The sequence below is a fragment of the Micromonospora sp. NBRC 101691 genome (assembly GCF_030269285.1).
In the GTDB taxonomy this organism is placed as follows: domain Bacteria; phylum Actinomycetota; class Actinomycetes; order Mycobacteriales; family Micromonosporaceae; genus Micromonospora; species Micromonospora echinospora.
In genome coordinates this window covers 1-114,331 of the sequence record NZ_BSTB01000007.1, presented here as the reverse complement: position 1 = coordinate 114,331, position 114,331 = coordinate 1, and the positions used below count along the sequence as shown (strand labels likewise).

General features: G+C 73.5%; 102 protein-coding genes and 2 tRNA genes (1 of these 104 cut by a window edge). 44 read left to right on the top strand and 60 right to left on the bottom strand.

All coding sequences use genetic code 11. The annotated features are described in order from the left end of the window. The 3 genes in view from cutA to QSK20_RS13755 are tightly spaced (at most 10 nt apart) and all read right to left on the bottom strand, a layout consistent with a single transcriptional unit that may run on beyond the window. Positions 1–203: the 5' portion of a divalent-cation tolerance protein CutA gene (gene cutA, locus QSK20_RS13765; RefSeq protein ID WP_285789002.1), read on the bottom strand. 118 nt of this gene lie to the left of the window's left edge; only the first 203 of its 321 coding nucleotides appear in the window; its start codon is at positions 201–203; the stop codon falls past the left edge of the window. Positions 204–213: 10 nt separating this feature from the next. Continuing rightward, on the bottom strand, positions 214–1,260 hold the full coding sequence (locus QSK20_RS13760) for a 1-acyl-sn-glycerol-3-phosphate acyltransferase (RefSeq protein ID WP_285789001.1): 1,047 nt from the start codon (positions 1,258–1,260) through the stop codon (positions 214–216). Further along, positions 1,260–2,090, bottom strand: coding sequence for a patatin-like phospholipase family protein (locus QSK20_RS13755; RefSeq protein WP_285789000.1), 831 nt, complete (start codon positions 2,088–2,090; stop codon positions 1,260–1,262). Before QSK20_RS13755 ends, QSK20_RS13760 begins: the two co-directional genes overlap by 1 nt. Positions 2,091–2,288: 198 nt before the next feature. Here QSK20_RS13755 and QSK20_RS13750 point away from each other — a divergent pair, with 198 nt between their 5' ends. The 3 genes from QSK20_RS13750 (at position 2,289) to QSK20_RS13740 (ending at position 8,571) form a co-directional block, all read left to right on the top strand. Next, positions 2,289–3,770: a serine/threonine-protein kinase gene (locus tag QSK20_RS13750; protein ID WP_285789105.1), complete on the top strand. Its 1,482-nt coding sequence runs from the start codon at positions 2,289–2,291 to the stop codon at positions 3,768–3,770. A gap of 125 nt (positions 3,771–3,895) precedes the next feature. Further along, entirely contained in the window at positions 3,896–4,204 is a 309-nt protein-coding gene (locus QSK20_RS13745; RefSeq protein WP_285788999.1) for a CU044_2847 family protein, read from the top strand. Between the two features lie 92 nt (positions 4,205–4,296). Then, positions 4,297–8,571, top strand: coding sequence for an nSTAND1 domain-containing NTPase (locus QSK20_RS13740; RefSeq protein ID WP_285788998.1), 4,275 nt, complete (start codon positions 4,297–4,299; stop codon positions 8,569–8,571). A gap of 41 nt (positions 8,572–8,612) precedes the next feature. Here the strand turns inward: QSK20_RS13740 and QSK20_RS13735 are convergent, their stop codons facing one another. The 10 genes from QSK20_RS13735 to QSK20_RS13690 all read right to left on the bottom strand — a co-directional run bounded on the left by QSK20_RS13735 (position 8,613) and on the right by QSK20_RS13690 (position 19,607). Beyond that, positions 8,613–8,993, bottom strand: coding sequence for a VOC family protein (locus QSK20_RS13735; RefSeq protein WP_285788997.1), 381 nt, complete (start codon positions 8,991–8,993; stop codon positions 8,613–8,615). Positions 8,994–9,148: 155 nt separating this feature from the next. After that, positions 9,149–10,324: a Cmx/CmrA family chloramphenicol efflux MFS transporter gene (locus QSK20_RS13730; protein WP_285788996.1), complete on the bottom strand. Its 1,176-nt coding sequence runs from the start codon at positions 10,322–10,324 to the stop codon at positions 9,149–9,151. 490 nt (positions 10,325–10,814) lie between these two features. Then, on the bottom strand, positions 10,815–11,471 hold the full coding sequence (locus QSK20_RS13725) for a hypothetical protein (protein WP_285788995.1): 657 nt from the start codon (positions 11,469–11,471) through the stop codon (positions 10,815–10,817). A gap of 430 nt (positions 11,472–11,901) precedes the next feature. Next, the gene (locus QSK20_RS13720; RefSeq protein ID WP_285789104.1) at positions 11,902–12,957 is read right to left on the bottom strand and encodes a glycosyltransferase family 4 protein; all 1,056 of its coding nucleotides are present in this window, start codon (positions 12,955–12,957) and stop codon (positions 11,902–11,904) included. A gap of 123 nt (positions 12,958–13,080) precedes the next feature. Then, positions 13,081–13,752, bottom strand: a complete 672-nt coding sequence (locus tag QSK20_RS13715) for a BON domain-containing protein (RefSeq protein WP_285788994.1) — start codon at positions 13,750–13,752, stop codon at positions 13,081–13,083. Positions 13,753–13,912: 160 nt separating this feature from the next. After that, positions 13,913–15,538, bottom strand: coding sequence for a S1C family serine protease (locus QSK20_RS13710; RefSeq protein ID WP_285788993.1), 1,626 nt, complete (start codon positions 15,536–15,538; stop codon positions 13,913–13,915). A gap of 62 nt (positions 15,539–15,600) precedes the next feature. Beyond that, positions 15,601–17,184: a sensor histidine kinase gene (locus QSK20_RS13705; RefSeq protein ID WP_285788992.1), complete on the bottom strand. Its 1,584-nt coding sequence runs from the start codon at positions 17,182–17,184 to the stop codon at positions 15,601–15,603. Next, positions 17,181–17,882, bottom strand: a complete 702-nt coding sequence (locus QSK20_RS13700; RefSeq protein ID WP_145836801.1) for a response regulator transcription factor — start codon at positions 17,880–17,882, stop codon at positions 17,181–17,183. Before QSK20_RS13700 ends, QSK20_RS13705 begins: the two co-directional genes overlap by 4 nt. A gap of 85 nt (positions 17,883–17,967) precedes the next feature. Next, positions 17,968–18,819 carry a lysophospholipid acyltransferase family protein gene (locus QSK20_RS13695; RefSeq protein ID WP_285788991.1) on the bottom strand — a complete coding sequence of 284 codons (852 nt, stop codon included), beginning with the start codon at positions 18,817–18,819 and terminating at the stop codon, positions 17,968–17,970. Next, positions 18,816–19,607, bottom strand: coding sequence for a GNAT family N-acetyltransferase (locus QSK20_RS13690; RefSeq protein ID WP_285788990.1), 792 nt, complete (start codon positions 19,605–19,607; stop codon positions 18,816–18,818). The genes QSK20_RS13695 and QSK20_RS13690 overlap by 4 nt, the downstream gene beginning before the upstream one ends. Positions 19,608–19,769: 162 nt before the next feature. Here QSK20_RS13690 and QSK20_RS13685 point away from each other — a divergent pair, with 162 nt between their 5' ends. From QSK20_RS13685 to QSK20_RS13660, 6 genes are all read left to right on the top strand, one after another. Continuing rightward, positions 19,770–20,480: a hotdog fold domain-containing protein gene (locus QSK20_RS13685; protein WP_285788989.1), complete on the top strand. Its 711-nt coding sequence runs from the start codon at positions 19,770–19,772 to the stop codon at positions 20,478–20,480. 237 nt (positions 20,481–20,717) lie between these two features. After that, positions 20,718–21,653: an ABC transporter ATP-binding protein gene (locus tag QSK20_RS13680; protein ID WP_285788988.1), complete on the top strand. Its 936-nt coding sequence runs from the start codon at positions 20,718–20,720 to the stop codon at positions 21,651–21,653. After that, positions 21,650–22,477 (top strand): ABC transporter permease, encoded by an 828-nt coding sequence (locus QSK20_RS13675; RefSeq protein WP_285788987.1) that lies wholly within the window; start codon positions 21,650–21,652, stop codon positions 22,475–22,477. The genes QSK20_RS13680 and QSK20_RS13675 overlap by 4 nt, the downstream gene beginning before the upstream one ends. Before the next feature lie 259 nt (positions 22,478–22,736). After that, complete coding sequence (locus tag QSK20_RS13670; RefSeq protein ID WP_285788986.1) at positions 22,737–26,522, top strand: multifunctional oxoglutarate decarboxylase/oxoglutarate dehydrogenase thiamine pyrophosphate-binding subunit/dihydrolipoyllysine-residue succinyltransferase subunit; 3,786 nt, start codon at positions 22,737–22,739, stop codon at positions 26,520–26,522. 73 nt (positions 26,523–26,595) lie between these two features. Then, on the top strand, positions 26,596–26,775 hold the full coding sequence (locus QSK20_RS13665; RefSeq protein ID WP_088982274.1) for a DUF6104 family protein: 180 nt from the start codon (positions 26,596–26,598) through the stop codon (positions 26,773–26,775). Positions 26,776–26,810: 35 nt separating this feature from the next. Then, complete coding sequence (locus QSK20_RS13660) at positions 26,811–27,842, top strand: glycoside hydrolase family 6 protein (RefSeq protein WP_285788985.1); 1,032 nt, start codon at positions 26,811–26,813, stop codon at positions 27,840–27,842. 9 nt (positions 27,843–27,851) lie between these two features. On the opposite strand, the gene QSK20_RS13655 is transcribed toward QSK20_RS13660, so the two are convergent. Both QSK20_RS13655 and QSK20_RS13650 read right to left on the bottom strand, forming a co-directional pair. Beyond that, positions 27,852–30,122, bottom strand: a complete 2,271-nt coding sequence (locus QSK20_RS13655) for a bifunctional polysaccharide deacetylase/glycosyltransferase family 2 protein (RefSeq protein ID WP_352232294.1) — start codon at positions 30,120–30,122, stop codon at positions 27,852–27,854. Continuing rightward, entirely contained in the window at positions 30,119–30,532 is a 414-nt protein-coding gene (locus QSK20_RS13650; protein WP_285788984.1) for a hypothetical protein, read from the bottom strand. Before QSK20_RS13650 ends, QSK20_RS13655 begins: the two co-directional genes overlap by 4 nt. 250 nt (positions 30,533–30,782) lie before the next feature. Between QSK20_RS13650 and pta the strand changes: the two genes are divergently transcribed. Further along, positions 30,783–32,855, top strand: coding sequence for a phosphate acetyltransferase (pta, locus tag QSK20_RS13645; protein WP_285788983.1), 2,073 nt, complete (start codon positions 30,783–30,785; stop codon positions 32,853–32,855). Beyond that, the gene (locus tag QSK20_RS13640; protein ID WP_285788982.1) at positions 32,852–33,970 is read left to right on the top strand and encodes an acetate/propionate family kinase; all 1,119 of its coding nucleotides are present in this window, start codon (positions 32,852–32,854) and stop codon (positions 33,968–33,970) included. The genes pta and QSK20_RS13640 overlap by 4 nt, the downstream gene beginning before the upstream one ends. 77 nt (positions 33,971–34,047) lie before the next feature. On the opposite strand, the gene QSK20_RS13635 is transcribed toward QSK20_RS13640, so the two are convergent. Continuing rightward, the gene (locus QSK20_RS13635) at positions 34,048–34,230 is read right to left on the bottom strand and encodes a hypothetical protein (protein ID WP_285788981.1); all 183 of its coding nucleotides are present in this window, start codon (positions 34,228–34,230) and stop codon (positions 34,048–34,050) included. A 144-nt stretch (positions 34,231–34,374) separates the two neighbouring features. On the opposite strand from QSK20_RS13635, the gene QSK20_RS13630 reads away from it, so the two are divergent. Both QSK20_RS13630 and QSK20_RS13625 read left to right on the top strand, forming a co-directional pair. Then, positions 34,375–35,268 (top strand): alpha/beta hydrolase family protein, encoded by an 894-nt coding sequence (locus tag QSK20_RS13630; protein ID WP_285788980.1) that lies wholly within the window; start codon positions 34,375–34,377, stop codon positions 35,266–35,268. A gap of 40 nt (positions 35,269–35,308) precedes the next feature. Further along, positions 35,309–36,277 carry an alpha/beta hydrolase family protein gene (locus tag QSK20_RS13625; RefSeq protein ID WP_285788979.1) on the top strand — a complete coding sequence of 323 codons (969 nt, stop codon included), beginning with the start codon at positions 35,309–35,311 and terminating at the stop codon, positions 36,275–36,277. Between the two features lie 59 nt (positions 36,278–36,336). Here the strand turns inward: QSK20_RS13625 and QSK20_RS13620 are convergent, their stop codons facing one another. Then, on the bottom strand, positions 36,337–37,299 hold the full coding sequence (locus tag QSK20_RS13620; RefSeq protein ID WP_285788978.1) for a zinc-binding dehydrogenase: 963 nt from the start codon (positions 37,297–37,299) through the stop codon (positions 36,337–36,339). A 173-nt stretch (positions 37,300–37,472) separates the two neighbouring features. On the opposite strand from QSK20_RS13620, the gene QSK20_RS13615 reads away from it, so the two are divergent. Further along, positions 37,473–38,012 carry a hypothetical protein gene (locus tag QSK20_RS13615; RefSeq protein WP_285788977.1) on the top strand — a complete coding sequence of 180 codons (540 nt, stop codon included), beginning with the start codon at positions 37,473–37,475 and terminating at the stop codon, positions 38,010–38,012. A 52-nt stretch (positions 38,013–38,064) separates the two neighbouring features. Beyond that, positions 38,065–39,015: a COG1361 family protein gene (locus QSK20_RS13610; protein WP_285788976.1), complete on the top strand. Its 951-nt coding sequence runs from the start codon at positions 38,065–38,067 to the stop codon at positions 39,013–39,015. A 138-nt stretch (positions 39,016–39,153) separates the two neighbouring features. Here QSK20_RS13610 and QSK20_RS13605 read toward each other — a convergent pair whose 3' ends face one another. Both QSK20_RS13605 and QSK20_RS13600 read right to left on the bottom strand, forming a co-directional pair. Further along, positions 39,154–40,332: an NAD(P)-dependent malic enzyme gene (locus tag QSK20_RS13605; RefSeq protein WP_285788975.1), complete on the bottom strand. Its 1,179-nt coding sequence runs from the start codon at positions 40,330–40,332 to the stop codon at positions 39,154–39,156. 139 nt (positions 40,333–40,471) lie between these two features. Further along, positions 40,472–40,819, bottom strand: coding sequence for a S24/S26 family peptidase (locus QSK20_RS13600; protein WP_285788974.1), 348 nt, complete (start codon positions 40,817–40,819; stop codon positions 40,472–40,474). An 84-nt stretch (positions 40,820–40,903) separates the two neighbouring features. Here QSK20_RS13600 and sodN point away from each other — a divergent pair, with 84 nt between their 5' ends. After that, entirely contained in the window at positions 40,904–41,308 is a 405-nt protein-coding gene (sodN, locus tag QSK20_RS13595) for a superoxide dismutase, Ni (RefSeq protein WP_285788973.1), read from the top strand. 148 nt (positions 41,309–41,456) lie between these two features. Continuing rightward, positions 41,457–41,861: an ATP-binding protein gene (locus QSK20_RS13590; protein WP_285788972.1), complete on the top strand. Its 405-nt coding sequence runs from the start codon at positions 41,457–41,459 to the stop codon at positions 41,859–41,861. Positions 41,862–41,930: 69 nt separating this feature from the next. Here the strand turns inward: QSK20_RS13590 and QSK20_RS13585 are convergent, their stop codons facing one another. Further along, positions 41,931–42,323, bottom strand: a complete 393-nt coding sequence (locus QSK20_RS13585; protein WP_285788971.1) for a hypothetical protein — start codon at positions 42,321–42,323, stop codon at positions 41,931–41,933. Between the two features lie 41 nt (positions 42,324–42,364). On the opposite strand from QSK20_RS13585, the gene QSK20_RS13580 reads away from it, so the two are divergent. Continuing rightward, positions 42,365–43,312 (top strand): diacylglycerol/lipid kinase family protein, encoded by a 948-nt coding sequence (locus QSK20_RS13580; RefSeq protein WP_285788970.1) that lies wholly within the window; start codon positions 42,365–42,367, stop codon positions 43,310–43,312. A 423-nt stretch (positions 43,313–43,735) separates the two neighbouring features. Beyond that, complete coding sequence (locus tag QSK20_RS13575) at positions 43,736–43,993, top strand: WhiB family transcriptional regulator (RefSeq protein WP_285788969.1); 258 nt, start codon at positions 43,736–43,738, stop codon at positions 43,991–43,993. Positions 43,994–44,123: 130 nt separating this feature from the next. Here the strand turns inward: QSK20_RS13575 and QSK20_RS13570 are convergent, their stop codons facing one another. The 4 genes from QSK20_RS13570 to QSK20_RS13555 all read right to left on the bottom strand — a co-directional run bounded on the left by QSK20_RS13570 (position 44,124) and on the right by QSK20_RS13555 (position 47,755). Next, entirely contained in the window at positions 44,124–44,891 is a 768-nt protein-coding gene (locus tag QSK20_RS13570) for a sirohydrochlorin chelatase (RefSeq protein WP_285789102.1), read from the bottom strand. Between the two features lie 140 nt (positions 44,892–45,031). Further along, complete coding sequence (locus QSK20_RS13565) at positions 45,032–45,796, bottom strand: phosphoadenylyl-sulfate reductase (RefSeq protein WP_285788968.1); 765 nt, start codon at positions 45,794–45,796, stop codon at positions 45,032–45,034. Further along, positions 45,793–45,993 (bottom strand): hypothetical protein, encoded by a 201-nt coding sequence (locus QSK20_RS13560; RefSeq protein ID WP_285789116.1) that lies wholly within the window; start codon positions 45,991–45,993, stop codon positions 45,793–45,795. The genes QSK20_RS13565 and QSK20_RS13560 overlap by 4 nt, the downstream gene beginning before the upstream one ends. Before the next feature lie 49 nt (positions 45,994–46,042). After that, positions 46,043–47,755, bottom strand: a complete 1,713-nt coding sequence (locus QSK20_RS13555; protein WP_285788967.1) for a nitrite/sulfite reductase — start codon at positions 47,753–47,755, stop codon at positions 46,043–46,045. A gap of 382 nt (positions 47,756–48,137) precedes the next feature. Between QSK20_RS13555 and QSK20_RS13550 the strand changes: the two genes are divergently transcribed. Then, entirely contained in the window at positions 48,138–49,607 is a 1,470-nt protein-coding gene (locus tag QSK20_RS13550; protein ID WP_285788966.1) for a glycosyltransferase family 39 protein, read from the top strand. 83 nt (positions 49,608–49,690) lie between these two features. Here QSK20_RS13550 and QSK20_RS13545 read toward each other — a convergent pair whose 3' ends face one another. Together QSK20_RS13545 and QSK20_RS13540 are read right to left on the bottom strand one after the other, a co-directional pair. Continuing rightward, a complete protein-coding gene (locus tag QSK20_RS13545) occupies positions 49,691–51,223 on the bottom strand; it encodes a sensor histidine kinase (protein WP_285788965.1) in 1,533 nt (510 codons plus the stop codon). A gap of 62 nt (positions 51,224–51,285) precedes the next feature. Beyond that, the gene (locus QSK20_RS13540) at positions 51,286–52,317 is read right to left on the bottom strand and encodes an SIS domain-containing protein (protein WP_285789101.1); all 1,032 of its coding nucleotides are present in this window, start codon (positions 52,315–52,317) and stop codon (positions 51,286–51,288) included. A gap of 187 nt (positions 52,318–52,504) precedes the next feature. Between QSK20_RS13540 and QSK20_RS13535 the strand changes: the two genes are divergently transcribed. Further along, a complete protein-coding gene (locus tag QSK20_RS13535) occupies positions 52,505–54,325 on the top strand; it encodes a tetratricopeptide repeat protein (protein WP_285788964.1) in 1,821 nt (606 codons plus the stop codon). Here QSK20_RS13535 and QSK20_RS13530 read toward each other — a convergent pair. From QSK20_RS13530 to QSK20_RS13520, 3 genes are all read right to left on the bottom strand, one after another. Beyond that, complete coding sequence (locus QSK20_RS13530; protein WP_502888894.1) at positions 54,300–56,000, bottom strand: MDR family MFS transporter; 1,701 nt, start codon at positions 55,998–56,000, stop codon at positions 54,300–54,302. The two genes, QSK20_RS13535 and QSK20_RS13530, sit on opposite strands and share 26 nt — an antisense overlap. A gap of 180 nt (positions 56,001–56,180) precedes the next feature. Continuing rightward, entirely contained in the window at positions 56,181–56,489 is a 309-nt protein-coding gene (locus tag QSK20_RS13525) for a hypothetical protein (RefSeq protein ID WP_285788963.1), read from the bottom strand. Positions 56,490–56,678: 189 nt separating this feature from the next. Continuing rightward, the gene (locus tag QSK20_RS13520) at positions 56,679–56,894 is read right to left on the bottom strand and encodes a biotin/lipoyl-binding carrier protein (RefSeq protein WP_088973021.1); all 216 of its coding nucleotides are present in this window, start codon (positions 56,892–56,894) and stop codon (positions 56,679–56,681) included. 309 nt (positions 56,895–57,203) lie between these two features. Between QSK20_RS13520 and QSK20_RS32250 the strand changes: the two genes are divergently transcribed. Then, positions 57,204–57,278 (top strand): 50S ribosomal protein bL37, encoded by a 75-nt coding sequence (locus QSK20_RS32250; protein WP_377658485.1) that lies wholly within the window; start codon positions 57,204–57,206, stop codon positions 57,276–57,278. 134 nt (positions 57,279–57,412) lie between these two features. Here the strand turns inward: QSK20_RS32250 and rsrA are convergent, their stop codons facing one another. The 5 genes from rsrA to QSK20_RS13495 form a co-directional block, all read right to left on the bottom strand. After that, positions 57,413–57,700 (bottom strand): mycothiol system anti-sigma-R factor, encoded by a 288-nt coding sequence (gene rsrA / locus QSK20_RS13515; protein WP_285788962.1) that lies wholly within the window; start codon positions 57,698–57,700, stop codon positions 57,413–57,415. 1 nt (position 57,701) lies between these two features. After that, positions 57,702–58,508: a sigma-70 family RNA polymerase sigma factor gene (locus QSK20_RS13510; protein ID WP_285788961.1), complete on the bottom strand. Its 807-nt coding sequence runs from the start codon at positions 58,506–58,508 to the stop codon at positions 57,702–57,704. 256 nt (positions 58,509–58,764) lie between these two features. Beyond that, a complete protein-coding gene (locus QSK20_RS13505) occupies positions 58,765–59,433 on the bottom strand; it encodes an alpha/beta hydrolase family protein (RefSeq protein ID WP_285788960.1) in 669 nt (222 codons plus the stop codon). A gap of 34 nt (positions 59,434–59,467) precedes the next feature. Next, complete coding sequence (locus QSK20_RS13500; protein WP_088982249.1) at positions 59,468–59,860, bottom strand: WhiB family transcriptional regulator; 393 nt, start codon at positions 59,858–59,860, stop codon at positions 59,468–59,470. 196 nt (positions 59,861–60,056) lie between these two features. Continuing rightward, the gene (locus QSK20_RS13495; RefSeq protein ID WP_285788959.1) at positions 60,057–60,785 is read right to left on the bottom strand and encodes an SOS response-associated peptidase; all 729 of its coding nucleotides are present in this window, start codon (positions 60,783–60,785) and stop codon (positions 60,057–60,059) included. Positions 60,786–60,961: 176 nt separating this feature from the next. Between QSK20_RS13495 and aroA the strand changes: the two genes are divergently transcribed. From aroA to QSK20_RS13475, 4 genes are read left to right on the top strand one after another with little or no spacing between them, the layout of a single operon-like run. Further along, a complete protein-coding gene (aroA, locus tag QSK20_RS13490) occupies positions 60,962–62,263 on the top strand; it encodes a 3-phosphoshikimate 1-carboxyvinyltransferase (protein ID WP_285788958.1) in 1,302 nt (433 codons plus the stop codon). 55 nt (positions 62,264–62,318) lie between these two features. Further along, on the top strand, positions 62,319–63,353 hold the full coding sequence (rsgA, locus tag QSK20_RS13485) for a ribosome small subunit-dependent GTPase A (protein WP_285788957.1): 1,035 nt from the start codon (positions 62,319–62,321) through the stop codon (positions 63,351–63,353). A 25-nt stretch (positions 63,354–63,378) separates the two neighbouring features. Further along, complete coding sequence (hisN, locus tag QSK20_RS13480) at positions 63,379–64,182, top strand: histidinol-phosphatase (RefSeq protein ID WP_285788956.1); 804 nt, start codon at positions 63,379–63,381, stop codon at positions 64,180–64,182. A gap of 59 nt (positions 64,183–64,241) precedes the next feature. Further along, entirely contained in the window at positions 64,242–65,252 is a 1,011-nt protein-coding gene (locus tag QSK20_RS13475; RefSeq protein WP_285789100.1) for a DMT family transporter, read from the top strand. Here QSK20_RS13475 and QSK20_RS13470 read toward each other — a convergent pair. Continuing rightward, complete coding sequence (locus tag QSK20_RS13470; RefSeq protein ID WP_285788955.1) at positions 65,210–66,409, bottom strand: glycosyltransferase; 1,200 nt, start codon at positions 66,407–66,409, stop codon at positions 65,210–65,212. The two genes, QSK20_RS13475 and QSK20_RS13470, sit on opposite strands and share 43 nt — an antisense overlap. A gap of 332 nt (positions 66,410–66,741) precedes the next feature. Between QSK20_RS13470 and QSK20_RS13465 the strand changes: the two genes are divergently transcribed. From QSK20_RS13465 to QSK20_RS13455, 3 genes are all read left to right on the top strand, one after another. Next, positions 66,742–67,728, top strand: a complete 987-nt coding sequence (locus tag QSK20_RS13465; RefSeq protein WP_285788954.1) for an SDR family oxidoreductase — start codon at positions 66,742–66,744, stop codon at positions 67,726–67,728. Between the two features lie 59 nt (positions 67,729–67,787). Beyond that, the gene (locus QSK20_RS13460) at positions 67,788–68,507 is read left to right on the top strand and encodes an ATP-binding protein (protein WP_285788953.1); all 720 of its coding nucleotides are present in this window, start codon (positions 67,788–67,790) and stop codon (positions 68,505–68,507) included. Between the two features lie 69 nt (positions 68,508–68,576). After that, a complete protein-coding gene (locus QSK20_RS13455; protein ID WP_285788952.1) occupies positions 68,577–69,149 on the top strand; it encodes a DUF5709 domain-containing protein in 573 nt (190 codons plus the stop codon). A 132-nt stretch (positions 69,150–69,281) separates the two neighbouring features. On the opposite strand, the gene QSK20_RS13450 is transcribed toward QSK20_RS13455, so the two are convergent. Both QSK20_RS13450 and macS read right to left on the bottom strand, forming a co-directional pair. After that, positions 69,282–69,947: a response regulator gene (locus QSK20_RS13450; RefSeq protein WP_285788951.1), complete on the bottom strand. Its 666-nt coding sequence runs from the start codon at positions 69,945–69,947 to the stop codon at positions 69,282–69,284. 45 nt (positions 69,948–69,992) lie between these two features. Beyond that, a complete protein-coding gene (macS, locus tag QSK20_RS13445) occupies positions 69,993–71,267 on the bottom strand; it encodes a MacS family sensor histidine kinase (RefSeq protein WP_285788950.1) in 1,275 nt (424 codons plus the stop codon). 120 nt (positions 71,268–71,387) lie between these two features. On the opposite strand from macS, the gene QSK20_RS13440 reads away from it, so the two are divergent. Next, on the top strand, positions 71,388–71,849 hold the full coding sequence (locus QSK20_RS13440) for an ATP-binding protein (protein ID WP_285788949.1): 462 nt from the start codon (positions 71,388–71,390) through the stop codon (positions 71,847–71,849). A 33-nt stretch (positions 71,850–71,882) separates the two neighbouring features. Then, positions 71,883–73,355, top strand: a complete 1,473-nt coding sequence (glpK, locus tag QSK20_RS13435; protein ID WP_285788948.1) for a glycerol kinase GlpK — start codon at positions 71,883–71,885, stop codon at positions 73,353–73,355. A gap of 33 nt (positions 73,356–73,388) precedes the next feature. On the opposite strand, the gene QSK20_RS13430 is transcribed toward glpK, so the two are convergent. Next, on the bottom strand, positions 73,389–74,222 hold the full coding sequence (locus tag QSK20_RS13430) for a phosphoribosylaminoimidazolesuccinocarboxamide synthase (RefSeq protein WP_285788947.1): 834 nt from the start codon (positions 74,220–74,222) through the stop codon (positions 73,389–73,391). 190 nt (positions 74,223–74,412) lie between these two features. On the opposite strand from QSK20_RS13430, the gene QSK20_RS13425 reads away from it, so the two are divergent. Further along, positions 74,413–75,747 carry an ABC transporter substrate-binding protein gene (locus QSK20_RS13425; RefSeq protein ID WP_285788946.1) on the top strand — a complete coding sequence of 445 codons (1,335 nt, stop codon included), beginning with the start codon at positions 74,413–74,415 and terminating at the stop codon, positions 75,745–75,747. Positions 75,748–75,831: 84 nt separating this feature from the next. On the opposite strand, the gene QSK20_RS13420 is transcribed toward QSK20_RS13425, so the two are convergent. The 7 genes from QSK20_RS13420 to QSK20_RS13390 form a co-directional block, all read right to left on the bottom strand. After that, positions 75,832–76,080, bottom strand: a complete 249-nt coding sequence (locus QSK20_RS13420) for a hypothetical protein (RefSeq protein ID WP_145836831.1) — start codon at positions 76,078–76,080, stop codon at positions 75,832–75,834. Positions 76,081–76,179: 99 nt separating this feature from the next. Continuing rightward, positions 76,180–76,256 (bottom strand) — tRNA-Met (locus QSK20_RS13415). Between the two features lie 271 nt (positions 76,257–76,527). Beyond that, positions 76,528–76,604: transfer RNA gene (locus QSK20_RS13410), tRNA-Met, on the bottom strand. Positions 76,605–76,737: 133 nt separating this feature from the next. Beyond that, complete coding sequence (locus tag QSK20_RS13405) at positions 76,738–79,740, bottom strand: UPF0182 family membrane protein (protein ID WP_285788945.1); 3,003 nt, start codon at positions 79,738–79,740, stop codon at positions 76,738–76,740. Between the two features lie 143 nt (positions 79,741–79,883). Continuing rightward, positions 79,884–80,897: a YlbL family protein gene (locus tag QSK20_RS13400; RefSeq protein WP_285788944.1), complete on the bottom strand. Its 1,014-nt coding sequence runs from the start codon at positions 80,895–80,897 to the stop codon at positions 79,884–79,886. A 78-nt stretch (positions 80,898–80,975) separates the two neighbouring features. Beyond that, a complete protein-coding gene (locus tag QSK20_RS13395; protein WP_285788943.1) occupies positions 80,976–82,199 on the bottom strand; it encodes an MFS transporter in 1,224 nt (407 codons plus the stop codon). A 77-nt stretch (positions 82,200–82,276) separates the two neighbouring features. Further along, positions 82,277–82,759 (bottom strand): hypothetical protein, encoded by a 483-nt coding sequence (locus QSK20_RS13390; RefSeq protein ID WP_285788942.1) that lies wholly within the window; start codon positions 82,757–82,759, stop codon positions 82,277–82,279. Positions 82,760–83,005: 246 nt separating this feature from the next. Here QSK20_RS13390 and QSK20_RS13385 point away from each other — a divergent pair, with 246 nt between their 5' ends. Beyond that, a complete protein-coding gene (locus QSK20_RS13385; RefSeq protein WP_285788941.1) occupies positions 83,006–84,316 on the top strand; it encodes a zinc-dependent metalloprotease in 1,311 nt (436 codons plus the stop codon). 268 nt (positions 84,317–84,584) lie between these two features. Here the strand turns inward: QSK20_RS13385 and QSK20_RS13380 are convergent, their stop codons facing one another. Both QSK20_RS13380 and QSK20_RS13375 read right to left on the bottom strand, forming a co-directional pair. After that, positions 84,585–85,193, bottom strand: a complete 609-nt coding sequence (locus QSK20_RS13380) for a hypothetical protein (RefSeq protein ID WP_285788940.1) — start codon at positions 85,191–85,193, stop codon at positions 84,585–84,587. A gap of 115 nt (positions 85,194–85,308) precedes the next feature. Further along, positions 85,309–85,839 (bottom strand): M48 metallopeptidase family protein, encoded by a 531-nt coding sequence (locus QSK20_RS13375; RefSeq protein ID WP_088982233.1) that lies wholly within the window; start codon positions 85,837–85,839, stop codon positions 85,309–85,311. Between the two features lie 531 nt (positions 85,840–86,370). Here QSK20_RS13375 and QSK20_RS13370 point away from each other — a divergent pair. From QSK20_RS13370 to QSK20_RS13360, 3 genes are all read left to right on the top strand, one after another. Further along, positions 86,371–86,538: a DUF5679 domain-containing protein gene (locus QSK20_RS13370; protein ID WP_170107818.1), complete on the top strand. Its 168-nt coding sequence runs from the start codon at positions 86,371–86,373 to the stop codon at positions 86,536–86,538. A gap of 191 nt (positions 86,539–86,729) precedes the next feature. After that, entirely contained in the window at positions 86,730–87,794 is a 1,065-nt protein-coding gene (locus QSK20_RS13365) for a hypothetical protein (protein ID WP_285788939.1), read from the top strand. A 55-nt stretch (positions 87,795–87,849) separates the two neighbouring features. Next, on the top strand, positions 87,850–89,193 hold the full coding sequence (locus QSK20_RS13360; protein WP_285788938.1) for an ABC1 kinase family protein: 1,344 nt from the start codon (positions 87,850–87,852) through the stop codon (positions 89,191–89,193). Positions 89,194–89,488: 295 nt separating this feature from the next. Here the strand turns inward: QSK20_RS13360 and QSK20_RS13355 are convergent, their stop codons facing one another. The 3 genes from QSK20_RS13355 to QSK20_RS13345 all read right to left on the bottom strand — a co-directional run bounded on the left by QSK20_RS13355 (position 89,489) and on the right by QSK20_RS13345 (position 92,546). Then, positions 89,489–89,854 carry a WhiB family transcriptional regulator gene (locus QSK20_RS13355; RefSeq protein WP_145836842.1) on the bottom strand — a complete coding sequence of 122 codons (366 nt, stop codon included), beginning with the start codon at positions 89,852–89,854 and terminating at the stop codon, positions 89,489–89,491. A 132-nt stretch (positions 89,855–89,986) separates the two neighbouring features. Further along, positions 89,987–90,247, bottom strand: a complete 261-nt coding sequence (locus QSK20_RS13350) for a hypothetical protein (RefSeq protein WP_285788937.1) — start codon at positions 90,245–90,247, stop codon at positions 89,987–89,989. A 127-nt stretch (positions 90,248–90,374) separates the two neighbouring features. After that, positions 90,375–92,546: an ATP-dependent DNA helicase UvrD2 gene (locus tag QSK20_RS13345; RefSeq protein WP_502888893.1), complete on the bottom strand. Its 2,172-nt coding sequence runs from the start codon at positions 92,544–92,546 to the stop codon at positions 90,375–90,377. Positions 92,547–92,624: 78 nt separating this feature from the next. Between QSK20_RS13345 and QSK20_RS13340 the strand changes: the two genes are divergently transcribed. Continuing rightward, positions 92,625–92,870 (top strand): mycoredoxin, encoded by a 246-nt coding sequence (locus QSK20_RS13340; protein ID WP_088982226.1) that lies wholly within the window; start codon positions 92,625–92,627, stop codon positions 92,868–92,870. A 61-nt stretch (positions 92,871–92,931) separates the two neighbouring features. On the opposite strand, the gene QSK20_RS13335 is transcribed toward QSK20_RS13340, so the two are convergent. Continuing rightward, complete coding sequence (locus QSK20_RS13335; RefSeq protein WP_285788936.1) at positions 92,932–94,221, bottom strand: MFS transporter; 1,290 nt, start codon at positions 94,219–94,221, stop codon at positions 92,932–92,934. Positions 94,222–94,426: 205 nt separating this feature from the next. Between QSK20_RS13335 and QSK20_RS13330 the strand changes: the two genes are divergently transcribed. The 3 genes from QSK20_RS13330 (at position 94,427) to QSK20_RS13320 (ending at position 96,277) form a co-directional block, all read left to right on the top strand. Continuing rightward, complete coding sequence (locus QSK20_RS13330) at positions 94,427–95,380, top strand: helix-turn-helix domain-containing protein (protein WP_285788935.1); 954 nt, start codon at positions 94,427–94,429, stop codon at positions 95,378–95,380. 64 nt (positions 95,381–95,444) lie between these two features. Then, positions 95,445–95,681 (top strand): DUF397 domain-containing protein, encoded by a 237-nt coding sequence (locus QSK20_RS13325; RefSeq protein ID WP_285788934.1) that lies wholly within the window; start codon positions 95,445–95,447, stop codon positions 95,679–95,681. 323 nt (positions 95,682–96,004) lie between these two features. Beyond that, the gene (locus tag QSK20_RS13320; protein WP_285788933.1) at positions 96,005–96,277 is read left to right on the top strand and encodes a hypothetical protein; all 273 of its coding nucleotides are present in this window, start codon (positions 96,005–96,007) and stop codon (positions 96,275–96,277) included. Between the two features lie 110 nt (positions 96,278–96,387). Here the strand turns inward: QSK20_RS13320 and nudC are convergent, their stop codons facing one another. Genes nudC through QSK20_RS13300 form a run of 4 tightly spaced genes read right to left on the bottom strand, consistent with a single transcriptional unit; the run spans position 96,388 to position 101,161 of the window. Next, positions 96,388–97,383 carry an NAD(+) diphosphatase gene (gene nudC / locus QSK20_RS13315; protein ID WP_285788932.1) on the bottom strand — a complete coding sequence of 332 codons (996 nt, stop codon included), beginning with the start codon at positions 97,381–97,383 and terminating at the stop codon, positions 96,388–96,390. Continuing rightward, complete coding sequence (locus QSK20_RS13310) at positions 97,380–98,723, bottom strand: M16 family metallopeptidase (RefSeq protein WP_285788931.1); 1,344 nt, start codon at positions 98,721–98,723, stop codon at positions 97,380–97,382. Before QSK20_RS13310 ends, nudC begins: the two co-directional genes overlap by 4 nt. Then, complete coding sequence (locus tag QSK20_RS13305) at positions 98,720–100,030, bottom strand: M16 family metallopeptidase (protein WP_285788930.1); 1,311 nt, start codon at positions 100,028–100,030, stop codon at positions 98,720–98,722. The genes QSK20_RS13310 and QSK20_RS13305 overlap by 4 nt, the downstream gene beginning before the upstream one ends. Before the next feature lie 9 nt (positions 100,031–100,039). Beyond that, a complete protein-coding gene (locus tag QSK20_RS13300) occupies positions 100,040–101,161 on the bottom strand; it encodes an LLM class flavin-dependent oxidoreductase (RefSeq protein ID WP_285788929.1) in 1,122 nt (373 codons plus the stop codon). Between the two features lie 206 nt (positions 101,162–101,367). Between QSK20_RS13300 and QSK20_RS13295 the strand changes: the two genes are divergently transcribed. The 4 genes from QSK20_RS13295 to QSK20_RS13280 are packed head-to-tail and all read left to right on the top strand — an operon-like array spanning position 101,368 to position 104,515. After that, positions 101,368–102,429 (top strand): ABC transporter substrate-binding protein, encoded by a 1,062-nt coding sequence (locus QSK20_RS13295; protein WP_285788928.1) that lies wholly within the window; start codon positions 101,368–101,370, stop codon positions 102,427–102,429. Continuing rightward, positions 102,426–103,205 (top strand): ABC transporter ATP-binding protein, encoded by a 780-nt coding sequence (locus tag QSK20_RS13290; RefSeq protein ID WP_285788927.1) that lies wholly within the window; start codon positions 102,426–102,428, stop codon positions 103,203–103,205. Before QSK20_RS13295 ends, QSK20_RS13290 begins: the two co-directional genes overlap by 4 nt. After that, positions 103,195–104,079: an ABC transporter permease gene (locus QSK20_RS13285; RefSeq protein ID WP_285788926.1), complete on the top strand. Its 885-nt coding sequence runs from the start codon at positions 103,195–103,197 to the stop codon at positions 104,077–104,079. Before QSK20_RS13290 ends, QSK20_RS13285 begins: the two co-directional genes overlap by 11 nt. A gap of 4 nt (positions 104,080–104,083) precedes the next feature. After that, positions 104,084–104,515: an RrF2 family transcriptional regulator gene (locus QSK20_RS13280; RefSeq protein ID WP_285789098.1), complete on the top strand. Its 432-nt coding sequence runs from the start codon at positions 104,084–104,086 to the stop codon at positions 104,513–104,515. A gap of 70 nt (positions 104,516–104,585) precedes the next feature. Here the strand turns inward: QSK20_RS13280 and QSK20_RS13275 are convergent, their stop codons facing one another. The 5 genes from QSK20_RS13275 to QSK20_RS13255 all read right to left on the bottom strand — a co-directional run bounded on the left by QSK20_RS13275 (position 104,586) and on the right by QSK20_RS13255 (position 114,151). Continuing rightward, the gene (locus QSK20_RS13275) at positions 104,586–104,783 is read right to left on the bottom strand and encodes a hypothetical protein (protein ID WP_285788925.1); all 198 of its coding nucleotides are present in this window, start codon (positions 104,781–104,783) and stop codon (positions 104,586–104,588) included. Between the two features lie 393 nt (positions 104,784–105,176). Continuing rightward, complete coding sequence (locus QSK20_RS13270; protein ID WP_285788924.1) at positions 105,177–106,526, bottom strand: DEAD/DEAH box helicase; 1,350 nt, start codon at positions 106,524–106,526, stop codon at positions 105,177–105,179. Positions 106,527–106,728: 202 nt separating this feature from the next. Next, a complete protein-coding gene (locus QSK20_RS13265) occupies positions 106,729–106,932 on the bottom strand; it encodes a cold-shock protein (protein WP_285788923.1) in 204 nt (67 codons plus the stop codon). Between the two features lie 195 nt (positions 106,933–107,127). Beyond that, entirely contained in the window at positions 107,128–110,577 is a 3,450-nt protein-coding gene (locus tag QSK20_RS13260) for an ATP-dependent helicase (protein WP_285788922.1), read from the bottom strand. Between the two features lie 79 nt (positions 110,578–110,656). Next, a complete protein-coding gene (locus QSK20_RS13255) occupies positions 110,657–114,151 on the bottom strand; it encodes an ATP-dependent helicase (protein ID WP_285788921.1) in 3,495 nt (1,164 codons plus the stop codon). Positions 114,152–114,331 lie beyond the last annotated feature (180 nt).

The window sequence follows — 114,331 nt, the reverse complement described above, 5'->3', positions numbered from 1 at the left end:
GCGTCCACCCGGTCCGAGGCGGTCTTGAACTGCACCGACCACTCGGCGCTGGTCTCCATCGCGGACCGCCACCAGTAGGTGCTGTCCACCTGACCGCCGACCTGGGCACAGGCCGCCAACCGTCCGGCCACGGCGGTGGCCGCCAGCACGTCCGCGACCGAGCGCGCGTCCACCACGGTCGTCACCACGCAGATCTGATCCACGCAGCGCACCCTACGCGTCAGGCGGCCCGTCGCCGCTCAGCGCGGCCGTACCGTCGCGGTTGGCCTCGATCCACTGGTCGATCCGCGCCCACCAGTCGAAGAGCCAGTCGATGCGCTCCTGCCGCCCGGTCGGGACCTCCTCCGGCGGGACCGACCAGAACCGCATGACGATCCGCTTGTCCATCGGCAGTTCCCGCCAGACGTCCGCCACGGTCAGCATCTTATCGAGCCCGGTGTGCGCCACGAAGATGACGCCGGCCTCGGGGGCGGCGTCGAGGGCGGCGAGCACCCCGCCCGGCTGGGGCGCGAGCACGTGCCGCATCCGCTCGGCGCGCAGCGCCATCCCCTCCAGGCCCCGGGAGCGGAGCCGGTCGATGGCCCGCAGCCGCCGCCGGGGGGTGAAGTTGCCGCCCTCCGGGAAGATGACGAACGCGTCGTTGTCGTCCAGCCCGGTGGCGAGGTGTGCGATCTGGTCGAGCACCGTCCCGTCGCGGCGGGCCCCGGGCGCGAGGAACCGGGTCGGCAGCCGGTTGAGCAGGACGTCGATCGCCGGGTCCCACTGGAGGGCGTCCTTCAGCACGATCCGCGGTTCCCGGTAGAACCAGTTGACCAGCGCGTGGATCAGGATGAACGAGTCACCCGGCCCGGCGTGCCGGCAGAGCACCAGTTCCGGCCGGCCGGGCAGGGCGGTGTCCGGGTCGGTGCCGGCCACGTCGATGCTCAGCCGCAGCGTCCAGCGGGCCTGCCAGAAGAGGACCCGCAGGAACCAGCCGGCAAGCAGGTAGTGCACCCGTTGGAAGGCGGGGGCGCGAAGTCGCCAGCCGAAGCCGGAGGCGATCCAGAGGCCGAACAGGGCCAGCAGCGCGGCGGCGTCCCAGACCAGGTAGACGACGCCGATCCAGACCAGGCGCAGCGGACGCAGCCGGCCGGGGACGAACGGCGACAGCGCCGCCGCGACCAGCAGCCAGACCGGCAGCGTGGTGACCACCGTGAAGGCGAGGAACACCACGGCCGGGGCGAGCAGCACCCGGCGGATCCACCTCGGCGGCAGCGGCATCAGCGGTCCAGCGCGGCGAGGTAGTCGCGGGAGGCGATGTAGGCGCGGCTGATCCGCCGGCCCACCGCCGCCATGTCCCGGTACGCCCACGGCGAGTCGTCCCGGGGCTCCAGGCCCCCGGTGGGCAGGACGTGCACCTCGACCCCGTCGGGCAGCGCCGCCAGTTCCCGGGCGAACCGGTGCCGGCGGGCGATCTCGAACGCGACCTGGGCGACCTCCCACGGCCGTCGGGGCGGGGTCAGCGGCCGTTCGATCCGTCCCACCTGGAGGACGAAGACCCGGCGCGCGCCGAGCGCGACCGCCTCGCCGACCGGGATCGAGTTGACGATGCCACCGTCCACGAAGTGTTCCCCGTTGATCTCGGCCGGTGGGAGCAGCCCCGGCACCGAGGCCGAGGCGACCACGGCGGGCACCACCGGGCCGGTGCTGAACCAGTGCTCGGCGGCGCGTTCGATGCTCGCCGCGCAGCACCGGAAGGGGACCTTCAGCTCGCCGAAGGTGGTTTCCGCGCCGAGTTCCGCCTCCAGCAACCGGCGCAGCGGACGGGGCGAGTGCAGGTGGGTACGGGCGGCGAACCGACGCAACTGCCGGGCCACCGAGTCGCCGTACACCTCGCTCGCCTCGGGGGAGGCCCAGAGCCGGACCAGCCGGTCGGTCACCGTCTCGGTCGGGTCGGCCGCGACGAGTGCCCCGTTGACCGCTCCGATCGAGGTGCCGAGCACCAGGTCGGGGCGGATCCCGGCGCGGAAGAGAGCGCGCAGCATGCCCACCTCGACCGCGCCCAGCACTCCCCCGCCACCCAGCACGAACGCCACCGGACCGTCAGTCATGACGTTGATCCTGGCACGTCCGTGCCCGTCGGACGTCGGCCGGTGGACGGCGGAACGCCCCTGCCGCGTGCGGGTCCGGTGCCGCCGGTTCGGGGTGGCGGGCGGCCGTACCGTCCCGCAGAACCGGCCAACCGTTGACACCCCGGACACATTCCCGCAACCTGATACCGCTCCGACCCGAGGCAGGTGCGTTCAGTGATGGGAGCGCTTCACGCCGGCAGCCTGCTGGCGCGCCGGTACCGGTTGGTCGACCGGATCGGCTCCGGCGGCATGTCGGTAATCTGGCGGGCCCGCGACGAGGTCCTCGACCGGATCGTCGCGGTGAAGGTGCTCGCCCCGTCACTGGCCGCCGACGCCCGCTTCCGGGACATGGTCCGGGAGGAGGCCCGGTCCGCCGCGCAGCTCGTCCACCCGCACGTCACCTCGGTGCACGACTACGGCGAGGCGATCGCCCCGGACGGCACGATCACCTCGTTCGTGGTGATGGAGCTGCTCAGCGGCGAGGAGCTGGAGTGCCGGCTCACCGAGGGGCCGCTGCCGTGGACCGAGGCGGTGGAGATCGGCGTGCAGGTGGCCGACGCCCTCGCCGCCGCCCACCGGCTCGGCATCGTGCACCGGGACATCACGCCGGCCAACGTGATGATGACCTCGGTCGGGGCGAAGGTCCTCGACTTCGGCATCGCCACCCGGATCGGCGCCCCGGACGAGGACGAGGACGGCGGCACGTTCGGCACCCCCGCGTACGTCGCACCGGAACGCCTCGACGGGGTACCCGCCCAGCCGTCGACCGACGTCTACTCCCTCGGCGTGCTGCTGTACGAGACGTTGACCGGCCGGGTGCCGTATCCGGCGGACACCTGGGAACAGCTCAGCGTGGCGTTGGAGACCCGGGAGGCGCCGTCGCTGGCCGGCGTACCGGACCTGCCGCCTCCGGTGGCGCGGACCTGCCTGCGCTGCCTCGCCCGGGATCCGGCGGAACGCCCGACCGCGCGTCAGGTCGCCGAGGCGCTGCGCCGGCAACTGGCCACCGAACCGGCTCCCGCGCAGACCGTGCCGTTGCCACCGAGCGAGCCCGCCCCGGTGCCCGGGACGGCCGGTCCGGCAGCGGCGCCCGCCCCGCCGGTCGGTCGGATACCGGCCGACGGGGTGCGGGCGCACACACCACCGGACCGGCGACCGGGCCGGTGGGTCCTCGCCCTGGCCGCCGGGGCGGTCGCGGTGCTCGTCCCGGTCGCGCTGGCCTGGCCGGACGACCCCGCGACCACGCCTCCGCCCGCGCAGGTCCAGCCGACCACCGGGCCAGCGGTCGAGCCGACCGACGAGTCGCCCGACCCGGCCGGGACGGCAACCGCACGGCCGTCCCGGCCGCCGGCGGACGCACCGTCGCAACCTCCGACCGTTCCGGACGGGGAGACGCTGGAGAGCGCGGTGGGTCGGCTCGACCAGCTCATCGACGCCGGGGTGACGGCCGGCGAGATCCGCGAGGACGTCGGCCTCGACCTGGACAACCACCTGCGCAACCTGACCGCCGCCGCGGCCGTCGGCCAGCACGACGTGACGCAGTCGGTGGCGCAGCTGCGGGAGAAGGTCGCGCGCCGGGTCAGCGAGGGCGCGATCACCCCCGGGTACGCCCGCCAGCTCGACACCGCCCTGCAACGTCTCGCCGCCGCGCGGGCATAGACCTGAGCTGATCAAAAAGTTTGCCAGTCCCCCATATCGTGTTGCATTTGGACACCGGGTGACCGCCGGAGGGGATTGATCAGATGCCGTTCTACGTCGAGGTGCCCCTGTCGGACGGTTCGGTCGTGCTCGCCGAGGTGACCGAGCAGGTGGAGGGAATCGTTTCGGCAGGTCGAGCAGGCGACGTGGTGGGTCGCCTCACCGAATCGTTCGAGGACTCCTTCGCCCAGTTCCGCACCATCGCCGCCGGGGTTGCTCGACAGGCGTGGAATCAGGCGCACCCGCCCGATCGGGTGGCCATCGAACTGGGGGTGAAGGTCACCGCCAAGGGCCGGTTGGTGTTGGCCGAGACCGGAGTCGAGGGACAGGTGAAGGTCCTGTTCGAGTGGCAACGGAGCGACGCCACACCGTCGGCGTCGACCACTGACGAGTGAGCTGGGGTTCGCACTTCTGAAAGCCGGCCCGCCGTTGACGTCGCCGTCGCGTTCCGGGGCCGGTCGGCGCGAACGGGAAGGAAGGCGGGACCGTGACCGTGGAGTGGCGGACCGACAGCCTGCAGGCCTCGCAGGCGCGGATACGCCTGGCCGACGGCGAGGTGGTCGGCGCGGGTTTCCTGATAGCTCCGGACGTGGTGTGCACCTGCGCTCACGTCGTCGCGCAGGTGTTCGACCTGCCGGCGTCCACGGAAGAGGCACCCGACGGGCGCGTGGACCTCGACTTCCCGTTGCTGCCCGCCCGCCCCTCGGTGCGGGCGAGTGTGCTCTCCTGGCGTCACGGAGGAGCTGACATCGCCCTGCTGCGGCTCGACGCGCCGGTCGAGGGCGCGCGGCCGGCAAGGCTCGTCGACGGGACCGGCGTCTGGGGGCACTCGTTCCGGGTGTTCGGCTACCCGGCCGGCGCTGATCACGGCTACTGGGTGTCGGGCACGCTGCGGGCCGAGCAGGGTTCGGGCCTGCTCCAGATGGAGGCGCAACTGCCCGGGCCGCGGGTCGCGGAAGGATTCAGCGGATCCCCGGTCTGGGACGACGCGCAGGACGGGGTCGTCGGGATGACGGTCGCCGTGCACCGGGGCGCGACCACCGCCTATCTGCTGCCGTCGGCCGACCTGATCGACGAGCACACTCTGCCGTCCCCCTGCCCCTTTCAGGGGCTGACGGCATTCACCGAAGAGGATGCCGAGTTCTTCCACGGTCGAGAGAGCGACACCATCCGGATACACGACGCCGTTCACCGGCGGCCGGTGACGCTCGTGGTGGGACCGTCGGGATGCGGAAAGTCCTCCCTCGTGCAGGCCGGGGTACTGCCCCGGCTACGAAACGAAGGCATGAACGTATGCGAGTTGCGGCCGGTTCCGGGCGCTCCCGCGACCTCGATTCTCGCCCGGGCACTGACCGATGTCCTGGAACCGGGGCTCGGCGAAATCGAGCGACTCACCCGAGCCGAAGAACTGGCGCGACTTCTTGCGGCTGACGCGGGAATACTCGCCGAACTGCGCGGCCGGATCCTCGCACGCGCCCGGGGCACCGGCTACGTCCTCTTCGTCGACCAGTTCGAGGAGTACGCCCGCGCCGTACCGGCCGACGCACGCGAACTCTTCCGGTTGCTCTCCGGCCTGGCCGGCGGGGCCGGGGCAGCCGCGCTACGGATCATCGCCACCGCCCGCCCCGACTCCCTGGACGTGCTGGTGACGGCCGGCACGTCCCACCTCGTCAGCGACGCCGTGCAGTTCCTCGCGCCGCTGGCCGCCGACGACCTGAAGCGCGCGGTGACCGCACCCGTCGACGCCGTGCCGGGGCTGTGGTTCGAACCGGGGCTGCCGGAGCGGATCGTCGCGGACGCGGGCGACGAGCCCGGACGGATGCCCCTGGTCCAGTTCACGCTGACCGAGTTGTGGCAGCGCCGCCGCCGTTCGATGCTCACCCATGCCGCCTACGACGAGCTGGGCGGCGTCGCGGGGGCGCTCGTCAACTACGCGGACGGCGTCCACGCCGCGCTGACCCGGGAACAGCAGGAACTCGCCCCCCGGCTGTTCGCGCAGTTGGCGCGGCCCGGCGACAACGACGCCTTCGTCCGCAGGCCGGCCCGTACCGCGGAGCTCGCCCCCGAACTGGTCGATCTGGTCCGGGAACTGGCACCCGGCAAGCTCCTCGTCCTCTCGCACGCCCCGGGCGATTCCGGGCCGGAGGAGATCGTCGACCTGGCGCACGAGGCGCTGACCGGGCTCTGGCCCCTCCTGCACGGGTGGCTCGTGGAGTCCCGCGACTTCCGTGCCTGGCAGGAGCAACTGCGCGCCGACCGGCACCGCTGGCAGGCCCGGGAGAGCGACTCCGCGCGCCTGCTGAGCGGGGTCGACCTGGCCGAGGCGGACCGCAGGCTGGCCCGGCACCGCGAGGACGTCTCGGCCGAGGAGCACGCCTACATCCAGCTGAGCCGTCACCATTTCCGTCGCAGGATCCGCGTCCGCAGGACGGCGGTCGGCGCGCTCGCCCTGCTCACCGTGATCTCCCTCGTCCTGGCGTTCGCCACCTGGCAGGGCCTTCGGCGCGCCGAACAGCAGCTCCGCCTCCAGGCCGCGAACCTGCTCGCCGAGGCTTCCGAGGAGCATCCGGCCGACGATCCCGCCACCGCGTTGCAGCTCGCGCTGGCCGGCTGGAACGCCCGGCAGACCCCCGCGACCCGCCAGGCTCTGCTGACCCAGTACGTACGCGGGCAGGACCTGCTGGGTAGCTACCCGTCGGTCTGGCGGGGGCGGGCCGGTGACCTGGTGTCCACGCCGGATGGTCGGGTCCTGGTGGTCCGGTCGACGCTCGGTGGCACCCTACCGGTGTACACCGTGGTCACCGGAGCCGTGCAGGGCAAGCCACGGGCACGGGAGCTGCACGGCGTCCCGGAGGGGCTGGTCCAGTGGAACGCCCTCAGCCCGGACGGTCGGTTCTTCGCGGTGACCGCCGCGGGCGCGGTGCACATGTGGCGACTGGACGGCTCCCCGGACCCGGTGGTCCTGCCCCTGGTTCGTCAGCCGGCGACGGTGTCGAGGGCCACGTTGGATTTCAGCAGCGACAGCAAGCGGCTGCTCCTGACCATGAAGAGCAACGCCGAGGAATCCCTGGCGCAAGCCTGGGAGGCCGAGTCCGGTTCGCGTATCCACGTACCGGACGGGCTCGCCCCGGCGGGCGGAGCATCCGAGGCGGCGTTCACCGCTGACCCGAACTTCGTCGTGACGATCAGTTACACCACCCCTGATCACGACAAGCGGGTCGAGATCAGGGACCTCCGCACCGCTGAGCTGCGGTACACCTCCACCACGAAGATCAACCTGAACAGCGAGGTCTGGCTGGGAGCCGGTGGCGAACTCCTGGTCTGGAGGGACGGTGCCACCGGGTACACACAGCCTCTCGGCGCTACCCCCGGCCGTCGGATCGACCTGCCCGCCGCCGGCGGCATTCTGGACGGCACCACGCGGTACCACCCGTTGCCGCGCAACTCCGGAAACCGCTCCGACGCCGGACAGTACGACGAGCAGACCCTGGTCGACCTGAGCACCGGAGAGAGCCACCACGCCCGGGTCCCCCGCGCACACGAACTCACCGACGCCGGCCTCGCGGCGGTGCCACACCACGATGGTGGCCTGGTCGTCCTCGCGCCGATCGGCACCGCGCTGATGGTGGTACGCGCCGAGAAGGACACCGGCGGCCCTTTCCCCGCCGTCAGGGATGCCGCCTTCCGGATGTCCCCGGACGGGCGTTTCCTGGCCATAGCTGACGAGCAGAGCCTGCAGGTCGTCGACTCAGGCGGAACCCGCCGCCAGTCGGTGCCGCTTCCACCACTCGGCGACAATTACTTCCCCGATGTCACGCCCACCTGGACCGCGGACTCCCGGTGGGTCGTGCTCTGGACCACGCAGGGCAATCTCCTCGCGGCATACCCGGTACGGGACCTGCACGACCGGATGCCACTCGACGACGTGCTACCCGGGGTGAAGGCACTGACGAGTGACGGTGATCGGGGCCTCCGGGGCGGCGAGGTGGAGAAAGTCGTCGCCCTGGAGGGCAGCGAGATCGCCCTGTCCACCGTCGACGGTCACCTCGCCCGGGTCGACGCCACCAGCGGGGCCCTGCTCACCCGGCCGTTCCTCGCCCAATCCGCCTCCTGGACCGGCCCCCGCCATTTCGGCGAGGTCTTCATCACGGGCCACCTCGTCGCCCGACCGCAGCACCCCGGCCAGGTCGCGGTGGTCACCCGGAGCAGTATGGGTCTCGGCGAGATTCTGCTGTGGGACCTCCGCACCCCGCAGCACATCGCGACCCTGTCCGGGCAGGCGGTCAGCTCGCCGACCGGTTACGATCGCGAGCCCGAAAGACCTCCGTTCCTGTTCGACGAGAGCGGCTCGCGGCTCGCCGTGCAGAGCGACGGCGGAGGGGTTCGGGTGTGGGACGTCGACGGGCAGAAGCAACTGGCCGGCAGCGCGTCCGTTCCGACGAGTCACGCCCTGATCGGCATCAGCACCGGAGATCGCGTCGTCACCTACAACGAGGGCGCGGTGACGCTCCACGACCTGGCCGATGCCAGCAACTCCGACACCCTGCACGTCCTCGGCCAGCCGGAAGAGTACATGCGGGGGGAACACCTGACCGTCGTCGTGCGGGACGGCGACGAGACGTTCCGGCTGCGTCAGCTCACCGTCGACCTGCGTCCCGAGGTCCAGTTCCGTACCCTGTGCGCCGTCGCCGGTCGCGACTACACGGAGGCTGAGCGCGAACTGCTGCCGGACGGAACCCCGGCGCAGCCGCCCTGTGGCTGACCCGCCTCGTGGTCCCGGCCCACCGCGCCGGGCCAGCTCCGTCAGAGCGGGTTGAGGCGGGCCCTGAGCAGGCAGAACTCGTTGCCCTCGGGGTCGGCGAGAACGTGCCAGGACTCCTCGCCGGTCTGGCCGATGTCGACCGGACGCGCCCCGATCTTCAGGAGGCGTTCCAGCTCGGCGTCCTGGTCGCGGTCGGTGGCGTTGACGTCGATGTGCAGCCGGGGCTTCGCCCGCTCCGGCTCGTCCCTGGGGCTGAGGATGATCGTCGGCTGTGCGCCGCCGAACCCTTCGCGCGGCCCGATCTCCAGGCTGCCGTCCTCTTCGCGATCGAGCACCACGAAGTCCAGGACCTCGCACCAGAACCGCGCCAGCGCTTCCGGGTCGCGGCATTCGAGCACGAGTTCACTGATCCGACATGCCATCGACCAGACCTGCTCTCAACGTGGGGACTGCCGGGGTGCCGCACGCGGAGCTTCCGGGCTCCGTAGCGCGCACACGCCCGCGACCGTACCGGGCGAGGCGAGCAGGTGCGCACGGTTTTCTCGGTCCTCACCTCGCCCGGCCGGGTCGACCGGAGTCAGGTGGGGACCGTCTCCCCGACGGGTCGGTCGGGCCTGTGCACCGTCCGGGCGAGTCCTGCGGTCAGGAACGCCAGGGCGACCAGCAGCGCACTGACCCAGAGTGGGGACCGGTAGCCGAATCCCGCCCCGATGGCGGCTCCGCCCAGCAGGGGGCCGACGGCCGCGCCCACGTTGAGGGCGGCGGTCGCGAACGAGCCACCCAGGGACGGTGCCTCGACGGCTTCGTACAGCGCCCGGGTGACGAGGGTGGACCCGACCGCGAACGACAGGGTTCCCTGGACGAAGACCAGCAGGAACACCACGTACGCGTGCTCCACGGTCACCGTGAACAGGAGCCAGCCGACCAGCAGGGCAACCCCACCGGGCACGAGGAGTCGCATCGGCCGGGAGTCCGACATGCGGCCCCCGATGGTCACCCCGGTGAACGATCCCAGGCCGAAGAGGGCCAGTAGGACGGGCACCCACTGCCGGCCGAAGCCGCTGACCTCGGTGACCAGTGGCGCCAGGTAGGTGAAGGTGCAGAAGGTCGCGCCGTTCACCAGGGCGCCCAGGAGCAGGTGCACGAGCAGGCGGGGACGGCGCAGCGCCCGCAGTTCCCGCCGGGCGCCGGGGGCGGCTGCGTCCGGCGCGCCGGCCGGAACCGAGCGCAGGACGGCGACCACGGCGGGCACCGAGACGGCGGCCACCGCCCAGAACGCCGACCGCCAGCCCCACAGTTGGCCGAGCAGGGCACCGGCGGGCACCCCGGCGACACAGGCCAGGGTGATGCCTCCGAGCAGGACGGCGGCGGCCCGGCCCCGGGCGTCGGGCCCGGCCATCCCGGTCACCGTGGCCAGGCCGACGGCCAGGAAGCCGGCGTACGCCAGCGCTCCGACGACCCGGCTGGCCAGCAGGACCTCGAAGTCGGTGGTGACCGCCCCGACGACGTGCACCAGGATGAAGACGAGCAGGAAGACCAGCAGTGCCCGTCGTCTCGGCCACCGCAGGCTGAGGATCGCCGTCAGCGGCGCTCCGATGATCATTCCTCCGGCGAAGGCAGAGGTCAGCACTCCCGCTGCCGGGACGGAGACTTGCAGGTCACGGGCGATGTCCGGGAGCAGACCGGACAGCATGAACTCGGACGTCCCCTGGGCGAAGACCGCCAGTCCGAGCAGGTAGACGGCAATTGGCACGGCACACCACGTCCCTCGACGTACATGGATGAAGAGAACGCGGTGGACTCACGGCGGGCACGGCCGGACGGGGCCGACGGGCCATCGGTCCGGGCGGGGCGCACGGGAACCACCGCGCGAGGGGGACCGGGCTGCGGCACGGAGGCGACGAGGCGGTGGTGAACCTGGTCGCGGCCTCGCGAGGACAGCCCACGGCGGTCCGGTGGCAGGTACGGCGGAACCGCGCCGTCCGGAGATCCGACAGCGCTTCAGCGCGACGTCACCGCCACCGGAGACCGGTGGCTAGCGTCTGGACGCCTCGGGGCTGGACACGGGGCGAACCCTAGTCAGCAGGTGAACCCGCCGTCAATCGGGTTCACCGTCGACCCACAGTTGCGCGCCGGCAACGGATCCGTCAGCGGACGGGCGTCCGGACCGGTGCCCGGCCGTCCGCCCGTCCGCTGTCGCCTCTCCGTGACTTCGGTCCGGCGGGAGCGCCTGCCTGATCGCGTTATGCGGCCGCCACACGCTCGGCGGTCTCGGCGGGGTCCTGCTCGCCGAGGTCGGCGTAGAGCTTCCGCATGCCGTCGAGAAAGTCGTGCACCTTGTCCAGATCATCGCCCACGTGCTGCGAAACCAGGTAGATCATGGTGTCGAGAGGGACCTTCCTGTGGTCGACGACCGACTTGACGAACGTGTAGCAGAATGCCTGCTCCATCGCTTCGGTGACACTCTTCTGCGTGAAGTAGTACTTCCAGAAGGAAACGTCGACGCGGATGAAGGCGTTGTGTTCCATCGTCACGAAGTAGAAGTCCTTCTTGGTTTCACCTGTCGTCGTGTCGCCGAACAGGACACCGATGGCAGAGTGGACGACCGTCTTCAGGCCATCCTTGTACTGACCGGAGAAGAACTGATCCACTGCCGCATCGATTCCGGGTGCGGCCTGCTCCCCCGACGAGACGGTGTATCCCTGCTGGAAGTTCTGCACGGAGCCGGGGACGATGAACAGGTCGCTGATTCCGCCACCCGTCCCGTGCAGCATCGCACTGATCCGGTCTTCGGCAAGCTGGAGATGCGCCTCGGCCGCGCTCTTGACGAACTCCATGCGCTCCTTCGCCTGCAGAGCCTTCTCGTCCGTTCCCGTGAACCCCGCTATCGCCTTCTCCATCGCAACCACAGTGGACCTCATTTCCCGGGGGTGGGTGAAAATTCGGCTGGAGCCCCCACGCGGCGGCACTCCCCTTCCGCTTGAAGGCGGGACCAGTGACGTGAAGTAAAGCAGGAACCGTCGTCGGCGAAAGCTCGCCTCATCCAGGCGGTTCTGCTGCATTTCAACAACGGACGGGACCAGTAGGCCATTCACCGATCAATCGGACGCCCGTTCGTCGGATTCATGTCACCGCCACGACCCACGTCGGCCCCGTGACGACCCGGCGGATCCGGGTGACCAGCAGAAAGGCGACCGGGCGGGAAACGGGGGTCGCACCGGGTGCTGACGCAGATCCGGTCGCCGGAACCTGTGTCATCAATCCGTCTCAGGAGGTCACGTCGCGCGCCGGCTGTTCTGCGGCGCGAACGGCACGAGCCGACGGGAGCCGTCAGCGGACGGGCGTCCGGACCGGCTCGGCGGGGACGGGGTGCGCCCGGGCGGCCGAGCGCCGGTACACGGCCTCGTACCCACGCGCCATCCCGGCGGTGGAGAAGTGCTCCGCCACGTGCGCCACGCAGTCCTCCGGCCGCAGCCGGTCCACCTCGCGCAGCGCGGCCGGCAGCTCCTCCGGCCGGTCGCGGACCAGCCCGGTCACCCCGGGCCGGACCACCTCGGGCACGGCGCCCCGGTTCAACGCGACCACCGGGGTGCCGGTCGCCATCGCCTCGACCATCACCATGCCGAACGGCTCGTCCCACTGGATCGGCATGATCAGGCAACGGGCCTCCACCAGCAGCCGCAGGCAGGTGTCCCGGTCGGCGTCGAACACCACCCGCACGTCCGGCCCGAGCAGCGGCTCGACCACCTCCGTGTAGTGGCGGCGCTCGCCCGGCTCGTTGCACTTCCCGGCCAGCACCAGGGGCAGGCCCGCCGCCCGGCAGGCCGCGACGGCCACCTCCGGGCCCTTGTCCGGGCTGAACCGGGCCAGCCAGAGCACCGGACCGGTGCCCGGCGCGTGCTTACGCGGGAAGAGCGCGGTCTCCAGGGCGTTGTGCACGGTCCCGACCCAGGGCAGGCCGGTGTTCAGCCGTCGCTGGGCGTGCGAGATGGCGACCAGGCCGACCGAGGGGGGCACCTGGCTCAGCACGTCGCCGTACTCACCGACCGGGTTGCCGTGCACGGTGGCGACCGTGGGCACGCTCCGCCGGTCGGCCATCAACGGCCCGATCGTGGTGTGGTCGTGGACCACGTCGAACCGGTCCGGATCGAGCGCTCGGTGCACCCGGGCCAGGTGGGCCAGCTCGGGCAGGGACTCGCCGAGCCGCTCGTGCTGGAGTTCACCGACCGTCGGGACGTAGGCCGCGTCCGTGCCGTGGCGGGCACCCGCGCCGAAAACCGTCACCCGGTGTCCCCGGTTGACCAGACCGTCGACCAGACCGGCCACCACCTGTTCGAGGCCGCCGTAGCCGGACGGGGGCACCGGGTACCAGGGAGGCACCACCATGGCGATCCGCAACGGCCCTTCGCGCGCGGCGGACGAGTGGTTCACGACGAGACGCCTCCCCTGTCAGGTTCCGAACGGCGTCTTCCCGTCACCGCCGGGGGTAAACGACCGGACCGGGCCGGCTCAACCGGAGACGGACACCTCGGTACGTACCACGCCGACCCCCGGGGTCGACCAGGCGACGCGTTCCGCCTCGTCCCGGTCGGCAAGGGTGTGCACCATGCCGGCGAGCAGCACGGCGTCCCCGGCCACCTCGACCGTGACCCCCTCCGTGCCGGCCCGACGCATCAGCGTCCGCTGGATCCGCTGGCGCAGCTCCTGCCCGGTGGACGGGCCACGGGGGCGTACCCGGACCAGGTTCGTGATGCCCCGCACGCCACGCAGCCGGCGCAGCTCGCGCTCGGCCGCCCGACGCTCGAAGCCGAACTCCACCTGGCCCCGGAGCATCACCCAGCCGTTGGCGACGGTGACGTCGAGCCGCTCGGCCGGTACGTAGCTGTCCCATTCGAGCGCCCGGACCGCCGCGAGCGCCACCTCGGCGTCGGTGCGTTCCGCGTCGGCGTCGAGGCGCACCTCCAGCTCGTCGGCGACCGCCCGGACCCCACGCACCCGCTGCGCGCTCCGCTCGGCGGCCCACCGTTCCGCGTAGCTGCCCACCTGGCCGGTGAGCGTCACCACCCCGTCGTGGACGGTCACCCCGACCCCGGTCGACGGGACGCGGGGTTCCCAGACCAGCTCCTCGGAGACGTCCTGCTGGATCTGCCCGTCGGTGGGTCGTCTCCTCGCTGTGGTCATGCCGCTCCCCTCTCCCCTGCCGCCACGGATGCCGTCGACGGTGCCCGCGACCGGGGTGAGGTGACCTCACCCGGCCCGGGTGGGCACAGGGGGCGGCGGGCGACGGAACCGACCCCCTCGGTTCCGCCGCCCGCCGCCAGTGGGGAGGAGACAGTTTCGGTCAGGACGCCTCGGCGAGCGTCGCGGTGACGGTGGCGGTCGCGCCGTCGCGGCGGTACTCGATCTCCACCCGGTCGCCTACCTTGCCGGCCTGCACGGCCGCCACCAGGTCGTTCGAGTCGCCGATGCTCTTGTCGCCGAACTTGGTGATCACGTCGCCCTGGCGCAGGCCGGCCTTCTCGGCGGCACTGCCCGGGGTGACCGTGGAGACCAGCGCGCCGCCGCCCTCGGCACCGGTGACGCTGACCCCGAGCGAGGGGTGGCTGACGTCCTCGCCCCGCTGGAGCTGCTCGGCGACGAGCTTGGCCTTGTTGCTCGGGATGGCGAAGCCGACGCCGATGTTCCCGCTGCTCTGGCCGCTGGTGGCGATCGCGGTGTTGATGCCGATCACCTCGCCGCGGGTGTTGACCAGCGCGCCGCCGGAGTTGCCCGGGTTGATCGGGGCGTCGGTCTGGAGCAGGCCGGAGATGGAACTGCCGCCGGCCTGCGGGTCCTGCTGGCTGCCGGCCCGGATGGTCCGGTCCCGGGCGCTGATGATGCCGGCGGTCACCGATCCCTGGAGGCCGAGCGGGCTGCCCAGGGCGAGCACCTGGTCGCCGACCTGCATCGCGTCGCTGTCGCCGAGCTTGGCCGGCTGGAGACCGGAGACGCCGGACGCCTTCACCACCGCGAGGTCGGTCCTCGGGTCGGTACCGACGATCTCGGCCGTGGCCCGCCTGCCGTTGGCGAAGACCACCTGCACGGACTCCCGGCCGGCGGAGGCGACCACGTGGTTGTTGGTCAGCACGAATCCGTCGGCGCTGAGGATGACACCGGAACCCTCGCCGCTGCCGGCCTGGATGGAGACCACGCTGTCCTGCACGCCAGCGGCGATCTTCGGCAGGTCGGCGCCGTCGAGCACCGGAGCGGCGGAGTAGGTGACCTTGGTGCCGGCATCCTCGAACAGGGCGAGCGCGAGCACGCCCCCACCGACACCGGAACCGAACATCAGGGCCAGCGCGGCGACCCCGGCCGCGGCGAACTTGGCCACCCGGCCCGGCTGGGCGGGGCGGGGGGCCGGACCCTGCGCCCACGGCGGCACCGGCCCACCGGGCGGCACGGGCCCGAACGGACCGGGCTGCCCCGGGTGGCCGGCCTGCCAACCGCCCTGGCTCCCCGGATACCAGGGGGTGTTCGGGTAGGGGCCGCCGGACGAGGGGTGACCGGGCTGGGCGGACACGTGGCCCGGGTAGGGCGGGACGGAGGGGGACGCCGGCTCGGCCGGTCGCCAGCCCTGCGATCCGCCGACCGGGCCCGACACGGGAGCACCGGACGGGGCCGGAGCCGAGCCCGGAGCGCCGGCCGGAGCCGCGCCGGGAACGCCGGCCGGAGCGGGGGCCTCGTGCGGGGCGGCGGTGGAGGCGAAGGAGGACGTGGGGGTGCCGGCCGGCGCGGGGCCGGTCGCCGGCACGTCGGAGGCGGGGGGCGTCACCGTGGACGCCCCGGCCCCGGAACGGTCGGCGGCCGTCGCAGCGGCGTCCGGGGCGTACGGCGACTGCGCGTGCTCGGCGCGGGGCAGCTCGGCGGTGGGGTGCACCGGCTCGGCGTCGGCCGGTCGCCGCTGCGGGTCGGTCTCGTACTCGGTCATGTCCCTACCTTGCCCCGACGGGCTGCGTCCAGCCTGGAACCCGCCTGAATGTTGCCTGAAAATCACCGGCCGTCGCTGTCTGCTTCCTCCCCGGAGTCGCCCGGCTCCTCGGGGGCCAGCGGCAGCCGGACCCGGAACGTCGCGCCGCCCCCCGGGGTGGGCACCGCCTCGACGGTGCCCTGGTGCACGGCGACCAGGGCGGCGACGATGGCCAGTCCCAGCCCGGTCCCGTTGGCCCCGCCGACCCGTCGGGTGCGCGCCGCGTCGGCCCGGTAGAACCGCTCGAAGACCCGTTCGGCCTGCTCCTCGGAGAGCCCCGGCCCGGTGTCGACCACCTCCACCACGGCCGTCGCGTCCTCGGCGCGCAGCCGCAGGGTCACCGACGCGTCCGGTGGCGTGTGGGTCAGCGCGTTGGTCATCAGGTTGCCGATGATCTGCCGCAACCGGGCGTCGTCGCCGCGGACCACGAGCGGACCGGAGTTCGGGGCGATGTCCAGGCTGATCCGGCGGTCCGGGGCGACCACCCGGGCGGCCTGGACGGCGTCGGCGGCGAGCACCGGCAGCTCCACCGGCGCGAGCGACAGGGGCCGTTCCCGGTCGAGCCGCGCCAGCAGCAACAGGTCCTCCACGAGCAGCCCCATCCGGGCGGCCTCGTCCTCGATCCGGCGCAGCAGACCGGCGGTCTCCCCGGGCTCGCGGGCCGCGCCCTGCCGGTACAGCTCGGCGAAGCCCCGGATGGTGGTCAGCGGGGTCCGCAGCTCGTGCGAGGCGTCCGCGACGAACTGCCGCATCCGTTCCTCGGAGCGGATCGCCCGCGCCTCGGAGGCGCGCGCCGCCTCGGCGGCGTCCCGGGCGGCGGCCTCGGCCCACCGGGCCGACGCCTCGGAGGCGGCCCGGGCGGTGAAGGCCGCCTCGATCTGGGTGAGCATCGAGTTCAGTGCCCGGGAGAGGCGGCCCAGCTCGGAGGTGGGGCACTCGTTGCCCTGTTCCGGGTCGGGCACCCGTCGGGTCAGGTCGCCGCCGGCGATCGCGGCGGCCGTCCGCTCGATGTCGACAAGCGGTTTCAGGCTGGTCCGCACGATCGCCGCGCCGATCGAGGCGAGCAGGATCAGCACCGCGCCACCGACCAGCAGGTCTATCCAGATGAGCTGTTTGACCGCCTGGTCGACGTCGGAGAGGTGCTGCCCGATGGCGAGCACCGGACCGTCGGGAAGCTGGATGTAGAGGATCCGCCAGCGGATTCCGCCGTCCTGGGAGCGCACCGTGAACGGCTCACCGACGCGCTCCTGGGCGCTGGCGAGCGTTCCGGACAACGCGGGCAGGTCCGACGGGCCCAGGTTGCTGGTGTCGTACCGCAGCGGCTCGACCCCGCTGGCGTCGATCACCGCGACCATGTAGTCGGTCGGCAGGTCCGCCTTCTGCGGGTTCCCCTCGGACAGCAGGCGGCTGATCGCGCCCCGGATGGTCGCCTCGTTGCTGCGCAGTTCCGCGTCCACCTGGTCGACCAGGTAGGTGCGGAGGAAGAAGGTGGTCAGCGTGCTGATCACCACGAGGGCGGCGGCGACCAGGGCGAGCACGGCCGCGACCAGCTTGACCCGTAGCGGTACGGCCCGCAGTCGTCCCTTCGCCTGGTCGACGACGTTCACGCCGCCGGCTTGCGCAGCACGTAGCCGACCCCACGGAGGGTGTGGATCAGGCGGGGCTGGGTGTTGTCCACCTTCCGCCGCAGGTAGGAGATGTACGACTCGACGATGTTGTCGTCGCCCCGGAAGTCGTAGTTCCAGACGTGGTCGAGGATCTGCGCCTTGGACAGCACCCGGTTGGCGTTGAGCATCAGGTAGCGCAGCAGCTTGAACTCGGTCGGCGAGAGCTGCACCCGCTGCCCGGCGCGGTGCACCTCGTGGGTCTCCTCGTCCAGTTCCAGGTCGGCGAAGGTGAGGCGGGACGGCGAGTGCTCCCCGGTGACCGTGCGCCGCAGCACCGCCCGGATCCGGGCGGTCAGCTCCTCCAGGCTGAACGGTTTGGTGACGTAGTCGTCGCCGCCCAGCGTCAGGCCCCGGATCTTGTCGTCGGTGGCGTCCCGCGCGGTCAGGAAGACCACCGGTGTCCGGGTCCCGCCCTCGCGGAGCATCCGGATCACCTCGAAGCCGTCCAGGTCGGGCAGCATCACGTCGAGGACGACCAGGTCGGGGCGGTGGTCCTTGGCGGCGTTCAACGCCGCGCTGCCGCTGGTCGCCGTCGCCACGTCGAAGCCGGCGAAGCGCAGGCTCGCGGAGAGGAGTTCGAGGATGTTCGGGTCGTCCTCGACGACGAGCAGTCGCGCCTCGGTCTGGGTAGGGGCCATGTGGCCATCATCCGTGACGACGCTGCGCCCGGGCTGGGCGCTTCCTGCAAAAACCCTGAAAGCCGGCCGGCTCGGTGAATCGGACTCAGGTACCACTCTTCCACACCGGCATCAGCCGCAGCGCGGACTCCGCCGTCCGGGCCAGGCCACGCCGGTCCGCCCCGGGCGCGGGGTGCAGGGCCGCGCCGACGGTCACCGACACCACCAGGTCCCGGGCGCCGAGCACCCGCCGTACCGACCGCCAGAGGTTCTCCTCGCCGAGGAAGGCCGGGACGGTGGTGTCGACGCCGGCCGAGGCGCAGCGGTAGGCGATCCGGACCGGCACGACCGGTGTGCCGGTGTCGACCGCCGCCTGGAACACCGCCGGCCGGAAGCCCGGCCGGGGTCGGGCGTGGACCGGGTCGACCGTACCGCACCAGGTGGTCCCCTCCGGGTAGACCGCGACCTGCCGGCCCGCCCGGAGCAGGTCGGCCACCCGGCGCACGGTCACCGGCAGCGCCCGGGGGCGGGAGCGGTCGACGAAGACCGTGCCGGCGCCTCGGGCGAGCAGGCCGACCAGGGGCCAGTCCCGCACCTCCCGTTTGGCCAGCATCCGGGCCGGGGCGACCGCGAACAGCGCCACGACGTCCAGCCAGGAGACGTGGTTGGCGACCAGCAGCGCCCGGCCGCGCGGCGGTCGGCCCCGGACCACCAGCCGCACGCCGAACGCCCGCGCCGTGCCGCGCGCCCAGACCCGGCACCCGGCCCGCCGGGCGGGAGCGGGCAGCAGTGGCAACGCGGCGGCCAGCGCGGCTCCGGCCAGCAGCATCCCGAGTACGGCCAGCAGGCGGGCCACCCGCCGGGTGACCGGTACGGCCGCCGGGTGACCGTCGGCCGGCAGGCAGTCCGCGCCGCACGCGGAGAGCGGACGCCAGAGGTCGTACCCGACGGCGCTCACGCCGTGGCCCCGGCCCGGCGCGGGGCGGCCGGCTCGCCGAGGAAGTGCCGCAGGTAGCGCGGGTTCATCCGGTCCAGGCTGAGCAGCACGTCGAAGTCGGCCACCGCGAAGTCCGGGTCGTAGGCGGGTTCGCCGCAGACCCACGCGCCCAGCCGCAGGTATCCGCGCAGCAGCGGTGGCACCACCGTGCGCCCGGCGTCGCCGGCCGGCGACGGGGCGTCCGGCTCGGCGAACCAGGGGCGGTGCGGCCGGACCCGCAGGGGTGGGGGCGCGAGGTGCCCGGCCCGCACCCGCTCCCACACTCCGGCGGCGGTGTGCCCGCCGTCGGCCAGCGGCACCGAGGCGCAGCCGCCCAGCCAGCGGCGTCCCCGCAGGTGCAGGTAGCGGGCGATGCCGGCCCACATCAGGTTGATCACCGCGCCGGAGCGGTGGTCCGGGTGCACGCAGGAGCGACCGACCTCGACCAGGTCGTCCCGGAGCGGGTCGAGCGCGGTCAGGTCGAACTCCTGCTCGGCGTACCGGCGGTCGGTGCGCCCCGGCGGCAGCAGCCGGTACGTGCCGACCACCGCGCCGGTCCGCTCCTCGCGGACGATCAGGTGGTCGCACCAGGGGTCGAGGTCGTCGGTGTCCAGCCCGGCGACGCCGGGGCGCAGGGTGGCACCGAGTTCGGTGCCGAACACCTCGTGCCGCAGCCGCTGGGCGGCCGCCACCTCGGCCGGGCGGTCAGCGATGTGCAGGGTGTATCCACTGGTCGTCAGGGGGGTGCCAGTGGCGTTCGGAACGGCCATGAGCACTGTGTAGGCGACCGGGGTTGCCGGGTACCGGTTCGGTGGATGTCGATCGGATGAACGCCTGTCGCCGGGCGGGCACCTGTCGCCGGGCGGGGGGACGTGGCAGGCTGCCCGGGGGCCCGGCACCGCCGCCGGGCGGGGCGACGGAGGACCTACCGGATGATCATCGAGGCGCGCTACAACGGACCGCCCGGCTCGGGCAACGGCGGCTGGAGCGCCGGGGTCTTCGCCACCGCGGTCGGCGGCACAGGCGGGGACGCCGGCTCCGCCGTCGCGCCGCCGGGGACGGTCGAGGTGACCCTGCGCCGGCCCCCACCGCTGGGGGTGCCGCTGCGTACGATGCCCTCCACCGACCAGCCCGGCCGCCACGAGGTCCACGACCCGGACGGGGCGCTCATCGCCCAGGTGGCGCCGGTGGCGGAGTTCAGCCCGACCGTGCCGGGCGTGGACCTGGCCACCGCGCGGGCCGCCTCCGCCGACTATGCCGGTTTCACCGGTCATCCCTTCCCCGGCTGCTATGTGTGCGGGCCGGAGCACCCCGACGGTCTGCGGATCTTCCCCGGCCGGCTCCCCGACGGCCGGACGGCGGCCCCGTTCCGGGTGCCGGCCGAGGTCCGCCCGGAGACGGTCTGGGCGGCGCTGGACTGTCCCGGCGGCTGGGCGGTGATCGGCCCCGGCCGCCCGTACGTGCTCGGCCGGATCGCGGTGCGCGTCGCGGCGCTGCCCCGACCGGGCGACGAGTGCGTGGTGACCGGGGCGGCAAGCGGCGGCGAGGGACGCAAGGCCCTGGTGCACTCCAGTCTGTACGCCCCCGACGGCGCCCTCCTGGCCCACGCCCGCGCCACCTGGATCGCCCTGCCCGCCGACTGACCCACCGCCGGACAGGTCGCTCCCTGGCCCCGGACGCGCCGGCCGGACCGGTCGGCCCGGCACGGGTGACACCACCTCGGTGGCGTAACCGCTACCCAAGGTAGTGTTCTCCCCCCTGGGGAGGACCCGGTCCTGCCTGAGGTGGAGACACATCTCAGAGTCGAGCGTTATTGACCTTGCCCGACCCAGCCGTCACGCTGGGTAACGGCGCTTCTCTGCGCCAGGGAGAGGAGAAAGATGTCTGACGGGCAGCCGAGCCCCGCCGACCAGGGTCGGATCGTGGTGTCCGGCCTGACGAAGCAGTACCGCACCGTGCGCGCGGTCGACAACCTGTCGTTCACCGTGCAACCGGGACGGGTGACCGGCTTCCTCGGGCCGAACGGCGCGGGCAAGACCACCACACTGCGGATGCTGCTGAACCTGGTCACCCCGACCGAGGGGACGGCCACCATCAGCGGGACGCGCTACGCCGACCTGGCACAGCCGCTCCGGCACGTCGGCGCGGTCCTGGAGGCGTCCAGCGCGCACAAGGGGCGTACCGGGATCAACCACCTCCGGGTGATCTGCGCGGCGGCGGGCCTGCCGAAGCAGCGGGCCGACGAGGCGCTCGCCATGGTCGGCCTGACGCCGGCGGCGAACCGCAAGTTCAAGGGCTACTCGCTGGGCATGAAGCAGCGGCTCGGCATCGCCGCGGCGATGTTGGGCGACCCCCGGGTGCTGATCCTGGACGAGCCGGCGAACGGCCTCGACCCGGAGGGGATCCGCTGGATGCGGGGCTTCCTCAAGGGCCTGGCCCACCAGGGGAAGACGGTGCTGGTCTCCAGCCACCTGCTCTCCGAGATGCAGCTGCTCGCCGACGACGTGGTGATCATCGCGGCCGGGCGGCTGATCCGGCAGGGACCGGTCGCCGAGGTCCTCGGGTCGATGACCCAGAGCGCCCGCGTACGGGTGCGTACCCCACAGGCGGAGGCGCTGGTCACGGCGCTGAAGGAACTCTCCGCCACGGTCGAGCCGGACGGGCAGGGCGCGCTCCTGGTCGCCGGCGTGGACGCCCCCACGGTCGGCCGGGCCGCGCTGGCCGCCCAGATCGAGCTGCACGAACTGACGCCGGAACGACCCGACCTGGAACGGGTCTTCCTGGACCTGACGGCCGGAAAGGCGGACATCCGATGATGAACCTGGTCCGGTCCGAACTGCTCAAGATCCGTACGACCAGCACCTGGTGGCTGCTGGCGATCGGGGCCTTCCTCGCCACGGCGGTCGCCTTCGCGTTCAACGCCTGGCTCACCCACGTCTCGCTCACCGGCGACCCCGCCGAGATCGGACTTCCGCCCGAGGAGGCGGCGGCCCAGGCCGACGTGGCCGGGCAGGCGGCGAACCTCTACACCTCCGGGCAGTTCTTCGGCCTGCTCCTGGTGATGCTGATCGGCATCCTGATGGTGACCAACGAGTTCTTCCACCAGACGGCCACCACCACGTTCCTCAGCACGCCCCGCCGCACCTCCGTGATCGCGAGCAAGCTGATCGCGGCGTCGGCGATGGGCTTCGTGTTCTGGCTGGCCACCACCGTGATCGCCCTGGTCGCGGGCGTGATCTTCATGTCCGCCAACGACTTCGGCACCCAGCTCGGCGAGTGGGAGGTCCACCGGGCCCTGCTGCTCAACCTGCTGGCGTACGCGATCTGGACGGTCCTCGGCGTGGGCCTCGGCACGCTGATCACCAACCAGCTCGGCGCGGTGATCACCGCCTCGGTGGTCTACCTGGTCGGCACGCAGGTCGTGGGGCTGCTCTTCCTGCTCCTGTCCAACCTGTTCGACTCCGAGGCCATCCTGGAGTGGCAGGTGGTCTGGCCGGCGATGGCCTCCCAGATCATGATCAGCGGCATCGACTCGCCGATGCTGCCGCCGTGGTGGACGGGCGCCCTGGTGCTGGTCGCGTACGCGGTCGCCGCCGGACTGGCCGGCATCATGATCACCCGCCGCCGGGACATCTCCTGAGGTCGGACCCTTCCGGAGTGCGGCGGGACGGCGCGTCGACGCCGCTCCCGCCGGGGCGGATCGCCTTAGCAGGAGGCGACGGCCTACCCGGCAGTTGGTGAATTTCTGGCGTCTTCTGTGAAACGTGACACGGGCCGGAGGCGGAAATGCCTCCGGCCCGCGCACGGCGTAGCCTGGGAGCCGTCTGTCCGCTCCCCCCGGGGACTGCCCGCGGACGTCGCGAGACACACAACCCGCGTGAAAGAGGCGATTACCGGCCGTGTCGACCCAGCAGACTTCGCAGGAGAACCCACTGGCGGGTTTCGGCCCGAACGAGTGGATCGTCGAGGAGATGTACCAGCGCTACCTCGCCGACCCCAACAGCGTCGATTCGGCCTGGCACGACTTCTTTGCCGACTACCGGCCCGGTCCGGGCGCCGGCAGCCCGGCGACGGCGCCGAAGAAGGCAGCCCCCGCCACCACGGCGGAGCCGGCCGGGCAGCAGGAGCCCGCCGCGACCGTGACCCGGCCCGACGGTGACCGCCCGTCCGCCGGGCAGCCGGACAACGGCCGGACGGCCGCGCCGCAGGCGAAGCCGGCGGCCAAGCCGGCCGCCACCGCGCCCACCAAGACGGCTCCGGCCAAGCCCGCTCCGGAGAAGGCCGCCCCGGCCAAGCCGGCCGCCAAGGCCGCTGCCCAGCCGGCACCGAGCGGCCCCCGCACCACCCCGCTGCGCGGCGTGGCCGCGCGCATCGTCCAGAACATGGACGCCTCGCTGAACGTGCCGACCGCGACGAGCGTCCGGGCCGTGCCGGCGAAGCTCCTGGTGGACAACCGCATCGTGATCAACAACCACCTGGCCCGGGGCCGGGGTGGCAAGGTCAGCTTCACCCACCTGATCGGGTACGCGATGGTCCGGGCGCTGGTCCAGCACCCGGAGATGAACAACTCCTTCGCCGAGGTCGACGGCAAGCCGGCGATGGTCACGCCGGAGCACGTCAACCTCGGCATCGCCATCGACCTGACCAAGCCGGACGGCACCCGCAACCTGGTGGTCCCCTCCATCAAGGCCTGCGAGCAGATGGACTTCCGGCAGTTCTGGCAGGCGTACGAGGACGTGGTCCGGCGCGCCCGCCGCAACGAGCTGACCATGGACGACTACGCCGGCACCACGATCTCGCTGACCAACCCGGGCGGCATCGGCACGGTGCACTCGATCCCCCGGCTCATGCAGGGGCAGAGCGCGATCATCGGCGTCGGCGCCATGGAGTACCCGGCGCCGTACCAGGGCATGAGCGAGGCCACCCTGGCCGAACTGGCGGTCAGCAAGGTCATCTCGCTGACCAGCACCTACGACCACCGGATCATCCAGGGCGCGCAGTCGGGCGAGTTCCTCAAGGTCATGCACGAGCTGCTCCTCGGCGAGCACGCCTTCTACGACCAGATCTTCACCTCGCTGCGCATCCCGTACGAGCCGGTGCGCTGGATGCGCGACGTCGCGGTCAACAACGAGGGGCAGATCAACAAGACCGCCCGGGTGCACGAGCTGATCCACGCGTACCGGGTGCGCGGCCACCTGATGGCCGACACCGACCCGCTCGAGTTCAAGATCCGCAAGCACCCGGACCTGGACGTCCTCCAGCACGGGCTGACCCTGTGGGACCTGGACCGCCAGTTCCCGGTCAACGGCTTCGCGGGCAAGCGGCGGATGAAGCTGCGCGAGATCCTCGGGGTGCTGCGCGACTCGTACTGCCGCCGGATCGGCATCGAGTACATGCACATCCAGGACCCGGAGGAACGGCGCTGGATCCAGGAGCGGATCGAGCGCCAGTACGAGAAGCCGACCGCCGACGAGCAGAAGCACGTGCTCAACCGGCTGAACGCGGCCGAGGCGTTCGAGACCTTCCTCCAGACCAAGTACGTCGGGCAGAAGCGCTTCTCGCTGGAGGGCGGCGAGTCGCTGATCCCGCTCCTCGGCGAGGTGCTGGAGTCCTCCGCCGAGGCCGGGCTGGACGAGGTCGTCATCGGCATGGCCCACCGGGGCCGGCTGAACGTGCTGGCCAACGTCGTCGGCAAGCCGTACGAGAAGATCTTCTCGGAGTTCGAGGGACACCTCGACCCGCGCTCGACCCAGGGCTCCGGCGACGTCAAGTACCACCTCGGCCAGAACGGCAAGTTCAGCACGCCCGACGGCGAGCACCAGGTCAAGGTCTCGGTGGTGGCGAACCCGTCGCACCTGGAGGCGGTCGACCCGGTGCTGGAGGGCATCGTCCGGGCCAAGCAGGACCGGATAGACCTGAAGCTGGAGGGGTACACCGTGCTGCCGCTGGCGGTGCACGGTGACGCCGCCTTCGCCGGTCAGGGTGTGGTCGCCGAGACGCTCAACCTCTCCCAGCTGCGGGGGTACCGCACCGGCGGCACCGTGCACGTGGTGGTCAACAACCAGGTCGGCTTCACCACCGCCCCGGAGTACTCGCGGTCCAGCCTCTACAGCACCGACGTGGCCCGGATGATCCAGGCGCCGATCTTCCACGTCAACGGCGACGACCCCGAGGCCGTGGTCCGGGTCGCCCGGCTCGCCTTCGAGTACCGTCAGGCGTTCAACAAGGACGTCGTCATCGACATGGTCTGCTACCGGCGGCGTGGGCACAACGAGGGCGACGACCCCTCGATGTCCAACCCCCAGATGTACAAGATCATTGACTCGAAGCGCTCGGTCCGGAAGCTCTACACCGAGGAGCTGATCGGTCGGGGCGACATCACCGTGGAGGACGCGGAGGAACTGCTCCGCGACTACCAGGCGCAGCTGGAGCGGGTCTTCAAGGCCACCCGGGACGCCGCGTCGGCCCCGAAGCAGGTCGCCCGGCCGCGCCGCGAGGACGAGCCGGAGCCGCAGGTGGAGACCGCCACCGACGCCGCCGTGGTCAAGGCGGTCGGGGACGCGCACGTCAACCTCCCCGAGGGCTTCACCCCGCACAAGCGGATCCAGCAGCTGCTCGACCGGCGGGCGAAGATGTCCGTCGAGGGCGGCATCGACTGGGGCTTCGGCGAGATCATCGCCTTCGGCGCGCTGCTGCACGACGGGGTCACCGTCCGGCTCGCCGGGCAGGACTCCCGCCGGGGCACCTTCGTGCAGCGGCACGCGGCGGTGGTCGACGCCAAGACCGGCGACGACTACCTCCCGCTGAAGTCGCTCACCGCCGACGGCGAGCGGTCCCGGTTCTTCGTGCACGACTCGCTGCTGTCCGAGTACGCCGCGATGGGCTTCGAGTACGGCTACTCGGTGGAGAACGTCAACGCGCTGGTCTGCTGGGAGGCCCAGTTCGGTGACTTCGTCAACGGCGCCCAGTCGGTCATCGACGAGTTCGTCTCCTCGGGCGAGGTGAAGTGGGGCCAGCGCTCGGCGGTGACCCTGCTGCTGCCGCACGGCCACGAGGGCCAGGGCCCGGACCACACCTCCGGCCGTCCCGAGCGGTTCCTCCAGATGTGCGCCGAGGACAACATGCGGGTGGCCATCCCGACCACCCCGGCGAACTACTTCCACCTGCTGCGTCGCCAGGCGTTGTCGCCGAAGCGCAAGCCGCTGGTGGTCTTCACGCCGAAGTCGCTGCTGCGGCACAAGCTCTGCATCTCGCAGGTGGAGGAGTTCACCTCGGGCACCTTCCAGCCGGTGCTGCGCGACGGTTCCGCGCCGGCGCCGGAGCAGGTGAAGCGGGTGCTGCTCTGCTCGGGCAAGGTCTACTACGACCTGTTCCAGGCCCGCGCCGAGCGGGGCGTCACGGACACCGCGATCATCCGGATCGAGCAGCTCTACCCGCTGCCGGTGGAGGAGATCCGGGCGGCCCTGGCCGAGTACCCGAACGCCGAGGACTTCGCCTGGGTGCAGGAGGAGCCGGCCAACCAGGGCGCCTGGAGCTTCGTCGCGCTCAACCTGCTGGAGCACCTGTCCGACGTCCGGCTGCGGCGGATCTCCCGGCCGGCTGCGGCGGCCCCCGCCGTCGGCTCGGCGAAGATGCACGACGTCGAGCAGACCGCGCTCATCGAAGCGGCCCTGCCCCGTCCCTGAGCCCGTCCCACGCTGGGGCAGCGCCCGCCGACACCGGCCGGGCCTGCCCCAGCGGCATGTCGAGGAGAGCACCGTGTACTTCACCGACCGTGGTATCGAGGAGCTGGTCCAGCGGCGCGGAGAGGAATCCGTGTCGGTCGAGTGGCTGGGCGAGCGGCTGCGTGACTTCGTCGACCTGAACCCGGAGTTCGAGACGCCGATCGAGCGGTTCGCCACCTGGCTGGCCCGGCTGGACGACGAGGACGACGACTAGTTTTCCCAGCTGGGGCACCAGGTAGCGTGACGGCCGTGCGCAACAGCCTCCCTCTCGGCCGCCGTGCCACCCTGCTGGCCGGGATCGCGCTCACCGTGTTCCTGGCCGGCTGCGCGGACGGGGCCACCGGCGGGCGGACGCCCACCGGGACCGCCCCGGCCACCCCCGCGCCACCGCCCCCGGTCTTCTACGTCGACCCGTACAGCGCGGCGGCCGAGCAGGTCACCCGATGGGAGCGGACCCGCGGCGGCGACGCCGCGACACTGCGCGGGATCAGCACCCGGCCGACCGCCCGATGGCTGGTCGACGGCACCACCCCGGTCACCGACCAGGTGGCGGACTACCTGGCCGACGCGGCGCTCGCCGGGCAGATGCCGATCCTGGTCACCCACAACCTGCCGCAGCGTGACTGCGGTCGGCAGGGCGGCGGGGGCGCCGGCACGGCCGGGGCGTACCAGACGTGGATCCGGGAGCTGGCCGGCGCGGTCCGGGGTCGTCCGGTCACCGTGATCCTCGAACCGGGCGCGGTGCCGGACGCCGTCGACCGCTGCGTGACCGACGTCGACGAACGGCTCACGCTGCTGCGCGACGCGGTCACGGTGCTCGGCAGCACCGGCAGCGCCCGGGTCTACCTGGACGCGGGGCACCCGGGCTGGGTCCGCGACCCCGCGAAGCTGGCGGCGGCGCTGACCCGGGCCGGGATCGCCGACGCCGACGGCTTCGCCCTGAACGTCGCCAACTTCGTCGGCACCCCGGAGAACCTGCGGTACGGCCACCGGATCTCCGACGCCCTGGACGGCACGACGACGTTCGTGATCGACACCAGCCGCAACGGCAACGGCCCGTACCCGGAACCGACGGTGGCGGGCGCACCGAGCTGGTGCAACCCGCCGGGGCGGGCGCTCGGCGAGGAACCCACCACCGAGACCGGCCTGGACCGGGTCGACGCGCTGCTCTGGATCAAGTACCCGGGCGAGTCCGACGGGTCCTGCCGTCCGGGCGAGCCGGAGATCGGCGTCTGGTGGCCCGAGTACGCCCTCGGGCTCGCCGAGCGCGCCGGCCGCTGACCCGTCACGTCATCCCCGGCCGGTCACCGGCGCCACCGGTCGGCCCGACGGACCGGGGCCGGCGGCGTCGAGCCCGGTGCGGCGCAGCTTCTGCCAGCCGAGCCGGCCGCCGGTCAACGCGGTGACCACGGACTGGACCAGCACCAGGTACATCAGCTGGCGGTAGACGAACTGCTGCAACGGCAGCACCCAGAGGACCCCGAGTTTCTCCCGGTCCAGGCGGAACGCCACGATCGCGGTGAGGAACTGCAACCCGAGCATCGCCAGCCAGGCCAGCGCGGTCTCCGTCCGGTCCAGGAAGACCAGGCCGTACAGGGCGAGCAGGTCGATGACCGGGGCGGTCAGCGGCAGCAGCACCCCGAAGAGGGTCAGGAACGCCAGGCACCGTCGGCTGAACCGGCCGGAGGCGCCCCGGTCGAGCACCGAGCGGCGGTGCTTCCACATCGCCTGCATGGTGCCGTAGCTCCACCGGTAGCGCTGCTTCCACAACTGCCCGAGACTGGTCGGCGCCTCCGTCCAGGCGCGGGCGCTCTCCTCGTACACCACCTTCCAGCCGGCCCGGCCCAGCGCCATGGTGACGTCGGTGTCCTCGGCGAGCGTCTCGTCGGTCATCCCGCCCGCGTACGCCAGCGCCTGCCGCCGGAAACCGCCGATCGCGCCCGGGACGGTGGGCATGCACCGCAACGTCTCGTAGAGGCGACGGTCCAGGTTGAAGCCGATGACGTACTCGATGTGCTGCCACTTGGCGATCATGCTGCGCCGGTTGCCCACCTTGACGTTGCCGGCGACCGCGCCCACCTGCGGGTCGGCGAAGGGCTGGACCAGCCGTCGGACCGCGTCGGGCTCGAAGACGGTGTCCCCGTCGACCATGACGATCAGGTCGTGCCGGGCCAGCGCGACGCCGGTGTTGAGCGCGCTCGGCTTGCCGCCGTTCGGCTTGCGGACCACCCGCACGTTCGGCAGTCCGAGACCGGCCACGATGTCGGCGGTGCCGTCGGTGGACCCGTCGTCGACCACGACCACCTCGATGCCGCCGGGGTGGTCGCCCGAGGCGAGCGAGCGGACCGCCGCCGCGATCCCCTCCTTCTCGTTGTAGGCGGGCACGACCACCGAGACCGGTGCGGTCACCGGTGGCCCCCAGGACCAGTCCCGCCGGCGTCGGCGGCGGGCGTGCCGGAGCGCCAGCAGGAAGAGCAGCACGGTACGTCCGATGGTGAGCACGCCGACGACGACGAAGAGCACGTTGAAGAGCACGAAGGTGAGGTCGGCGGCGCGTACCGCCCGGATCACCATCGCGCCCCGCCACTGCTCCCCCGTCGAGGCGCTGGTCGGGCCGGGCCCGCCCCCGGTGGCTCCGGCCTCGGCGAGGGCCAGGTCCAACGCGCCGCTGACCGTCGTGAAGCGGTACCCCCGTTCCTTCATCATCGGGATGAAGCGGTCCAGCGCCTCGACGGTCTGCGAGCGGTCACCGCCGGAGTCGTGCCAGAGGGTGACCGCCCCGGCGTAACCGGTCGGGGTGGAGTTGGCGATCATCGAGTCCGGCCCGCGCCGCTCCCAGTCCCGGCTGTCGAGGTCGTTCACCACGGTCAGGTAGCCCAGCTCGCCGGCCTGCCGCAGCAGCGGCCAGTCCCGGTCGAGGAAGGCGTCCGCCCGCGACGAGTACGGGAACCGCAGCAGGTTGGTGCGGATCCCGGTGGCGCCGGCGATGGCGAGCTGGGTCTGGGTGTACTCCATCCGGCGCTGCCAGCCGGGCAGGTCGACCAGGTGGGGGTGGGTGAAGGTGTGCACGCCGAGTTCGTGCCCGGAGTCGGCCAGCGCGCGGACCAGGTCGGGATGCCGGACGACCTGGTTGCCGAGGACGAAGAACGTCCCGGGCACCTGGTGGCGTTCCAGCACCTTCATCACCTCGGGGGTCCACCGCTCGTCCGGACCGTCGTCGAAGGTGAGCACCATGGTGCGGGGCGGCAGCCGGTACGACTGCGGGCGGCCGGAGGTGGTGTTGACGATCGGCCCGCCGTCGCGGATCTGCTCGGGCACCTCGCCCTGCCCGCCGCCGGCAGTGACCTCCGCCCGGTAGTCGGGGACGAACGAGCCGTTGGCGTACGCCTGGACGAAGAGGATGCCGCCGAGGAGGACGAAGACCATCGCGAAGATGGTCCAACTCGGTCGCGGCACGTAGCGCCGGACGCGGTTCGCCGGACCGGCGAGCGGGAGCGGCCGGGCGTGCCGGCGGGGCCGGTCGGCCGGCGGACCGGGTACGCGGTGGGGCGGCTGGCTCACGGCGCGGGCGCTTCGGCTGACGCGACCGGCTCCTGCGGGGACGGCGCGGGGGGCACCGGAGCCGGGCTGGTGACCGGCGGCGCGGGCGACGTCGTCCGGGTCGGGGTGCCCTCCGGCCGGTCGCTGCCCGACCCCTCCGCCGGCGGGCTCGGCGAGGGGGTGGTCGGCGTCGGCGCGGAGGGGGTGGCGGAGGGGGTGGCGGAGGGCGAGGCGGGGGTTGCCGCCGGGCGACGGGGCGGCGTGCGGGAGGTGGGCGCGGCGGAGGGTTCGACGGCGGGCGTGGGCTCGGCCACCGGCTCGACCGGCGGCGGCTGCCACTGCCGGGTCGTCGGCTCGACGAACGGGATGATCGTCTCCGGCCGGACCGGTCCGCCCGCGAAGCTGACCCCCACCAGGGCGGTGTACGCCACCCCGGCCAGTCCGAGGGCGTACGCGGTACGACGGAGCCACCGCCGACGGCGGCCGCTGGGATCGACGAAAATTGGGGATCGTTCCGGAGCAACAGGGATAATCTCGGTAGGGCCCTCCACCCCGGCGAGTCAACCACGGACAAGTCCCGCAAACCCGCGCCTGTGTCCCGTCTGACATGGGAAAACGTGGCGACGCGACCATCCGGACCGCAGGCGGGCGCGGCGCACGCCGACCTAGTAGGTTGGCCGCGTGGCCCGCAGCGTCTATCTCACCAGCGTGGGTTCCGGCGGAGGAAAGTCGACGATCGCGCTCGGTCTCGCCGAGTTGCTCTCCCGACAGGTCGAGCGGATCGGCGTGTTCCGGCCGCTGGTCTCCGGAGTCCGGCCGGACCCGATCCTTGCCCTGCTCGCCGACCGCTACCGGGTGGACGTCAGCGCGGCCGAGCCCGCCGGGGCCACCTACGCCGAGGCGCGGGCGCTGGTCGGCGAGGGACGGCGGGAGGAACTCGTCTCCCGGATCGTCGCGCGGTACCGGGAGATCGAGCGGGGCTGCCCGGCGATGGTCGTGGTGGGCAGCGACTTCGCCGACTCCGGTGACGGGGCGGCCCCCCGTGAGCTGGCCTTCAACGCCCGACTGGCCACCGAGTTCGGCAGCGTGGTGGTGCCCGTGGTGGACGGTTTCGGGCAGGAGCCGGAGGCGGTGGCGGCGGCGGCCCGGGGGGCGTACCACGATCTGGTGGACCTCGGGGCGACGGTGCTGGCGGTGATCGCCAACCGGGTGTCCGGGCCGATGACGCTGCCGGAGCTGCCCGTGCCGGCGTACGCGATCCCGGAGGTGCCGACCGTGTCGGCGCCGACGGTGGCCGAGGTGGCGACGGCGCTCGGCGCCACCCTGCTCGCCGGGGACGACGCCGCGCTCGGCCGGGACGTGCTCGACTACGTGGTCGGCGCGGCGCACGTGCCGACCCTGCTGGAGCACCTGACCGACGGCTGCCTGGTGATCACGCCCGGGGACCGGGACGACCTGCTGGTGGCGGCGAGCGCCGCGCACGTGGCCGGGCAGGTCTCGGTGGCCGGGCTGGTGCTCACCCTCGGCGAGCGGCCCGATCCCCGGGCGATGCGGCTGGTCGAGCGGATGAACACCGGCCTCGCCGTGCTGTCGGTGCCGACCGACAGCTACGACACGATCTCCGCGTCGAACCGGATCGAGGGGCGGCCCAGTCCGGCGAACCCCCGCAAGGTCGAGGCCGCGCTCGGCGCGTTCGAGTCGCACGTGGACACCGTCGACCTGGCCCGCCGGCTGGAGGTCAGCCGGTCCGCGCGGGTCACCCCGCTGATGTTCGAGTACGACCTGATCGACCGGGCCCGCGCCCGGCAGCGGCGGCTGGTGCTGCCCGAGGGGTCCGAGGAGCGGGTCCTGCGGGCGGCCGAGATCCTGCTCCGGCGGGGTGTGGCCGCGCTGACCCTGCTGGGCCGTCCGGACGACATCGCCCGGCGCACCCGGGAGTTGGGCATCGACGTCGGCGGCGTCGAGGTGGTCGACCCGGTCACCAGCGAATGGCGGGACGATTTCGCCGAGCGCTACGCCGAGCTGCGCCGGCACCGGGGCGTGACGGTCGAGTTGGCGTACGACATCGTGGCGCAGCCGAACTACTTCGGCACCATGATGGTGCAGACCGGGCACGCCGACGGCATGGTCTCCGGGGCGACGCACACCACGGCCGCCACCATCCGCCCGGCCTTCGAGATCATCCGTACCGTGCCGGGGCTCTCGGTGGCCTCCAGCGTCTTCTTCATGCTCCTGGCCGACCGGGTGCTGGTCTACGGCGACTGCGCGGTCAACCCCGACCCGGACGCCGCCCAGCTCGCCGACATCGCGATCTCCTCGGCCGACACCGCCGCCCGGTTCGGCATCGACCCCCGGGTCGCCATGCTCTCCTACTCCACCGGCAGCTCGGGCGCGGGCGCGGACGTGGAGAAGGTCGCGGCGGCCACGAAGCTGGTCCGGGAACGCCGGCCGGACCTGCTGGTGGAGGGGCCGATCCAGTACGACGCGGCGATCGACCCTCAGGTGGCGGCCACCAAGCTGCCGGAGAGCCTGGTCGCCGGGCGGGCCACGGTCTTCGTCTTCCCGGACCTGAACACCGGCAACAACACGTACAAGGCGGTGCAGCGCTCGGCCGGCGCGGTCGCGGTCGGTCCGGTCATGCAGGGCCTGCGCCGCCCGGTCAACGACCTGTCCCGGGGCGCCACGGTCGCCGACATCGTCAACACGGTGGCGATCACCGCCATCCAGGCCGCCGGCAGCGGGGAGTCGTCGTGAGTCGGGTGCTGGTGCTCAACTGCGGGTCGTCGTCGGTGAAGTACCGCCTCTACGACTCCGACACCGTGCGGGACCGGGGCACCGTCGAGCGGATCGGCGAGCCCGGCGGCGGCCCGGCGGACCACGCCGGCGCGGTCCGGGAGATCCTCGCCGGGCTGGACCTGACCGGCCTGGTCGCGGTCGGCCACCGGGTGGTGCACGGTGGGCAGCGCTTCACCGAGCCGGTGCGGGTCGACGACGGGGTGCTCGCCGCGATCCGTGACCTGTTCCCGCTCGCGCCGCTGCACAACCCGGCGAACCTGGCCGGCATCGAGGTGACCCGCGACCTGCTGCCGGACACGCCGCAGGTCGCGGTCTTCGACACCGCGTTCCACCACACCCTGCCGGAGGCCGCCGCGACCTACGCCGTCGACCGGGAGACCGCCCGGCGGTACGGCGTCCGCCGGTACGGCTTCCACGGCACCTCGCACGCGTACGTCTCCCGACGCACCGCGGAGTTGCTCGACCGGCCGTACGGGGAGACCAACACGATCACCCTGCACCTGGGGAACGGGGCGAGCGCCTGCGCGGTGGCCGGTGGACGCAGCATCGCCACCTCGATGGGGATGTCGCCGCTGGAGGGCCTGGTGATGGGCACCCGCAGCGGCGACCTCGACCCGGCGATCCTGTTCCACCTGCACCGCGAGGGCGGTCTCGGCGTCGACGACCTCGACGACCTGCTCAACCACCGCAGCGGGCTGCTCGGGTTGGCCGGGGCCAACGACATGCGGGAGGTGCTGGCCCGCCGCGCCGACGGCGACCCGGCGGCGGCCCTCGCCTTCGACGTCTACTGCCGACGGATCACCGGCTACGTGGGGGCGTACTACGCCCTGCTCGGACGGGTCGACGCGGTCACCTTCACCGCCGGCGTGGGCGAGCACGCCGCGCCGGTCCGTGCCGCCGCGCTGGTCGGGTTGGAACGGCTGGGGATCAGCGTGGACCCGGCGCGCAACGCCACCGGCGACGGGGACCGGATCGTCTCGCCGGACGGCTCCGAGGTCGCGGTCTGCGTGGTCGGCACCGACGAGGAACGGGAGATCGCCCGGGCGGCCCGAGCCGTGGTCGCCGCCGGCTGAGCGCACCGGGAGCGGCGGCCCGGTCGACCCGGGCGGCCTGACGCGGGCGACCTGGCCGGGCGGCCTGATCCGGGCGGTCAGCCCAACGCGATCCAGAACGCCAGGGCGAGCAGCACCGAGGCCACCACCACCGCACCGATCAGCGAGGGCTTCGACGACTGCGCCACCGGCGGGCCGATCTGGCTGGCCAGGTCCGGAGCGGGCACGAAGGCGCGGTACGACTCGATGCTCCCACCGGGGTCGACGGAGTCGTCAGCCATGCCGACGAGGGTAGCGAAGCCGCGCAACCCGGGCCCGGCGAATCGCGCGTACGCCGACCGGGTCGGCCGGACCGACCGGCCGGTGGGCGTACCCGGTCCGGAAAGCGGGACCGCACGGCCCCGCCGCCACCTACCGTCTGCAACATGAAGCTGTCTCGCCTGCTCGCCGTGCTGCTGGCGGCGCTGCTGGCCGGATGCGGAACGGCCACCGCCGCGCCCGGCACGACGTCGGAGCCCCGCCCGGTTCCCCGGGAGGCGTACGACGTCGGCATGCGGACGCTCACCGTCGAGCCCCGGTCGGCCCGCCCGCTGCCGGTGACCGTCTGGTACCCGGCGGTCGGCCGGTCGGTCGCGCCGGGCCGGTTCCCGGTGGTGCTGTACAGCCACGGGCTGCGCAGCGTGCCCGCGCTGCACGCCGCGCTGACCACCCGGTGGGCGGCGGCGGGATTCGTGGTGGCCGCGCCGACCTACCCGAACACCAACCTCCGCTCGCTCCGGTTCGACCGGGCCGACGTGCGCAACCAGCCGGCGGACGCCTGGCGCGTGATCCGCCACCTGATCCGGTTGGACGGCACCCCCGGCGACCCGCTCGCCGGGCACCTGGACACCGCCCGGGTGGCCGCCGCCGGGCACTCGGCCGGGGGCTTCACCACCGCCGGCATGTTCGCCTCGGGCCACTCGGCACGACTGCGCGCGGGTGTCATCATCGCCGGGGGCGGTATGGCGGGCAGCTTCGCCGGGCCACCGGCCGCCCTGCTCTTCGTGCACGGCGGAGCCGACCAGATCGTGCCGTGGCACGTCGGTCGGGCCGGGTACGACCGCTCCGACTGGCCCCGGGCGTTCCTGACCCTGCCCGGCCAGGGGCACGGCGAGTTCCTGACCCCCGGCCGCCCCGGTTTCGCGCAGGTCCTCGCCGCCACCACGGACCTGCTGCGCTGGCGGCTCTACGAGGACCCCGCGTCCGGACGGCGGATCGCGGCCGGCGCCCGGCTGCCCGGCGTGACCGCCTTCGAGGACCGGCTCGACGTCTCCCGCTGAGCCGTCCGGCCGGTCCCGGCCGCGAGGCACAATCGAGGACATGCCCCGTCGCCGTACCGCCGCGCTCGTCGCCACCACGCTGCTCACCGTGGGGCTGGCCGCGTGCTCGACGGACGCCGCCCCGACCACCTGGTCCCCGGCGGCCGAACCGTCGGCGACCGCCACACCGGCCCCCGGGGTGCCGCGCGGGCAGGCGCCGGAGCAGACGTTCGCGGTCGGCGTGCGCCAGCTCCCGCTGAACCGGGACGGCGACCGGCCCCTGCCGGTGACCCTCTGGTATCCGGCGCGGGGCGAGGCGGGCGGCACGGCCGAACGGTCGGCCCCGGTCGCCGGGGGTCGCTTCCCGGTGGTCGTGTTCAGCCACGGGCTGGGCGCCCGGCCCGCCGACTACGCCGCCCTGCTCACCCGCTGGGCGGCGGCGGGTTTCGTGGTGGCCGCCCCCACCTTCCCGAACACCAGCCGGGGATCCGCCCAGGTCAACCCGCTCGACGTGCTGAACCAGCCGGCCGACGTGTCGTACGTGCTCACCGAGGTGCTGGGGTTGGACGAGCGGGCCGGCGACCCGCTGCGCGGGCGGCTGGCCACCGACCGGGTGGCCGCCACCGGGCACTCCGCCGGCGGGGTGACCACCATCGGCCTGTTCACCCTGGACCGGGACGAGCGGCTCGACGCCGGGGTGGTCCTCGCCGGCACCGCGCTCGGCGTGGGCAGCACGTTCGCCGGCGCCGCCGCCCCGCAGCTCTTCGTGCACGGCGAACTCGACGAGGTGGTCGACTACGCCTCCGGCCGGGCCGCCTACGACCGGGTGCCCTGGCCGAAGGCGATGCTGAGCCTGCCCCGGGGCGACCACGGGCGGGCCCTGCTCTCCGACGGCGCGTCCCTACGGGTCGTCTCGGACACCACGGTCGAGTTCCTGCGTTGGAGCCTCTACGGCGACGAGGCGGCCCGGGGCCGGCTGCCGGCGGACGCGGCCCGGGGCGGCCTCGCCACCCTGGACGACCGCCTCTGAGGCCGACCGGCACCGGTCGGGGCGCCGCCAACAGCGTCGGGCAGGGTGTCCGCCCAGGGTCAGCGGGTGTGGTCGACGACGACCTTTCCGAAGACGTCACCGGAGTGCAGCCGGGCGAACGCCTCGGTCACCTGGCTGAACGGGTGCACGCTGTCGACGACCGGCCGCACCTCACGCTCGGCGCAGAAGGCGAGCAGCTGCGCCATGTCGTCCGGGGTGCCCATCGACGTGCCGAGGATCTGCAACTGCATGGCGAAGATCCGACGCAGGTTGACCTTCGGCTCGTGCCCGGCGGTCGCTCCGGAGACGACGATCCGGGCCATCGGCGCGGCCGACTTCAGCGAGTGGTCGAAGGTGGCCGCGCCGACCGTCTCGACGACCACGTCGACCCGCTCCGGCAGCCGGGCCCCCGGTGCCACGGCGGTCGCGCCCAGCGCGGCGATCCGCTCCCGCTTGGCCGCGTCCCGGCTGGTCGCGTAGACCCGCTTGCCCATCGCCAGGGCGAGCGCCACGGCGGCCGTGGCGACGCCGCCACCGGCGCCCTGCACGAGCACCGCGTCGCCCTCGTCGACCCGCCCGACGGTCTTGAGCATCCGCCAGGCGGTGAGCCAGGCGGTGGGGAGGCAGGCGGCGTCCGTGACCGAGAGCCCGGCGGGCAGCGGCAGCAGGTTCGCCCGGGGAACGGCCACCCGCTCGGCGAGGGTGCCCTGGGCGTGCTCGGAGAGGAGGGAGATGCCGCGCGGGTCGCCCTTGTCGGCGATCACCGGGTAGACGACGACCTCGTTGCCGTCCGGGTCGACGCCCACCGCGTCGCAGCCGAGGATCATCGGCAGGCGGTCCTCGCCCAGGCCGACACCGCGCAGCGACCATAGGTCGTGGTGGTTGAGCGAACTGGCCAGCACCCGGACGGTCACCCAGTCGTCGGCCCAGTGGGTCGGCTCGGGCTGCTCTCCCACGGTGAGGGCGGCGAGCGGGTCGGCGTCGTCGAATCGGGAGGCGAAGGCGGCACGCATGGTCGGCACGGTAACAAGGATGCCGGTCGCGTGCAGCCCCCGCCGGGTGACGCTCGGCAACCGGTCCGGAAAGCGGGAGCGGATGCCCGGGGGTGAATTCGCCGTTTCACCGACGTCTAAGGGGATGCGGCTTTAACTTACTTCTGTCCGTTATATCCCGCAATCAGAGGTGGAAATCTTTCGTGAGGGCACAATTCCTGGCTGCCGGCCTGGCCGGCACCACACTGGCCATCGGGCTCGCCTCTCCGGCGTTGGCCGAGGACACCATCGTCACCCTGTCCGTCGCGGCCGAGGACGGACTCGCGATCTCCGTTCCGGCGACGGCGAACATCGGTACCGGAAACCCCGGTGACAGCGTCTCGGGACAGATCGGGCCGGTGACCGTGACAGATCAACGCGCCGCGCTGAACGCGAGCTGGAACGCGACGGTCATCGCCACCGACTTCACCACCGGCGGGGCCACCCCGGCGGAGACGATCCCCAACATCAACGTCCGCTACTGGTCCGGCGGCGCCACCGCCACCACGGGCAACGGCACCTTCACTCCCGGCCAGCCGGGTCCCGGTGACGCCCAGATCATCAACGTGCCGAGGACGGCGTTCTCCCTCACCGGCGGCAACGGCGACAACTCCGCCACCTGGAACCCGACGCTCGTGGTCAACGTTCCCGAGACCGCCGTCGCCGGGGTCTACACGGGCACGGTGACCCACACTGTCCTGTAACCGCGTCCGGCGGCTGGTGATGCTGGCGTCCGTCGCCGTCATGACGTTCACGGTGCCCGCATCGCCAGCCGCCGCCCTCCCGGGATCCCTGCCCCGGGCCGATGACGACCCGACCATCAGCATCCGGATGCTGGACATCCCGGCCGCCCGGGTGAAGGACCCCCGCGCCCGGGCTTACATCGTGGACCACCTCAAACCGGGCACCACCATCCACCGCCGCGTCGAGATCCAGAACTCGTCCCCCGAGCGGCAGCACATCGAGCTGTACGCGGCGGGCGCAACCGTCCGGGAGAACGTCTTCACCGCCTCCGACGGTCGCGGCGGCAACGAGCTGAGCAGTTGGGTACGCACGGAGGTGCCCAGCCTCGACCTGCCGGCCGGTGCCAGGAGGGCGGTCAAGGTCACCATCAGCGTGCCGCGGTCCGCCTCGCGCGGCGAACGCTACGCCGCGCTCCTCGCCCAGGTCACCAAGCAACCGACCGACGGCAGCAACATCGGCCAGATCCGCCGGGTGGGCGTCCGGATCTACCTCGACGTCGGCCCTGGCGGCGAGCCGCCCACGGACTTCCGGATCGACGGACTCGCCGCCGGCCCGGGCCCCGGTGAATGGCCTGTCGTCACCGCGCGGGTGCACAACACCGGCCAACGTGCCCTGGACATGGGCGGCGCCCTCTCCCTGTCCCGCGAGTCCGGCACCGCCAAACTCGGCCCTTTCGTCGTCACGACCGGCGTCACGATCCTGCCGGGCCAGAGCGGGCAGGTCAGCGCGGAGGTGACCGAACCCCTCGCGCCCGGCCGCTGGACCGCCCGGCTGGTGCTGACCAGCGGGACGGTGGAACGCGAGGTGGAAGGGACACTGACCTTCCCCGTACCGGTCGAGGCCACCGCGGTGGAACCCGCCGGACGAACCGGGCTCGCGCTACCGGTCGTCGTCGGAGCGGTGCTCGCCGTCGCCGGCACGCTGCTCGCCTGGCACCTGATCCGTCGCAGGCGCTCCGGCTGAGCCGTCGGGGCGGTCCCGGACACCTTCGACGAGCCGGCACCGGGCAGGGATGTCCGGGGCACGGCTCAGGTCGTCGTCGGAAGCGACGGAGGGCTCCGGCCCGTCGAGCGGGCGGGAGCCCTCCGGCCTGCCGGTGGCTCAGGCGCGGGCGACGCCGTCGACGCGGGCCGCCTCGGCGACCGCCTCGGCGACCGCCGGGGCGACCCGGGGGTCGAGCGGGGAGGGCACGATCGCGTCCGCGGTCAGCGTCTCGCTGACCACTCCGGCGATCGCGTCGGCCGCCGCCACCTTCATGTTCTCGGTGATCCGGGTGGCTCGGGCGTCCAGCGCCCCCCGGAACACGCCGGGGAAGGCGAGCACGTTGTTGATCTGGTTGGGGTAGTCGCTGCGGCCGGTGGCGACCACCTCGACATGCCGGGCGGCCACCTCCGGGTGCACCTCCGGGGTGGGGTTCGCCAGGGCGAAGACGATGCCACCGGAGGCCATCCCGGCCACCGCGGCCTCCGGGATCTGACCGCCGGAGACGCCGATCAGCACGTCGGCGTCCCGCAACGCCTCGGTGATGTCCCCCTGCCGACCGGCGGCGTTGGTGATGGCGGCCAGTTCGGCCTTGGTCGCGGTGAGGTCGGGGCGGTCCCGGCCGATGATGCCCCGCGAGTCGCAGACCACCACGTCGTCCGGGTTGACGCCCCCGGCGATCAGCATCTTGGTGACCGCGATCCCGGCCGCGCCGGCACCGCTGACCGCGACCCGCAGGTCACCGAGCTTGCGGTTGAGCAGACGGGCCGCGTTGCGCAGGGCGGCCAGCACGACGATGGCGGTGCCGTGCTGGTCGTCGTGGAAGACCGGGATGCCGAGGGCCTCGTCGAGACGGCGTTCGATCTCGAAGCAGCGCGGCGCGCTGATGTCCTCCAGGTTGATCCCACCGAACGACGGGGCCAGGGCGGTCACCGCCGTGACGATCTCGTCGACGTCCTGGGTGTCCAGGCAGATCGGCACGGCGTCCACGCCGCCGAACTGCTTGAACAGAACCGCCTTGCCCTCCATCACCGGCATCGCGGCACGGGGACCGATGTTGCCCAGGCCGAGTACGGCCGACCCGTCGGTCACCACCGCGACGGTGTGCGACACCCATGTGTAGTCGTCCACCAGGGCGGGGTCGGCGGCGATGGCCTCACAGACCCGGGCGACGCCCGGGGTGTAGGCGAGGGAGAGATCCTCCCGGCTGGTCAGCGGCACCGTCGAGGCGACGGCCATCTTGCCGCCGGCGTGCAGCCGGAAGACGGGATCAGCGGGATCCACAGAAGACGATGACATGGTGACTCCAGGATCTGTCGAGCAGATGGACCGGCCAGCCGGGCCACGTGGTCAGCGGCAGCGGGCGGCACGCGGTGCGGGGGTCACCCGGGCACCGCCCGAGCATAGTGTCCGGCATGAACCTCGAATGTGAGTAGGGTCATAACCGTCGGTCACTGAAGCGCCGGGGCCGCGGCCAGTAGCGCGCGACCACCCGTCCCCACACGTCGGCCACCCCGTGGACACGGGAGTCGTCGGTGACGAACTCGTTGTCCCCGCGTACCCACCAGCCACCGTCGGCCGGGCGGACCGCGCGCTTGACCACCAGCAGGTCCGGGCGGCTACGGAAGACCGCGACCACGATGTCGTCCGGACGGACGGCGCGACCGCCGACCCGGACCAGCAACGCGTCCCCGTGCCGCAGCGTCGGGGCCATGGAGGGCCCGGTCACCAGTACGGCGGTGAGCGGCCCGCGCGGCCGGGGCGACCCGCCGCCACCAGTGGTCACCGGGTTTCACCTCCGCACCGTCGGGGAGCAACTCCAGGAGTAATGTCATCTCGGATCATCGCAAACGTCTCATGGAGGATCCCGATGCGTCTTCCCCGCATCTTCACGCCGCGCGTGACCGCAAGCGCCCACTGCGACCTGCCGTGTGGCGTCTACGACCCGGCGCAGGCCCGGATCGAGGCCGAGTCGGTCAAGGCGATCTGCGAGAAGTACCAGGCGAACACCGACCCGGAGTTCCGCACCCGCGCCCTGATCATCAAGGAGCAGCGCGCCGAGCTGGTCAAGCACCACCTGTGGGTGCTGTGGACGGACTACTTCAAGCCGGCCCACTTCGAGAAGTACCCGAACCTGCACGCGCTGTTCAACGAGGCCACCAAGCTGGCCGGCGCCAACGGCGCCAAGGGCACCATCGACCCGGCCAAGGCCGACGAGCTGCTCCAGAAGATCGACGAGATCTCCAAGATCTTCTGGGAGACCAAGCAGGCGTGACCCTCGGCGCAGCCGAACCGGCGGTCCGGCCGGTACGTCCCGCGGACGTACCGGCCGTCGTCGCTTCGCGGTGGCTCGCCGTCGGGTCCACCGCTGACGGAGCGCCCATCGGCCCGACCGGGTAGAGTCCGCGACCGGGGGGATGCGCGTGACTCAACTGACCGGGCGGACGACGGCCGACGAGGACGTCGTACACCTCACCGTGCCTGCGGACGGCGGCTACCTCAGCGTGCTGCGGACCGCGACCGCCGGCCTCGCCGCGCGTCTCCAGTTCGCCCTCGACGAGATCGAGGACCTGCGGATCGCGGTCGACGAGGCCTGCGCCATGCTGCTCGCGATCGCCACCCGCGATGCCGAGCTGGAGTGTTCCTTCGCGGTCACCGAGGACGCGCTGACCGTCGAGGTGACCGTGCCGACGGTCCAGGGCGCGAAGCTGCCGGCCGAGTCCTCCTTCGCCTGGAAGGTGCTCACCGCGCTGACCACGTCGGCCGCCGCGACCGCCACCGACGGGCGGGCCACCATCTCACTGCTCACCCGCCGCGCCACCCACTGACGCCGTCGGACGGCCGTCCGCAGCCGGACCGCTGCCGCCGTGGGGCCGCGCCCGGCGGGCCGGACGGCGTCAGTCCAGCAGACCGAGCGCCCGGGTGGTGGCCGGGGCGAGCAGGAGCGCGCAGACCCCCACGCCGAGCGCCATCAAGGGCGCCCCGAGCCAGCCCAGCCCGCCCTGGATCATGTACCAGCCGATCGGCAGGAGCATGAGCTGGAGCACGATCGCCGGGGCGCGGGCAGCGGCCCGGCGACGGGTCAGCGCGGTGCCGAGCGCCCAGAGCGCCAGCGCGCCACCGGCCGCGAAGACGGTGACGAGCACCGCCGAGGCGAGGTCGAACGCGTCGGCGGTGAGGTTCTTGTAGACCAGCCAGACGGCGACCAGCCCGAGGGCGACCGCCTCTGCCCACAGCAGGCGGACCGCCCAACTCAGCGTGGTGGGCACCGGGTCGGAGTCGATCGTCACGGCGACACGATACCCGCGCGGGATCGCGGTACAGTCCGGCCATGCGGGCCGTCCTGGTAGTCAACCCGAAGGCCACCACCACGAGCGAACGCAGCCGGGACGTGCTGGTCCGCGCGCTGCGCAGTGAGGTGGACCTCGCGGTGCGGTACACCCGTCGCCGGGGGCACGCCACCGACCTGGCCCGCGAGGCGGCCGAGGAGGGCGTCGACCTGGTCGTCACGCTCGGTGGTGACGGCACGGTCAACGAGGTGGTCAACGGGCTGATGACCGCCGACCCGCCGACTGTCACCGGTGGCACGTCGGCCGACCGCCTGCCCGCGCTCGCCACCGTGCCGGGCGGGTCGACGAACGTCTTCGCGCGGGCACTGGGTCTGCCCCGGGAATGGCCGGACGGCACCAGCATGATCCTGGAAGGGCTCCGATTGGGCCGTTCCCGGACGATCGGGCTCGGCCGCGCCGACGATCGCTACTTCACCTTCTGCGCCGGCTTCGGCCTCGACGCGGCGGTCGTGCACCGCGTGGAAATGGCGCGGAAGCGGGGTCGTGTTTCCACTCCGTCGCTATATCTTCGCGCTGCGGTGAATCAGTACTTTCTCGGCTCCGACCGACGCCATCCGATGATCCGCTTGGAGCGTCCGGGAGAGGAGTCGGAAGGCGAGTTGGCAACGGCCATCATCCAGAACACGGCGCCTTGGACGTACCTCGGCGAGCGGGAGATCAACCCGAACCCGGACGCCTCATTCGACCTTGGCCTTGACGTGATGGCGCTTCGTCAGCTAAGGGTGGCGAGTACGTCACGTACGGTGACCCAGATGTTCTCCCGCCAACCGGACCCCCGAGGGCGGCAGGTGCTCCGCCTCCATGACGTGGCCGAGTTCACCTTGGTCGCGACGCGTCCGCAGGCATTCCAGCTCGACGGGGACTACCTTGGGGAGCGGGAAAAAGTTAGATTCACATCCGTACCCGCCGCACTGAGAGTAATCTGCTGAGTCTGGGGTACAGCCCTCGGTTGGCGCGACGGCGACGCGCCAGGAGGGCGAGGTGCCGGATATGCCTGCAATGTCGCGCGGACTGTACTATATTGATCCTCGGCTACGGGGCGGTGCGGGCGAGCCGGTCCGGGAAACCGGACAAAAGGTCGTGAGCTTGCTCACCGCCCAGAAGTTTTTCGGAGCGTCACCCTTGACATTCCGGTAGTTCGTGAAAGTATTCACAAGCGGACTTGAGTTACCGGGACATTGCACGGATATGCTCGACGTGTCGAGCTGTTCCGCGGTGCCCCAGGGCTAACGGCCTGCTCACGCAATGCTGATTTGATGAACGCGAACCGTCACCATCGGCGTTGCGGATGCAAATAGGAAAACGGAAACAGCAAGAACTGCCACCCACCCAGAATGAGGAGTGTTGCCGCCATGGACTGGCGCCACCATGCTGCCTGCCGCGACGAGGACCCGGAGCTGTTCTTCCCGATCGGGACGTCCGGGCCGGCCCTGCTGCAGGTCGAGCAGGCCAAGGCCGTCTGCCGGCGTTGCACCGCGACCGACGAGTGCCTGAAGTGGGCACTGGAGTCCGGTCAGGACGCCGGCGTCTGGGGTGGAATGAGCGAGGAGGAGCGTCGCGCCGTCAAGCGCCGCGGCGGCCTCCGTGTGCTGCGCGCTCACTCCGCCTGACCACACACACCACCGGAACGCCCCGCCAGGCCCGACTGGCGGGGCGTCTTCCTTCCCACCCCCCGTGGACCCCGGCTCCGCTTCCCGCCGACCATGACGTCGGTCACCGGACGACCCGCCGACCTCGTGGTCACCCGGCCGGCAGGGCGGCGGGCGTGATCCGGGTGAGGACCAGTCGGACCAGGTCCGCGGTGTCGGTGAGCGGGGCCGAGACCGCCACCGCGCCGGCCTCCCGTGCCGCTGCCGTCACCGCGTCGTGGAACAGCCCCGGCGCCAGGAAGTACGCCGACACCGCCACCCGTCCGGCCCCCGCCGCCCGCAGCCGGGCCACCGCCGTACCGGTGGTCGGCGTGGCGGCCGAGGCGTACGCCACCCGGCAGGGCACCCCGTAGCTCGCGCCGAGCGCGGCGGCCACCCGTCCCACCGAGGCACGGGCCCGCGCGTCCCGGGTGCCCGCCGCCGCCAACACCAACGCGTCGAACCGGTCCGCCCCGGCCTCGGCCAGCCGCTGCCGCAGCCCGCCCAGAAGTGTGGCCTCCACCACCGCACCGACCGGCCCGAGGACGTCGGTCACCCGCACCGCCATCGGCGGTCCGGCGGCACCGGCCTCCGCCACCGCCGCCGGAACGTCCACCCGCCGGTGGTACGCGGCGGTCAACAGCAACGGCACCAGCACCGCCCGGGGGTGCCCGGCCGCGGCCAGTCCCCGCAGCACCTCGACCGGCGTGGGCTCGGTGTGGTCCAGCCAACTCGGCAGGACCACCGAGCCGGGCCGCGCGGCGGCGACCGCCTCGGCCAACGCCCGGGTCGCGACGGCGGCACGGGGATCCCGGCTGCCGTGGGCGACCAGGACGACCGGATCGACCCCGGTGGCGGCCGGTGGCCGACCGGCCCGCACGGGATCCCGGTCATCGGCCGCCGGGCCGGCGGAGAAAGCCCGCGCCGACGCCCCGGGACCCGGATCCACGGGCGGCCAGCCGGGCAGGGCAGCCGGTGCCGGGGCGCCGGCGAGGGCCGCCCGCCCCGGTCCGCCGGGGATCAGACGTGCAGTCCGCACTCGGTCTTCTCGAACATCGCCCAGCGACCGGCGCGCGGGTCCTCCCCCGCCTTCGTCCGCCGGGTGCAGGGCCAGCACCCGATCGAGCCGTAGCCCTGCCGGAACAGGTCGTTCACCGGCACCCGGTGCCGGGCGACGTAGGCGTCCACGTCCGCCTGGGTCCAGGCCGCGATGGGGTTGACCTTCACCTTGCCGCGCCGCTCGTCGAAGCCGACCACCGGGGTGTTCGCCCGGGTGGGCGACTCGTCCCGCCGCAGCCCGGCCGCCCAGGCGTCGTAGCCGCCCAGTGCCCGTTCCAGCGGCTCCACCTTGCGCAGCCGGCAGCACTCGTCCGGCGACTTGTTGAACAGGCGGGGGCCGTACTCACCGTCCTGCTGGCCCACGGTCAGCCGGGGACGGATCGAGCGGACGTTCACCGGCAACGTGCGGGCCACCTCGTCGCGGATCCGCAGCGTCTCCGGGAAGTGCAGGCCGGTGTCGAGGAAGACCACGTCGATCCCGGGCGCGACCCGGGAGAGCAGGTGGGCCAGGACGGCGTCCGCCATCGAACTGGTGACGCAGAGCCGGTCACCGAAGGTCTCCGCCGCCCAGCGGGCGATCTCCAGGGCCGGCGCGCCCTCCAGTTCCCGACCGGCCCGGGTGGCCAGTTCCCGCAGCTCCTCCGGGCTGCGCCGGCCCGCCTCGGCCGGAGCCGGGCGGCCGGGGCCGACCAGCCCGAGTTCGGCCGCCGACACCAGGCCGCTCATCGGGTCACCGTCCCGGGCACCGGCGCGGTCGCTCCCGCCGGGCCGGCGGCCGCCCGGGAGAGCAGCCCGGCGAACTTCACCGTGAAGACCCGCACGCAGGCGTGGCACTCCCACGCGCCGTGTCCGGCCTCGCTCGGCCGCAGGTCCTCCTCACCGCAGTACGGGCAGTACAGCGGCACCGACCGGGTCTCGCTCATCGGGTCACCTCGCCGCGACGGGACACACTGACGCCTCTGCCTGGTTCGCTCATCGGAGTTCCTCCTCGTCGACCCGGATCACCCAGTTCGCGAACGTCTCCCCCTCGGTCCGGCCGGCCAGGTAGCGCCGGGCCACCCGCTCCACGTACCCGGGCAGCTCCTCGGCGGTGGTCTTCAGGCCGCGCAGCTTCCGGCCGAAGCCCGCGGTCTGGCCCTGCGCCATGCCGAGCCCACCGCCCAGGTGCACCTGGAAGCCCTCGACCTGGCGGCCGTCCGGGCCGACCACGAGCTGCCCCTTGAGGCCGATGTCGGCGACCTGCGTCCGGGCACAGGCGTTCGGGCAGCCGTTGATGTGGATGGAGATGTCCGCGTCGAACCCGCGCAGCCGCTCCTCCAGCCGGGCCACCAGTTCCTCGCCCCGGGCCTTGGTCTCGACGATCGCGAGCTTGCAGTACTCGATGCCGGTGCAGGCCATCGTCCCGCGCCGCCACGCCGACGGCTCCGCCTCCAGGCCGATCCCGCGCAGCGCCGTCACCAGCGAGTCGGTCCGCTCCGGCGCCACGTCCAGCACCAGCAGCTTCTGGTACGGGGTGAGCCGCACCCGGTCGCTGCCGTGCTCCTCGACCACGTCGGCGAGTTGGGCGAGCTGGGTGCCGGAGACCCGCCCGACCACCGGGGCGGCCCCGACGTAGTTCCGCCCGTCGACCTGCTCCCGCACCCCGATGTGGTCCAGCGGCTTCGACGGCAGCTCCGGCGCCGGACCGTCCAGCAACGCCCGGCCGAGGTACTCCTTCTCCAGCACCTCCCGGAACTTCTCCACCCCCCAGTCGGCGACCAGGAACTTGAGCCGCGCCCGGTTGCGCAGCCGGCGGTAGCCGTAGTCACGGAAGATGCCGACCACGCCGGCCCACACGTCGGGCACCTCGGCCAGCGGCACCCAGACACCGAGGCGCTTGGCGAGCATCGGGTTGGTGGAGAGCCCGCCACCGACCCAGACGTCGAAACCGGGGCCGTGGTCGGGGTGCTCCACCCCGAGGAACGCGATGTCGTTCGCCTCGTACGGGGTGTCGACCAGCCAGGAGATCGAGGACTTGAACTTGCGGGGCAGGTTGGAGTACTGCTTGTCGCCGACGTACCGGCGGACGATCTCGTCGATCGCCGGAGTCGGGTCGAGCACCTCGTCCTTCGCCACCCCGGCGACCGGGCTGCCGAGCACGATCCGGGGGCAGTCCCCGCACGCCTCGGTGGTCTGGAGTCCGACCGACTCCAGCCGCCGCCAGATCTCCGGCATGTCCTCGACCCGGATCCAGTGGTACTGGATGTTCTGCCGGTCGGTGATGTCGGCGGTGTCCCGGGCGAACTCCCGCGAGATGTCCGCGACCACCCGCAACTGCGCCAGGCTGAGCTGCCCGCCGTCGACCCGCACCCGGAGCATGAAGAACTCGTCCTCCAGCTCGTGCGGCTCCAGCACGGCGGTCCGCCCACCGTCGATGCCGGCCTTGCGCTGGGTGTAGAGGCCCCACCAGCGGAACCGGCCACGCAGGTCCTGCGGGTCGATCGAGGCGAAGCCCCGGTGCGCGTAGATGTTCTCGATCCGGGCGCGGACGTTGAGCGGGTCGTCGTCCTTCTTGATCCGCTCGTTCGGGTTGAGCGGCTCCCGGTGCCCGAGCGCCCACTGCCCCTCACCCCGGGGTCGGCGGGGGGCCCGGGTGGCGGTCGCCACCGGGCGCTCGGGCCGGTCCGGGGTGCTGTTGACGGCCATCGCGGCGTCCTCCGTTGTCTGGTGATCGCGTCGGTACGCGCGCGGGACGCGCCGGCCAGCCCGGGATACCGGGCGGGAGACAACGGTGTCGGAGAGCCGGCGCGGGTGCGCGCCCGAGGGGGTGGGTCGGGCGGCGTCAGTGGGCCGGACAGATGGCGCTGCGAACGCGGCCGTAGTCGACGTGGCGGCGGGCCACGAAGCGGCGCTCGACAGCGGCGGTCATGTCGCCCATGCTGCCACACCTGCGAGAGCCCGGCCAAGGTCCCGGTGCGGCATCCCACATCACGGGCGACCTCGGAACACACACTCCGGACCGGGCCGGACAGATCGACCTGTCCCGATCACCCGGTCGTCGGCGACCGGCGCGTGCGACGCTTCGGGTGTGGTCGGCGGATCCGACGTACCGGGCGGCCGGCGGAAGCGGTCACGGCGCGCCGGTCGCCCGGTGTGGCTCTGGCCGTCGCTGTTGGCCCTCGTCGTCACCTCCACCGGGGTCGGGTACGCCCAACCGTGGCGGGACGAGTTGGCCACCTGGAGCGCGGCCACCCGCCCGCTGCCCGACCTGGCCCGGCTGGCGGCCACCGTCGACGCCACCGTCGCCCCGTACTACCTGCTCCTGCACGGCTGGGTGGCGGTCTTCGGGGACTCGGTGACGGCGCTGCGGGCCCCCTCCGTGCTGGCCGTCACCGGGGCGGCCGGGCTCACCGCCGTCCTCGGGGAGCGCCTGTTCGGAACCCGGGCCGGCCGGCTGGGCGGGCTGCTCTTCGCGGTCTTGCCGAGCACCTCCCGGTACGGGCAGGAGGCCCGGCCGTACGCGCTCGCCACCCTGCTGGCGGTGGCCGCGACCGTGCTGCTGGTCACGGCGCTGCGCCGGCCCGGACGGGGCCGGTGGGCGGCGTACGCCGCCGTGGTGACCGCCCTCGGCCTGACCCACCTGGTCGCGCTGACCCTGCTCGCCGCGCACGCCCTGGCGGTGCGGGGCGCGGTCCGCCGTTGGCTGCTCGCCCTGGTGCCGGCGGCGCTGGTGGCGGTCCCGCTGGCGCTGCTCGCCCGGCGGCAGCAGTCCCGCCAGTTGAGCTGGGTGGATCCGGCCCGCCTCGGCGACCTGGCCGGACTGCCCGGCTCGCTCACCGCCAGCGCCGTGGTGGGCGGCATGGTGGTCGGCCTGGCCGTGGTCGGCGCCGCCTCGTCGGGGTCCGGTGGCGGGCCGCTGGAGACGCCCGCCCGGGGATGGGGGTGGATCATGCTGGCGGCGGTGGCGGCACCCGCCGCGCTGCTCTTCGTCGCCGGGCTGGTGACCGCCGTCTGGGTGCCGCGCTACCTGGTCTTCACCACACCCTTCCTCTGCCTTCCGGCCGGGGCGCTGCTCGCCTCGGTACGCCCGGTCCCCGCCCTGGCGGTGGTCGGCCTCACCGCCGCCCTCGGCGCACCGGCCCAGCTCGACCTGCGCCGTACCCACGACTGGCCCCGCACTGCCCAGGTCGACTACCGCGCGGCGGCCCGGATCGTCGCCGCCGGTCAGCGACCCGGCGACGGAGTCGTCTACGGCTCCCGGGACGGTTTCCTCTTCCTCGACCTCGGTCTGGCGTTCCACCTCGGCGACGGGCGTCCCCGTGACGTGCTGGCAGCCCGCGACCCGCGTCGGGCCGGCGACCTGCGCGCGACGGAGTGCGAGCGACCGGCCCGCTGCCTGGCCGAGGTGGACCGGGTGTGGCTGGTGGTGGCCGGCGACCGGGCCGACCCGGTGGCCGCGCTGCCGACGGCGAACCGGGAGGCGCTGGACGGCTTCTCCCCCACCGGCCGTTGGACGGTGCCGGGCATCACCGTGGCCCTGCTCGCCCGAGCGGGCTGAGGTGGTTGCAGGGGACCCCTGCTCCGCAAAATGCGGTAGGAAGGGTCCCCTGCAACCACCTCAGCAGCCGACCGGCACACCGCTCAGCGGGGGCGGGGGCCGGCGAGCGGGACGACCAGCACCGCCTCCGTGCCGCCGTCGGCGCGGTTGCGCAGTTCGATGCTGCCCCGCAACTCCCCGGTGGCGAGGGCCCGGACGATCTGGAGGCCCAGGTTGCCGCCGCGCTCGGCGTCGAAGTCGGCGGGCAGCCCACGGCCGTTGTCGTCGACCGTGACGTGCAGTTGCTTGCGGAAACGGTGCGCGGAGACCACCACCTCCGCTCCGGAGGCCACCGCACCCGGCTCGGGGGCGGTGTCGCTGGGCGGGAAGCCGTGTTCCACGGCGTTGAGCAGCAGTTCGTTGAGGACCATCACCAGCGAGGTGGCGATCTCGGCGGGCAGCACGCCGAAGCTGCCCTCCCGACGCATCCGTACCGGGGTGTCGGTGGCGGCGACCTCGGCCGCCGCGCGGGCCACCCGGTCGACGATCCCGTCGAACTCGACCGCCTCGTCGCTGGACATGGAGAGGGTCTCGTGGACCAGCGCGATCGAGGCGACCCGGCGTACCGACTCCTCCAACGCCGCGCGGGCGGCCGGAATGCCGACCCGGCGGGCCTGGAGCCGCAGCAGGGCCGCCACGGTCTGGAGGTTGTTCTTCACCCGGTGGTGGATCTCCCGGATGGTGGCGTCCTTGGTGATCAGCGCCCGGTCCCGACGGCGGACCTCGGTGATGTCGCGGACCAGCACCAGCGCGCCGATCGGCACCCCGGCCGGCATCAGCGGCAGCGCCCGGGTGAGCATGGTCGCCCCCCGGGCGTCGATCTCCCGCCGGGGCGGTGCCTCGCCGCGCAGCGCGGCGAGGATGCCGTTGGCCGCGTCGGTCCCCTCCAGCGGATCGGTGGCGAGCCGGCGGTGCAGCGCCGCCAGGTCCTCGCCGACCAGGTGCGAGGCGAACCCGAGCCGCCGGTACGCCGACTGCGCGTTCGGGCTGGCGTAGGTGACCTTGCCGCTGGCGTCCAGCCGGACCAGCCCGTCGCCGACCCGGGGGGCGCTGGTCGTCTCGCCCGGGTGCCGGGGCGGCGGGAAGGTGCCGTCGGCGAGCATCTGGGCCAGGTCGTCGGCGGTGGTGAGGTAGTTCAGTTCGAGCTGGCTGGGCGTGCGGGCGGTGGAGAGGTTGGTGTCCCGCCCCACCACGGCGATCACCTCGCCGGCCTCGCCGTCGGCGGTGCGCAGCCGGACCGGGACGGCCTCGTGCCGGGCGGGGACGTCGCCGTACCAGACCGGGTCGCCCTCCCGCCAGATCCGCCCCTGGTTGTAGGCGATGGTCAGGTGCGCCACCTCCGGCCCGCCGACGATCCGTCCCACCTGGTCGTCCAGGTACGCGGTCGGGGCGGTCGTCGGGCGGACCTGGGCGACGCAGAGGAAGCTCTCGTCGCCGTCGACCGGCACCCAGAGGAGCAGGTCGGCGAAGGACAGGTCGGACAGGAGCTGCCAGTCACCGGCGATCCGGTGCAGGTGGTCGACGTCGGCCGGACGGAGCTGGGTGTGCTCCTCGGCGAGTTCGCGCAGCGTGGACACCCGGACAGCGTGCCACGCCGCGCTACGCGTCGCCCGGCCGGTCGGCTTCGGCGCCGGCACGGTCACATCGTCGAGGTGACCTTCTTCAGTCCACGTGGCGCGTCCGGGTTCTCGCCCCGGGCGAGCGCCAGGCTGAGCGCGAGCCGCTGCAACGGCAGGATGTCGAGCAGCGGCGCGTACCGCTCGTCGACGTCGGGGACGGCGATCCGGGTGGCACCCTCGACGTCGGCGGAGCCGACCACGACCACGTCGGCCCGGCGCTCGCCGAGCCGGGGCAGCACCTCGCGCATCGAACGGCCACCGGGGCCGGATCCGACCACGGCCAGCACCGGCACGTCCGGGTCGGTCATCGCGAGCGGGCCGTGCAGCAGGTCCGCCCCGGAGAAGGCGAGCGCCGGCAGGTAGGAGGTCTCCATCAGCTTCAGCGCCGCCTCCCGGGCGGTCGGGTAGGCGTACCCACGGCCGGTGGTGACCAGGCGCGCGGCGAACCGGTAGCGGGCGGCGAGCTGGGTCGGGGTGGGGTCGGCGAGCGTGCGGGCGGCGAGGTCGGGCAGGGTGTCGAGCGCCGCGCGCTCGTCGGCCGGCAGGGTGCCGTCGCCGTTGCGGATCCCCTCGACCAGCAGCAGCAGGGCCAGCAGTTCGGCGGTGTACGTCTTGGTGGCGGCGACCGCCCGCTCGTGCCCGGCGGCGATGTCGACGCTCAGCTCGGCGGCCTCGGCCAACGGTGACCCGGGGGCGTTGGTGACGGCGAGGGTGAGCGCTCCGGCGGAGCGGGCCACGCGGAGCACCTCGACCAGGTCGGGCGAGCCGCCGCTCTGGCTGACCCCGATCACGAGGGCGTCGGAGAGGTCCGGCCGGGCACCGAAGAGGGTCATCGTGCTCGGCGAGGCGAGCCCGGCGGGGATGCCGAGGCGGATCTCGGTGAGGTACGCGCCGTAGAGCGCGGCGTGGTCGGAGGTGCCGCGCGCGGTGAAGACCACGTGCCGGGGCCGCCGCCGGGCGATCACCTCGGCCACCCGGGCGATCGGCCCGGCGTGTTCGGCGGAGAGCAGCCGCGCGAAGCCGGCCGGCTGCTCCTCGATGTCGGCGGTCATGCCAGCCCCCGGAACCGTCACCGGTAACCTCCCTCTCCTGCGCGTTACCGCGCGCTTCATGCTCAGTCTTGCATCTTTCTCCTTGATCGAGCAACGCAACGAGCATGAATGCGCAGGGGGGTCCCGGGGAAGCCGGTCATCCCCTACGCTGACCGCACCCGAGAAGCACGCCGAGTGAAAGGGCACCGTGTCCGAGGGAGAGGACGACCCCCGCCTTTCCGCCGAGGGTGAACTGGCCCTGGCCCGACTCGCACTCGACCAGGGCGACCTGCGGCACGCCGCCGGCCACGTCGCGGGCGCGATCGCGTACGCCCCGACCATGCCCGAGGTGCACGAGACGCTGGCCCGGATCGCCGCCGTCAGCGGCGGCGGCATCGACCTCTTCCCCCTCGAACAGCACGTCTTCGTCGGGGCGGTGGTGGCCCGCGCCCACCTGCTGGCCGCCGCCGGCCGGGCCGGCGAGGGGCTGGAACTGCTCGCCGCCGCGACCGGCCACACCCCGCAGGCCGACTGGGCCGGCGTGCCCTGGGTCACCGCGCCGGAGCTGGCCGAACGACTCGACCCGGAACGGGGCGCGCGGATCCTCATGCAGGTCTGCGCGGCCGTCCCCGACCCGGTGCCGAAGGCCGCCCGGGCGCCGCTGCGGCCGTACCTCACCCTGGCCCGACACGCGGTCACCGTGCACACCGAGCACGGTCTGCTGCTGGGGGCGGCGTCCGCGCTGGCCCGGCGGGTCGGCGAGGTCGAGCTGGCGATCCGCTGGGCCGCCCGGGGGGTCCACGTCCAGCCGTCCAAGCTGGGCGAGGTCTGGCTCGGGTACGCGTACCGCAGCGCCGGCCGCACCCGGGAGGCGCTCGCCGCGCTCGGTCGCGCCGTGGAACACGACCCCGACGACCTCGCGGTCTATGCCGACATCGCCGGCACCCTCGCCGACAACGGTCGCCTCGACGAGGCACTGGCCTGGATCGACCGGGCGCTGGCCCGGGACCCCACGTTCGACTGCGCGGTGCACACCGCCCACCGGCTACGGCACCAGCGGGACGGGCGGGTCGGCCACCTGGTGGCGCTCGCCGACTTCACCCGGGACCACCCCGACGACTCCCACGAGCACGGCGACCTCGCCGAGTGCTGCCGGGGGCGGCCCTGGCTCGGCCAGCTCACCCCGGCCGGCGGGCCGGCGGTGGAGGCGTTGCGCCGGCTCACCGCCACCGACCAGCCCACCGGTGGACCGCCCCTGAGGTTGCCCGCCCCACCGCCGCCGAGCGCGCTGCGGATCCTGGCCACGAGCCGGCCCGGCCTACGCGTGGCGGCGACCGAGGTGGCCGGACCGGACCCGCGCGCACCCCGGCGGGCCGGGGTCCGGCCGCTGTGGCGGTACACCGACGACGGTGTCGTACCACTGGTGCCGACGCCGTCGGCCGCGGCGGTGGACCGGATCCGGCAGCTCGCCCACCCCGCCTGGCCCCACCCCCCGGCGGCGTACGACGCGGCGGTCGGGCTGGCCACCCTGGACGGCGTAGACCTGCTCGCCCTGCTGGCGCACCCGCCGGCCGCCCCGGCCACCGCGCTCGGCGTGGTGCTCGGTCAGGATCCGTCGCTCTGGGTGCGCTGCGTGCAGGTCTGGGCCTGCCTGGGGCTGCTGCACCACCGCACCGACGAGCCGTGGGCCGACTCGACCCGCCGCCGGATGCTGCTCGACCTGGTCTGGGGCGTGGAGGACTGGACCACCGAGGCCGCTCTCTTCGCGCTGGTCACCGCCGCCTGGGTCGACCCGGCGGTACGCCCGGACGTGGCCGGGGTGATGGCCGCGCGACTCGCCGACGCGGTGGCGGTGGGCGCGGAGCGTCCGGTGCCGATCCTCGTCTCGCTGGCCCATCTGGCCCTCGCCACGCCCGACCTGGACGAGGCGAGCACCGTGCTGGCCTGTCAGGTGATCGGCGACCCGCCGGCCGGGAGCCGGCTGCGCCGGCTCTGGCACCGGCTCACGCGCCGTCTCCGCCGGCACTGACCGCCCCGGCCCGGGTGCCGGCGCCGTCACGTGACCCACCCCCGGCGCTCCCGGAGGGCGTGGTCCCCGCGTCGTCGGACGGCGTCGCCACCGCGTCGTCGGAGGGCGTCGGCCCGGTGTCGTCGGAGGGCGTCGCCCCGTCGCCGGGAGTGACCTCGGGGCCGGCGCGGAGGGGGATCTCCCGGATGAACCAGGCGACCACCGGGACCGCCACGGCGAAGACCACCGCCCAGGCGAAGACGTGGGCGATGGAGTCGGCCAGGCCACCGAGAACGGTCGTCCGCAGTTGCTCGGGGAGCGCGTTCAACGCGGCCGGATCCACCCCCTGCTCGCTGGTGCCACCGCTGACCGCCGGTCCGGCCGGGGAGTCGGCGAGGCGGTTGGCGAAGACCGCGCCGAAGAGGGAGATGCCGAACGAGCCGCCGATGGAGCGGAAGAAGGTGGCCGCACCGCTGGCCGCGCCGAGATCACGCTGCTCGACGCTGTTCTGTGCGATCAGCATCGTGGTCTGCATCAGGAAGCCCATGCCGGCCCCGAACACGACCATGTAGAACCCGGCCTCCACCCGGCTGGTGCCGGCGTCCAGCAGGGTGAACAGGGCCACGCCCACGCTCATCACCACGCCGCCGACGATCGGGAAGACCCGGTACCGGCCGGTGCGCGTGATGGCCCGACCGACGACCAGCGACACCACCAGCATGCCGAACATCAGGGGCAGCAGGAGCAGTCCGCTCTCGGTGGCCGAGGCCCCCTGCACGGTCTGCTGGTACAGCGGCAGGAAGTTCATCGACCCGAACATCGCGAAGCCCAGCAGGAACCCCACCACCGACACCAGGGCGAAGTTCCGGTTCGCGAACAGCCCCAGCGGCAGGATCGGCTCGGTCACCCGCCGCTCGACCAGGACGAAACCACCGAGAGCGAGCAGCGCGACGGCACCCAGGCCGAGGATCTGCGGGGAGAGCCAGGCGTACTCGTTGCCGCCCCACGTGGTGATCAGCACCAGCCCGGTGATGCCGGCCGAGAGCAGCGCCGCGCCCAGCCAGTCGATCCGGTGCTCGGTACGGTACCGGGGCAGACGCAGGGTGACGATGAGCAGCACCAGGGCCACCCCGCCGAGCGGGAGGTTGACGTAGAAGGCCCACCGCCAGGAGAGGTGGTCGGTGATGAACCCGCCGACCAGCGGACCGGCGACCATGGCGATCGCCATGATGCCGGCGAAGAGACCCTGGTAGCGGCCCCGCTCACGGGGCGGGACCAGGTCACCGATGATCGCCATGACGCCGACCATCAGTCCGCCGGCCCCCAGACCCTGCACCGCGCGGAAGGCGATGAGCTGGACCATCCCGCTGTCCGCGCCGCCCAGCATCGCCGAACCGGCCATACCGCAGAGGGCCGAGCCGAACAGGAAGATGCCGACCGAGCTGAGGAAGACGGACTTGCGGCCGTACAGGTCGCCCAGCTTGCCCCAGATGGGCGTGGACACGGTGGTGCCGAGGACGTACGCGGTCACCACCCAGGTGAAGTGGTCGAGCCCACCGAACTCGCCGACGATGCGCGGCAGCGCGGTACTGATGATCATGTTGTCGAGCATCGCCAGCATCATCGCGATCATCAGGGCGACGAGGACGAGCCGGATGTTCGGACGCCCGGCGACGGACTGCTTGGCCTGGCTCATGGGCTCCCCCGGGTACGTGACCGACGTGCCGACCCGGGTGGTCAGCTTACGCCGGGAAGGCCGGGGGAACTGCCGGTTGCGCCCGCGTACCGGGTGAGACCGGGCACAGCCGCACGTACGACGGCGCGCCCGTCGGAGGGACCGACGGACGCGCCGCGTGGGGACCGGAGAACCGATCCGTCAGAACTTGTAGCAGTAGAGCTGCACGTTCGCGTTGTAGAAGTACTGCCCGGACTGCGTGACGTTGCTGTAGGTCACCCGGCAGTCGAGGAACGAGTTGAAGCCGGCCAGCTCCGCCTTCCACTCGGCGTCGTCCTGGGCCCACATCAGGGCCAACGAGGCGGTGGAGCTCGACCCGTACCCGGTGTACCAGCCGCTCGCCTGCGCGCCCTCGGTGGCGGCGGACGCCGGGGCGGCACCTGCCAGCAGCGACGCCGTGAACGCGCCGGCGACGGCGGTGGCGGCGAGGGCCCTGCGGAACATGCGCATGACAGCTCCGTTCTCTGTTCGGTGGATGCGTCGAGCCTGACATTCCCATCGACGGGAGTCAACGTCTCGTCGCGAATAAGTCATTCCGATGACGAAGTTGCGTCAGGGGAATTCCACCGAACTGCCGGGGCGGGTCGCCCCGGCACGGGACGGACCGGTCCGCCGTCCCGCCCACGACCGGGAGAATGCTCAGTCGATCACCGCGATCAGGTCGCCGTCCTGGACGACGTCACCCTCGTTCACCGCGAGCTGCTTGACCACACCGTCGCTCTCGGCCACCACCGGGATCTCCATCTTCATCGACTCCAGGATCACCAGCGTGTCCCCCTCGGACACGGTGTCCCCGGCCGACGCGACGACCTTCCAGACATTGGCCACCATCTCGGCGCGGATCTCCTCGGCCATCGGACGGCCCTCCCTCTCCACGGGTTGCTTGCGAACGGTATCCAATCACGTGCCGGCCTCCCGCGCGGCACGCGCGGCCGTCGATCCGCCGCACGGTTCGCGCGGGCGGCGGCAGCCGGCGTGACGGCGAACGCGCCGGCCGGCTGCGGGCCGCAGGAGTCGACCCGTTCCGCCGGATCCCGCCCCAGCCGGTGGGACGGGGGCCAGCGGCACTAGCATCAGCGGGTCGGCCCGCAGGCGTTCGAGACCGGCGCGACCGGCTCCCCGGTCGTACCGCGGCCGACCAGGACTCGTCACGAGGAGGTCACCATGGCGAAGAAGGCCCGTAAGAAGAAGGCCCGTAAGAAGAGCTCCGCCAACCACGGCAAGCGCCCCAACGCCTGATCGACGGGACCGGTCGAGCGCCGGTCGCGTGTCGGGACGCAAACACCGGTGGCCCGGGTCGGATTCCGACCCGGGCCACCGGTGTTTTGTCGTCGGACGGCGCGCGTCTGCCGGCGGCAGAGCACGGCCCGTGGTCAGTCGGCCAGCTCGCGGGACTCGGACGCCTCGAAGACGACCAGTTCGCTGATCCGGATCCGCAGCCGCTCACGCAGCTCGGCCGGGGCGGTCTCGTTGCCGCAGCAGCGGGCCACCAGCGCCTTGACCTCCTGCTCGATGCCGTACTCCCGCAGGCACGGGCTGCACTCGTCCAGGTGGTCGCGAATCAGCCGGCGGCGCTCCTCGGCGCACTCCAGATCCAGGTAGAGGTAGACCTCCGCGAGCACCTCGCGGCAGTCCGTCTCGTGCGGCTCCCCACAGCTCACGTCACACCTCCCGGCCGGCGGCGGTGGTCGAACCACCGGAGGAACGGGCCGCGGAGAAACCGCGCTCCGCCGCGTAGCGCTCCAGCAGCTTCCGCAGATTACGTCGACCCCGGTGCAGTCGGGACATCACCGTACCGATGGGGGTGCCCATGATGTCGGCGACCTCCTTGTAGGAGAAGCCCTCGACGTCGGTGAGGTACACGGCCAGCCGGAACTCCTCGGGAAGCTGTTGCAGCGCCTCCTTGACGTCGGTGTCCGGGAGCCGGTCCAACGCCTCGGTCTCGGCGGAACGCAGACCGCTGGAGGTGTGCGACTCGGCCTCGGCGAGCTGCCAGTCGGTGATCTCCTCGGTCGGCGCCTGGATCGGCTGCCGCTGCCGCTTCCGGTAGGAGTTGATGTACGTGTTGGTCAGGATCCGGTAGAGCCAGGCCTTGAGATTCGTCCCCTGCTCGAACTGGTGGAAGGCGGCGTACGCCTTCAGGAACGTCTCCTGGAGCAGGTCCTCCGCGTCGGCCGGGTTGCGGGTCATCCGCAACGCCGCCGCGTAGAGCTGGTCGACGAAGGGCAGCGCGTCGCGCTCGAAGCGCGCCCGGCGCTCGTCCGTCTTCTCGGTGGTCAACCGCACATCCCCTCGCGTCGGATGCCTTCCCGCCGAGAATACGCGCACGGACCTGTCCGCAGATTCACTTTCCGCCGGTGTGCTCGTGCTCACCCCGCCCGCCGGTGCCGTCGCGGACCACGCCGGCCCGTCCAGCAGCCGGCGCAGCCGACGCTCGTCCCGTTCCCGGCTCCGTGTACCGGTCGACACCGGTCACCCCTCTCGGTCGTCCAGCAACCCGTCCAGGGGGTGCAACACCGCCCCACCGGCGACGCATTCCGCCCCCGTTCCCGGCCCCAGCGGCACCGGGGGGTGAACGCTGGGACCAGGAAGGGCCTGGGAGGGCGGTGCCCGCCACGGGAGCCGGCACCAATCGATGCAACGAACCGTCCTCGGCAGGGGTCACGGGCCGCACGCGCGCGGAACCGGGAGAGCCCGGCGGAGACGGACCGGCGGGGCCGGCGGCTCACGGCCGGACGACGCGCCCCTCGTCTCCCCGGTCCGCTCCGGGAGGACCCGGTCGCCCGTGGGCCCAGCCCCGGGCGCGCAGCCAGTCGACCACCACCTCGGCAGCGCCCGTCGGGTCGCTACGCAGGTCGTGCCGCTCTCCCGGGCGGACCACCACCCGCACCGACGGTCCCGCCTCCGGCACCCCGAACGGGTCCCGGTCCCCGTTGACCACCAGCGTGGGCAGACCGGTGTCGAGTTCCGCCGCCCGTGAGCGCTCCGGCCGGCCCGGCGGGTGCAGCGGGAACGCCAGGGCGACCACGCCCGACGCACCGACCGCGAGGGCCGTCCGACAGGCCACCCGCGCGCCGCTGGAGCGTCCGCCGACCAGGAGCGCCGGCGCGGGGTGGAGCCGACGCAGCTCGGCCAGGACGGCCCGCCACGCCTCGTCGAGGTGACCGGCCGGCGCCGGGGCACGTCGACCCGCGACGCGGTAGGGCTGGGTCACCCGGACGACGAGCAGCCCCGCCGCCACCGCCGCGTCCCGGAGCGCGACCAGGTCGGGCGCGTCCACCCCGCCGCCGGCACCGTGCCCCAGCACGAGCAGGCTCGTCGCCGGCCCGGCCGGCGGGTCGCTGTCCAGCCACGCCGGACCACGGGGCGTCTCGACATGTACGCGATGTCGCACCGGCCCATTCTGCTCCCGACGACCGGCGCGGGTGTCAGGAGAGCGGCACCAGGGCGAGCAGGCGATCACGGACCGGCGGACCGGCCTCGTCGGCCGCGTCCGGGTCCGGTTCGACCTCGCTGCGCCAGGCGACCAGCATGGCCCGCCGTTCCCGGGGTGTGGTGCCACCCCAGACCCCGTGGTAATCCCCGGCCTCCAGCGCCCAGGCCAGGCAGGACCCCTGAACCTCACAGGTGCGGCAGAGCGCGACCGCCGCGTCGGCTGGTTCGTTCGGCGCCGGAAAGAACGTCTCCGGGTCCACGCTGCGGCAGGTTCCCTTGGTTCGCCACGCGTCGTCCTGCCGTCGTTCGCGCAGGGCCCGCAACAGTCGCGGATCGCGGCGCGCGGCGGCCACTTCGTGCGGGCGGGGCATTCGCGCCCGAGTCATCAACCCACCTCCCCCGTGGGACCGGCTAGATCGGCGATGGTCGATCGCACCGTACGATCGACACCCACTACCGGCGCTGTGTTCTATCGCACTTGGACACACGGGGACAAGGGTCTGCCGGAAAATGGGCGGATATTCGCACGACGATTCGTCCGCAACTCTGGCAAATCAGCACCCGACAATGCGCTGACGCCGTTCAGAACAGCGTCATTTCGTCGGCCGTCTCCTCCACCGGCGGACGGCGACGCGGCACCGGCACACCGGGCACCCGGGCGGTCAGTTCCGGCCCCTCGTTGCGGACGTTGCCCACCGCCGGCCCGACCGGACGGATCTCCAGCCCGGCCAGCCAGTCCTCGTCCGCGCCGAGCAGGGCGGTCGGGTCGGCGGTGGGCGCGAGCCACCGGCCCCAGCGATCCGGCGGGAGGAGCACCGGCATCCGGTCGTGCACGTCGGCCAGCACACCCAGGGCGGCGGTGGTGAGCACGCTACAGGTGAGACGGGGGCCGTCCGGCCCCCGCCACACCGACCAGATTCCGGCCAGGGCGAGCACGTCGCCGTCGGTCCGGGTCAGGTAGTACGGCTGCTTGCCGCCCTCGGTGCGGGTCCACTCGTACCAGCCGTCGGCGGGCACCAGGCAACGACGGCGGGCGAACGGGGCGGCGTACGCCCGACTGGTCGCCACCGTCTCCGCGCGAGCGTTGATCATGCGCGCCCCGGCCGCCGGGGACGTCGCCCACGGCGGCAGCAGCCCCCAGCGGGCCAGGGACAGCGCCCGCGCCCCCTCGTCGTCGACCCGCACCACCGGCACGGGCTTCGTCGGCGCGACGTTCCAGTCCGGCCGCAGCCCGCCGTCGGTGTCGTCGTACGCCTCGAAGAGCTGGCTCAGCGTCCCGGAACCACGGGTGGTCGCGTACCTGCCGCACATGCGGACACGCTAACCCGCCCGACCGACCTCCGGCCGTCCCACCGGCGGCGGACGACCGCTCCGGCCGACGGCGGACGAGCCCCTTCCTCCCGACCGGCGGACGACCGTGTCCCGCCCACCGGGAGGCGAGGTGCCGGCTTCGTCCACCGGGGCCGGGAACCCGGCAGAATGTCACCGTGGGGAATCTGACCGCGATCCGTCCGTTGCAGCCGTGGGCCGCGCCGACCGCCAGCGACCCGGTCGCGGCGACGCTCCGGCTGCCCGGCTCCAAGTCGCTGACCGCGCGGGCCCTGGTGCTCGGCGCCCTGGCCAGCGGGCCGTCCACCCTGCTGGGGGCGCTCCGGGCCCGGGACACCGAACTCATGGCCGGCGGGCTGCGGGCGATGGGCGCGCACATGTCGATCGCCGACGACGACCGGTGGCTGGTCCGGCCGCACCCGCTGGTCGGCCCGGCGCACGTCGACGTCGGTCTGGCCGGCACGGTGATGCGGTTCGTCCCGCCCGTCGCCGGGCTGACCGACGGCCGGGTCACCTTCGACGGCGACCCGGCGGCCCGGACCCGTCCGCTCGGCCCGCTGGTCGAGGCGCTGCGCTCGCTCGGCGTCCGGATCGACGTCACCGGTCCGGGAAGCCTGCCGCTGACCGTGCTCGGCACCGGCCGGGTGACCGGCGGCGAGGTGGTCATCGACGCCTCCGCCTCCAGCCAGCTCGTCTCCGGGCTGCTGCTGGCCGCCCCGCGCTTCGACCGGGGCGTGGTGGTCCGGCACGTGGGCCCGCCGGTCCCGTCCGCGCCGCACCTGCGGATGACCGTGCAGATGCTGCGGGCCGCCGGGGCGGCCGTGGACGACGGGACGCCGGACGTCTGGACGGTCGAGCCCGGACCGCTCAGCGGACGGGTCTGGGAGATCGAGCCGGACCTCTCCGGCGCGGTTCCGTTCTTCGCCGCCGCGCTGGTCACCGGCGGCGAGGTGACCCTGCGGGGCTGGCCGCGCAGCAGCGCCCAGCCGGTCGAACGGCTCCGCTCGCTGCTGCACGAGATGGGCGGGGAGGTGACCCTCTCCACCGCCGGGCTGACCGTGCGGGGCACCGGCACGGTGCACGGCATCACCGCCGACCTCTCCGACGTCAGCGAGCTGACCCCGGTGCTGACCGCGCTCGCCATGCTCGCCGACTCCCCGTCGACGTTCACCGGGGTCGGGCACATCCGGGGCCACGAGACCGACCGGATCGCCGCGCTGGCCCGCGAGTTCGCCGGGCTCGGCGCGGACGTCACCGAGTCCTCCGACGGGCTGGAGATCCGGCCCCGGCCGCTGCGCGGCGGGGTGTTCCGCACGTACCACGACCACCGGATGGCGCACGCCGCCGCGGTGACCGGGCTGGCCGTGCCGGGCGTCGAACTCGACGACGTGTCGTGCACCTCCAAGACCATGCCCGAGTTCCCGGCACTATGGTCGAGGATGGTGACCGGCGGGAACTGACGGACAGGGGGCGGTCCTGGCGACCAGAAAACGGCGTGAGTACGACGAGGAGGACGTGCGGGTCCGGCCCGGCCGGTCCTCCCGTCCGCGTACCCGGACCCGCCCCCGGCACGCCGACGCGGTCGACGGGTTCGTGGTCGCCGTCGACCGGGGCCGCTACACCTGCGTCCTGCCCGACGACGGCCCGGACGCCCCCGTCGTCACCGCGATGCGCGCCCGTGAGCTGGGCCGCCGGTCGGTGGTGGTCGGTGACCGGGTCGGCCTGGTCGGCGACACCTCCGGGGCGGACGGCGCGCTGGCCCGGATCGTCCGGATCGACGAGCGCCGCTCGGTGCTGCGCCGCACCGCCGACGACGACGAGACCACCCCCGAGGGACGGCTGGAACGCGTCGTGGTGGCCAACGCCGACCAGTTGGTGATCGTCAACTCGCTGTCGGACCCACCTCCGCGCACCGGTTTCATCGACCGCTGCCTGGTGGCCGCGTACGACGCGGACATCGAACCGCTGCTCTGCCTGACCAAGGCCGACCTGGCCGGCCCGGAGGCCGTCCTCGGCTACTACACCGAGCTGGACCTGCCGCACGTGCTCGTCCGGCCGGACTCCGACCTGACCGAGCTGCGCGCGCTGCTCGCCGGACGGATCTCCGTAATGGTCGGACACTCCGGCGTGGGCAAGTCGACACTGGTCAACCGGCTGGTGCCGGCGGCCGACCGGGCGGTGGGCACGGTCAGCGCGATCGGCCGGGGCCGGCACACCTCGACCAGCGCGGTGGCGCTGCGACTGCCCCCGGTGCCCGGCACCGACACCGACCCGGGCTGGATCGTGGACACCCCCGGGGTGCGCAGCTTCGGGCTGGCGCACGTCTCGGCGGAGAGCCTGCTGCACGGCTTCCCCGACCTGGTGGAGGCGACCGCCGACTGCCCGGCCAACTGCGAGCACACCGCCGACCAGGAGAACTGCGCGCTGGACGCCTGGGTGGCCGCCGGGAAGGCGGATCCGCGCCGGCTGGCGTCGTACCGCCGCTTGCTCGCCTCGCGGGCCGGGGAGACCGACGTGCGGACGGAGACCGACCCGCACGGCATGGCCTGACGGCGACGTCGCTACCGTCACCCCCATGACCGGGTACGCCGACGACCTCGCCCTCGCCCACCTGCTCGCCGACGCCGCCGACGCCGTCTCCACGGCCCGGTTCCGCGCTCTCGACCTCCGGGTGGAGGCCAAGCCCGACCTGACGCCGGTCTCCGATGCGGACACCGCCGTGGAACGGGAGATCCGGGCCCTGCTCGCCACCCACCGGCCGACCGACGGTCTGCTCGGCGAGGAGTACGGCGAACAGCCGGCGACCGACGCGGCCGGACGGCGGTGGGTGGTCGACCCGATCGACGGCACCAAGAACTTCGTCCGGGGAGTGCCGATCTGGGCCACCCTGATCGCGTTGCTGGAGGGCGACCGGCCGGTGCTCGGGCTGGTCTCCGCACCGGCACTGGGCCGGCGCTGGTGGGCGGCGACCGGCGCGGGGGCGTACGCCGGCCCGGACGCGGCGCACGGCGAACCGATCCGGGTCTCCCGGGTGGCCCGCCTGGCTGACGCGAGCTTCTGTTACGCCTCACTGGACGGCTGGGAGGCGACCGGACGGCTGGAGCCGATGCTCCAGCTCATGCGGGACACCTGGCGCAGCCGGGCGTACGGCGACTTCTACGGCTACATGCTGCTGGCCGAGGGCGCCCTGGACGTGATGGTCGAGCCGGAACTGTCCCTGTGGGACATCGCCGCGCTGGTGCCGATCGTCACCGAGGCGGGCGGCGCGCTCACCGACCTGGCCGGCGCCCCCGCGCCCGGCGACGGCAGCTCGGTGGCGACCAACGGCACCCTGCACCCCGACGTCCTCGACCGGCTGGGTCGGCCTGCCGAGCGCTGAACCGGGGCACCATCTATCCTCGCCGGGTGTCTACCTCCGGTTGGTGTTTCCTCGCGGCGATGATCGTCGCGTACGGCATCGCCAACCTCCTCCAGTCCGTCGCCGCCGCGCGGACGACCGTGCACCACACCTTCCACCCGGGCCTGCTGCTGCGGCTGGCCTGCCACCCCACCTACCTGGTCGGACTCACCTGCCAGGTGGCCGGGTTCGTGCTGGCCTTCCTGGCCCGCCGGGACCTGCCGCTCTTCCTGGTCCAGGCCAGCGTGGCGGCCGGACTGGGGGTCACCGCGGTGCTGGGCGTGCTGGTGTTGAAGTGGCGGCTGCCGAGGGCCGAGGTGGCGCTGCTCGTCCTGCTCTTCGGCGGGATCACCGCGCTGGTGCTGGCCGCCCGTCCCGCGCCGTCCGGCCAGCTCGGCACGGCCGGGCTGGTCGGCCTGGCGGTCACCCTGGCCGCCGTCGCGCTGCTCGGCTTCTTCGCGGTACGCCTGCACGGCGCGCCCGGCTCGGTGGCGCTCGGCTCGCTGGCCGGGCTGGCCTTCTCCGCCGCCGCGGTGGCCGCCCGGCCCCTGGCGTCGGTGCACTCGATGGAGGCGTTCCTCCGTGACCCGCTGCTCTACCTGCTGATCGCGCACTCGGTGGTCGGGCAGCTCCTGCTCGGCCTGGCCATGCAGCGTGGGTCGACCACGGCGGCGGTGGCCGCGATGGACGCCGCCGGGGCGGTGCCCGCCGCGATCGTCGGGCTGTTGCTGCTCAACGACAAGATCTGGCCCGGTCGGGAGTGGCTGGCCGCGGTCGGCTTCCTGGGCACGCTGGTCGCGGTGATCGGCCTGACCCGGTACGCGGAACCGCAGCACCACCGACCGGCCGTCGAACGCCGTGCCCGCCCGACGCTCCCGGTCACCCGGATGCCGGGCGCTGCGGGCGCTGGCGCGCCCGCTGAGGTGGTAGCAGGGGCCCCCTCCTCATCACCAGGCGGTAACAGGGGACCCCTGCTACCAACCCGGCACGGCGCGCATGCGCACGCCTCTCACGCCTCCACCGGTCTGCGCCGGCCGACCACCCGTTCGTAGAGGCGTTCCAGGGCGCCTGCGGTCCGTTCCCAGGTGTAGCTGCACCGCACCCGGTCCACCGCCGCGTGCCCGTACGCGAACCGGCCGGCGTGGTCGGCGAGGATCCGGCGCAGGGTCACCCCCAGGACGCGCACGTCGCCGGGCGGCACCAGGCGGCCGGTGACCTCGTCCACCACCGCGTCGGCGATGCCGCCCATGGCGTAGCCGACCACCGGCACACCGCAGGCCATCGCCTCCAGCGAGACCCGCCCGGCGGAGGCGTAGTGCGGGGTGCAGACGACCACGTCGGCGGACCGGTACCAGGTGGCCATCTGGTCGTGCGGCACCGCACCGACCAGGCGTACCTGCTCGGCGACGCCGGCCCGTTCGGCCAGTTCGCGCAGCCGGCGGGCCTCGGTGTGCCGGTCGAGCTGCTCGGCCGGGGGTCCCCCGGCGATCACCAGTTCCGCGTCGCCGACCAGGCGCATCGCCCGGACCATGTCGTCGTGGCCGCTGGACGGGGTCAGGCCGCCGACGGTGAGGATCCGGGGCCGTTGCTCCCGGGGCGCGGCCTCCCCGTCGGGGTGGAACTGCTCGGTGTCCACGCCGGTCGGCACCAGCGCCACCGAGGCGCGTTGCAGGCCCATCCGGGTCAGCTCGTCGACCTCGTCGTTGCACTGGGCGACAGCCATGTCCACCGCACGGGTCAGGGCCCGTTCCAACGGGATCCGCTCCCCCGGCCCGGAGTACTCCTGGCCGAGATGGCGCAGTTGCTCGATACCGAGGGAGTGGAAGGTCTGCACCACCGGCACGTCGGACTCCCGGGCCGCGTGCGCGGCGGCCAGCCCGCCGACCCAGTAGTGGCCGTGCACCACGTCCGGACGCCAGTCGCCGGCCCACCGGTCGGCCAGCCACTGGCCGAACTCGGCCACGTACGGCACCAGCCGGGCGGTGGGGGTGGGCGCGGGCGGCCCGACCGGGACCAGCTCCAGCCGGTAGCCGTCGCGGTCCAGGTCCGGGGGCAGGTCGGGGTCGTCGCGTCGTTCGTAGACCCGGACGTCGTGGCCACGGCCGGCGAGCTCGGCGGCGATCCGGGCGATGTGCTGGTGTGTGCCGACGACAGGACCGTCGGCACGCCGGGCCGGCCCGGCGTGCGCGCAGACTAGGCCGACGCGCATGGTCACCTCCATGCGATCACGAGCTACGGTCCTCCGGTCAGAGGGTCCCATTAACCTGGGGCCAAGGAGCCGAAACCTGGCAGATCAGGATCGGTCGGACCGGGGCGGCGGCGCACCGGGGTGCCGTCGCCCGTGGCTGCACACACGAAGATCGCCCCGTCGCCGGGTACGAAGATCGCCCGTGGCCGCGCGCACGAGGGCGGACAGCATCGAGGGCGGACAGCATCCGGTCGGCGAACGCCGTCCACCTCGAACATGCCCGACCAATGCCACCAACAGGAAGAATCGCGTCGGACAGGCATGCAACCGGTAGACCGGGGTACCGGCTCAGAATGCCCCTCACCCGCAGCCTCGACGACTCGACCGTGGTGGTCACCGGCGCCTCCAGCGGCATCGGCGCGGCGACCGCCTGCGCCCTGGCCCGCCGGGGCGCCGACGTGGTGCTCGCCGCGCGCAGCGCGGACGCCCTGGCGGAGGTGGCCGAGCGCTGCCGGCGGTCCGGGGGACGGGCGTTGGCCGTCCCCACCGACGTCACGGACCCGGCGCAGGTCGAGTACCTCGCCGCCCGCACGGTGGCGGAGTTCGGCGGCATCGACGCCTGGGTGAACAACGCGGCGGTCAGCGCGGTGGGGTTGTTCGACGAGATCCCGGCCGACGAGTTCCGCCGGGTGGTCGAGGTGAACCTGCTCGGTGTGGTGCACGGCACCCGGGCCGCGCTGCCGCACCTGCTCGCGTCCGGCGGCGGGGTGGTGGTCAACAACGCCTCGGTGCTGGCCGAGGTGGCGATGCCGTACCAGTCGGCGTACAACGCGACGAAGCACGGGATCCGGGGGTTCGCCGACACGGTGCGGCAGGAGTTGCGGGTCACCGGCCGGCACGCCGTCTCGATCTGCACGGTGCTGCCGGCCAGCATCGACACGCCGTTCTTCGCGCACGCGGCGAACCACACCGGCCGGGAGCTGACCCCACCCCCGCCGGTCTACCCGCCCGAGCTGGTGGCGGAGACGATCGTCCGGCTCATCCGCCGACCCCGCCGGGAGGCGTACGCGGGCGGGGCCGCCCGCCTGCTCGGCCTCCAGTGGCGGCTGGCACCGGCGCTGGCCGAGCGCGCCCTCGGCTGGTACGCCGCCCGCACCCAGCTCGGACCGACGGCCCGTCCCGGCGGCAGCGGCAACGTGTTCCGGCCCGACGCCACGGCCGAACCGGAGGGCGGCTGGCACGGACGCCGCCGCCAGTTGGTCCGGGTCGGCACCGCACTCGGGCTCGCCGCCGCCGGTACCGCCGCCGTGCTGGCCAGACGTACCCGGTCGGAGTCGTGACCTCACCGCCGGATCGGCCGGATGCGCGCCCTCCTGGTGGCGTGCACAATAGGGCGACTATGCCGACGGACGTGCGATGCCAGGTGGAGACGGACGGATCCGCACTGGTCCGGCTGACCGGAGTGCTCGACCACGCCGGCATGGCCCGGGTCCGGGACGCCCTCCTCGCCTGGCTCGGCGACCACGCCGGTCCGGTGGTGGTGGATCTCTCCGGGCTCCGGGTCGCCGATCCCGCCGCCCGTACGGTCTTCACCGAGGTCCGCCGGGCGGTCGCCGACTGGCCCGCGGCGGACCTGCTGGTCTGTGACCCGGCCGGCGGCTGGACGGTCGACGGGGCGCCGGTCTGGCCGAGTCGCGACGTGGCCCTCGCCGGACTCCCCTCCGGTGGCGTGCTCACCCTGGATCTGCCGCCTGCGGTCGGCTCGGCCCGGCAGGCCCGCGAGCTGGTCGCCGCCGGCTGCGCCCGGTGGGGCCTACCCGACCTGATCGAACCGGGCGCGATCGCGGTCACCGAGATGGTCAACAACGTGGTGGCCCATGCCCTGACCCCGATGACGGTGCGACTCGCCCCCGGCCACCGCCTGCTGCGGCTGGGCGTCCGGGACCACTCCCCCCGGACCCCCCGGTTCGCCGGGTTCGCCCCGCTCACCTCGACCGGTGGCCGGGGGCTGCTGCTGATCGACACCGTGGCCCGCCGCTGGGGTTGCACCCCGTTGCCGGAGGGGAAGCTGGTCTGGGCGGTCCTGCACGGGGAGGACGAGGACGCTCTGCTCGGTTAGTCCCGTTCTGGGGCCGTGTCAGCGGGCCGGGAGCGGTTACGCCGGGTGGGCAGCGGGTAGGGACCAGCCATGCGCGACGACGAGTACCCGACCCCCGTGTCCGATCCCGAGGCGGAGGGCCTGCCCGACACCGCCGACGACGACTCCACCGCCAAGGACGACGTCGAGAGCGGCCGCGAGGCGGACGGTCCGGAGCCGGCGCAGCTGCCCGGTGACCGTACGCCGGTGGCCGTGGACCGGTTCGGGGCCACCGCCGAGGAGCAGCGCGACGGCGAGTCACTGGACTACAAGCTCGACCGCGAGCGGTACGAGCGTCCCGCCGACGATCCGCTGGCCGGTCCGGTCGATCCGGACATCGCGGCCGAGGCGGACAGCGAGGAGGCCGCCGCGCAGGCCCAGCTCGACGCCGACGTGCTGAATCCCAGCCCCACCTCCGACCCGAACTCCCCGGTGTCCCTCTACGACCACGGGCAGCTCGGCGGGGTCGCCGACGCCCAGGTCGGGCGGCTGGTCGAGCCGGACGAGGGGGCGCGGAGCGACACCGAGACCGACTCCGTCGCGTACGACGCCGGTGCGGCCGGGGGCGGCGCGACCGCCGAGGAGCTGGCCATCCACGAGACCCGTCCGCCCGAGGCGCACTGACCGCCACCGCGCACCGCCCGCTGGGCGCTCACGACATGCGCCACGTCGGGCTGTCGGCGGCCTTCGACACCCCGCTTCGCCGCATCCTGGGCCGGTTGCCCCGGCCGGAGTCCCGGCCGGGGCGTGTGCGGGTCAGTCGTCGAGGCCCTGGGAGATGGCGTAACGGGTCAGCTCGACCCGGTTGTGCAGGTGGAGCTTGCCGAGCGTGTTCTGCACGTGGTTCTGCACCGTACGGTGCGACAGGCCCAGCCGGGCGGCGATCTGCTTGTACGACAGCCCCTTGGCCACCAGGCGCAGCACCTCGGTCTCCCGTTCGGTGAGCCGGGGCGTCCCGTCGTCGCCGGCCGGCGCCCCCGGCCGGGCGGCCAGCCGGCGGTACTCGCCGAGCACCAGGCCGGCGAGGCCCGGGGTGAAGACGGCCTCCCCGCGCGCGGTGCGCCCGACGGCGTCCAGGAACTCGGCCGCCGCGGCCGACTTGAGCAGGTAGCCGGTGGCGCCGGCCTTCACCGCCTCCAGGACGTCCTGCTCCTCGCCGCTGGCGGAGAGCATCAGCACCCGCACCTCGGGCAGCGCCGCCCGCAGGCCACGGATCACCTCGACCCCGCCCGCGTCGGGCAGGTGCAGGTCGAGGACGACGACGTCGGGCCGGGCGGCGGGGGCGATCCGGACCGCCTGGCGGCCCTCGCCGGTGGTGGCGACCACGAGGTGACCGGCCTCGGTGAGGTCGCGCGCCACCCCGTCCCGCCACATCGGGTGGTCGTCGACCACCATCACCCGGACCGCCTCGATCTCGCCCATCCCGCCACCCTAGGCGGCCTCGCCAAGGCCCCGTGGACGGGTGGCTCACGGGCGGGGCAGCACCAGTTCGATCTCGGTGCCCTCGCCGGGGTGGGCGGTGATCGTGGTGCTGCCGCCGAGGTCGGCCAGGCGTCCCCGGATGGACTGGGCCACCCCGAGGCGGCCCTGCGCGGCGGCCTCGTCCAGCCGGCCGGGCGGGATGCCGGGACCGGCGTCGCGGACCGAGACCCGCACCAGGGTCCCCTCGTCCTCCAGCAGCACCCAGGCGCGGCCGTCCGCGTGCCGGGCGACGTTGTCCAGGGCCGCCGCCACCGCGGCGGCCACCTCCCTCGCCGCGTGCTCGGGCAGCGGCACCGCCGTGGCCGGGGCGGCCAACGACACCGCCGGTCCGGCGAACCGGCGGAGCAGGTCCCGCAGGTCGCGTGTCCCGTCCGGTGCCGGGCCACTGCCCGGCGGCCCGGCACCGGCCCGCCCGGGTGCCCGGCCCGCCGGCCCGGACCGCGAAGCGGCCACCGACGACGCTCCCGGGACCGGCGGTCCCCCGGGAACCACCGGCCCGGGGGGCGGTCCGGGAGCCACCGGCCCGGACGGCAGCCGGGAAGCCGGCGGACCGGTGGCGATCAGGGCGCGCAGGGCCGCCTCCTGCTCACCGGCGAGCCGGGCCAGTTCGCCGGCCTCGCCGTCGAGGTGCGCGCCGCGCCGCTGCACCATCGCCAACACCTGGAGCACCGAGTCGTGGATGTCCCGGGCGAGCCGTTCCCGTTCCCGGGTCGCCGCCTCCAGTTCGACCGCCCGCTGCAACCGCTGCTCGGCGGTCACCGCCAGCCGGGCCACGTGCCCGACCACCACGCCGGCCAGCAGCAGCAGGACCGCGCCGTTGAGCGCCGACGGGGCGAGCCAGCCCCGGACCACGAGGTCACCGGCGCCGAGCACCAGCGCAGCCGCCGCGCCCCGTCGCCGGCCGCCGGAGACCGCCCAGGCCAGCACCGGGCCGCCGAGCCAGGCCACGGCGAGGGCGGGCACCCCGGCGGCGAGCGCCGTACGCCCGACCACGCCGGGGCTGAGCAGCAGGATGCCGAGGACGACACCGAGGTCCGCCAGGAGCAGCGGCCAGCCCCGCCGGGTCGGCCGGGCGTACGCGTACGCGGTGAACGCCGTCCACCCGGCCATCGCCACCAGCACCGGCCAGGCGGCCAGCGGGTGGGCGTACCGGTGGAGGTCGCGCAGGAGGACCGCGCAGGCGTACCCGAGGGCGGCGACGCGGTAGACGGCGATGGCCCGCCAGAGCGGCACCTCCAGCCCGCCGGGCGGGGTCGGCATGGGCAGCAGGATGCCACATCCGGCCGGGGGGTGGCGGCTTGGTGACGAGCCACACGTCATACCCTGCCGTAGGGTGGAAATGCCACGAAAATCATCGAGAACCCAGCGGCGGTACGGGCCATGACGAACGCCGAACGCCCCACACCGCGTACGGTGGTGCCCATCGAACGTTCCCTGCTGATCGCCGAAGCCTTCGACCAGGCTCAGGTGACGGAGCTGCGACACTCCGTCACCTCCTGCGCGCGTGCCGCCGGACTCTCCGGTCAACGCCTGGACGACTTCGTGCTCGCGGTCAACGAGCTGATCACCAACGCGGTCCGACACGGCGGCGGACGGGGCTGGCTGCGGCTGTGGCGGGCGGCGGAGAGCGTGCTGTGCGAGGTCTCCGACCACGGTCAGGGGATCAGCACCCAACGCCTGCACGACCGCCGGCGACCGGCCCCGGACACCGCCGGGGGCTGGGGACTCTGGCTGGCCCGGGAACTCAGCGACACCATGCAGGTGGAGACCGGCTCGGCCGGCACCACCGTACGGATCAGCACCGCCCTCCAGGCCCCGCAGCCCACCGGGCACGGGGACTGACGCGGGCGGCCCGGCCCGGGTACGGTGCTCCGGGTGAGCCCGGAACACGTCGCCGCCATCGATCAGGGCACCACCTCCTCCCGCTGCATCGTCTTCGACCGCGCCGGGGAGATCGTCGCCGTCGCCCAGCGCGAGCACCGGCAGGTCTTCCCCCGCCCCGGCTGGGTGGAGCACGACGCCGAGGAGATCTGGGCCAACGTCGAACGGGTGGTCCGGGAGGCGCTGGCGAGCGCGGGCCTCGGCCCGGAGGCGCTCGCCGCGGTCGGCATCACCAACCAGCGGGAGACGACAGTCGTCTGGGACCGGGCCACCGGTCGTCCGGTCGCCAACGCGATCGTCTGGCAGGACACCCGCACCGAGCCGATCCTGCGGGAACTGGACGAGGACCTGTTCCGCTCCCGCACCGGGCTGCCGCTGGCCACCTACTTCGCCGGGCCGAAGCTGCGCTGGCTGCTCGACCACGTCGACGGGCTGCGGGAGCGCGCCGAGGCCGGTGAGGTGCACTTCGGCACCATGGACAGCTGGCTGATCTGGAAACTCACCGGCCGGCACGTCACCGACGTGACCAACGCCAGCCGGACCATGCTGATGGACCTGCGCACCCTGGACTGGGATCCGGAGCTGCTCGCCGCGCTGGGCGTGCCGGCCGGGATGCTGCCCGAGATCCGCTCCTCCGCCGAGGTGTACGGCACCGCCTCCGGCGTGCTCGCCGGGGTTCCGGTGGCCAGCGCCCTCGGCGACCAGCAGGCCGCCCTGTTCGGGCAGACCTGCTTCCAGCCGGGCGAGGCGAAGTGCACCTACGGCACCGGCAGTTTCCTGCTGCTCAACACCGGCGCGAGCCCGGTGCCGTCCAGCCACGGCCTGCTCACCACGGTCGCCTACCGGATCGGCGACCAGCCGGCGGCGTACGCGCTGGAGGGGGCGATCGCGGTCACCGGGTCGCTGGTGCAGTGGCTCCGGGACAACCTCGGGCTGATCTCCACCGCCCCCGAGGTGGAGGACCTGGCCCGCACCGTCGACGACAACGGGGGCTGCTACGTCGTCCCGGCCTTCTCCGGGCTGTTCGCCCCGCACTGGCGCAGCGACGCCCGGGGCGTCGTCGCCGGGCTGACCGGCTACATCACCAAGGGGCACCTGGCCCGGGCGGTGCTGGAGGCCTCCGCCTGGCAGACCCGGGACGTGGTGGACGCGATGAACGCCGACTCCGACGTGGCGTTGCGCCGGCTGCGGGTGGACGGCGGGATGACCGCCAACGCGCTGCTCATGCAGTTCCTCGCCGACGTGCTCGACGTACCGGTGGTGCGTTCCCGGATCACCGAGACCACCTGCCTCGGCGCCGCGTACGCGGCCGGCCTGGCGGTCGGCTTCTGGCCGGACCTGGCCACCCTGCGCGGGCAGTGGCGGTCCGACGCGCAGTGGACGCCCGACATGGACGCCGGCCACCGCGAGCGGGAACTGCGCCACTGGCACAAGGCGGTGCGACGCACCCTCGACTGGGTCGACTGACCGGGCCCACCCGGGACCGGACCGCCGGGCCGGTCAGGCCCAGCGGTTGCCGGTCAGCTTCTCGTAGACGTCGACGTAGCGGGCCCGGGTCGCCTCGACCACCTCGGCCGGCACCTCCGGGGCCGGGGCCTGCCTGTCCCAGCCGCTGCCGGCCGCCCAGTCCCGGACGTACTGCTTGTCGTAGGAGAACTGGGGCCGGCCCGGCTGGTACGACTCGGCCGGCCAGAACCGCGACGAGTCGGAGGTGAGCACCTCGTCGGCGAGGACGAGGGTGCCGTCGGGCGCCCAACCCAGCTCGATCTTGGTGTCGGCGACCAGGATGCCCCGGTCGGCGGCGATCTCCGCGCCCCGGCGGTAGACGTCGATGGTGATCTGCCGCAGCCGCTCGGCGGTCTCCTGGCCGACCTTCGCCGCCACCTGCTCGTAGGTGATCGGCTCGTCGTGCTCCCCCATCGGCGCCTTGGTCGACGGCGTGAAGATCGGCTCGGGCAGGATCGACGCCTCCACCAGCCCCCGGGGCAGCGCGACTCCGGAGACCGCGCCGGTGCGCTCGTACTCCTTCAGGCCGCCCCCGGTCAGGTAGCCCCGGGCGACGCACTCGACCGGGACCATCTCCAGCCGGCGGCAGCGGATCGCCCGCCCGGCGAACTCGGCCGGCACGTCGGTGGTGGAGACGACGTGGTTCGGGACGATGTCCGCGAGCTGTCCGAACCACCAGACCGAGAGCGCGGTGAGCAGCCGCCCCTTGTCCGGGACGGGGGTCGGCAGCACCACGTCGTAGACGGAGATCCGGTCCGAGGCGACCAGGACGAGGTCGTCCCCGTCGGCGTAGACGTCCCGTACCTTGCCGGAGTGCAGTAGTTCCACGCGGCCTAGTAGACCACGCGACGCCACGTGCCCTTTCCCCCGTCCGCCGTACCCCCGGCAGCGGTCACCCGGGAGGCCGGACCCGAACCCTGGCTTTCCGGGCCGGAGGTCCCGTCCCGCCGGACGTTGACACCTTCCCGCGTCACCTGGGTCAATGATCCGAATCCGTCCGGCGTCCCAGGAGTCGACCGTGTCCGCAGTCCCGTACCCGACCGCCCGCCGCACCGGCGTCGACCCGGGACGACGGCGGGTGCTCGCCGGCCTGTTCGGCCTGCCGGTCGTCGCGGCGGGTGGGCTGACCGGCTGCCGGAGCGAACCGGCGGCGCTGGTCGAGAGCGGTCCGGTCGAGCTGTCGGTGTTCTGGTGGGGCAGCGCACGCCGCGCACAGTTGACCGAACAGGCGCTACGGCTCTACTCCGACCGGAACCCCCAGGTGACCTTCCGGGTCACCTGGCAGGGCCTCGACGGCTACTACCAGCGCCTCGCCACCCAGGCGGTGGGGGGCAACGTCCCGGACCTGTTCCAGATCGACGACACCTTCCTCACCGAGTACGCCCGCCGCGACATCCTGCTGGACCTCAGCGGGTACGCCGCCGACCACCGGCTCGACCTGAGCGGCCTGCCTGACGGGCTCGTCCGCTACGGCCAGGTCGCGGGCCGCACCATGGCGGTGGCCGCCGCGCAGAACTCGGCCGGGCTGGTCTTCAACCGGGATCTGCTGGGCCGGCTGCGCCAGCCCGCCCCCCGCAGTGGGATGAGCTACCCGGAGTACCTCACCTGGGCGGCGCGGGTGACCGAGGCCAGCGACGGCCGGGTCGCCGGCACCATGGATCCCTCCGGCGACCACCGGGCGCTCTGGCTCTGGCTGCGGTCCCGGGGCAAGGAGTTCTACCAGGGACGCAAGCTCGGCTTCGACTCCCCGGAGCTGATCGACTGGTTCGAGCTGTGGCAGCGGGCCCGGGCCGCGCGGGCCACCCCGAGCGCGGCGCTGGTGCAGCAGGCGAACGGCGGCGAACCGGCCCGTCAGCTCGTGGTCACCGGGCACACCGCCGCCTCGTTCGCCTGGTCGAACCAACTGGTCGAACTCCAGCGCCACAGCCGGGACGAGTTGGGCATCGTCAGCTGCCCCGGCCCGGCAGCCGCACAGTGGGCGCGGGCGTCGATGTACTGGGCCGGATTCCGGGGCACCCGCCACCCGGACCTGGTCGTCGACGTGATCAACTTCTTGACCACGAACGTGGCCGCGGGCCGGGTGCTCGGCTACGACCGGGGCCTGAGCCCGCACCTCAACATCCGCAAGTTCGTGGAACCGACGGTCCGGGACGCCTCGGTCCGGGCCTCGGCGGCCTTCGAACTCAGCGTGGCCGACACGTTCGGCACCGCGCCGCCGCCCCCGCCCACCGGGCACGCCCGGATCCGTGAGCTGCTGATCACCACCGCCGAGTCCGTCCAGGCCGGGCGGTCGACGATCCGGGCCGCCGCCTGGCGGTTCATGGCGCAGGCCGCCGCCGCGTTGGCCGCCTGACCGGCGCATCTCTCCCCCGGTCTGGTGGACGCGGCGTCCACGACCGCCCGGGGGCGGGCCGACACGCGGCCCGCCCCATCCGGTTCAGCGGGGGCCGGGGCCGCGCCGTCCGCGCGTCATCCGGATCAGCAGCAGCACGACCACCGCCACCACCACGAGGCAGCAGAGTAGGCCGAGCAGACCGAACCCGCCGCCGCGACGCCGCCGCGCGGCCTCCACGACCAGCTCGCCGGGGCCGGTGGACGCCCACGCGGCGACCGGCACGAACACGGAGAGCACCACCGCACCGAGGACGGCTCCCAGCCGGCCCCACCATCTGTTCCAGGAAGACATGACCCCATCCTCGCCGAGGTGGGCAAGAACGGCACCCCGATCGTCCCGGGGCGACAACGGAGAAGGACCTCCGGACTGTGTCCGGAGGTCCTTCTCGTGTGGTAGCGGGGACAGGATTTGAACCTGCGACCTCTGGGTTATGAGCCCAGCGAGCTACCGAGCTGCTCCACCCCGCGTCGGTATGACCACTCTATCGCATCGCCGGAGCGGGCACCGGGCGGGGGGCCGGACCGGCCGTACCGATCCCTGCCGCACCTGCTCTTTCCGGGAAAGCGCAGGTCATGGCGTTGCCGGACGGGTCCCCGGGTGCGGGCCGCCGGTGTGGGAGAACCGCAGGCCCGGATCGCGAACGGCGGGAGGTCCGCACCGCCGACGACCACAGCGGCCAACCGGCCGGCACCGCAGAAAGCGAACGGCCCTCCGGGTGAACCGGAGGGCCGTTCGTCGTGGTAGCGGGGACAGGATTTGAACCTGCGACCTCTGGGTTATGAGCCCAGCGAGCTACCGAGCTGCTCCACCCCGCGTCGGTATGACCAACCCTAGCGCAACCCGACGCGAACCCGCAAAACGGCCCCCTAACGGCGCCGGGGCACCTTCCTCCGCACGGAACGGCAGGAAGGTGCCCCGGCGACCCTCGGGTCGGTGGCGGCCGGCGGATCAGCCGCTCGGGCTCGGCGCCGGTGAGGACGGGCTACCGCTCGGTGCGGGGGCGGACGGGCTGGCGGCCGGCGCGGACGGGGCCGGACCCGCCGCCCGCTGCGCCTGCTGGAAGGCGGTCATCGCCTCGTCCAGGGCCTTCAGCGCCCGGCCGTACCGCTCGAAGTCGCCGGAGGTCTGCGCGGCCTTGACCTCCGCGATGGCGGTCTGCACCCGCTGCGCGGCCTCGGCCAGTTCCCCGGTGAGCGGCGGCGGGGTCTCGCCCCCGGCGGGCGGCGGCGGGTTCTCGTTCTCCCCGGCCGGCGGCGGTGGCGGGTTGCCGGCGGCGGCCTGCTTGCCCTGCTCGACGAGCTGCTTGATGCCGTCCTCCATGTTGTCGGCGAGCACCACGTACGAGCCGCCGTCACCGTAGGAGAGCAGTACCTTCTGCAACAGCGGGTACGCGTCCTGCTGGTTGCTCTTCACGTAGACCGGCTCGACGTAGAGCATGCCGTTGTCGAAGGGCAGCGAGAGCAGGTTGCCGTACTGCACCTGCGCCTGGTTCGACGAGAGCAGGTTGAGCTGCTGCCGGATGGCGGCGTTGTTGGTCATCTGCTGGTGCACCTGGACCGGGCCGGAGACCCGGGTCTGGTCCGGCAGCTCCCACACCTCCAACCGGGGCTGCCCGTCCACGTACGACCCGGAGATCAACGCGGCCAGGTTCTGCCGGCCGTTCGGGGTGACCGCCGAGGTGAGCTGGAAGCGGGGCGCGTCCTGCTCCGGGAACTGGGTGTAGAGGTAGTACGGGGGCTGCTTCTGCCCGCTGTCCGGTGCGTCCGGCACGTTCGGCACCTGCCAGAAGTCCTGGCCGGAGTAGAAGTCGCCCGGGTTGGTGACGTGGAACTTGGTGAGCAGGTTGCGCTGCACCTTGAACAGGTCGGCCGGGTAACGGAAGTGCCCGGCCAGCGCCTCCGGGATCTCCGACCTCGGCGTCACCAGGTCACCGCCGAACGCCTTGTTCCACGCCTTCAGCACCGGGTCGGCGTCGTCGAACTCGTAGAGCCGGACGGTGCCGTCGTACGCGTCGACGGTCGCCTTCACCGAGTTGCGGATGTAGTTGACGTTCTCCCGGGCGAGCTGGAAGGTGCCCCGCCCGGTCAGCTCGTCGGTGGTCTCCTGCTGGAGGTTGACCCGCTCGGCGTACGGGTAGGTGGCCGACGTGGTGTAGGCGTCGACGATCCACTGGATCCGCCCGTCGACCACCGCCGGGTAGGGGTCGCCGTCGATGGTGAGGAACGGCGCGACCTTCTCCACCCGGTCCCGGGGGTTACGCACGTAGAGCAGCTTGGAGTTGTCGTTGACCGCCTCGGAGAGGAGGAAGTTCGACTCCTGCTCCTTGATCGCGTAGAGCAGCCGGCGGGTGAACGAGCCGATCTCCACCCCACCCTCACCGGTGTAGGTGTAGTACTGCTCGCCGCCGGTGGTCGGGGTGGGCCGGTCGAACTCGGCGTTCCGGTCCTCGTCGGTGGAGCCGACGATCGCGTAGTCGTCGGCGGTCATCCGCTCGCCGTAGTAGATCCGGGGCTGCTCGGTCGGGATCTGGTCGGTCTGCGCGGAGCAGCGCTCCTGCTCCCGCTCGCCGAGGAAGCCGGACACGAAGAACGGCTGACCGCCGCAGACCACCTGGTTGGCCGGTGCCCCGACCAGGCCGAAGCCGTGGGTGTAGACGGTGTGCCGGTTGATCCAGTTGCTCTGCTGGTCGGTCAGCTCGCCGTAGTTGATCTCGCGCATGCCGACCACGTAGTCGCGGGTCTGGCCGTTGACCGTGTACCGGTCGATGTCGAGCTTGGGGCCGAAGTCGTAGAAGCCCCGGACCTGCTGCAACTGGGTGTACGTCTCGGAGACCAGCTGCGGGTCGAGCAGCCGGGCGTTCGGCACCACGGCCTTGTCGGTGGCGAGCGTCGCCGGCGGGGTCAGGTTGTTCGCCCCGTACGGCGTGGTCTTCGTGTCGGTCAGGCTGAACGCGGCCCGGGTCGCGTCGATGCTCCGCTGGATGTACGGGGCCTCCTTGTCCCGGGCGCTCGGCTTGACCTCGAAGGTCTGCACCGCCCAGGGGTAGATGCCACCGATCGCCACCGCGGAGATGCCGAGGAGCGCCAGCGAGATGCCCGGCCAGACCAGGTTCCGCATCACCGCGTTGGAGAAGACGATGATCGCGATGGCCACCACGATCGAGATGTAGGCGAGGATCTCCTTCGCCGGCAGCAGCGCGTTCACGTCGGCGTACCCGGCGCCGTAGAGCTTGGCGCTGTCGTTGTACTCCAGCAGCATCGCCCGCCGGTCCAGCACGTACGCGACTGCCTTGAGCAGGACGAAGACCGCGACCAGGGTGGTCAGGTGGGCCCGCGCGGCGTTGGTCATCCGGTCACCGACGCCCTGGAGGCGCACCCCGCCGAAGACGTAGTGCACGGCCAGCGCCCCGATCACCGCCAGCACCACGGCGGTGAAGCCCACCCCGAGCAGGTAACGCAGGAACGGCAGCTGGAAGACGTAGAAGCCGACGTCGACGCCGAACTCGGGGTCCTTCACGCCGAAGTCCCCGCCGTTACGGAAGAGCAGCCACTGGCTCCACCGGCTCTGCGCCGAGAGCCCGGCGAAGAGCGCCACCACGGCGCTGGCGAGCAGGATCCAGATGCCGATCCGCGGCCCGAGGAGCATCCGGTACCGCTCCAGGGTGGCCTGCTCGGCGGAGTGCGGGCGCAGCCCCGGGCGTAGCCGGTGGGCCAGCCACAGGTTGCCGCCGACCAGCGCCGCCATGCCCAGACCGACGGCCAGGAAGAGCAGCAGCCGGGTGACCAGCACGCCGGTGAAGACCTGCGTGTAGTCGACCTCGTCGAACCAGAGCCAGTCCGTCCACGCCTGGACACCCCAGCCGAGCAGGGTGAAGAGTACGAACACCCCGATCAGGACACCGATGGTGACGCGTCCGCGTCGGCTCATCCTGGGTAGGGGGGCACTACGCATGACCACTGTTTGGCTCCGCACGCTCGTTGTGACCGGATCCGACCAGGCCACAAGAGTACGTGGTGTTCCTGGACACCTCGGGTCAAGGTCGCGTCGCGGAGGGCGCGGTCAGCCGGGAAGCCCAGCCCAGCGGCCGTCGGCGGTCAGCAGCGGGTCGGCTCGCCGCCGGTGCGCAGCTTCTCCAGGGCGGTCAGCGCATCGTCCAGCGTGCCCACCTTGAGCAGCGGAAGACCGGGCTGCGGGTTGCTGAGCGCCTCGGCGCAGTTCGCCTCCGGCACCAGGAAGACCTTCGCCCCGGCCTGCTTCGCGCCCACCAGCTTCTGGGCGATGCCACCGATCGGACCGACCCGGCCCTCCTCGTCGATGGTGCCGGTGCCGGCGACGATCCGGCCGCCGGTCAGGTCCTCGGGATCCAGCTTGTCCACGATCCCCAGCGCGAACATCAGTCCGGCGCTCGGCCCGCCGATGTCCCCGAGGTCGATCTCCAGGGTGAACGGGTGCGGCTGCTGCTGCTCGATCTCGATCCCGACGCGCGGGCGGCCGTCCTGCTCCCGGCTGGTCACGGTGGCCGTGCCGGCGACCCCGCCCCGGGTGTACCCGATCGCCAGCTCCGCGCCGACCGGACGGGCACGGATCAACCCGGTCAGTCCGTTGGCGCTGGTCACCGGCTCGCCGTCGACCGAGGTGAGCACGTCGCCGACCTGGAGCCGCCCCGCCGAGGGGCCGTCCGCGGCCACCGTCCGGACGACCACCTGCACCGGGTAGCCGAGCTTCCGGAGCGCGGCCGTCTCGGCACTGGTCTGGGACGCGGTGAACTCCTCGGCGTTGCGCTCCTCGACCTGCTCACGGCTCTGGCCCGGCGGATAGACCAGTTCCCGGGGCACCACCGCCCGTTCCGGCGAGAACCAGCCGGCGATCGCCGACCGCAGCTTCACCGACGGCTGCACGCCCACCGTGGTCAGCCGGAGCTGCCCCGCCGAGGTGGAGGTCTCCCGGCCGTCGATCTTGATGATCTCCTCCCCGTCCTGCGTGCCGAGGGTGTCGACGGTCGGGCCGGGGCCGAGCACCACGTACGGGATCGGCGCCACGAGCACTCCGATGCTGAGCAGGGTGGTGAGCAGAGCACCGAGCAGGACCGTGACACCGCGACGTCTCATGCGGCAGAGCGTACCGACCGGTCGGGGGCCGACCGGGGCGGACGAACCGGCCGGTCGGAAACGCCGGGGCGGAGCTGTTCAGGCGCGTCGTCCGGCCTGCTGCGGGGTGGACGGCGTCGGCACGCGGGCGACGTCCGGTTCGGCGCTGCGCCGGTCCCGGGAACGGCGGGTCACGCCGAGCACCGAGGCCAGGCAGATCGCGGCGGCCACGACGAGCGGCGGACGGCCACCGAGGCCGACGGCGGCGGAGCCGAGCGGGATCGCGAGCGCGACCGGCCCGAACATCGCGGTGTTGGCGGTCCCGGCCACCCGGCCGAGCATCGCCGTCGGTGTGCGCGTCTGCACCGCGGTCACCGCGGCGACCAGGGCCCAGGGCAGGCCGACGCCGGCCACCACCGAGGCGACGACGGTGCCGGGCCACCAGGGCAGGCAGCGCACCAGACAGCTGAGGGCGAACAGCGTCGTGCCGGCGACGCCCACGGTGACCGGATTCCACCGGGCGAGGAGCCGGCCCACGACGAGGCCGCCGACGACGGACCCGGCGCCCTGGGTGCTGAGCAGGACGCCGAGGAACGTCGTCGGTAGGCCCAGCTCCGTGGTGACGATCGCGTAGTTGGCCGCGGTCGTGAAGCCGGACATGGCGATCGCCACCGCGGCGAGGACGACGGTGACGCGCGTCGTCCGCCGGGCGAGGAGCACAGCCACCCCCGCGCGCAGGCCGGGCCGCTGCGGTGGCGACCCGTCGGATGGCGGCTGCCGCAGTCGTACGGCCGCGTACAGGACAGCCACCAGGACCGGCAGCACCGCGCTGAGCACGACCACCGCGTGGCCCCCGTGCCAGGCGTAGAGGCCCGCGCCGGCCAGGGGCGCCACGAGCTTCATGCCCTCCTGGGCGCTGGAGCGCCAGCCGTTGACGTCCCCGAGTTCCGCCGGCGACAGCGCGGCGGGCAGCAGCGCGGTCTCGCCCGCGTCGATCAGCACGTAGCTGACGCCGTAGGCGCCGGACACGACGAAGATGAGCCAGGTCTGGGCGGGCCCCCGCACCGTGAGGAGACTCAGCAGGACGGCGGCCAGCACGAGGTTGACCGCGATCACCAGCGGTCGTCTCGGTGCCCGGTCGAGCAGGCCACCCAGCCACGGGCCGGCGAGTACCGGGGCGTACACGGAGAGCCCGGCGAGGGCCGCGAGGCCGGTGGACCGGGTGAGATCGAGAATCCAGATCCCGGACACCAGCGCCATGGCGCTGCCGCCGAAGCCGGACAGCATCGAGATCGTCACGAACAGGGCTGCGTTGCGGCGCACGGGTCCCCCAAGAGTTGAGCCGGAACGACTCAAATCCTTGGCCTTGAGTGGACTACAAGCAACAATGGTGCTGGATGTCAATTGTCCATTGACAGCAGCCCCTCCAGGTTCGCCCTGGCCGCCACCACGGGTGCCGGCAACCGCGCCGCACCCGCTGCGGACAGGTCGGCCACGAGGAGCGCGGCCAGCGCGTAGAGCGGGCCCGGGTCGGCGTCGAGGGCCAGTTCCACGGTGCTCCGCACGAGAGCCGCCCGCCGGAACCGCCCGTCCCACCGTCGATCCGTCGCCATCCACCGCCGAAGATCGAGAACCGCGCCCCGGATCGCCGCGATCCGTGGCGAGCAGGCGAGGTCTCTCTCCTGCCGCCGCGACCGGCGCAGGGCCGCCAGGCGCTGGCGGCGTTGCTCCGCAGCCTGCCGGCTGCCGAGACCGAGCGCGGCGGCCACCTGCGCCCACGTCGCGCCCGCGTGCCGGGCACGGTCGATCAGCTCCAGCTCACGCTCGTCCAGACGGGTCCGATCGACGGCGACATCGGCCAGCTGCGTCAGTTCGGACACCATCTGTCAACGCTACATTGACAGCTCCGACACCTCGTCGGGCCGAGCCCGGCATCCCGCCGGGGCGAGCCGACGCCCCGAAATCGGCAGCGTGCCACGCCACGTCGTCGGCCGGCCGACCCGCGTTCCACGGGACGCCGGCCGGTCCCACCACCTCGCCGTACCCGGCGGTGGGCCGGGCCGCGACTTCGCCCTCAGCGCAACGCCGGTGGCGGCGACCAGCGGCGCGGCGCGCGTACCGTAGACCCCGTGCCTGATATTCCGTTCGGCTTCGCGCTTCCGGGTGGGCAACCACCAGACCCCAACGACCCCGCGCAACTGCAGCAGTTCATGAGCCAGTTGCAGCACCTGCTCTCGGCGCCGGGCAGCGGACCGGTCAACTGGGACCTGGCCCGTCAGGTGGCCGCCAGCCAGCTCGCCGCCTCCGGCGACCCGGCGGTCACGCCGTACGAACGTAACGCCGTCGAGGAGGCGCTGCGCCTGGCCGACCTGTGGCTGGAGCCGGTCTCGTCGTGGCCGTCGGGCATCCAGACCCCGGTCGCCTGGAACCGCAACGAGTGGATCTACAAGACCCTCGACGTCTGGCGCAAGCTCTGCGACCCGGTGGCCAGCCGGATGGTGGGCGCGATGGGCGACCTCGTGCCGCCGGAGGCGCGGGCCCAGCTCGGCCCGATGCAGTCGATGGTCGCCACCCTGGGCGGGGCGCTCTTCGGTGGGCAGCTCGGTCAGGCACTCGGCTCGCTCGCCGCCGAGGTGCTCTCCGCCGGCGACATCGGCCTCCCGCTCGGCCCGGCCGGCACGGCCGCGCTCATCCCGGCCAACATCCGGCAGTACGGCGAGGGCCTGGAGCTGCCCGAGGACGAGGTACGCCTCTACGTCGCCCTACGGGAAGCCGCCCACCAGCGCCTCTTCCAGCACGTCCCGTGGCTGCGCGGACACGTGCTCAGCTCGGTGGAGACGTACGCCGCCGGCATCCGGGTCAACCGGGAGGCGATCGAGGAGGCGATGGGCCGGGTCGACCCGACCGACCCGGAGTCGATGCGGGCGATCGCCCTGGAGGGCATCTTCACGCCGGAGGACACCCCGGCCCAGAAAGCCTCCCTGGCCCGTCTGGAGACCGCCCTGGCGCTGGTCGAGGGGTGGGTCTGCCACGTGGTGGACAACGCGGCCGGTGGCCGACTGCCGAACGTGGTCGCCCTCGGCGAGGCGTTCCGTCGGCGGCGGGCGGCCGGCGGCCCGGCGGAACAGACCTTCGCCGCCCTGGTCGGGCTGGAGCTGCGGCCGCGCCGACTGCGCGAGGCGGCGGCGCTCTGGTCGGCCCTGACCGAACACCGGGGCATCGCCGGCCGGGACGCCCTGTGGGGGCACCCGGACCTCCTCCCCTCGGGCGAGGACTTCGCCGACCCGGTCGCCTTCGCCCGCTCGCAGCTCGACTTCGGCGAGCTGGACGAGTTCGACTTCACCGCGCCGGGCGGCCCGAAGGAAACACCGCCGGGCGGCACCGAGGAACAACCGCCGGATGGCGACGGCACGTCCCCGCGGGACACCGACCGGTCCTGACCGGCCCGATCGCCTATCCGCGCTCCCCGCTTCCGCTCCGCGCTCCCCGCTTCCGCCGACCGACGCGCCCCCGCCAGGTGGTAGCAGGGGACCCCTGCAGTCGTTTTTTGATGAGCAGGGGACCCCTGCTACCACCCGGGGGCGGTGAGCGCGGTGCGGCGGTACGGGGGCGGGGTGAGGCGGTACGGCGGCGGCGCGGGGTGAGGCTGGTGTGGGCGGTGTGGGCGGTGTGGGCGGTGTGGCCGCAGGGCGTTCGGCGGGGAGACGGTCAGGCGGGGTGGTGGCCGGTGCCCAGCAGGGCCCGGGTCGCCTCCCAGCCCTCCACGGCGGGGTCGAGGGCGGCGAGGTCGGCCGGACCACGGAGCCGGTGCCAGGCGGCGGTGACCGCGACGTCGGCGGGTCGCGGGGCCGCGCCCCGGATCATCGCCGGCACGGCCTCGTCCAGATCGACCTCCGGCAGCCACCCCGGCGCGGGTAGCCGGGCGGCGAGGCCGAGCAGGCCCGGTCCGGCCCCCTCGACCGGAGCCACCGCGACGGGTCGGGTGGTCAACGGGCGCAGCAACTTGCCGATGGTGAGTCCGGGCAGATCCGGTGCGTCGGCGGCGATCACGGCGGCCTGGTCGTACCCGTCCAGCATGGCGAGGACCGCGTCGGCGGTCGGTTTCGCCACCTCGACCACGGGGGTGCCCGGCCAGACCACCGCGTCGGCCAGCGGCCGGTCCGCAGGTGTCACCGCGACCGCCGTCCTCACCTCCTGGAGGGTGGCGAGCAGGTCCACCACGTCCTCGGCCAGGGCGTGCCGCCAGTCCGCCGGCTCGACGCCCGGCGGCGACCAGGCCACCGGGGCGAGCAACGCCACCACCACTCGTCGGGTCACCGTCCGACCCTAGCCTCCCCCGGGCGTTCGTGATCGACGCCGCGGGCGGCGGCGGGCCGATTCCGCGCCGTCCGCAACCGGCGGTCGCCGGGCGGGACGCCGACGGCCACGACGCTCAGTCGGGCAGCGGCACGCCGGCCACCGAGGCGACCCCCTCCAGGTAGCCACGGGCCCGTTCGGCCTTCGGGTAGCGGCAGACCAGCGCCCAGAAGGACGCGTTGTGACTCGGCACGATGAGGTGGGCCAGCTCGTGCAGGAGGACGTAGTCGATCACCCAGTCGGGCATGTCCTGGAGCCGGTGGGAGATGCGGATGGTGCGGTCCGCCGGGGTGCAGGACCCCCAGCGGCCGTTCTGGTTGGTCACCCACCGGACGCTCGTGGGGACCGCCGCCGGACCGTGCTCCGGGAGGTAGAGGCTGATCAGGCGAGTGGCCCGCTGGAGCAGTTCACCGTCGGTGCGGGCCGGCCTGCCCTCACGCGCGGCGAGCCGGGCGAGCATCCGGTCGACCCACTCGGTCTCCTCGGCCCGGGAGAACTGGTCGGGGATCAGGACGACCACCCGTTCCCCGTCCCGGTACGCGGACACCGTGCGTCGCCGACGCTGACTGCGTCGCACCTCGACGACCGGCTTCCGCGCGCCTGCCATCACTGACCTGCGCAGCCTCGTGTTCCTGCCACATGGGAAAGCTAATGCGTTCTGACCAGGGGTCCGCAAGGGTCAACCCACCGACACGCGCCCGGAAACTCCAGGTTGATGGCGTCCAGTCCGAAAAAAATGTTTGCGGACCCGTCGGCGGGGCCGTCCGCCCCAGGTCCGCACGGCGATCCGATCACCCTCGGTGGCGGTCGGCAGGGGATGCCGACGGGACCCGCCCACGTTAGGTGATCTTCGGTGGAACCGCCGCACCGGGGGTGCCTGGCGGCCACTTCGGGGCGGTTCGCCCGGCGTGTCCCCGCCAAACTCACTTATCCGACGTATTTCGGCATGCACACTCTCGACGTCGACTAGCTCACAGTGTCGATGGATCTCTGACATGGAACCACCCACACCTGGGTAGGGTCCGCCGGACCAGCGGTCACGAGCGTGACCGCGCAGAAGACCCCAGCGCCGGAGCCCGCGAGGCCCGCCGCCGGGCTGCCGCCGACACCGATCGGCGGACGAGACGAGGAGGGCACCGTGGCCGACCAGGCCCAGACCTACAACGGTTACTGCGTCAAGTGCAAGGAGAAGCGCGACTTCGAGGGCAAGGTCGAGGTTTCCAAGACCGGCATGAACATGGCCAAGGGCAAGTGCCCGGTCTGTGGCACAACAGTGAACCGGATTCTCGGCAAGGCGAAGGTCTGACCATCGGACCGACCGGAGAGGGGGCGGCCCGTCGGGTCGCCCCCTCTCCGCCGTGACCGTCCGGTGACGAAGCGATGTTACCGGCCGGTTGTGGACAACTGTCCGCGACCTGTGGATAACCCTGGAGAGAACGCCGCCGGGCTGTGGACAACGATCGACGGATCGTCTGGACACGGTCACCATTGGTAGCCATGACCCGTGCCACACTTCCCCGGCCGACCCTGCTACCCGGCCTCACCCGGCTCTGGCGTGACCGGCACACCCTGCAACTCGGCCTGGCCCCCGCCCGGGCCGTCCTGCTGGAGGTGGCGAACCCGCGTGCCGTCCGGCTGCTCGACCTGCTCGACGGCGCGCACAGCGAACGGCACATCCTCGACCACGCCACCCGGATCCGGGTCGACCGCGACGACGCACGCAGCCTGCTGGAGACGCTCCGGGCCGCCGGGCTGGTGGTCGCCGCGCACACTCTCCTCCCCACCGGCCTGACCGACCCGGAGCGGGCGCGGCTGAGCGACGAGGCGGACGCCCTCGCCCTCGGTGCCGACGACCTGCCCGGCACCCCCGCCCAGGTGCTCCGGCGTCGCCGGGCCGCCCGGGTGGTGGTCACCGGTTCGGGACGACTCGGCGGCCCCGTCGCCGTGGCGCTGGCCCAGGCCGGCGTCGGGCACGTCGACCCCGACCTGGGTGGCCGGGTGCGCCCGGCCGACCTGGTCGGCGGCGGCCTCCTGCCCGGGGACGTCGGCCGGCACACCGCCGAGGCGGTGGCCGACGCGATCACCCGTACCGCGGCCGGCACCGTCACCAGTCCGGTCCGGCGTCGCCGCGCCGACCTGGTGGTCCAGGTGGGCGCCGACCGGCCGGCCGCGCTGCTGGCCGCCGGGTTCGCCCGTCGTCGGCAGCCGCACCTGATGCTCTCGCTACGCGACGGCGTACCGGTGATCGGTCCCCTGGTCCGTCCGCCGGTCGGGCCGTGCCTCAACTGCCTCGACCGACACCGGCTGGACCGGGATCCGGCCTGGCCCGGACTCGCCGCCCAACTCGCCGGCGACGGTCCGACCCCCGCCTGCGGGGTCACGACCCTTCTCGCCGCCGTCGCACTGGCCACGGCGGAGGCTCTCAGCCACGTCGACGGTGGGGTTCCCGAGACGGTCGGGGCGGCCGTCGAGGTCGGCGGGGCCGGCCGGTTCCGGCGACGGAGCTGGCCACCGCACCCGGACTGCGGATGCGGCGGCGACCGGCGAGACCCACCCCACTGACCCCGGCCCGGCATCAGAGCAGCAGTGGGGCGGTCCGGTCGGTAACAATGGCCGGGTGACCGACATCCCGCGCCGGGCCGTGTCCCGGACCGCCAAGCTCGCCGCACTGCCGCTCGGCTTCGCCGGTCGGACCGTCCTCGGCATGGGAAAACGCGTCACCGGGCTCGCCTCCGAGGTGATCTCCGCCGAGATCCAGCAACGGACCGCCGAACAACTGTTCAGCGTGCTCGGGCAGCTCAAGGGCGGGGCGATGAAGTTCGGCCAGGCGCTGTCGGTGTTCGAGGCCGCCCTGCCGGAGGAGGTCGCCGCGCCGTACCGGCAGGCGTTGACCAAGTTGCAGGAGGCGGCTCCGCCGTTGCCCGCGGCCACGGTGCACAAGGTGCTCGCCGAGCAGCTCGGGCCGGACTGGCGGGACCGGTTCCTGGAGTTCGACGACACGCCCGCCGCGGCGGCCAGCATCGGTCAGGTGCACCGGGCGGTCTGGCGGGAGCCGACCACCGGACGGCGGAAGGCGGCCGGACGTCCGGTCGCTGTCAAGATCCAGTATCCCGGCGCCGGGGACGCCCTCCTGGCCGACCTGAAGCAGCTCTCCCGGCTGGGCGGCATGTTCCGCGCGATCCAACCCGGGCTGGACGTCAAGCCCCTCCTCACCGAGCTGCGCGAACGGATCACCGAGGAACTCGACTACGAGCTGGAGGCCGAGTCGCAGCGGGCCTTCGCGGCGGCGTACGCGGACGACCCGGAGATCTTCATCCCGGCGGTCGTCACCGCCGCGCCCCGGGTGCTGGTCACCGACTGGGTGGAGGGCACCCCGCTGGCGCAGATCATCCGCGAGGGCAGCCCGGAGGAGCGCGACGAGGCGGGTCGGTTGATGGCCGTCCTGCACCTCTCCGCCCCGGCCCGGGCCGGACTGCTGCACGCCGACCCGCACCCGGGCAACTTCCGGATCCTGCCGGACGGTCGGCTCGGTGTGATCGACTTCGGTGCCGTGGCCCGGATGCCGGAGGGGACGCCGGAGCCGATCGGCCGGCTGGCCGGACTGGCCCTGCGCGGCGAGGCCGAGGCGGTGGTGGAGGGACTGCGGGCGGAGGGTTTCGTTCCCGCCGACGAGCCGATCGACGCGCAGGCGGTGCTGGGCTTCGTCCGGCCGATGCTGGACCCGGTGGCGACCGAGGAGTTCCAGTTCACCCGGGCCTGGCTGCGCGCGGAGGCGGCCCGGATCGCCAGCCCCCGGTCACCGGCCTACCAGTTGGGTCGGCAGCTCAACCTGCCCCCGTCGTACCTGCTCATCCACCGGGTGACGCTCGGCTCCATCGGGGTGCTCTGCCAGTTGGAGGCGAAGGCCCCCTACCGGGGCATCCTGGAACGCTGGCTTCCCGGGTTCGCGCCGGTGGCCTGAACGACGCGCGGGGGCGGTGGGGCCGGTACCCGGCCCCACCGCCCCCGCGGCTCGTGGTGGTTACAGAACGCCCAACTCGCGGGCCGACCGCTGACGGCTGGCCATGGCGACGGTACGGGCGGATCGGGTTGCCTCAGTGCTCGTGGTGGTACGACCGGCCTGAGGCCGACGCATTCGAGCCCTGGACAACGCTTCGTGAAGTAGTTGCATCTCGGTGACTCCGTTCAGGACGTGCGGGTTCATCAGTTCGCTGACTGCCGGTGCGCCACCGGCACGATCGCGGGTCGGGTTCATGTCAGGCCGCCAGCCGGACCGTGTTGCGGGACGTGGCCAGCCCACTGGCCGCCAGTCGCGCCTCGGCCTCGACCCGGAGCGCGGCGTCCCGGGCGACGTCCTCCTTGCGCGGACGGCCCCGGGGCCGCTTGCGCGGGACGACCGCGCCACGCTCGAAGATCTCGCCGCCCCAGACACCCCAGGGCTCGGCCCGCTCCACCGCACCGGCCAGGCACTCGACGCGCAGCGGGCAGTCCCCGCAGAGCGACTTGGCGAGTTCCAGTTCGGTGGGCGAGTCGGAGAACCACAGGTCGGGGTCGAACTTCCGGCAGGGCAGATTCGCCTCCAGCTCGACGTTCGCGTCGAGGGGGGCCAACGCCAGACTCATCGCCCGGTCACCTCTCTCTCACTTCGATCTCGTGGATCGCAATTCCGACGTACTTCGGCGGGACAAAAAACTGAGGCCGCGGATCCCGGTAGCGGGTTCCGCGGCCTCGAGGTGAGCCGGTGGTCTGATGAATCAGACCGGTCTCCCTCGAGGTGGAACACCGCGGACGTCCAGCCGCCGCTTCATGGCGATTTCGACACCCTTGCCCGTGAAGCCACTGGTCCCCTCGTTTCCGGTCGGCGCGACGGTCAGGAGCAGCTCGGCCTGATCCTGGGTCTGGTGCGCCTGCGGAACCGGGAGCCCAACGGTCAGGGCGGTCCGGACAGCCGACAGCGGAGCGATGGCAGCAGGCAGCGCCGCCGGACGCTCGTAGACGTAGACGAAGCTCTCCATCGGTGCCACCTCCTCCTTGACGTTCACTCGCTGATCGACTCGGTCTCGCCCCCGTGAGCAGCCACGATGGGCCGCCCGCGAGGTGTGTCCTGAGGCTATGCCGCCTCCCGGCGCGAGGGCAAACGAATTACGACGGGTTTTCCAAACTTTCTTTCGGGCGGACCGTGTCGACCGTCGCTCCACCCACCAGGGCCAGTACGGATTCGCCGTAGAGGCCCAGTTTGCGGGGGCCGATTCCGGCGATGGCGATCAACTCTTCGGGGCGCCCGGGACGCCGTTCGGCCAGCGCGGTCAGGGTCGCGTCGGTGAAAACCACGTACGCCGGTACCCGCTGCGCGCCGGCCACCCGCTGCCGCCAGTCCCGGAGCCGTTCCAGCAGATCCTCGTCCACGTCGGACGGACAGGTCGGACAGCGGCCGAGCTTGCGGTCGGCACCGGCGAGCAGGGTCGCCCCGCAGATCCGGCAGGAGACCACCTGGTTGCGGCGACGTTCGGGGCGGCGGGCCGGGCCGGCGCCGGCCCGTTCCCCGCCCCCGGAGCGGTCGAGCTGCGGCAGGAAACGCGACGGGCGCCGGTTCCGCCCGCCCGGCGAGCGGGCCGAGGCGTACGACAGCCAGAGCCACTGGCGGGCCCGGGTGATCCCCACGTAGAGCAGCCGCCGTTCCTCCTCCACCTGCTCGGCGGTCTTCGCGTACCCGGTCGGCAGGGTGCCCTCGGCGAGCCCGACCAGGAAGACCGCGTCCCACTCCAGTCCCTTGGCCGAGTGCAGGGAGGCCAGGGTCACCCCGTCGACGGTGGGGACGTGCTGCTGGGCGGCCCGCCGGTGCAGTTCGTCGGTGAAGTCGGCGAGGGTGGGTGGCCGTTCGACCACCGCGCCCTCGCCGATCGGCAGCACCGGCGGGGTGGCCGCGTACTCCTGCGCGAGCTGGACCAGGGCGGCCAGCGCCTCCCACCGCTCCCGCGCCGCGCCGCCGGCCGGGGGCGCGTCCGGGGCCCAGCCGACCGCGGCGAGCGCCTCGACCACGGCGGCCGGCAGCGGGGTCTCGCCCGGGATGGACCGGGTGGCGGCACGGAGCGCCACCATCGCCTGCCGCACCTCGACCCGCTCGAAGAAGCGTTCCGCCCCCTGCACCACGTACGGCACCCCGGCCTCGGTGAGCGCCTTCTCGTACGCCTCGGACTGGGCGTTGGTGCGGAACAGCACGGCGATCTCCCGGGCCGGCGTGCCGGCGGCGACGAGTTGCCGGCAGCGCGCGGCGACCGCCGTCGCCTCGGCCGGCTCGTCCGTGAAGATCCGCAGCTCCGGCTCGGGGCCGGAGGGGCGCTGCCCGACCAGCTCCAGGCGGAGCCGGGCCTCGGTGCCGCGTGCCTGGGCGATCACCGCGTTGGCCAGCCCCACCACCTGCGGGGTGGAGCGGTAGTCGCGGACCAGTCGGACCACCACCGCCCCCCGGTGGTGGCGGGGGAAGTCCACCAGGTGTGCCGAGGTGGCCCCGGTGAACGAGTAGATGGTCTGGCTGGCGTCGCCGACCACGGTGAGGTCGTCCCGGCCGCCGAGCCACGCCTGGAGCAGCCGTTGCTGCAACGGGTTCACGTCCTGGTACTCGTCGACCACGAAGTGCCGGTACTGGGCCCGGACCTGCTCGGCGACGTCCGGGTGCTCCTCGATGCCCCAGACGGCGGCGCGGAGCAGGTCCTCGAAGTCGATCACCCCGTTGGCCCGCTTGACCGTCTCGTACGCGGCGAAGACCTCGGCCACCTTCGCCGGCTCGTGCGGCGTCTCGCGCTGCGCCTTGGCTGCGGCGACGACGTACTCGCCCGGCTCGACCAGGGACGACTTCGCCCACTCGATCTCACCGGACAGGTCCCGGGCGGCGGCCCGGTCGGTGCGCAGGCCCACCCGGGCGGCGGCCAGGGTGACCAGCCGTACCTTGCTGTCCAGCAGTTCCGGCAGTTCCCGGCCGTGCAGCAGCCGGGGGGCGAAGTAGCGCATCTGGCGCAGCGCGGCGGCGTGGAAGGTGCGCGCCTGCACCCCGGCGACGCCCAGCGCGGTCAGCCGGGCGCGCATCTCGGCGGCGGCCCGCGCGGTGAAGGTCACCGCGAGCACGTGCCGGGCGGAGATCTGCCCGCTCAACGCCCGGTACGCGATCCGGGAGGTGACCGCGCGGGTCTTCCCGGTGCCCGCGCCGGCCAGCACGCAGACCGGTCCGGCGGGCGCGGTCACCGCCGTCCGCTGCTCGGGGTCGAGCCCGGCCAGCACCTGTTCCGCTGTCGAGTGCACCACCACCCGAGGAATCATCCCAGCCCCGCCGGACGTTACAGCCGATACCCTGGCGGGCGAAGCCGCCCGACCCTGGACCGACGGAGGTTCTGACCCATGTTGACGATGTATTCCACCCCGTGGTGCGGCTACTGCCACCGGCTGAAGTCGCAGCTCGACCGGGAGGGCATCGCGTACCAGGTGGTGGACATCGAGCAGGACCCGGCGGCGGCCGAGTTCGTGATGAAGGTCAACGGCGGCAACCAGACGGTGCCGACGCTCCGTTTCGCCGACGGCTCCGCCCTCACCAACCCCTCGATCAACCAGGTCAAGCAGCATCTCGCCAGCCTGACCGGCGCCTGAGCACGGCGGCGCGGGGCGGCCCACCGGCCGTCCCGCGCCGCCGGTGTCGCGTCCGCCGTCGTCACCCGTCCTGCCGGGTCGAGGCGACGACCCCGCCGTCGACGCGCGGGGCGGGACCCGGGCCGGGCCGGGGGCGGCGCGGGGCGGGCACGACCGGACGGGCCGGGGCCGGGACCGGGACGAACCTCCGGGCCCGCCAGAGGTACGCCCCGGCGGCCAGCATCACCACGCCCACGAGGGCGAACAGCAGCCGGTAGTCGAACACCGCCACCAGCAACGCCCCGGTGCCGATGGAGATCGCCTGTGGTCCGCTGACCAGTGCCTCCGTCGCGGCGGTCGTCCGGCCGAGCAGCCCGGGTTCGGTCCGCCGCTGCACCAGCGTGTGCAGCCCGACCCAGCTGAGCGGAAGGGACGTCCCGGCCAGCAGCAGGGCCGCGACGGCGAGCCAGAGACCCGGGTACGTCAGGGTCAGCGCCGCCGTCCCGAAGAGGGCCACCCCGGCGGCGAGCGCCCCGATCTCGCCGAAGCGGCGGACCACGGCCGGAGAGAGCAGCGCGCCGACCAGACCGCCCACCCCCTGCACGCTGAACAGGACGCCCACGAAGGCGGGGGGCCGCTCCAGCCCTCGCTCGACGTAGGCGAAGAGCAGCGCCTCGCTGAACCCGATCACCAGCGAGGCCATCCCGTACCCGAGCAGGGCGCGCCGCAGCACCGGCTCGGCACCGAGGTGACGCAGCCCCGCCCCCAGCTCGGTCAGGCTGCGCGCCAGCCGGCGCGGCCGGGCCGGCTCGGCCACCCGGAGCAGCCCCACCACGGCGGCGGCGGTGACGAACCCGGTGACGCCGACGACGGTGAGCGCCCAGCCGCCGGCCACGGCGTAGAGCGCCGCCCCGACCAGCGGGCCGCCCAGCCGCAGACCCTGGCGCACGGTCTGCAGGGCCGCGTTCGCCTCGGCCAGCAGCCCGAGCGGGAGCAGGGTGCGCAGCAGCCCGCTGAGCGCCGCGCCGAGCGCGATCGACGACAGGCCGTAGAGCGCGCCGACCAGGTAGACGATCCACACGTCGCCGGCGTCGCGGACGGTCAGCAGCGGGGTGAGCAGCGTGGCGGTGACCAGGTTCGCGGTGCGGAAGAAGGGCCGGCGACGATACCGGTCGACCACCCAGCCCACCAGCGGAGCGAGGACCCTCGGCGCGACCACCGCGAAGATCACCGCAGCCGCCATCCGGTCGGACCCGGTCAGGTCCTTCACCCAGATGGCCAGGGCGAGCAACAGGATCGACTCGGCGGTCATGCTCGCCAACAGCGCGCCGAAGAGCAGTCGGAAGTCGGGGCGGCGCAGGACGGTGTGCATCGGATTCCTTCCGCGGGGGTGGGGCCGGTCAGGGGATCCCCGACCGGGTCGCAGGGGCGGGCGGAGTCGTACCGACGTCCTCCTTTTCGAGACACGCCCGGCGCGGGACGTCCGGCGCGGGCCGCGCCGTCCATACTGGCCGTGGGGGGCCAGTTTCATACAGTTACCGTCGCGTCCGCGACGGCCCGACGGAGAAGAGGTCGACGTGCCTCCTGCCGTACCCAGCCCGATCCTGCGACGACGCCGGCTCGGCACCGAACTACGCAGCCTGCGTGAGGCGTCCGGCCTCACCGGGGAACAGGTCATCGAGCGGATCGGCTGGGCCTCGGCGTCCAAGCTCTCCCGCCTGGAGAACGGGCGCAGCCGCCCCGACCCCCGGGACATCCACGTCCTGCTCGACCTCTACCGCGCGGACGACGTGACCCGCGCCGAACTGACCGCCATCACCCGGGAGGCGGGGGACATCCGGGCCTGGCTGAAGTCGTACGGGGCGATGACCGAGCACCAGCGCAGCTACGCCGAGCTGGAGGCGGGCTGCGCCGAGATCCGCGAGTACAACCCGGTCCTGGTGCCGGGCCTGCTGCAGACCGCCGCGTACGCGCGGGTGCGGATCGTCTCGGCGCGGCTGGCCGAGGAGGACACCGACCCGCAGTCCATCGAGACGGAGGTGAACGCGCGCCTGGCCCGGCAGGCGCTGTTGCAGACCGCCGACGCGCCCCGGTACACGGCGGTGCTGGAGGAGGGGGCGCTGGGCCGGCGGGCCGGGCCGGCGGAGGTCATCCGGGAGCAGCTCGTCCAGCTCTGCGAGCTGGCCGCGTGTCCGAACGTGACGATCCAGGTGCTGCCCCGTGACGCCACCATCGGTGACTGGTACCTCCCCCCGACCGCGTTCTCGCTCTACCGCTTCCCGGACCCGGCGGATCCGGAGACGCTGGCGATCGAAGGAGGCTTCACCGACGTCGTGTCACACGACGCAAATGCCCTGAACCGCTATAAAATGGTCTTCGAGTGGCTGGGCACGGCGGCGCGCTCCCCATCGGACTCCCTCGCCTGGCTGATCGAGGCGGCCGAGACGGCGGCACCGCCCACGGCGACATACGGGTCGCCGACGGCGCCGGCCCAGCGCCGCGGCATCTCCGAGCGACTCACCGAGCGGTGAGGCGGGCTGTGCCGGAGTCGGCCCACCACTCGCCCCATCGCAGAAGAGAGCAGGAGCCGAGACCATGAACCAGATTCCCGACACGTCCGTCGGCACCGTCGAGCTGGCCGACGCCGCGTGGCGTACCAGCTCGCGCAGCCAGACCTCCAACTGCGTCGAGGTCGCCCCCCTGCCGGCCGGGCCGACCGCGGTGGCCCTGCGGGACAGCAAGGACCGCGGTGGCCCGGTGCTGCTGTTCCGACGGGAGCAGTGGCGGGACTTCCTCACCGGCGCTCGCAACGGGGAGTTCGACACGCGCTGACACCGACCGACAGGTCACGGGGCCGCCGGAATCCGTCATGGACCGGCGGCCCCGTCGTCTGTTCCGAGCCGACCGGGAGTCGAGGTGGACATCCACCGATCAGTCGGTACGCGCACCGACGGCCGCGTTTCCCTTGCCGGCGCGAAACCTGGGCGTAACATGACCCGGGAGTTCACGTGAAAGTTCCACCTCACGGTCGGACCACCGGCCCCGGCCTCCCCGCCGGCCGCCGACCCCGGCGAACACCGCCGCGACCCGGGCACGGCCCAGGCCCGGCACACCCGTGGCGCACCCAGACTTCGTCAGTGCATCGGGAGACACCCATGCGGTTCCTGATCGTCCGCACCGACATCCGTACCGCAGACGACACCGACCTCGCCGCCGCCTGGTCCACCGGCGACCGGCTCCGGGACGAGACCACCGCGCCCGAGCCACGCCGGCAGGTCCTGCACGCCGACGACCGGGACGCCGCCCTGCGGCTGGCCCGCGCCCTCGCGGCGGTGGGCCGGGTCCGCGCTGGCCGGCAACGGGTCAAGGTGCTGCCGGTCAACCAGCCACGCGCCCGCTCCGCCCGCCGGGGCCGCACCACCCCCTAGACCACACCGACGCCCGTCGCGGTCGCCACCGGCGCTCCCCCGCCGTGCTCCACGCCTGCGCGACCCCGGCGGTGCCGGTCCTCGGCCCGTGACCGTCGCGGCAACGACGGTCACGGGCCGAGGCCAGGCTCCACGTCCGCCGCCAACCACCGGTCGATCAGGAAGTGCGCGATCGACAGCGGCGGCGGCAGCAGCAGGCGCGCGCCGTCCCCCGCGTCCACCGCGCCACCGCCGACCGCGTCGGCGATCTCCCGCCGGGAGAACCAGCGGGCGTACGCGATCTCGGCCGGGTCGAGGCGCAGCGGCTGCGCCGGGTCCGCGCCGGCCAGGAACCCCAGCATCAACGAGCCGGGGAACGGCCAGGGCTGGCTGCCGGCGTACCTGATTCCGGAGACGGTGAGCCCCACCTCCTCGGTGACCTCCCGGGCGACGGCGGCCTCGGCCGACTCACCCGGCTCGACGTAGCCGGCGAGGCAGGAGAAGCGGCGGGCCCCCGGGGTCACCGGCCAGGTCGCGTTGTTCCCGAGCAGGCAGCGGCCGTCCGGGCCGGGCACCCCGTCGTGCACCAGCACGATCATCGCCGGGTCGGTCCGGGGCCAGACCCGGTCACCGTGCGGGTCCACCCGCGACCAGCCGCCCTCGTCCGGAACGGTCGGCTCGCCGGTGGCCGCCGAGAAACCGTGCCGCAGATGCCAGTTGGCCAGCGCGACCGCCGTGATGAACAGGCCGGCGTCCCGGTCGTCGAGGAGGTGCCCGACCTCCCGTAACGACGCCGGGCGGGTGTCCGGGACCGTGGGCAGGGGCGCGTCCACCGCGAAGATCGGCACCCCGTCGGCACCGACACCGAGGAACATCGGCGGCGCGTCCGGTGCCTGCCCGGGGTCGAGCAGCCGCAGCGCCGGCGCTTCGGCGTCCGCCGCCACCAGGGTCCGGCCACCGGCGGACGTGTCCACCACCAGCACCCGGCTCCGCTGCCAGGCCCCGCTCAGCCACGCCTGGTCGGTGCGCCGGTGCGCCGCCCGGTCCAGGACCGCCCGGGCCAGCGGCGGCAACGCCGGACCGCCCCCGGCCGCCGTCCCCGCCCCGCTGGCACCGGCACGGGTCATGTCGACGCGGATTCCGTCTCCACCGGCCCGAGCACCGCCAGCCCGGGGGCGATCCGCTCGGCGTCCCCGAGCACGACGGTGACCGCCCGCGCGGGGGCGAGGTAGCGGGCCGCCGCCTCGGCGACGTCGTCGACGGTCGCCTTCGCCAGTCGGGCGGCGTGCTCGGCGAGGAAGTCCAGCCGCAGCCCACTGCCGGCGTACGCGCTGGTCAGCGAGGCGAGACCGGCCTGGGTGGCCATGCCGAGCTGGAGGCTGCCCAGCGCGTACCGGCGGGCCTGCTCCAACTCGTCCGCGCCGGGTGGCAGCGAGGCCAGCCGGCCCAGCTCGTAGGTGGTCTCCAGCAGCGCCGCGCCGGTCACCTCGGTCGCCACCTCGGCCCCGGCGACCAGCACCGAGCCGGCGGCCGAGTGCTCCACCATCGAGTGCGGCCCGTAGGTGTAGCCCTTGTCCTCCCGGATGTTCTCCACCCAGCGGGAGGAGAAGTAGCCGCCGAAGACCAGGTTCGCCAGTTGCAGGGCGGCGTGGTCCGGGTGGGTGCGGGTGACCGCCGGCAGCGCGATCCGCAGCGACGACTGCACCGAACCGGGCCGGTCGACCACGCGGATCGGTCCCGGCTCCAGCGGCGGCGTGGGCGGCAGCTCCACCGGGCGGCCGTCCCCCCGCCACCCGCCCAGCACCCGCTCCACCACGTCCAGCGTCCGTTCCGGCTGCACGTCACCGACCAGCACCAGCACCGCGCCGGCCGGGTGGACCCGCTCGGCGTGCAGCGTGCGCAGCGCCGCCGGCCGCACCGCGCGGACCTGCTCCGGCGCGGGGGTCTGCACCGCGTACGGGTGGCGGCCGTAGATCCGCTTCAGCAGCGCGACCCGGGCCAGGTGTGCCGGCTGGCTCTGCGCCATCTCGATCCGGTCGACCGTGTGCGCCCGGTCGGTGGCCACCTCGTCGGCCGGATACGTCGCTCCGGTCAACACGTCGGCGAGGATCTCCAGCATCCGGTCCAGGCCGGTCACCAGGCCGAACCCGGAGACCATCAGCCGGTCCGGGTCGACCCCGGCGGACAGCCCACCGCCGACCGCCTGCAACTCGGCGGCGATCCGGTTGCTGGACATCCGCTCGGTGCCGGCGAGCAGGGTCTGCGAGAGCAGCGTGCCCCGGGCCAGGTGGGCCCGGCCGAATGGCACGCCGAGCCGCAGCTCGACCAGGGGAACCGCCGGCCGGCGCACCACGATCACGGTGAGCCCGTTGTCGAGCGTCCGCTCGGCCTGGCGGGGCAGTTTCAGCCGTCGGACCGGGCCGAGCGGCGGCAGCGGCCGGGCCGTGGTCCGGGTCTCCGTCGTCAACGGGCACCTCCGGGAATGACCTCGATCGACGCGCGGCGCTCGGGCCGCAGCATGGCCGCGGCGGCGCGGACCTGCTCCTCGGTGACCTCGCCGACCAGCCGGGGCAGCTCGTTGAGCAGGCCCGGCTCACCGCGCTGCTGCTCCAGCACCGCCATCCGCAGCGCCCGGCCGAGCACCGCGTCGGTGTCGCGCAGCAGGTGGGTGGCCATCCGGGCCTGGGTCCGGGCCAGCTCGCCCTCGGTGAGCCCGTCGGCGGCGAGCCGGTCCAGTTCCTCGTCGACGGTACGCAGCACCCGGTCCACGTCGCCGCCGGGCGGCAGGTGGTGCTGGAGCAGCAGCACGGTCGGGTCCCGGACGTCGAACGGGTCACCCATGAAGCCGAGGTACCCGCCGACGCTGGTGACCGTCCGGTCCCGTTGCACCAGCCGTTCGACCAGCCGGGACGCGTCGCCGTCGGTGAGCACCTCGGCGAGCACCACGTACGCCAGGTAGCCGGCGACGTCGGTAATCGGGTCGGGCACCCGCCAGGCGCTCGCCACCGCCGGCATCGGGGCCAGCTTGTCGGTGTACGAGGTGCGCCGCTCGGCGGACAGGTCCGGTTCCCGGAAGTCGGGCCGGTCCGGCGCGGGCCGGGTCGGCACGTCGCCGAAGTGGCGCTCGACCAGCGTGGTCGCCTCGGCCACGTCGATGTCCCCGCTGACCGACAGGACGGCGTTGCCGCTGGCGTAGAAGCGCTGGAAGAAGTCGACCGCCTCGTCGACGGTCGCCGACTCCAGGTCGTCGAAGGAGCCGTACCCGTCGTGCGCGTTGGGGTACGTGTCGAAGACCACCGGGGACAGGGTCAGCCAGGGGAAACCGCCGTACGGGCGGTTGAGCACGTTGACCCGGATCTCCTCCTTGACCACGTCGACCTGGTTGCGCAGATTCTCCTCGGTCAACCGGGGACCGCGCATCCGGTCGGCCTCCAGGAAGAGCGCGCGTTCCAGCGCGTTGGCCGGGAGGTACTCGTAGTAGTCGGTGTAGTCCAGGTGGGTGGAGCCGTTGAAGGTTCCTCCGGACCCCTGTACGTGCCGGAAGTGGGCCAGCTTCTCCAGGTTCTCCGAGCCCTGGAACATCAGGTGCTCGAAGAGATGGGCGAAGCCGGTGCGCCCCTCCGGCTCGGACCGGATGCCGACGTCGTAGACGACGGCGACCCCGACCACCGGGGCACTGCGATCGGGGCTGAGCACCACCCGCAGTCCGTTGTCGAGGGTGAACCGTTCCACCGGGTACTTCGTCGCTGGGATTCTGGATCTCCGCGCCGCCACGCGTCGACCCTAGCGTGTCGACCCCCCGGCCCGCCCGCACCCGCCGTCGACGGCGGGGCACACGCGCGGGTGCGACACCCGTGTCAGCACCTCCGCACCGACCCGACGGGCCTCCTCCCGGTGCGGCCAGCCGGAGAGCACGAACTCGTCGACGCCGAGCGTGGCGTACTCGTCGATCCGGGCCGCGACCTCGGCGTAGCTGCCGACGAGCGCGGTGCCCGCGCCCTCGCGGACCAGGCCGACGCCGGCCCAGAGATTCGGCGCGACGGTGAGGCCGTCGGCGCTGCCACCGTTGAGCGCGGTCATCCGGGCCTGACCCACCGAGTCCATCCGGGCGAACCGGGCCTGGGCGGCGGCGATCCGCTCCGGGCTCATCCCGGCCAGCAGCCGGTCCGCCTCGGCCCACGCCTCGGTGGCGGTCGGTCGGGCGATGACGTGCAACCGGATCCCGGTACGCAGGCTGCGGCCCTGCTCGGCGGCGAGGCGGCGGATCCGGGTCACCCGGGCCCCGATCGCCGCGGGTGGCTCGCCCCACATCAGGTACACGTCGGCACGCCGGGCGGCGACCGCCTCGGCGGCCGGGGAGGCCCCGCCGAAGTAGACCGGCGGCGGGTCGGCCAGCGGGGCGGCCAGCCCGCCACCGGCCACCCGGTAGTGGGCGCCGGTGAAGTCGAACGGCGTCCCCGCCCAGGAGCGGCGGAGCACGTCGACGAACTCGTCGGTCCGGGCGTAGCGCGCGTCGTGGTCGAGGAAGTCACCGTAGGCCCGCTGTTCGGCGGGGTCGCCGCCGGTGACGATGTTGAGCGCCAGCCGCCCGCCGGAGACCGCCTGGAACGCCTCGGCCTGCTGGGCGATAAGCGTCGGCAGGGCGAACCCGGCCCGGACGGCGACCAGCAGGCCGATCCGTTCGGTGTGCCGGGCGACGGCGACGCAGACGATCCACGGATCGGGGCAGCCGGAGCCGACCGGGGTGAGGACGGCGGCGAAGCCGGCCTGCTCGGCGGCCCGCCCGACCTCGCTGAGGTACTCGACGGTGGCGGCGCGAACGTGGCGGGCGGCGCCGGCGCTGACGGTGGCGGCACCGACCTGGTGGCCGTCGCCGGAGGTGGGCAGGAACCAGTGGAAGGTCATCGCCGCGCCTCTCGTGGTCGGGTCCTTCGCCGCCCCGGCGTCACCACCGCCGTCGCGTCGCGCGCGAATAACCTAGCAAAGAGATAGGAAAAGCGGGATACCCCCGACGTCGCTTTTCCCCGAGCCGGTCGGCGCTTGACGCCACCCGCACCCCGGGGCCACTATTCCCACCGACAAAGTAGGAATATCGAGGATTGGACAAGAGGATGAGACGGCACCCCCACCGCCGTGCGTTGTCGCTGGCGGCCGTCGCGCTCGTCGGCCTGGCGACCCTGACCGCCTGCGGTGGCGAGGACGACGCCGATGCGGCAGGCGGCTCCTCCGGGCCGACGACGCTGCGCCTCGGCTACTTCCCCAACATCACCCACGCGCCGGCCGTGGTCGGTGTGGAGAAGGGCATCTTCGCCGAGAAGCTCGGCGGCGACGTCAAGCTGGAGACCAAGACCTTCAACGCCGGCCCGGCCGCCATCGAGGCGATCTTCTCCGGCGCGCTGGACGCGACGTACATCGGTCCGAACCCGACGGTCAACGCGCACTCCAAGAGCAAGGGCGAGGCGGTCCGGGTGATCTCCGGCGCCGCGTCCGGCGGGGTGGCGCTGGTCGTCAAGCCCGAGATCACCTCGGTCGAGCAGCTCAGGGGCAAGAAGATCGCCACCCCGCAGCTCGGCAACACCCAGGACGTCGCACTGCGCTTCTGGCTGAAGGAGAAGGGCATCACCACCACCAAGGAGGGTGGCGGCGACGTCAAGATCATCCCGCAGGAGAACGCGCAGACCGTCGAGACGTTCACCAGTGGCGCGATCGACGGCGCCTGGGTGCCCGAGCCGTTCGTGTCCCGGCTCGTCAACGCCGGCGGCAAGGTGCTCGTCGACGAACGGGACCTCTGGCCGGACCGGAAGTTCGTCATCACCAACCTGATCGTCAGCAGCAAGTTCCTGAAGGAACATCCGGACGTGGTGAAGAAGCTGGTCGAGGCGCAGGTGGCCGCGAACGGGTTCGTCAACGCCAACCCGGACCAGGCGCACCAGGCCATCTCCGACCACATCGGCAAGATCACCGGCAAGCCGCTGGACCTCAAGCTGATCAAGCAGGCCTGGCCGACCCTGGAGTTCACCAACGACCCGATCCCCTCCTCCCTGAAGACCGGGCTGGACCACGCCGTCGCGGTCGGGCTGACCCAACCGGTCAGCCTGGACGGGCTCTACGACCTGACGTACCTCAACGAGGTGCTCAAGGCCCAGGGCAAGCCCGAGGTAGTCCAGCCGTGACGTCGACCACGACGACCCCGCGCAGCGCGACCGGTGCGGTCGCGCTGCGCGGCGTGACCAAGGTGTACGGACGCGGGGACGGCGCCGTCCTCGCCCTGGACGGGGTCAGCCTGGACGTCTCCCCCGGTGAGTTCGTCTGCCTCGTCGGGGCCTCCGGCTGCGGCAAGAGCACCCTGCTCAACCTGGTCGCCGGCCTGGACCGGGTCAGCGGCGGGGAAATCGACCTCGGCCCGGGGGTCAACCCGGGGCTGATGTTCCAGGAGTCGGCCCTCTTCCCCTGGCTGACCGTCGAGGGGAACGTCGAGGTGCCGCTGAAACTGCGCGGCCTGTCCCGCGCGCGACGCCGGGAACGGGTCGCCGAGCTGCTGCGCACCGTGCACCTCGCCGACTTCGGCCGCAAACGCCCGCACGAACTCTCCGGCGGCATGCGGCAGCGGGTCGCGCTGGCCCGCACCCTGGCCCTGGAGACCCCGGTGCTGTTGATGGACGAGCCGTTCGGCGCGCTCGACGCGATGACCCGGGACATCCTCCACGACGAGCTGGAACGGATCTGGTCGGAACGCCGGCTCACCGTGCTCTTCGTGACCCACAACGTCCGGGAGGCGGCCCGGCTCGCCGACCGGATCATCCTGCTCTCCAGCCGGCCGGGGCGGATCATCTGGTCCACCCGGGTCGACGTGCCCCGCCCCCGGCGCATCGACTCCCCCGAGGTCGCCGCGATCGCCGCCGAGGTCACCGACCGACTGCGTGAGGAGGTGGGACGCCATGGCCGGTGACATCCTCACCAGCGGTACGCGTACCGACGCGGAGATCTCCGGGCTGGACGCGCTGGAGATCGCCGGGCAGGAGAAGGTGCCCTCCCGGGCCAGCCGGATCTGGTCGGCGACCTGGCCGAAGCTCGCGGCGCTCGCCATCGCCGTCGGGGCGTGGCAGGTGGTGGTCTGGACCGGGTGGAAGCCGGAGTACTCGCTGCCCGGGCCGGTCACCGTCGGGCAGGAACTGCTCCGCCAGGTCGGCGGACCGCAGCTCTGGGACGGCATGGCGACCACGCTGCGCCGGGCCGCCGTCGGGTACGTCTTCTCCGTCGCGGTGGGCCTGCTGGTCGGCCTGGCGGTGGCCCGTTCCCGGGTGCTCCGGGCCGCCATCGGCTCGATGATCACGGCGTTGCAGACCATGCCGTCGATCGCCTGGTTCCCCCTGGCCATCCTGCTGTTCGAGCTGAGCGAGAAGGCGATCTTCTTCGTGGTGGTGCTCGGTGCCGCTCCGTCGATCGCCAACGGCGTCATCGCCGGGGTCGACTACGTGCCACCGCTGCTGCTGCGCGCCGGCCGCAACCTCGGCGCGCGGGGGCTGAACCTCTACCGGTACGTGATCGCGCCGGCCGCGCTGCCCGCCATCGTCGCCGGCCTCAAGCAGGGTTGGGCCTTCTCCTGGCGCAGCCTGATGGCCGGTGAGCTGATCGTGGTGGGCATCTCCACCACCTCGCTGGGCGCACAGCTCACCTACTCCCGCGAACTCTCCGACGCGCCCTGGCTGCTCGCCACGATGATCGTGATCCTGGTGGTCGGGCTGGTGGTCGACGCGGCGTTCGGCGCGGCCGACAAGGCGATCCGACGCCGGTGGGGCGTCCTCGACCAGGCGGGTGCCTGACGCCATGCACGTCTCCGCCCGCGCCGACTACGCCCTCCGTGCCGCGCTCGCCATCGCCGACCGTGGCGGTGGCGAGCTGGTCAAGGCCGCCGCCCTGGCGGAGGTCCAGCAGATCCCGCTCAGCGTGCTGCACGGCATCCTGCTCGACCTGCGCCGGGCCGACGTGCTGGTCAGCCACCGCGGCACGGAGGGTGGCTACACGCTGAGCCGCCCCGCCGACCGGATCACCGTCGGGGACGTGCTGCGCGCCGTCGGCGGCACCCTGACCAGCGTGCGCGGCCTACCCGCCGAGAGCGCCGGCTACCAGGGGGTGGCCGTCGGGCTCCGGGACGTCTGGCTGGCCGTGCACGGAGCGGTCGAGCAGGTCGTCGACCGGACGTCCCTCGCCGACCTGCTCACCCCCGAACACCGCCGCGCCGACCCGGTGACGTCGTAGGCGGAAACCACCGGTGACCCCTGACGGGTCACGCCGGGCAACCGATCCGGTCGCCCGGCGTGACCGTCGGTCAACCGGCGTTGTCGGCGACACCCCCCGTGCCCACCGCGCCGACCGGGCTGTGCAACTCGACCACGACGGCCGGGTGCCGGTCGCCCACCCCGGGATGCCACGGCCCGAACGCCGCCAGCAGCGCGAGCAGCAGGCCGACTCCGGCCATCACGAGCACCACCAGCAGTTCACGCACCGCCCCGGCCTGGGCCCCCATCGTCACTCCTCCTGACACGGGCCGATCCCCATCAGCCCGAATCCGACGCGGGTCGGTCCCCACCGACCCGCTCCCCCCGACCTCACCATCAGCCCCCCGGCCGATCGGTGCTGTCGGCCACCCGACGATCCTCTTGCTGATCCCCGACTCAGCGACCGAGTCCGGCGGCCGACAGGAAGGAAACTACCGTCCGCGTCCGACATCGGGGCGGCGGCGCGAGCGACAGTGACCGAGCCGAAACCTCCGACCCGGACTCCCGCCCCCGCTGTCCCCCGTCGGCACACTGCCCAGGAACCCGGTGACGCGAACCTCCCGCCCGCTCCGACGGCGCGGAGTGGTCCAGGAGGCGCGGGGCCGTCGTGGTTTCCGAAGTCCGGCCCGGAGGCGTGGTGCTCAGGAGGCCCGGGGGCGGCGGGGGCGGCGGGACCGCCCCGAGGAGCGGTGCGGACCACGTCCGCCGGCCGGAGCCTTGGCGTCCGTCGCGCCGGCCCCGGAGCCCCCGCCGGCCCGGGCCGCCGGGGTGGAGGTCCGGGTGGCAGCGGCGGCCGGCGCCGCGATGGTGACCGGGACACCGGAGGGCTCGCGGGCGCCGGTCACCCGGGCCAGCGCCTCGTCGCCGGGGCGCACCGCCACCACGTGCGGTTTGATGCCGGCCACGCTCATCAGCTTCGCGACGTCGCGGCGCTGCTCCGGCAGGACCAGGGTGACCACCGTGCCGGACTCCCCGGCCCGCGCGGTACGCCCACCCCGGTGCAGGTAGTCCTTCGCCTCGGTCGGCGGGTCCACGTTGACCACCAGGTCGAGCCCGTCCACGTGGATGCCCCGGGCAGCCACGTCGGTGGCGACCAGCGCGGTGACCGCCCCGGTCTTGAACTGCTCCAGGATCCGGGTGCGCTGCGGCTGTGACTTGCCCCCGTGCAGCGCGGCGGCGCGTACCCCCCGGGCGAGCAGTTGCCGGGCGAGCCGGTCGGCGCGGTGCTTCGTACCCATGAAGAGGATGGTGCGGCCCTCGCGGGCGGCGATGTGGGCGATGGTGGCCGGCTTGTCGTCGGATTCGACGTGCAGCACGTGGTGGGTCATCGCGGTCACCGTGGCGGTGCCCGGGTCGACCGAGTGGGAGACCGGGTCGGTCAGGAACCGGCGGACCAGCCGGTCCACGCCCCCGTCGAGGGTGGCGGAGAAGAGCATCCGCTGGCCGTCCGGGGCGACCTGCTCCAGCAGCTTGGTGACCTGCGGCAGGAAGCCCATGTCGGCCATCCGGTCGGCTTCGTCGAGGACGGTGACGCGCACCTCGCCGAGCCGGACGTCACCCCGGTCGATCAGGTCGTGCAGCCGGCCCGGGGTGGCCACGACCACCTCGGCCCCGGCGCGCAGGGCGTCCGCCTGACGTTGCAGGGAGAGCCCGCCGACCACGGTCGCGCAGCGCAGCCCGAGCGCGGTCGCGTACGGCGTGAGCGCGGTGGTCACCTGCTGGGCCAACTCCCGGGTGGGCACCAGGACGAGCGCCTTCGGGCGGCCGGACCGGGCCCGGTGGCCGGCGGTGCGGTGCAGGGTCGGCAGTCCGAAGGCGAGGGTCTTGCCGGAGCCGGTACGCCCCCGGCCGAGCACGTCCCGTCCGGCGAGCGAGTCGGGCAGGGTGGCGGCCTGGATCGGGAACGGCCGGTCGATGCCCTGCGCGGCGAGTTCGGCGAGCAGTTCGGGCCGGAGGCCGATGTCGGCGAACGACGGAATGACGGTGGTCATGGAGAAGCCTTCCTCGACGCGGCACGTGTCGAGGAGGGGCGCCGGTGGACGGCGCTGTCACCGGCTGCGGCCAGTGTGCTGGCGCGGCGGTGGTCACAAGCACGAACCGAAGGGGTACGCGGCCGGTCCACGCGCGTGCGCTGCGGACCGGCCGCGTCACCACGCCCAGCGGGGGTGGTGGGTGGTACGGGATCCCGGAGGATCAGAGCGGACGGATGTTCTCCGCCTGCGGGCCCTTCTGGCCCTGGGTCACCTCGAACTCGACGCGCTGGTTCTCGTCGAGCGAGCGGTAGCCGGAGGTCTGGATCGCCGAGAAGTGGGCGAAGACATCGGGGCCGCCGCCGTCCGGGGTGATGAAGCCGAAGCCCTTGTCAGCGTTGAACCACTTGACGGTGCCAATTGCCATGTGTTTCGTCTCCTTGACGGAACGTCGTGCCCGCACCTGTTGCGGACTCGATGAGTAGCGTGCCGCGTGTGCGGCCCGCCTGTCGCTGCTGGTCGCCCCGCCCGGAGAACTCCGGACACAACAAAGAGCGCCTGGGGCCACAATTCACCAGGCGCACACAGAGTCTCTGGTAACCAAAACTGCAACATCGTCAAGCTACCACGGATCGGTCTCGCCGGCACCAGGTTCCTCCGGCAATCCCGCCACCAGGGCGGTAAGCCCCGCCACGTCCAGCAGGTCCGTCGGGCGGACGGTCACCCCGTCGCGGACGTAGTGGAACGCCGCGCCCACCTGCTCCACCGGCACGCCGGCCAGTTCCGCCCAGGCCAGTCGGTAGACCGCCAGCTGCACCGCCGCCGCGTCGGCCTCCGCCCCGGCCGGTTGCCGTCCGGTCTTCCAGTCGACCACGTCGTACCGGCCGCCGGGGCGGGTGAAGACCGCGTCCATCCGGCCCCGCACCACCACCCCGCCGATGACCGTGGCGAAGGGCACCTCCACCTCCAGCGGCACCCGGTCGGCCCACTCGCTGGCCAGGAAGCGCTCCTGGAGGGCGAGCAGCTCGGCGTCCGGGGCGGCGTCGGCGTCCGCCGCGCCGGGCAGCTCGTCGACGTCGAGCAGCCGGTCGATCCCGAACCGCTGCTCCAGCCAGGTGTGGAAGGCGGTGCCCCGGCGGGCGTACGGGCTGGGTGGGGTGGGCAGTGGACGGCGCAGCGTACGGGCCAGCGCCCCGGGGTCGCGGCGCAACGCGACGAGCTGGGAGACCGACAGGTGCTCCGGCAGGGTCACCTCGACCGTCCCGGCCGCGCGCAGCGCCTCGGCCCGCTCGGCCAGCAGCAGGTCGGCCTCCCGCCGCCAGCGGACCGCCTCCGGGTCGTCGGCCGGGGCGGACCGGTCCGTCGGCTCCTCCTCCGCCCCGGGAGGTGTGCCGCCCGCCGGCGGCTCCCCCACGCCCCGGGTTGCCCCGCCCGTCGGGTCCTCGCCGGCCAGGAAGCCCCGGACCAGGGCCGCCGCCTCGGCGAGCACCGGGCGGCGGGCCCCCAGCGGGTCGGCCGGCCACTCGGCGCGCAGCACCACCTCGGTGGTCGGGTTCACCGCGTCCCCGGCCGGCTCGGGCGCCCACACGTCGACCACGTGCCCGTCCCCGGCGTCCAGGCAGGCGTCGTGCACCTCACGCAGGAAGACCGAGGGTCCACGGGGACGCTTCGTCCCCTCCCCCCACCAGTAGCCGGAGCAGAGCAGCAGCCGACGCGGCCGGGTCACCGCCACGTACGCCAGCCGCCGCTCCTCCCGCTCGTCGTGCGCCCGCCAGTCGTCGGTGAAGTCGGTCAGCGCCCGGGCCACCGCGCGCTGGTCGGCCGCCTCGGAAAGGGCCAGGTCGGGCAGGCCGTCGGCGTCCCCGCGCAGCGGGAACGGCAGCACGCCCAGCCCGCCCAGGTAGTGGTCGGAGTTGCGCACCTGTCCCGGCCACGCGCCCCGGGTCAGCCCGGCGACCGCCACCACGTCCCACTCCAGCCCCTTGGCGGCGTGCGCGGTGAGCACCTGCACTGCGCCCTCCACCACCTCCACCTCGCCGGGGGTGAGTCCACGTTCCTCGTCCTCGGCGGCGGCGAGGAAGGCCAGGAACCCGGCGAGGGTCGCCCCCGGTGTCTCCCCGCTGAACCGGGCGGCCACGTCGCCGAGCGCGTCCAGGTGGCCCCGGGCCAGGCCGGCGTCGCCGGCCCCGTCCCGACCGGCCCGCACGGCGACCTCCACGTCCAGGCCGGTGGTCCGCTCCACGTCCGCGACCAGCTCCGGCAGGGACTGGTCCAACCGGTACCGGAGCAGGGCCAGCTCCTGGGCGTACGCCTTCAGCCGCGCGTACCCCTCCGCCGAGTACGCCTGCGCCGGGCCGAGGTCGGCCAGCGCCTCGACCAGCGTCGCCTCGTCGAGCACGTCGACCCCGTCCGGGACGGACGCCCCGCCGGCCAGTTCCCGCCGCGCGGCGGCGATCTGCCGGGCCCGCCGGTGCAGGGCCACCAGGTCCCGGGGGCCGATCCGCCAGCGGGCCCCGGTGAGCAGCCGGAGCAGCGCCGCCCCGTCGGTCGGGTCGGCGAGCACCCGCAGCGTGCAGACCACGTCCCGGACCTCCGGGGTGTCCAGCAGCCCGCCCAGGCCGACCACCTCGACCGGCAGTCCCCGGTCACGCAGCGCCGACTCGATGGCCGGGATCTGGCTGCGCACCCGGACCAGCACCGCAGTGGTGGGACGCCGCGGCACCGGGATGTGCTCGGGCAACGCGCCCGGCATCCGGGCCGCCCCACGCCAGGCGGCGAGGACGCTGTCCGCGATCCACCCGGCCTCCGCGGCGTACGTGGGCAGCAGCGCGCAGTGCACGGTGCCGCCGGCCGCGCCCCGGGGCGTGCGGTGCGGGATCGGCTCGGCGACGGTCGACGCGGCACGCAGCTCGGGCACCCGCGCCCCGGCGGCCCGCAGCGGGGTGGCGAACGCGTTGGCCACCCCGAGGATCTCCGGGCGGTTCCGCCAGCTCGTGGTCAGCCCGAGCACCCGCGCCGGTTCCCCGTCGGCGCGGGTGAACCCGGTCGGGAACCGCTCCAGGGTGCCGGCGCTCGCCCCGCGCCAGCCGTAGATGGACTGGCACGGGTCGCCGACCGCGGTGACCGGGTGGCCGCCGCCGAAGAGCGAGTGCAGCAGCACCACCTGCGCGTGGCTGGTGTCCTGGTACTCGTCGAGGAGCACCACCCGGAACCGGTTCCGTTCGACCCGGCCGACCTCCGGGTGGTCACGGGCCACCCGGGCGGCCCGGGCCAGCTGGTCGGCGAAGTCCATCGCCTCGAAGTCCGCCTTGCGTCCGGCGTACGCCCGCACCAGCGGCAGCAGTCGCAGCCGGTGCTGCTGGACGCCGAGCGCCCTGCGGACGTCGGCGTAGACCTTGCCGGGGCGGGACTGGACGTCGGCGAAGAACCGCCCGGTCCAGGCGGCCAGGTCGTCCGGCTCGACCAGGTGTTCGTCCAGCTCGGCGGCGAGCGCCAGCACCGCGTCGGTGACCGTGCCCGGCGTCCGGTGGAGTTCGGAGAGGTCCCCGTCGTGGTTGCGCACCAGCAGGTCCACCATCTGCCAGCGGGACGCCTCGGTGAGCAGCCGGGTGGAGGGTTCGTAGCCGGAGCGCAGCCCGTGCTCGGTGACGATCCGGGCCGCGTACGAGTGGTAGGTCGCCACCGTCGGCTCCCCGGCCAGCGGGTCGTCGAGCGGGTCGCGTCCCGGCCGTCCGAGCCGGCGGATCAGCTGGTCGAGCCGGGTACGCACCCGGTGCGCCAACTCGCCGGCGGCCTTGCGGGTGAAGGTGAGCCCGAGGATCTGCTCCGGCCGGACGTACGAGTTGGCGACCAGCCAGACCACCCGGGACGCCATGGTCTCGGTCTTGCCGGAGCCCGCCCCGGCCACCACCAGCAGCGGCTCCACCGGCGCAGCGATGATCGCCGCCTGTTCACGGGTGGGCGCCGGCAGGCGCAGCAGCCGGGCCAGCTCCACCGGGGTGTACCGGGGACCGGCGTCGGCCGCGCGCGGCGACGGCGCGGGGCTGGTGCCGAAGAGCGCGGGCTGGGTCACGGGGCTGCCTCAGTTCGCGACTGCGGGGCTCGCAAGCTCACTCCTCGCGCTCACGCTACAACTCCGGGGACGGGCTGGGTTACGACTTCTCCGGGGGACGGGTGGTCGGCGGTTCGACGACCTGGCGCCCCTTGCCGGAGACCGGGCAGCTCGTGCGGACCGGGCAGACCCGGCACTTCGAGTTGGCGACGGCGGCGAAGGTGGCGGCGGCCATCGTATCGGCGGTCCGCCGGACCAGCGCGGTCGCCCAGCCGGCCTCCGGTCCCTGGTCGGCCGGGGCCTGTCCCTGTTCCCGCGCCTCCTTCGACCCGGTGCCGAGCTGCACCAGGGCCGCGCCGCCGGAGGAGTCGCCGTACTCGGCGAACGCCCCCGCCTCGACCGCCGCCTGGTACGCCCCGAGCTGCGGATGTTCGGCCAGCTCCGCGCCGACCGTGGTGGACCGGCCGGTCTTCAGGTCGACCACCACCAGCCGGCCGTCCGCGTCGATCTCCAGCCGGTCCACCCGCCCGACCAGGTCGACCGGACGGTGCGGGTCGTCCAGCCGGACGGCGAACTCGTGCTCGATGGCGAGCAGCCGGCGCGGGTTCACGGCCAGCCAGCGGAGCAGCTTGTCCACCATGGCCTCGGCGCGGGCCTGCTCGGGACCGGCCATCCAGCGGGCGGCCAGCTCGATCGCGTCGAACCGCGCGGTGACGTACTCCAGCAGGGTGGACCGGTCGACGCTGGCGTTCTCGGCGAGCATCGCGGCGGCGTGCACCAGGTTGCCCACACTCTGCGCGGTGCTCGGCGGCGCGCTGCCGCCGTGCCGTTCCAGCAGCCAGCGCAGGCTGCACCGCAGCGCGCTCTCCATGGCCGACGGGGTGACCCGCACCGGCTCGCCGTCGTCGACCAGCGGCCGGTCGTCGGAGAGTCCGCGCAGCCCCCACCAGTCGTCCGGGTGCGCGCCGGGCACCCCGGCGGCGGCGAGCCGGGCCAGTTCGGCCGCCGCGGCCCGCCGCCGGGTCACCGGTGCCGCCGGGTCGGCCACCGCGGTACGCAGCTCCGCGACCAGCGCCGGCAGGGTCAGCGCCCGGGGTGGCCGCCCGACCGGCAGCTCGCCCGCCCGGCCCCGGCCCGCCTCCGCAGCGCCGTCGTCACCCCGCTCCCCGGTCGCCGGCTCCCCGCCGCCCGGGGCGTCGCCGTCCCGCGCGCCGCCGTCCGCGTCGTCCCGCGCGCCGGCCACGCCGTCCCGCGCACCGCCGGCCGGCCCGTCACCGTCCACCGGCGGCGGCACCGGGCCGCGCCCCGGGCCGCCGTCCCCCCTCGGCGGGTCGCCGGCGGCGAGTTCGTACAGGAAACGGCTCGGCTGCTCCTCGTGGTCGTCGCCCCCCACCGAGGCGGAGGAGACCGCGCTGACCAGCAGCCGACGCCGGGCCCGGGTGACCGCCACGTAGAAGAGCCGCCGCTCCTCGTCGAGCAGCGCGGAGGTCTGTCCGGCCAGGACGGCGGCGGTGCCCGCGCCGTCCCCCCGTCCGGCGAGCACGTCCACCAGTCGCTCGGAGCCGAGCAGGCTGCCCCGCAGTCGCAGGTCCGGCCAGATCCCCTCCTGCACCCCGGCGACCGCCACCACGTCCCACTCCAGCCCCTTGGCCGCGTGGGCGGTGAGCAACCGGACGGCGTCCCCCCGGTCGGCGGTCGGGGCGATGGTGTCGGCGGGAAGGTCCTGCCCGAGCACGTGGTCGAGGAAGACCTCGGTGCGCGCGCCGGGCAGCCGGTCGACGAACCGGGCCGCCGCGTCGAAGAGCACCAGGACGGCGTCCAGGTCCCGGTCGGCCGCGTCGGCCCGCCAGCGCCGGGCGGTCTCTCCCTCCCCGGTGGCGGTCCGCCCCTCGATCGCCGCCGACCAGCGTTCGGCCAGGCCGCTGGCGGCCCACACCGCCCAGAGGACGTCCTCGACGGTGGCACCGGGGCGGGCTGCCGACTCGCGGGCGGTGGCGAGCAGCCGGGCCACCGTCTGGGCCGGCTCGGCCCAGCGTCGTTCCACAGCGGCCAGCCCCTCCGGGTCGCGCAGCGCCTCGACGACCAGCTCGCCCGAGCCACGGCGGTCGCCGGTGGCCAGCGCGAGCGCCCGCAGTCCCTGGCGCAGCCGCCGCTCGGCCAGCGGATCGGCTCCGCCGAGCGGGGAGTGCAGCAACGCGACGGCCGCCTCCTCGTCCAGCCGTTCGGGTTCCAGGGCACAGCGGAGCAGGAGCAGCAGCGGGCCCACCGCCGGTTGCAGGTGCAGGGGCAGGTCCTCGCCGTGCACCACGGTCGGCACCCCGGCGGTGTGCAGCGCCCGGCGCAGGGTGGGCAGCTGGAGGGTGGTCGACCGGACCAGCACCGCCATCCGGGACCAGGGCACCCCGTCGAGCAGGTGCGCCGCGCGCAGCGCGTGGGCGAGGTAGGCCGACTCGCTGGTCGCCGAACGGAAGGTGCGGACCTCGACCACGCCCGGCGGCGCGTCGGGCAGCGGGGCCAGCCGCCGGTGGGTGACCGGGCCGCGCAACCGCCGGGCCAGCCGGCCGGCCGCGGCGAGCAGCTCCGGCCCCGCGCGGTACGAGGTGCCGAGCACCACCTGCGCCGCCGGTGCCCCGGAGGCGGTCCGGAACCGGTGCGGAAACGCCGCCACCCCGGACGGGTCGGCGCCCCGGAAGGCGTACGTGGAGGAGTCGGGGTCACCGAAGGCGACCAGGGACGTGCCGCCACCGGCCACCACGGCGAGCAGCTCCAGCTGGGCCGGGTCGGTGTCGGCCAGTTCGTCGACGTAGACGTGGGCCAGCCGGCGGCGCTCCGCCGCCAGCAGCTCCGGGTCGTCGAGCAGTAGTCCGGTGGCGGCCCGGACCAGTTCCGCCGGGTCGTACGCGACCGATCCCCGGTTGCTGACGTCGCGGAGCGCCAGCACGGAGACGTACTCCCGCAGGAAACGCGCGGCGGCCGGCCAGTCGGTGCGGCCCAGCCGCTCGCCCAGCCGGGCCAGCTCGACCGGTCCCACCCCGCGTTCGGCGGCGCGCATCAGCAGGTCGCGCAACTGGCCGGCGAACGCCCGGGTGCGCAGCGCGGGCCGCAGGTCCTCCGGCCAGCCGACCGGGTCGTCCTCGGGGTCCTCCCCCACGACGTCCAGCAGCTCCCGGATGATCAGATCCTGTTCCGGGCCGGTGAGCAGCCGGGGCGACGGCTCGCCGCGCACGGCGGCGGCCCGGCGCAGCAGGCCGAAGGCGTACGCCGGGAAGGTCCGCACCAACGGCTCGCGGACCACGCGGTTGCCGACGGCGACCCGGGCCTCGATGCGGTGGCGCAGCGTGGTGGCGGCCCGCCGCCCGAAGGTGAGCACCAGCACCCGCTCCGGGTCGACGCCCTCGGCGACCCGCGCCGCGACCGCCTCGACCAGGGTGCCCGTCTTGCCGGTGCCGGGACCGCCGAGCACCAGCATCGGCCCGTCGGTGTGGGCGACCACCTCCGCCTGCCGGGCGTCCCCCCGCCAGCGGGCCGGCTGCGGGGTCGCGCCGTCACCCCAGGTCAGCCCCGCGGACCGGCGCACCAACCGGTACGTCTGCATCCGACCATCACACCACGCGCCCCCGACACCCCGTCCCCGCCGTCGGCGTCCTCAGAGAGTGTTGTGATACCTCGGTGTGATCTTCGCTGACTGTGTCAGCGAAGATCACGTCTGTGTCGCTGTGTCTGTAAACCGGCGTACGAGTCGTCGCTGACGGACGGGCAGTGGGCGGTGATCGAG

Excerpts from the sequence above, each read along its gene's own strand:
- hisN (WP_285788956.1), top strand. The coding sequence starts at position 63,379 with ATGACCGGGTACGCCGACGACCTCGCCCTCGCCCACCTGCTCGCCGAC.
- QSK20_RS13605 (WP_285788975.1), bottom strand. The coding sequence starts at position 40,332 with ATGTCATCGTCTTCTGTGGATCCCGCTGATCCCGTCTTCCGGCTGCAC.
- QSK20_RS13565 (WP_285788968.1), bottom strand. The coding sequence starts at position 45,796 with ATGAGCGGCCTGGTGTCGGCGGCCGAACTCGGGCTGGTCGGCCCCGGC.
- QSK20_RS13265 (WP_285788923.1), bottom strand. The coding sequence starts at position 106,932 with ATGGCAATTGGCACCGTCAAGTGGTTCAACGCTGACAAGGGCTTCGGC.
- QSK20_RS13710 (WP_285788993.1), bottom strand. The coding sequence starts at position 15,538 with ATGACCGAGTACGAGACCGACCCGCAGCGGCGACCGGCCGACGCCGAG.
- QSK20_RS13275 (WP_285788925.1), bottom strand. The coding sequence starts at position 104,783 with ATGGGGGCCCAGGCCGGGGCGGTGCGTGAACTGCTGGTGGTGCTCGTG.
- QSK20_RS13345 (WP_502888893.1), bottom strand. The coding sequence starts at position 92,546 with ATGATTCCTCGGGTGGTGGTGCACTCGACAGCGGAACAGGTGCTGGCC.
- QSK20_RS13560 (WP_285789116.1), bottom strand. The coding sequence starts at position 45,993 with ATGAGCGAGACCCGGTCGGTGCCGCTGTACTGCCCGTACTGCGGTGAG.
- QSK20_RS13755 (WP_285789000.1), bottom strand. The coding sequence starts at position 2,090 with ATGACTGACGGTCCGGTGGCGTTCGTGCTGGGTGGCGGGGGAGTGCTG.
- QSK20_RS13720 (WP_285789104.1), bottom strand. The coding sequence starts at position 12,957 with ATGGTGGTGCCTCCCTGGTACCCGGTGCCCCCGTCCGGCTACGGCGGC.
- QSK20_RS13735 (WP_285788997.1), bottom strand. The coding sequence starts at position 8,993 with ATGGCATGTCGGATCAGTGAACTCGTGCTCGAATGCCGCGACCCGGAA.
- QSK20_RS13440 (WP_285788949.1), top strand. The coding sequence starts at position 71,388 with ATGACGAACGCCGAACGCCCCACACCGCGTACGGTGGTGCCCATCGAA.
- QSK20_RS13520 (WP_088973021.1), bottom strand. The coding sequence starts at position 56,894 with ATGGCCGAGGAGATCCGCGCCGAGATGGTGGCCAATGTCTGGAAGGTC.
- macS (WP_285788950.1), bottom strand. The coding sequence starts at position 71,267 with ATGCCGACCCCGCCCGGCGGGCTGGAGGTGCCGCTCTGGCGGGCCATC.
- QSK20_RS13725 (WP_285788995.1), bottom strand. The coding sequence starts at position 11,471 with ATGGAGAAGGCGATAGCGGGGTTCACGGGAACGGACGAGAAGGCTCTG.
- QSK20_RS13685 (WP_285788989.1), top strand. The coding sequence starts at position 19,770 with ATGATCATCGAGGCGCGCTACAACGGACCGCCCGGCTCGGGCAACGGC.
- QSK20_RS13580 (WP_285788970.1), top strand. The coding sequence starts at position 42,365 with ATGCGGGCCGTCCTGGTAGTCAACCCGAAGGCCACCACCACGAGCGAA.
- QSK20_RS13625 (WP_285788979.1), top strand. The coding sequence starts at position 35,309 with ATGCCCCGTCGCCGTACCGCCGCGCTCGTCGCCACCACGCTGCTCACC.
- QSK20_RS13270 (WP_285788924.1), bottom strand. The coding sequence starts at position 106,526 with ATGACCACCGTCATTCCGTCGTTCGCCGACATCGGCCTCCGGCCCGAA.
- QSK20_RS13285 (WP_285788926.1), top strand. The coding sequence starts at position 103,195 with ATGGCCGGTGACATCCTCACCAGCGGTACGCGTACCGACGCGGAGATC.
- QSK20_RS13325 (WP_285788934.1), top strand. The coding sequence starts at position 95,445 with ATGAACCAGATTCCCGACACGTCCGTCGGCACCGTCGAGCTGGCCGAC.
- QSK20_RS13460 (WP_285788953.1), top strand. The coding sequence starts at position 67,788 with ATGCCGACGGACGTGCGATGCCAGGTGGAGACGGACGGATCCGCACTG.
- QSK20_RS13450 (WP_285788951.1), bottom strand. The coding sequence starts at position 69,947 with ATGGGCGAGATCGAGGCGGTCCGGGTGATGGTGGTCGACGACCACCCG.
- QSK20_RS13365 (WP_285788939.1), top strand. The coding sequence starts at position 86,730 with ATGACCCGTGCCACACTTCCCCGGCCGACCCTGCTACCCGGCCTCACC.
- sodN (WP_285788973.1), top strand. The coding sequence starts at position 40,904 with ATGCGTCTTCCCCGCATCTTCACGCCGCGCGTGACCGCAAGCGCCCAC.
- QSK20_RS13420 (WP_145836831.1), bottom strand. The coding sequence starts at position 76,080 with ATGTCTTCCTGGAACAGATGGTGGGGCCGGCTGGGAGCCGTCCTCGGT.
- QSK20_RS13675 (WP_285788987.1), top strand. The coding sequence starts at position 21,650 with ATGATGAACCTGGTCCGGTCCGAACTGCTCAAGATCCGTACGACCAGC.
- QSK20_RS13300 (WP_285788929.1), bottom strand. The coding sequence starts at position 101,161 with ATGACCTTCCACTGGTTCCTGCCCACCTCCGGCGACGGCCACCAGGTC.
- QSK20_RS13530 (WP_502888894.1), bottom strand. The coding sequence starts at position 56,000 with ATGAGCCAGGCCAAGCAGTCCGTCGCCGGGCGTCCGAACATCCGGCTC.
- QSK20_RS13715 (WP_285788994.1), bottom strand. The coding sequence starts at position 13,752 with ATGACCACAGCGAGGAGACGACCCACCGACGGGCAGATCCAGCAGGAC.
- QSK20_RS13760 (WP_285789001.1), bottom strand. The coding sequence starts at position 1,260 with ATGCCGCTGCCGCCGAGGTGGATCCGCCGGGTGCTGCTCGCCCCGGCC.
- QSK20_RS13375 (WP_088982233.1), bottom strand. The coding sequence starts at position 85,839 with ATGGCAGGCGCGCGGAAGCCGGTCGTCGAGGTGCGACGCAGTCAGCGT.
- QSK20_RS13555 (WP_285788967.1), bottom strand. The coding sequence starts at position 47,755 with ATGGCCGTCAACAGCACCCCGGACCGGCCCGAGCGCCCGGTGGCGACC.
- QSK20_RS13470 (WP_285788955.1), bottom strand. The coding sequence starts at position 66,409 with ATGCGCGTCGGCCTAGTCTGCGCGCACGCCGGGCCGGCCCGGCGTGCC.
- QSK20_RS13350 (WP_285788937.1), bottom strand. The coding sequence starts at position 90,247 with ATGGAGAGCTTCGTCTACGTCTACGAGCGTCCGGCGGCGCTGCCTGCT.
- QSK20_RS13500 (WP_088982249.1), bottom strand. The coding sequence starts at position 59,860 with ATGACTCGGGCGCGAATGCCCCGCCCGCACGAAGTGGCCGCCGCGCGC.
- QSK20_RS13525 (WP_285788963.1), bottom strand. The coding sequence starts at position 56,489 with ATGCGCATGTTCCGCAGGGCCCTCGCCGCCACCGCCGTCGCCGGCGCG.
- QSK20_RS13405 (WP_285788945.1), bottom strand. The coding sequence starts at position 79,740 with ATGCGTAGTGCCCCCCTACCCAGGATGAGCCGACGCGGACGCGTCACC.
- QSK20_RS13335 (WP_285788936.1), bottom strand. The coding sequence starts at position 94,221 with ATGCACACCGTCCTGCGCCGCCCCGACTTCCGACTGCTCTTCGGCGCG.
- QSK20_RS13295 (WP_285788928.1), top strand. The coding sequence starts at position 101,368 with ATGAGACGGCACCCCCACCGCCGTGCGTTGTCGCTGGCGGCCGTCGCG.
- QSK20_RS13680 (WP_285788988.1), top strand. The coding sequence starts at position 20,718 with ATGTCTGACGGGCAGCCGAGCCCCGCCGACCAGGGTCGGATCGTGGTG.
- QSK20_RS13690 (WP_285788990.1), bottom strand. The coding sequence starts at position 19,607 with ATGGCCGTTCCGAACGCCACTGGCACCCCCCTGACGACCAGTGGATAC.
- QSK20_RS13255 (WP_285788921.1), bottom strand. The coding sequence starts at position 114,151 with ATGCAGACGTACCGGTTGGTGCGCCGGTCCGCGGGGCTGACCTGGGGT.
- QSK20_RS13280 (WP_285789098.1), top strand. The coding sequence starts at position 104,084 with ATGCACGTCTCCGCCCGCGCCGACTACGCCCTCCGTGCCGCGCTCGCC.
- QSK20_RS13400 (WP_285788944.1), bottom strand. The coding sequence starts at position 80,897 with ATGAGACGTCGCGGTGTCACGGTCCTGCTCGGTGCTCTGCTCACCACC.
- QSK20_RS13475 (WP_285789100.1), top strand. The coding sequence starts at position 64,242 with ATGATCGTCGCGTACGGCATCGCCAACCTCCTCCAGTCCGTCGCCGCC.
- QSK20_RS13465 (WP_285788954.1), top strand. The coding sequence starts at position 66,742 with ATGCCCCTCACCCGCAGCCTCGACGACTCGACCGTGGTGGTCACCGGC.
- QSK20_RS13635 (WP_285788981.1), bottom strand. The coding sequence starts at position 34,230 with ATGGCTGACGACTCCGTCGACCCCGGTGGGAGCATCGAGTCGTACCGC.
- QSK20_RS13455 (WP_285788952.1), top strand. The coding sequence starts at position 68,577 with ATGCGCGACGACGAGTACCCGACCCCCGTGTCCGATCCCGAGGCGGAG.
- QSK20_RS13750 (WP_285789105.1), top strand. The coding sequence starts at position 2,289 with ATGGGAGCGCTTCACGCCGGCAGCCTGCTGGCGCGCCGGTACCGGTTG.
- QSK20_RS13575 (WP_285788969.1), top strand. The coding sequence starts at position 43,736 with ATGGACTGGCGCCACCATGCTGCCTGCCGCGACGAGGACCCGGAGCTG.
- QSK20_RS13495 (WP_285788959.1), bottom strand. The coding sequence starts at position 60,785 with ATGTGCGGCAGGTACGCGACCACCCGTGGTTCCGGGACGCTGAGCCAG.
- QSK20_RS13390 (WP_285788942.1), bottom strand. The coding sequence starts at position 82,759 with ATGGTGTCCGAACTGACGCAGCTGGCCGATGTCGCCGTCGATCGGACC.
- QSK20_RS13540 (WP_285789101.1), bottom strand. The coding sequence starts at position 52,317 with ATGACCGCCGACATCGAGGAGCAGCCGGCCGGCTTCGCGCGGCTGCTC.
- QSK20_RS13320 (WP_285788933.1), top strand. The coding sequence starts at position 96,005 with ATGCGGTTCCTGATCGTCCGCACCGACATCCGTACCGCAGACGACACC.
- nudC (WP_285788932.1), bottom strand. The coding sequence starts at position 97,383 with ATGACCCGTGCCGGTGCCAGCGGGGCGGGGACGGCGGCCGGGGGCGGT.
- QSK20_RS13700 (WP_145836801.1), bottom strand. The coding sequence starts at position 17,882 with ATGGCCCCTACCCAGACCGAGGCGCGACTGCTCGTCGTCGAGGACGAC.
- QSK20_RS13340 (WP_088982226.1), top strand. The coding sequence starts at position 92,625 with ATGTTGACGATGTATTCCACCCCGTGGTGCGGCTACTGCCACCGGCTG.
- QSK20_RS13355 (WP_145836842.1), bottom strand. The coding sequence starts at position 89,854 with ATGAGTCTGGCGTTGGCCCCCCTCGACGCGAACGTCGAGCTGGAGGCG.
- QSK20_RS13630 (WP_285788980.1), top strand. The coding sequence starts at position 34,375 with ATGAAGCTGTCTCGCCTGCTCGCCGTGCTGCTGGCGGCGCTGCTGGCC.